Source organism: Enterobacter ludwigii (assembly GCF_001750725.1).
Lineage (GTDB): Bacteria > Pseudomonadota > Gammaproteobacteria > Enterobacterales > Enterobacteriaceae > Enterobacter > Enterobacter ludwigii.
The window spans coordinates 1,716,470-1,830,411 of record NZ_CP017279.1 but is presented as its reverse complement, the minus strand read 5'-3'; the positions used below and the strand labels follow the sequence as shown (position 1 = coordinate 1,830,411).

Below are 113,942 nucleotides of genomic sequence, written 5' to 3'. Positions count from 1 at the left end.
CGTGCAGGCGGCACTGACTACGTGGGGGCGTATTGATGTTCTGATCAACAACGCGGGAATAATGCCCCTTTCTCCGCTGGCAGCGGGTAAATATGATGAATGGGAACGTACCATTGATGTGAATATCAAGGGCGTACTATGGGGGATTGGCGCCGTGCTTCCCACCATGGAAGCGCAGGGCTCCGGTCAGATAATCAATATTGGCTCTATCGGTGCTCTCTCTGTGGTGCCGACAGCTGCCGTCTATTGCGCCACAAAGTTCGCCGTTCGGGCGATTTCAGATGGCTTGCGACAGGAAAGCGCCAGCATCCGTGTCACCTGCGTCAACCCCGGTGTGGTGGAAAGCGAACTTGCCTCGACCATTACTCATCCGGAAACGCAGGCGGCAATGGAGGTATACCGTTCCATTGCACTCCAGCCGGCTGATATTGCCCGCGCTGTTCGGCAAGTGATTGAAGCGCCTGAAAATGTTGATACAACAGAAATCACGATTCGACCTACCGCGTCTGCGAACTGACCTGGCTAACGCATATTCACCACGAAAGCTGCCTGTAAGGCAGCTTTTTTTTTGTCGTGTCACAGAGTGCAGGGTGAAAATTGTATGTGTATTGAAAAGGTCATAACGCGGGCCAGACAACCGGTGTGGCCCGCATGGCAAACTTACCACTGCTGCTCTGTGGGCATGATGAACAATTCTGCCACGTCGACATGGTCCGGCGCGCGCAGCACATAAAGGATGGAATCAGCAATATCCTCTGACTTCAGGAACGTCATGTGTTCCTTCAGGTTTTCCATCTGTGCACGGTAGTTTTCGTCAGTAATGTGCTCGAATAATTCACTTTCAACCGCGCCTGGCTGAAGTGAGGTTACGCGAATATTGTATTGAGACGAAAGCTCCATGCGTAATACATCTGAAAATGCGGCTACCGCATGTTTCGTTGCGCAATATACCCCGAGTCCAGCGAACGTTTTTCTGCCCGCAATCGAGGACGTATTGATGATATGCCCTGACTTTTGCGCTTGCATCACAGGGAGTACCGCGGCAACCGTGTTCATTAAGCCCTTAATATTGACATCAACCATACGATGCCACTCCTCCAGTTTGAGACTGGCGATGTCTGAAATGGGCATGAGTCCGGCATTGTTGAAGGCGATATCAATGTGGCCATAGGCGTCGTGCAGTTTCTTCACGCCATCGAAGACTGACGCCTGGTCAGTCACATCCATTTCCAGCGCAATGGCTTCTCCGCCGAAGGCCTTGATTTCTGACACCAGCGCCTGGAGACGATCCCGGCGGCGGGCCGCGAGTCCCACTTTGACCCCCTCTCTGGCCAATTTAATGGCGGTGGCTGCGCCGATACCGCTTGATGCACCGGTCACGATGGCTGATTTACCGTTGAGTTCCATGATTGATCCTCTATGCGTTTGTTTCAGCGCTTCAGCAAAGAACATCTGAAGTTCGGGTCAATCATGTCTGCAAAAGGCACTCTCTTCGCGCGGTGGTTTGCTCACACTGTCGGTGTTTTGCTACGCATATTTTCGTGGCGATATTGGGAGGGCGAAATACCGGTGTGCTTGCGGAATATGGCAGCAAAATGGCTGGGGCTGTTGTAGCCCACGGTCAGGGCGATGCTGATCATCGAATCCTCTGTCTCGGACAACAGGCGGCGCGCCTCTTCCATTCGCAAGCGGATAAAATAATGGGAAGGCGAAAGCCCGGTAGACTGTTTAAAGACCCGGCTGAAATGGAATTCGCTAAGCTCGGCAAGGCCAGCCAGACGTGCTAAGTCAAAGGGGTGAGCCAGCTCTTCATGCATCGCCTTAAATACCCGGTGTAATTTATATGCCTGCAACCCGCCGTGGTGTCGCTTTGCCGATGTCCGGTAAGCACGGGAGAGATGTACGGCAAGGGCTTGAGCGATACCCTGGATGTAAGGTCCACTGGGTGGGTGCTGAAAATAAAGCTCTGCGCGCATAAGTTCCAGCAGGGCTGACAGTGTTTCATCGCGTTCGCCCGACACTTCCCGCAGCTCAATATCCTGCATCATGGACACACCAATATAGACGTGCATAACGATGAAAGGGCAGTCTGGCTCGGCTTGCCATCTCATCTCTGTCGGAGAGGTGTCGGTCGTGAGAAAAAAATCACCTGCGGTAACGTGGTTTTCTGACCACTCTCCGCCCAGAGGCCGTTCTTCAACGACGGCCCGTCCAGAGAGTATCCAGACAATAAAAGGCTCTGGCACGGCCGGGATAATAACGTTGTCCTGCCTCTGTCGACGCGCCAGAATTTGAATGAAGACATCCCGGGAAGATTGTGCCCGATGTTCCTTGAGCAATTCGCCCGGAATGTACGCTTCGAATGATTCAGCGGAAGTACGTTGAGCCATATTTGTCAATAACGTCTCTTAAGCCAGTTTCACAAGGTTTAGCGCGGGAAGGGGACCACCCGGGAATTGTTGCAGATATCCCCCAATCTCAAGACTCCCTAAGTCTATACTGGCGAAGCCCATTCGGGTGGCTAATTCCTCAACGTCCGCTTTTGCATCAGCGTGGTCGCCGGACATAAAGACCACGCGGCGCCCGCCAGATTGGGACGGATCTTGCGCAAGAACGTTTGCCAGAAGCGTGTTGAAGGCTTTGACGACTCGGGCTCCCGCTGCCCATTCTGAAACGCGCTGGGATGAATTTTTACCCCCCAGATCTACAAGGGTGTAGCCCGGCAAAAGTACCGGGTTAGTCGCGTCAATCAGAATACGACCCTCCCAGTTCAACCCACTTAATGCGGCCTCGGTTCTGTTCCAGTTGGTACTTATAAAAACGATTTCGGCTTCGGCAGCCTGTTGTACCGTTCCGGCGCGAGCTTTGTCGCCCAATGCCTCAATCACTTCAGCCAGGCTGTCCGGGCCACGACTGTTACTGAGGATGACATTCACGCCTGCGTTGACCAGCTGGTGGGCAAAGGCTTGTCCGATGGCGCCTGCACCAATAATGCCGACAGTATTTGTTTTCATAGTTTGTTTCCTTAAATGAACAGATGCGTTGATGTGTTTGGCGACGTTGCTTAAGAACATGAAAGGAGAATAGTGCTCACCGATCTATCTGTGTAGCCTATATAATTAGATGGTATACATCTAAAGGGGCGATACATGCTGGATGGTATGTCGATTGATCAACTGCGTACTTTCATTGCTGCGGTTGATGAAGGCAGTTTCTCGGCCGCAGGTCGCAAACTTCGCCGGGCGCAGTCCGTCGTTAGCGCTACGCTGGCAAATCTGGAATCTCAGGTAGGTTTTCCTTTATTTGAGCGAACGGGACGTTACCCGAAACTGACGGAGGCGGGGGCAGCCTTACTGGAGGCCGCACGCCATACGCTTGCCGGAATGGACGCATTTAAGGCTAAGGCGCGTATCCTGGCAGAAGGCCTGGAACCCGAACTCGCCGTGTCTGTGGATGTGATGTTTCCGATAGAGGTCCTGACCGCAGTCGTGAAGGAATTTCATCTGGCCTTTCCCGGCACACCGTTGCGTCTTTATGTTGAGGCGCTGGGGGCGGTACTTCAGCCGTTGCTGGCCGGCAACTGTCGGGTCGCGATTATCGGCTCGCTACCGGATGTTCCGACCGGGTGTGCCTCTGAGTTCCTGCTCAGTGTTCCTGCCGTGGCTGTGGTCTCACCCGATCATCCTTTGGCTAAAATGGCTGGCCCAATTCTTCGGCCGGTTATGGAGAACGCTGTGCAGCTTGTATTGGCTGACCGCTCATCACTCACGGCGGGTCGCAACTTTGGTGTGATGTCGGCTAAGACGTGGCGTTTGGGTGACATGGGGGCAAAACATGCATTCTTGCGTGCGGGCCTCGGTTGGGGTTATATGCCTTTGCCTATGGTTGAGGACGATCTTGCTAATGGCAGACTGGTTATCCTGAACCTGGAGATACAGCCCGATGTTGGCCCTGGTTTTTCCATGCATGCGGTACATATGACGCAATATCCTCCAGGGCCAGCCGGACGCTGGTTTATTAATAAGCTTAAAACGCAGTAAACCAGGTTATCTGGCGGTCAGAGCACCAGATAACCGATATCCTGCATCAGAATGTATAAAATGCCCCGACGGTAAAGAGAAGATATTCATCCTTTTGCACAATGGGGCTGTTGCTTACACGGTCTGCAAGCGTGATATACCCTAAATCTGCATAGCCGGACCAGTTATCATTAAATGTGTGTTGCCAGTTAATATCGTAATTCACACTGTTTAATCCGCTACCCGCGTTGAAAGGCCTATATCCGGAATGGGTACTTTGATTTTCACTCACCCCAAACCAGGTATTATTATACCGTGCGTCGCCGTATTTTCTTTCGGTACTGATTAGCAGAGTATCTGTATCGTTAGCAAAAAGAACGACATTAAGTTTAATTTTATATTGCATTCCCTGGCTTTCAGTCAGCGGTGCCGTAATATTTCCCTCAAAGCCTATCCAGGGTGCCATCCACCATCCTGCCGTGGTGGTGGTATTCATTACGGTATTAATCTTACCCATACCTTTAAGTTTATCAGAGCCTTCCTGAAGCCAGGCGTTTCCGCTATCCGTGCGGCCAAGGGAATACCCCAGAGCTTGCCCCAGGTAAACGCCATTACTGAACTGATGGGAATAGACGATACCTTTGTCGGTATTGACGGACCAGTCATCGTAAGTCCATCCGAAATACGGCAGCGTATTGACATCATATTTATTCGAGCCGGTATATTCAGGCGCATATTGTGAACCCACGCCAATCGTGACATAAGATGCTTTTTTATCTGATGATGCCTGTGAAGCGAACGATGCAGCGATGAGTGTTACTAAGGCGATTTTTATTTCCTTCATAAAACTTCCTGAATGAATTATGCTTATATCTATGAATTGCGGAGTATGCGGGCGGTCAATCAATATTCCTGCAAGATTTAATCAAGATTCCATCAAGGTGCGAATGTGAAACGTGTTTTAATTATTGAAGACGATTTGGATGCCGCGAATGTGCTTGAGGCTTACCTTAAGCGCGATCAGTTTCAGACCTCTTCGGCCAGCAGCGGTAACCGGGGGCTCGAACTGGCATTCAGCTGGAAGCCCGACATTATTTTGCTGGATGTGATGTTGCCCGGCATGAGCGGGAACGATGTTCTGCTGGCCCTGCGCCGGCGCAGTGATATTCCCGTGATTATGATCACCGCCATCCGCGACGGCAGCGACAAAATCAGCGCCCTGCGATTTGGCGCGGATGACTATGTGGTGAAGCCCTATAACCCGGGTGAGGTGGTCGCCAGAGTCCATGCTGTACTCCGTCGTTATTCCGGCGAGCGCAGCAGCACGCTTATTGAGTACCGGGGACTGCAGGCAGATACAGAGTCCATGACGGTAAGCGTTGAGAGCGAGAACGGGCAACGGACAGCGCTGGATTTAACGCCGACGGAACTGCTGCTGCTGATGACATTTCTTAAGTCACCGAATAAGGCTTTCACCCGTCAGGCGCTTCTTGAAGCGTGTCTCCCAGAAAGTGAAGCCCTGGAGCGCGTTGTGGACACGCATATCTATAACTTGCGAAAAAAACTCGAGTCAGCGGGGCAGACTGATTTGCTGATAAACGTTAGAGGGATCGGTTACCGATTTGCAAATGCATGAAAAAGTTTACGTTATCTCCACGAGGCGAACCGAGTACGCTGTGGAACTGGATATGCAAGCGGCTGATATCCCTGGCTGTCGGAAGTATTATTCTTATTGCCTTTTTTATGTGGGTGCGATTTTTTGTTGAAAACAAATGGCACGCCTACCGGATGCCAGAGGCCGTCAGGGCTGAACTCTCAGTTCTGAGCAAGCACCCTGAACAGAACATCAACCGCTATCATGAAATTATCGACACCTGGTATGGGCTGTCCTACTCAGATCCGACGATGGGGATTAAGGACTGGGTCATTCTTGGCATCCTGGTTCTGATATTCATACCGATTATTTTTATGCTTACGCTGAAAACAGCGCGACCCATTTCCCATCATATTAGCCGGCTTGCCGGTGCGGCACGGTCTGTTGCTGAAGGCGGGTTTGGGACCCGTGTGCCCGTCCCGGACAATCTGCCGCTTGAATTGCGTAGCCTCAGCGAGAACTTTAACGGGATGTCGATGCAGCTGGAACGCTACGAGAAAGATTTGAAAAAATCGCATGTGATCATGGCACATGAATTGCGCTCGCCGCTGACGGCTGCCATCGGTCGTCTGCAGGGCATTATGGACGGCGTATTTGAACCCAGTCAGGCCCAGTTGAACATGATTATGCAGCAGATGAATGATTTAAACAGACTGGTTGACGATCTGCATCTGTTAAAACTGGCTGATGCCAACCAGCTGAATTTGAGCCTGGTATCAACCAGCCTGGACCAGATAATCCGTGAGAAAGTGGCATGGACGATGCCTTCAGCCCAAAGGGTGGGAGTGAACATTATCTACCATGAGGGGGAATCTGTGACCTGTCGGGTTGATCCGTACCGGATAGGCCAGGTCTTTTTGATCCTGATGGACAATGCTCTGCGCTACGCTGCGGAAGGGGGCATCCTGGATATTCGTTATCATGTCAGCGATAAAAAGGTATCCGTTATTTTCCGCGACAACGGTCCGGCAGTCCCGGACGCACTGCTTGAAACCATATTTTCACCGTTTGTGCGTGAGGAGCAGTCCCGTTCACGACATACCGGTGGGTCCGGGCTTGGGCTCTCTATTGCCCGAGCGATATGCGAGGCGCATCGCGGTACTATCTCTGCAGAACGGAATGCCAGCGGAGGGCTATCGTTCACGATGACGATACCGCTAAGCGAAAAGGAACAGCATTGACGGTTCCTTAACAAAGGGTGAACTGAATCTTGTAAAAATTGAGTTTAAATACATGGTAAACGGGGGTTTACCATGTCACCTGAATTACTTCTCTCTCTGCTTTCTGCCTTTCGTAAAATGGTACGATGTGGATGTTTTTTACTGTACATCGCACCGGTGATTGTCATATTTCAGGTTATCATTATTGTTTTACTGGATGCGCCGAAAGGAGATAAATAATTGTTGAGGGCAGGGCGGCGAATACAGTTCAAAGAACCAGTGATTTACCTGTGGGCTGGGTTTCGGCCCAAAGCAGTTTATAGTCCCATTTTTTATCATACAATCCGATTGAAAATTGCATTGCCTTATTTTCATTGCGACACACTTCTCGTGCATCAACAATATTTTTCCACATGAGCAGACTTCCTGGGCTGAATGCGGTGATCGACGGGTCAATCCCTCCGTTAGGAACATCAAAATACAGGCTTTTTTCACTACGGGCACACAGTACGAGATCTATCGCAACGGGGGCACCTTCAAAGAAAAGTACATTGCCGGTGACCATATGTGGCAGGGCGGTTAACAGTTCAGTGATGTTTTTCCTGTTATAGCATCTGACGCTGTCAGCAAAACGCAGCCTGAAAAGATGCACGTAAATATCAGCAATATCCGCCGGTGACATCTCTCTGAGCGGTATGCATTCTCCGCCCGCAGCCAGCATTTTTTTTAGCTCGCCGTTTCTTTTTTTCACCGTTTTACCTGAGAAAGACGTTTTAATCAGGCAAACCTTACGTTTTTCACGAAAAGCATAGGTGGCATTTATTATATTCCCACGCAGCGATGAAGACAGCCGGTTTGTTTTTACTGGCAGAACGATTTTTTGATCGGCAGCCATGGGGATAATAATTTCATCATAAGATACCGGGTAATCGCGCCAGACATTCAGGCCGAAGGTATTTTCATCACTGGTAAAGTACGCTGCGGAGACCTCGCCATCGCGTCGGTAATGCCAGAATGCGAAATCTTTTTCCTTCTTCTGCATAAAGAAATTGATAATGTCGGGGTGAGTATTAACACTGCCGCCGTACTTATAATAAGCCGCCTGGTAATGCGTGAAGTTTGAACGTTCCCATCCAAAAAGCGAATGTCTGAAGCCCATTATTGTTTCTCCTTGCAATCTCATCAGAGGGCGCTGTCAGCGCCGGGCAGTTCTGTCTGAACAGGCTGATTATCCCGACTGTTAATCAATAAACGGTCAAGGCAAAATCAAGATTGCTGCAATCTCCGTTGGCGGAGTTAATTTTGCCTGTCTCATGAAATATCTGCTTACATTCCAGCTAGCGCTATGCTCTTTACATTGACACTAGTGTCAATGTTGTAGAGTGCATCTATGACGAGGAGAAAGGTATGCGACCATCTGAACTGGCGGCGCTCACTGGCGTCAGCACCCGAGTGCTAAGACATTATGAAGCTAAAGGACTGATTGTTTCTCAGCGGTTGGACAACGGTTATCGGAATTACGACGCAAAAGACGTCGAGAAAGTGAGATGGATAACCTCGCTTTTAAAATGTGGGTTCAGTACCCGACAGATTGCAGAGCTGGAAAAGTTTTCTCAGGTAAGTGACATGGATGATGCGCGTTTTATCCAGTGTCTGGCGCAGCACAGAGAAAAACTTCGGGCACTGGACACGCTTATCGAATTACTTAATGAACGCAGAAATACACTTGCCACGCGTATTCACGCCTACGAGTGATCGCTCTGTCTGAGCAGTAATAACAGGAAACATCATCATGAAACAGTTAGACAATAAAGTCGCGTTAATTACCGGTGGCAGTAGCGGTATCGGGCTGGCCACGGCCAAACGGTTTATTGAAGAAGGCGCAAAGGTGATTATCACTGGCAGGAATGCAGAAACCCTGCAGCAGGCGATGAATGAACTCGGTGACGATAATGCACTGTCAATACAACACGATAATAGTGACATACGAAGTCATGAAAACCTCTTTCGCATTATTAACGAAAAGTACGGCAAGCTGGATGTGATGTTTGCAAATGCCGGCGTTATTGTGCTTTCCGATTTTCCGGCTTCCTCCGAAGATGATTTTAATACCCAGTTTGATATCAACGTAAAAGGGACGTTTTTCGCCGTGCAACAGGCCCTCCCGTTAATGTCCGACGGTGGCTCGATAATATTAACGTCCTCCATTGCGCATTATAAAGGGTTCGATGGCCACACTATCTATGCCGCCTCAAAAGCCGCGCTGCGATCTTTTGCCCGCAGCTGGACGACCGACCTTAAAGGCCGTGGGATCCGCGTGAATTGTCTTAGCCCAGGACCCGTCGCCACACCGATTATCAGTAAAATGGGCGTTTCCCTGAGCGATCGCGAGATTTTTGACGCCAGCATCGCAAGTCGTATTCCGTTAGGTCGCTTAGGTAAACCCGACGAGGTGGCTGCGGCGGTGCTGTTTCTTGCATCGGATGAAAGCAGTTTTATTTCGGGTATCGACCTGTCTGTCGATGGCGGGATGGGGCAAATTTAGCGGCGCGTGCAGCGCTGATAAAAAAAACATCAAATTTGATTAAAGCACATCAATTTTGCTAGAGCAGGCAGGTTTGACTTTCACTACTCTTGGTGCGGTAACGACATTTTCATCATCCGCTGTTAACAGGTATCGCTATGAAAAAACGTATTATTATTGCCGGTTCGGGTTTTGCAGGTATGTGGGCCGCCATTTCAGCAGCAAGGCTGGTACAAATGGAAAAGGCAAATGATCGGATTGAGATTTTTTTGGTTTCACCGGAACCTGCATTAACCATTCGTCCAAGATTGTATGAAGCCGTGCTTGAAAATATGGCACCCTCTATTCTGCATGTTCTTGAGGCTGCGGGTGTGCACTATATTGCCGGTTATGTCACCGGTATTGATGCAGAAAATAAAACTATCTCGGTAAAAAAAGAGAGTGGCGAAACCTCAGTTAATTTTGACAGTTTTGTGCTGGCCACCGGAAGCCAGGCATTTCACCCTGAACTGCCGGGGATCACGGAATACAGTTTTGACGTGAACTCATTGAATGCTGCTCATGAACTGGAGCAACACCTCATGTCGTTAGCTTCAGAGCCTGATTCTCCCGCACGAAATACTGTTGTTGTCGCCGGTGGGGGCCTGACCGGGCTTGAGACCGCCACTGAAATGCCGGAACGCCTCAGAGACCTCTTGGGTTCGGAGCGCCATTTGCAGGTTATTATTGTGGACAGTTCGAACAAAATTGGTCAGGCGATGGGCGAGGATGCCTGTGAGATCATCAATCAGGCGCTCGCCAGTAATGGCGTGACTGTACGAACGGGCGTCAGAGTGCGCGCAATCAACGCTGAGGGGGTGATGCTCTCGGACGATGAATTTATCCCCAGCAAAACGGTGATATGGACGGCGGGAATGCGGGCCAGCGCGTTAGCCGGGCTCATCCCGGGCGACCACGATAGTCTGGGCCGTGTTATAGGGGATGCGTATCTGCGGGCACCTGGCGCCAGGGGTATCTTCGTTACCGGCGATACCGTAAAAGTCCCTACGGATGATGAAGGTAATTATAACGTCATGTCCTGCCAGCATGCGATGAGCCTGGGGCGCGTCGCCGGTCATAACGCGGCAGCAGAAATACTGGGATTACCGCTGCATTCTTACAGCCAGCCAAAATATGTTACCTGTCTTGATCTGGGCAAATGGGGGGCGGTCTACACGGAAGGCTGGGATCATCAGGTTATGTACCAGGGCATTGAAGCGAAAAAAATAAAGCAGGAAATTAATACTCAGTGGATTTATCCGCCAGAACCCGACAGAGAGAAAATGTTTTCTGTTGCTAACCCTGATTATATTATTGTTCCGTAACAGGGCATCTCTGTTGATGCTGCCTGGCGGCTGGCGGCTGGCGGCTGGCGGCTGGCGGCATCAACGCATGTTCTTTTTTTCACGCCATTGACCGGGAGTCAAGCCTGTTATTTTTCTGAAGGCCTGGGTAAATGCATTTTGCGAGCCATAGCCGCTTTCAATGGCAATTTCTGTAATCAGTTTATCGGTGTGTTGTAACTCGTGGAAAGCGCGTTCCATTACGCGCTGCTTAAGCCACCCGTACGGGGTTAAGCCGGTACTGTTTTTAAAGGCACGGCAGAAATGAGCTGAGGAAACTCCCAGCTCAAGAGCCAGTGATTTAATCGTGACATCCCCTATGGGGCTCTTATCCAGTTTTTCCAGCGCCATTTTTAATGCGCGCGAAGACAATACTCCTTGCGACTGACCTGCGGCTGTCAGCGTGTTGGAGTGGTTTTTTATTAACTGTAATATTAATGACAGTGTTAAGTGCTCGCAGAGCAGTTGGTTAATTTTGTTATTGTCAGAAATGATTTCCGCAACGGCCAGCGTAATTTTTGATGCCGTCTCATCAAAATGCGCTGTGCGTAAGAGTAACTCAGCAGTGGGTATCTCCATTTGATTCAGAAGATCGGCGAAAATATTATCAGGAATATATAAATGCATAACATCTACAAGACCAGCAATATCCCAGCGAGATGTACTTCCCTGAGGAATTGTCGTGATGGCGCCTTTCCGTATCGTGTTTTTAACGATTTTATTTTCTGTTTTTCGCTCAACACGCTGCATATGTCCAACGTGAGCAATAATCACATGTTGATCGAGTGGCGGGATAGTTTCATGCAATGGCCCATGCGGCCAGTGATAACAGCGAATTTGCAGCGCATCTCCACTGTCTATGCCTAATTCAGGTCGGTTCTTTAATACCTGAGCCATTTTATGAACGGCATCGTCAAGAGGAATGTCATGATTTTTCATGAGTATACCTGTTAATAACAGTGGGCATCATAAGAGTATAGCGATGTTTTAACCCTGTTTCATTGTGTTCTGTCTGCATGTTTATTTTTGATGATGGGAAATAACAGAGGGGAAAAAGTCATTTCTACGGTGTGTATACCCTTAAATCGATTAATTATGTTGTCTGGAGGAAATATGGCGATATCTAAGAATGATGCAGCGTCGTTAGCACCTGTTAATGGTACTTCGCATGTTGAAGCCGTTTATGAAAAGGTGCCATCACGTTATGCACTACAGGTCGGTAAGATTGATGTTCTGGTGATCAGTGACGGCGTGTTGTCATTACCTGGACCCATGTTGGGTCATAACGCGGAGGCCTCCGAACGTACCCACTGGTTTGAAGATAAGTTTCTGCCTGCCGATTTTCTCGACTGGGCCTTAAATGTGGTTCTCGTGCATAGCGGTGACCGGACGATCCTGGTTGATGCAGGGATGGGGGAGGCTTTCCCTGATTTACCCCGCGCCGGTCGAACGGTTAACCGCCTGGCGTCAGCGGGGATAGATCTTGCCAGCGTCACGGATGTGATTATCACGCATCTGCATATGGATCACGTTGGTGGGCTGCTTATTGAGGGTGTGAAAGCGCGCATGCGGTCAGACCTTCGCATTCATGTCGCTGCTGCTGAGGTGGAATTTTGGCGTGACCCCGATTTTTCACAGGTTTCCATGCCGCCTGGTTTCCCGGAAGCACTGCGCCAAACCGCTACCCAATTTTTGCAAGCGTACCAGACTCAACTGCACACATTCGAAGAGGAATACGAGGTTGCACCCGGCGTGTGTGTCGTTCGTACAGGCGGGCATACTCCCGGACACAGCGTGGTAAGGCTGGCCTCTGAGGGGGAACGACTCACCTTTGCCGGCGATGCTATTTTCCAGGTTGGGTTTGAACATCCTGACTGGTTCAATGGTTTCGACCATTATCCCGAAGAAGCGGCACAGATTCGCATTCGTCTGCTGCAGGAACTGGCTGATAACAGGGAGTCGTTAATCGCTACTCATCTCTCATTCCCGTCTGTCTGCCATGTTGCTGTCGACGGAGATACGTTCCGTTGCATTCCGGGTCCCTGGGATTATTAAGAATACCGCTGATGTCATTTTCACGGATACCGGCAGGAACATAAGAGGCATTACTTATACGGCCATCCCTCAGACGAGGGATGGCGTTCAGGGGGGAGAGAGATATTTACTTCGCCGCTTCCTCAATAAGTGTGGCAACGTCCTGCGGATGAGAAACCATCACGACATGGGATGCGCCCTTGATCACCACGGTGTGTTTTGATCCCGCGCGTTCAGCCATGAATCGCAAACCCTGGGCGGGGATATTTTTGTCGCCGTCACCGTAAATGAAGTAAGAGGGCAGTTTTTTCCAGGCAGGTGCCCCTGACTTTTCAGTTAAAGCCGCTTCGGTAATCGGTCTTTGCCCTGCGGCCATCAGCGCCGCCTCTTTAGCTGAAACGTCATGTGCGAATTGCTGGTGGAACTTCGCCTGGTCGATGGAGAGATCGACGCTACCATCAGCCAGCTTCACCGGTGCGGCGAGCGCCTGGCCAAGCGTGCCGCCAGGGAATTTTCCGGCCAGGTCGGCCGCCGCTTCACCGGCATCCGGAGCAAATGCGGCGACATACACCAGCGATTTCACATTGTTTGTATCACGGGCCGCGTTCGTAATGACCTGGCCACCATAGGAATGGCCAACAAGGACGACCGGCCCCTTAATATTGTTCACCACGGAAGAGACGTAAGCCGCATCAGTCGAAACACTGCGCAGCGGATTCGCCGCAGCGACGACGTTATACCCGTCCTTTTGCAGGATTTGGGTAACGCCATTCCAGCTCGAAGAGTCGGCAAAGGCACCATGAACCAGGACAACAGTCGGCTTAGCGGTTTCTGCGATAGCGCTGGCAGACAGCAAAACGGTGGCAACGGCAAGGGAGGCAGCAAATTTGGACATGATCGTTCCTCTTTTCAATTCAGTTTAAAGGCTATGCGTATGATGGTTGCGGCCTGTCTGGAACAGGCCACCTTGTTAGCTGCGAATAAAGGCCAGTACGTCAGCGTTAAAGCGATCGGCTTCTGTCTCCGCCAGTCCATGTGAACCGCCGGCATATATTGTCAGCGTCGCATTCGCGACGATCTCAGCGGCGCGGTGTGCGGATGCCTTAATGGGGACAATCTGGTCGTCGTCGCCATGAATAATCAGGGTAGGGCGATCAATCTGCTGCAGGTCGTGTGTGTAATCGACTTCAGAGAACTCATGGATGCAGTCATATTGCCCCTTAATACCGCCCTGCAGGGCGATTCTGCGGAAGTTTTCCCGCAACCCGTCATTGGTGGGGACATGGTCACGGTTGAAGCCATAGAACGGAACCGTCAGGTCGAAGTAAAACTGTGAGCGGTTTTTGGCCGTGCCTTCGCGGATGGCATCAAACACCTCCATTGGGGTGCCGTCAGGATTGGCATCCGTCCGGAGCATCAGAGGAGGGACTGCGCCGACCAGAACGACTTTAGCCACACGTGAGGTACCATGACGACCGATATAATGTGCAACTTCGCCGCCCCCTGTTGAGTGACCCACTAAAATCAGATCCTTCAGATCCAGCGCCTCAATCAGCTCAGCGAGATCGTCCGCATACTGATCCATATTGTTACCGTGGAAAGTCTGGTCCGAACGCCCGTGGCTGCGACGGTCGTGTGCGATGACCCGGAAACCCTTCTGGCTGAAAAACAGCATCTGCTGATCCCAGGCATCAGACGATAACGGCCATCCATGAGCGAAGAGGATAGGCTGACCTGAACCCCAGTCTTTGTAGAAAATGCCGGTTCCGTCTGTGGTGGTGAAAGTTGTCATTTCGTTCTCCTGTCATGTGTTGTGCTATTAGTTTGTGTACGACTTGTTTGTGTGCAAATGAATATGGCAGCCCTTTTTGCCTTTGTCAATCGCTTGCAATTAAATCGTATGCAAATTATTTTAGGGAGACTGGAGGACATATGACTAAACACACTACTTCCGAGGATTCCCTGCCCGATGTGCACGGTATGCTCTGTTTCTCTCTTTACTCAGCGGGACATGCTTTTACCCAGCTCTATCGTCCCATGCTCGATAAGCTTGGCCTGACCTATCCCCAGTATCTTGTGATGGTCACCTTGTGGAATCAGGATGGGCGGACAGTGAAGGAACTGAGTGGAATTCTTTTTCTTGAGTCCAGTACGCTGACCCCTTTACTGAAACGGCTGGAGACTGCGGGGTTGATCACCCGGACACGCAATCCGAAGGATGAGCGCGAAGTGCTTATCCACCTAACGGAGAAGGGTGAGGCGCTGAAAAGCGAGACCAGCACTATCACGCGCTGTATTGTGGATACCCTTGGGATGGACGCCGACATCATTGCTGACATCAAAGCATCAGTTGATAAGATCCGTGACAAGATCCACCGTGCGCAGAAACCGGACGCCGATGACCTATCCTGATTGAGGCGGATTCGGGTTCCTGATAAGTGTACGTCTGGTGACTGACAAGACAGGTACCGGGGAGTTACTTTGCTTTAACTGCCGGGGTGGGCGGGTGCAATGTCCGCTGCGCCCCGAAGCGACTCTTCAACAGCGTTCATGCACTGCTGTAAAGAATATTGACTTACCCATTGTTGTTTATTCACTGGCGGTTCAGTTTTGGCAATAACACAAAAAGCAAAAATGACAGTAAGAACATGGCGGTGACTGACATGGCAAGAGGGGTGAGCCCACCCGTAATAAAATGTCCAGTTATGAGTGACCCCAGCGCAGTCGTTATGAAGGTGAGGAAAATCATAAGCGCAGATCCTCTGGCATCATTACTGCCTGCAGAAACGATACCCCTGTAGAAGGCGACGGGGCCCCTTAACCCCAGCGCAAAACCCATTGGCGTAAAGAGTATGGTCATAACAAAAGCCCGGCTTCCGTTCAGGAAACCATATCCCGATAGCGCGAAGGCGCTGAGCAATGCCATAAGCGTGCCGGCAAGAATTACTTTTTCATGGCTAAAACGTTCAGCCAACCCCGGAGAAATGTTGGCGGCGATGATGTAACCTCCTACGTTCAACATTTGCATAAGGATGAAGTCATTCAGGTTCCCGCCCATGGAAAGGATAATGACGCTTGGTGCTCCGAATACGAACGTTATCAGACCGCCAACGGCCAAAGCCTGGCTCAATGCATAGCGAAGATAAACAGCATTTTTCAATAATTGTACGTACGTTCCAGGCGTGTGCTGGCCTGGGTTTCGTTCTGGTCCCTTTGCAAACCTTATCATTACAGCTAAAGCCATCGTCAGTACGCCCAGAGAGATAAACGTGATTCTCCAGTTAAAGAACTGCAGGATAAGTGTACCTACTACAGGGGCTATCGCCGGAACTAATGCCTGTATGCTCCCTAACAATCCAATTGCCCGGGCTGCCTTCCGATGAGGAAACAAACCTCTAATAAATCCAGGGATGAAAACTGATGCTGCAGCAGAAGCCATCCCTTGTATAAATCGTAATATTAAAAGAAGTGTTATTTCTGGAGCATACGCGCAACCAAAAGAAGTTAGTGAAAATAAAAGTAGCGCAAAGAAGAGCATCCTGATTTTGCTGAAGCGATCGGCCAGGTTACCAAATAGTAATAAACCACAGGCATTACCTGCTACATATATGGAGAGTATCCTTTGTGATATCTCCGATGAGATATTAAAGACTGTAGCAAAAAGTGGAATAGCAGGCAAAACCATATCGGTGCCGGCGGCGGTAGACATCGCACAGAGTATTAGATACAAAAATGTGGTCATGTTATTTCATATTCGATGTAATGAGCGCTCATGCCTGTTGTTTAAATGTATGTCTGGGATTATCACCCCGTAAGATTGGCTTTGAGTTGTTTCTTCAGCGGTAGCGAGGCAAAACATGCGTCAATAGCATTGATATTGCAAACCAGAAATTCTTCTGTGTCCCATCCAAAAACATGATGTAATAGTTGATATTCTTTATCCAGTGAGGTGTTGGCAACGGTTCTGGCATCAGTATTAATGCTTAATGAAATGCCTTCACGAAAAAGCGCATTAACAGGGTGCTCTTCAATGGAAGGATAAATATTACAGACAATGTTACAACCCGGGCAAATCTCCAGATGGATATGCTCTTCAAGCAACCGATCTAGTGTCGCTCTGTCAGCAATGCTTCTGACGCCATGTCCGATGCGAGAAACTTTCAGTTTATTAAGCGTTTCATTTACGCTGACGAAATCCTTAGCCTCTCCTGCATGTGCGATACAGTTGCCTCCATGCTGGCGTACATAATTAAACGCCTCAACATGGTTATCCAGCGGGTAGCGGGCTTCATCAGCTGCAAGGTCAAGCGCGACAACCCCATAATGCAGGTATTTTGTCACCAGTCTTGCCGTCTCAAGGCTCTGTTCTGCCGTAAAATGACGCAGTGTACATAATATTAAATTGGCTTTGATATCAAAAATATGGCTATTTATCTGCATGGCATCCAGGACGGTTTCAATGACCTCTTCAGCCGTAAGATATTGATTAAGATGTAAGAGTGGCGCAAAGCGTAACTCAGCATAAATTACCCCATCAGCATGGAGTTGATCAAACATGTCTTCGACGGCCTGACGTAATGCAGTGTGGGTTTGTAATAAGCTCAGCTGTGGAGAAATTCTTCTTAAAAAATCTCCCAGGTCAGTACATTGACTCGGTGCGATAAAATTCGACTGAAATACTTTAAGATTCAGTGCAGGCATCAGCATTTTTGCGCAATGATAGCTAATACACGTATCCAAATGAACGTGAAGCTCAATTTTCGGAATCCTTCGGGAATTAAAATGCATCTAAAGTTCCTCTATACATCATTGCGGAGTCTGCGAGTAACGAGAATAATTTCTCTTTGAACATACCACTTTTTATTTTAAGTATAATTCTGGCATTGGGTGCTTTCCCTGTAAGGTTTGTCGCATCGATAACATAATGTCCATACGATGACTCACATTTGTACTCCACCCAGGAATAACGGGAAAACGCCTCCTCAACAATATCAGGAAAAAGCGCTACTGCCATGGTGGTGGGGTCTGGCAAATCAAAACCCTTGCGTACCGTTCGGCCTGCATTAAACTCCATCAAGGATTTGTTGCATCTTACGGCGAACTGACCCAAGGGGCTCAGTTGATTGAGGTATGCTATATCATCTTCATTAATGAAAGCTTCTCCCATGCCTATTTCCCACCCAACGACTGTCATAGGGAGCCCTGATTGCATCACTATATTAGCGGCTTCCGCATCAACAAAAAAATTGAACTCAGCCAGAGGCGTGATATTTCCCGAAGTAAGGCCGGCACCGCCCATGATATAAACTTGTTTAATTTTTTTCGCAAGCGTTGGTTCCTTCAGTACTGCCATTGCCAGATTAGTCAGAGGTCCCAGGGTAACGATCTCAAGTTCACCTTTGAATTTTTCTGCATAAAGAAGAATCGCATCCACCGCATGAAGTGATTCCGACTTTAGGGTGGTGGGGGGATTTTCCATATTACCCATACCATCTTTGCCATGAATATGGTGAGAAGTGAAGTGGGTTTTAAAAAGCGGCTTTGTCATTCCGGAAAATACAGGAGGAGCATATGTTCCGGCTTTTTCAATACTCACTAATGCGTTTTGAACACACTGTTCGATCTCACAGTTACCAACGACTACTGTTATTGCTTCAACCCTAACGGTACGCTCTCTGAGTGCCATCACAATAGCGACTGCGTCATCAGAAGCGGTATCAGTATCAATAAGTAATTTTCTCATAGTATTTCTCTCAGTAAGGAAGCTTGTCACGAGATAAGATGACGAACAATGCATCCAAAAAAAAGGACATCTATCTCTTTTTAGTGGACATGCCAGTCGGTCTCGCTTCAATAACGATTAGTATTCTGAGCGCTAACTTCGCTAAGATATTTGTGAAAAAATCGTGTGCCATAGTTTTTATATATGGTTAGTGCTTTTATAAAATAAAAAACTTGTGATTGAAAAAGGCTTCATATAAATGAACCATCTTCCGATGGCGTTGAAAGCGGCTGTGGTAGAATGTGGTGCGAAGGTTATTTGCAGATTACTCTGGCTTTAATAATTCACTGTCTTTCACTATAATCGTTTTATTCTTGAGTTCTATGATTTGATTTTCTTGTAACTCTGCTAAAACTCGATTGAGATGTCTCACCGAAATGGAAAGAAATGATGCGACCAATTCTCTTCGCTCAAGCCTGATAACGGAACCATGTTTATTATATTCATTCATGAGGTAATTTGACACTCTCTGTAATGAACTTAAACACATAGTGGTTTTTAATTGAGAAGAGATGAATAATTTATTTGCAAGTTGTTGGCAAAGAAAACGAAGAAAAACTGGCTCATTTAATCCAATTGTATTTATATAGTTAAGTGAAAAATAAACTATCGTTGACGTCTTAAGGATCTTTACTGTACTCAGATTTCTGCTGGTGCTATCATGTTGGAAAATTTCAATGGCACCAATCACAGAGAGAGGTTCTTCTATACAAAAAGTAATATCTTTACCATCTTTAGATAAATGCTCTATTTGTACCTTACCTTTAATTAAACAGTAAACTCCCGATGGGGAATCTCCTTGGTGGAGTAAAATCTCTCCCTTATTAAAAATCAGTAATTTAGCTCTACTGAGTATGTCATCTGGTAAAATGAATTTAAGTTTAGAGTTCAGAATGTCAGAATGTGATAAATCTATTTGTAATGATTTCATAAAGGTGACTCAACGCTTTGTTTGTGAATTATTATAGATTGCGCATGAAATAATCTCAAGTCATATGCCTGGCATCCCCAGGTTAACCTGTCAGCGATGATATTTCTGGCGCATCTATACCATTTTCTCAAATCGTCATCAATTCTTATAATAAAACTCCTTTCGAAAAAAGGACATGCGTCCTTTTTTTTCGATAAAGCGTTTTTTATACTCCAGGTAAATGGTCTGAGAGTTATTTTATTTGGGGCGGATTTATGCATTCAGCAACCACTATCGTTACTTTTAGCGGCAAGAAAATTGATTTTCTTAATCTCAGTATAAATGATATAGATATAATTGATATCGCTAAGGGCTTGTCAAATGAATGCCGTTTTGGTGGGCAATGCGAAAGTTTCTATTCAGTGGCTCAGCATTCCGTTCTGGTAAGTTATTTAACGCCAGTGCATTTGGCTCTGGAAGGGCTTCTTCATGATGCCACCGAGGCTTACATAAAAGATTTCCCTTCTCCTTTAAAAAAATGTATGCCGCAGTATATAAACCTTGAGAAAGAAATTGAGTCATTGATCAGAGTGAAATTTAATATTTCCTCCTGTAAAGCCTCAGAAGTTAAGCATGCTGATCGGATCATGCTCGCTACTGAAGCGAGGGATCTGGGTATGGAAAAGGTATTAGACTATCCTTCCCTGCGAGATATATCACCATCGGTTATAATTAAAGTCGTTCCGATGCTACCGAAAGCTGCATTTAGTGCATTTCTTGAGAGATTCGCCGAATTAATAGAGCGTTAAGATGTTAGTCTGCGAATTCACATATAATCACGTGAATTTTTGCTGCGAGGGAGATTGACTTCACCATTAAAAATCTGAAGAAGAGATTTTTGATGTTGTTTTTTTATCTTCATCTGTTCAACGACTATTGATTCTTTTTCACTTTATAAGGGCATTACCTGAACACGGAGCACGCGGATGGCGTTAAGAGAGATGTAACATATTATATTGGGCGCTACAACGTTTGCTTTTGAGAATAGAAGTCCGCTCTCCCTGTGGCGTTCAACTCATCGTCACAGGAAGATTGGCGTGTTTATCGTGCTCTCTAAATACCAGAATCATTTCTGGCGGGGGAGCGACCGGAAAGAGCAGTAGTACCCTACAGATGCTATAAGGCAGAGCATATACCCGAATGACTCGCTTCCTTCCTCCACGACATTTTTGACCACCCTGACGTAGCTTTGATCAAGTATCGCGTAACATAACCCGTGCATTCCAAACAGTCGGGAGAAGACCAGGACTGCCAACAGACCACTGAGCATCACGCCGTACCACGGGGTACGGGTATAGTGTGCGAGTTGTGTAAGGGTAAGACGATAATGGATAACGGGATAAAGCAAAGCACAAACGGCGGAAAGCAGTGCAAACCATACCCAGCTTCCGTGAGCCAGAAGATCGAAAAATGCATCCAGTTCTCGAATCAGCATGGAGAGGAAAAAGCCGCCAATCAGGATGTTGCAATAGCGCATGAATGCCCATTTCTTCGCCAGCAGGAAGTGTATAAATACGATGCCCCCTAAAACTGATTCCTGCACAATTTCGGTCAGCGATATCTCCGGTATATCCAGATTAAATAAATAGATATCCGCCCACAGGCAAAGCACGGGCACAGTGCAGGCTGCTGACGCGAAAAGAAAGAAGAAAAAGCTTTTGAGCACAGACATTAACACCACCACTTTCATTCAAAACACCTATGATAAGTGGCTTCGAACGAAAATCTATTTCACTTTGTGCGCTATAGGCATGAATTTTAAGCATTTTGAGCTACTTAGCGAGGGCGCATTACCTTTCCACCTCAGACTTCAGCCTTGCATCAGAAATCCAGGTGGAAAGTCGTCTGAGCGATGTAACCCCATGCCACACGAGTTCAGCCTCTGGTTGAGCAGTCACGCGCATACGATGACCCATCGTCAGACGGGTATCCACCCTCAAAAGGGGCGGTATGCTTTAGCTAAACAGGGCGTGAATACGCTGCGCCAGCGCCTTAATTCCCATAGCCATTCAGCCGTCCGGGTGTTTAAGTGGTTATAATAAAAAATAAAAACTTTGCTTAAAAAATTTTTCTGTGCCTAAATAGCGTCATCGGTTTGGAATACAGACCTTATTAAAGCAGTTTAGTAAAGCAGTCCTCAGTTCAGGTGTTATCAATAGATACTCTTCTTCGTGAGCCTCCTCCTAAGTGCCAAATAAGTTACTCTCTAAATACAGGCCATCATCGCCGCGCTTAGTGGCTCAAAAAATAAGGAATTATCTATGTCTAATAAAATGACTGGTTTAGTAAAATGGTTTAACTCTGATAAAGGTTTTGGCTTTATCACTCCTGACGACGGCAGCAAAGATGTATTCGTACACTTCTCTGCTATTCAGAGCGACAGCTACAAATCTCTTGATGAAGGCCAGAAAGTGTCCTTCACCATTGAAAATGGCGCTAAAGGCCCAGCAGCGGGTAACGTTTCTCCGCTGTAAGTCGCGCACATTGTCGGTGAGCCTTACGATAGCGATGAAGACGCGAGTCTGAGCAGTTAAGCTTCACCGATAATAAAAAAACCCGCCAAGTGCGGGTTTTTTTATGGCTTCAGGATGGTGATAGGCTGTCTATTATTCCGTTTGACCGGCCTGTTTTCAAAAAAACTTAACCTTCACCCGGAGGTGGGGTGCGGTCCCGAAGGCTGTGTTCCTGTGATAAACGCCAGAAATCATGTCCTGCCGGATACTGATATAAACGGAGCGAGAACTGACCGGCGACAGCGGTGATGTATTCAAATATCGCTGACTGAGTATTTTCATACTCCACCCACAGTACGGAAGAGGTAAAGCAATAAATTTCCAGGGGAATACCCGACGGCGTAGGCTTCAGCGTTCTCACCACAATATACATATCTTTGATAATATCAGGCCGATCGGCGAGCCAGGCCATCAGGTAGTGCCGAAAGAGCGTTAAATTTGTCAGGCCATTATCCATAAACCAACTGTCCGGTATGCCCATGGGATCACGCCCGTCGATGAGTTTTGCCAGCGGTTCATTCGTGCCGCGCAGGGCCAGCATCGGGGCCAGCGTTTCCTGCGTGAGAAATGTAACGGAGTGCTGATCGATCGTGGTGCTGCGCATAATCCGGCGTGCGCCTGACGAAAACATGGCCTGCCAGTTGGTATACGTTTCGGTCAGAAAGTTTTTGGTCGGGATACGCGAGATCGTGTTATCCCAGTTACGGATAGTAATGGTGTGCAGCGCAATGTCGGTCACTTCGCCACTCAGGTTTTTATCGGGCATTTCAATCCAGTCCCCCAACTGCAGGACGTCATTTGACGAAAGCTGGATATTGGCAACGAGCGAAAGCAGGGTATGCTGAAAGACTAACATCAGCACGGCCGCCACGGCCCCGAGGCTGGAAATAATAATCGCGGGGGATTTATTCGACATGACGGCAAGGATCATGATCGCGGCAATGACGTGAATAAATATTTTTCCTATCTGGATATAGCCTTTGATAGAGTGATTTTTACGCTTCGTCTTGCGTAAATATGAGCTGTTGACAATATCCAACATCTCATTGAAGAAAACCGACAGAAAAATAAAGAATAAAATCCCACAAATGGTATTTATTGCCGTCACCAGCGATGCAGGCATATTGGGCATAAACTGCAGGACGTAATAAACGATAATAACCGGAATGAAATTCGACAGCTTTTCGGCTATGCGACGATCTTTTTCCAGCGGGACATCCTGTTTATGGCTGGCAAAGAAGACCTTACGGACGATTTTTATGAGCAGGAATTTGCACATCAGGTGCGCAAAGAAACCTGAGATGACCAACAGAATAAGATTAAATCCAATGGCCAGAGCCGGATTGCTTTCTATAAATGTTAATAAATAATCCAAGTACACCATCGCTTATCGCCTGAATAAGTATGCCAGTTTGTATTAACCTTATTCAAAAGATAAATACAAAGATTTAACCAAATCATATAATGGCATATCCGGTACAGACAAGTCCACGACCTGAATCCTAAGTCGCACAGACCTATTTTGTTTCGGTCGGTAACTTTATTTCCAGAACCGTTCCAGGCAATAAAAGCAGACGATGTCCACCTTCAGCATTTGGATCGCTAAAACATATATCCTCTCCCTGTTCGGTACCGAAGCAGGGAGAGGGGCGTTACATTCTCTGCAGAAGTGGAAGAGGGTGGCACGCCGCGTCGCGCTTAGTCGTGGATTTTTACACCCAGACACCCGCGAACAAACTCAGGGTTAAAGTGTTTAACCGCATCGCCAACATAGCCTAAGTCGAGCGAACTGATTTGTGCCATTTCGGCATCGCTCAGGGAGAAGTCCCAGATAGCCAGGTTCTCTTCAATCCGGTTCTGGTGCGTGGATTTAGGAATGACGGTAACGCCACGTTGCACATTCCAGCGCAGAATGATCTGAGCGATGGTTTTTTGATGCGCTTCGGCAATCCCCTTGAGCATTTCATTTTCGTACGGTTTGTGCCTTCCGCCGCCAAGTGGTGCCCAGGCTTCTGGCTGAACGTTGTAATATTTCATGGTCTCAAGCGCGTCAGATTGCGCAAAGTAAGGGTGTAATTCCACCTGATTTACCATGGGCTTAATTCTGACCGTTTCACAGAAATTGGTGAGCACGTGGGCGTAGAAATTAGACACGCCAATCGCTTTTAGCTTTCCGGCATCATACGCATCTTCCAAAGCCCGCCACGCGCTGAAATAATCGCGCATTGCCTGATGCAATAAGTAGAGATCGAAATAGTCTAATCCCGATTTTTTTAACGATGCCTCAATACCGGCTTTGGCGGTCTCGTAGCTTGCCATGTCCTGCACCCACAGCTTAGAGGTAATAAATAACTCCTCGCGGGTACACAGACCTTCAGCGATGGCTTCACGAACGGCATCGCCCACGGCGTCTTCATTGCCGTACACTGCTGCGGTATCAATGAGGCGATAGCCTGTACGAATGGCGCTCAGCACTGACTGTTTACATTCTTCTTTATCGGTGACCTGAAAAACACCAAAACCCGCCATCGGCATTCTGAGGTTGTTGCTTAATACTGTATATTCCACTGAAGAGTCCCTCCACCCTGTTTAGACACCATTCAAAAGTATAAACAGAACCACGACGAACCCGTGGTAATCGTCTTTATTCTTTCAAATCGCTGAATACGCTGGTCTATACCCTGTCGGGAATAAACCAGAATGACATCTGATTACTGAACCGTATAACCGCCATCAATTGCCAGAGCCTGTCCGGTGACGAAGCTGGCATCGGAACTGCACAACCATAAGACGGCGCGCGCGATCTCTTCGGGCTCGCCCAGGCGACCAATTGGCTGCAGTTTCATGAGCTCGGCCATTGCGTCAGGCTCGCTGTTCAGCATATTTTCGACCATTGGCGTGCGGATAATGCCGGGACAAACGGCGTTGATTTGTATTCCACGTGCGGCATATTCCAGCGCTGCGCTTTTGGTCAGCCCGAGGACGCCATGCTTTGTCGCATGATAAACGCCGCGCCCGGCAATGCCGACCAGCCCGCCCAGAGACGAACAGTTAACGATAGCGCCACTTTTCTGACGGCGCATTTGTTGCAGCTCATATTTCATGCAGTTCCAGATACCCCGCAGGTTAATCGCGTTGACGCGATCAAACTCTTCGCCGCTGGCATCTGCGGTTTCTGCAATGGGGCTCTGAATACCGGCGTTGTTATAGGCGGCGTCGAGCTGACCAAACGCCTGTACTGCGTTCTCAATCATGCGTCTGACCTGCTCTTCGTCAGTCACGTCGCAGACGACGGGTTTCACGGTATACCCTTCAGCCAGTAGCGCATCCGCTTCGCGAGATAACGCATCCTCGCGAATATCCGCCATCACCACCGTTGCGCCAGATTCGCAAAATGCCTTGACGGTCGCGAGCCCCATACCGGAAGCCGCGCCGGTGACCAGCGCCACCTTGCCACTAAAATCATACTTAACCATTTGATACCTCTTACCGTGGAATCACGTGCAATGGAGACGTCTCACGTTGTGTAAAAGTATTCTGCGGGAAATGTGATGTTGTTAAAACTGACTAAATCAAAATGCAGTAATGAGGAATTTTCATAAATTAGATAGACTGCTTCTCGTACAGCGCAGGCGGGCGTCATTTATAATGAACGCCATACCGCCAGAACGCTTTTCGTCTGAAGAGACAGTGTATTGGGATGAATCAGCCACCCATTTTTTCCGGATATCAGAGGCCCAGATTGGCACGAGAAAATCTTAATGACTTAATGGCTTTTATTGCCGTTGCGCGCGAAAAAAGCTTCACCAAAGCTGCGGCCCAATTAGGCGTGTCGCAGTCAGCCCTGAGCCATACTATGCGTACCCTCGAATCTCGTCTGGGGATGAAACTGCTGACTCGCACCACGCGCAGTATTGCGTTAACCGATATTGGTCAGTCCATGCTGGATGACCTGGGGCCTTACATCGATGGTATTCAGGGTCGTTTGCAGTCCCTGAAAGATCTCAACAGCAAACCCGCGGGTACGGTGCGCATATCAACGTCAGATTATGCTATCGGGTCTGTTATCTGGCCGAAGCTGGAACCGCTGCTTAAAGAATATCCTGACATTAGTCTGGAGCTGATTGATGACTATGCCTTGACGGATATTGTTTCCGGGCGGTTTGATGCAGGAACCCGTCTGGGGGAACAGATCTCCAACGGCATGATTTCCGTGCGTATTGGCCCGGATGTCCGTTTTGCCGTGGTCGGCTCACCTGATTATTTTTCCCGCAATCCTCAGCCGCAGCACCCTAACGATCTGATTGATTACAACTGCATCAACCTGCGGTTTCCTACGCATGGCAATTTATACGTCTGGGAATTTGAAAAAGAGGGTAAAAGCCTGAACGTGAAAGTCACTGGCCAGCTGGTCTTTAGCCGGATCTATCAGTGCCTTCAGGCTGCAGTGGAAGGGTACGGCCTGGCGCATGTTCCGCGTGATATCGCAGAAAAGCATATTGCCCGTGGGGAGCTTATTAGCGTGCTCGACGACTGGTGCCCCTACTGGGATGGCTATTATATTTACTATCCCGAGAACCGAAATCTATCGAAAGCATTCCAGCTGGTGGTCGACGCGCTACGCCATTACAAACATCCCTGAAGAGAGACGTTTGTCAGCAACGCAAAGCCAGGCCCCTCATCCGGTGCCTGGCGTTTACAGTTGCGTGGCTAAATGTCAGGCATTATCCCTGCCGGCAAACACCTCTTTAAAGACCGGCATCGCCGAGAAAACATTGGGCCAGCCCGCAACAAAGGCCAGTTGCGTCAGGACTTCGGACGCCTGGGTCCGGGTTAAACCATTGTCCATGGCGCGGTTGAGATGGTAAGGAACCTGGGCCACCTGGCCGGCAGTGACCAACGCACTGACCGTGATCAGACTTCTGTCCCGAGGCGCCAGTCCGGGCCTGAGCCACAGGTTCTGGAATAGCGCGTCGGTCGTGTATTTCACTACGCCCGGCGAGACCTTGCCAAAGTTTGATTCAACCAGCGTGGCACGCTTGTTTTCCGACTCTTCATCCAGCGGCAGGAAATCCACCTTTCCGCCTGGCAAGGAAGCGGTATCGATATGGCGTTGAGCAAACAGCTGACGCGCGATCAGCGCCGCAGAGGTGGCGTTCGGCCAGCCGGCGTAAAAAGCCAGGTGGGTGATTGTCTCTGAGATTTCCGCAGGTTTTACGCCGCTGTCCAGCGCCACGTTGAGGTAGTGGGGAAGTTCCGCCGTATCATTGCGGCTGATCAGCGCTGCAACCGTCACCAGGCTTCGATCGCGTCGCGACAGTTCCGGGCGATTCCAGAGATCTTTTTCAATAAACTGTTCTGAATAGGCAGCCATTGCTGGCGCGACCTGGGCTACAGCGTCCCGTGAGTCTTCCGGTTTCATTGTCGAACTCCTGTTTTGAGTAGTCTGGGAGACACATCCGTTAATCAATAAGAGTGAAACGAAAAGCAGGGCGGTTCTGTTCAGCATTAATGCCCTCCCGCCTGCAGGTACTGCGCATCGCTGACTTTTTCAAGCCAGTTCACGTTTTGTCCCTGCTCATTCGATTCCTGAATGGCCATATGCACCATCGTGGTTTTATCCGTTGCGCCGTGCCAGTGTTTAACCCCTGGCGGGCATTGAATGACATCCCCGGCGTGCACGGTTTTTCGCTCCTGCCCCCACTCCTGCACCCAGCCCGTCCCGGACGTGACCACCAGTGTTTGCCCAAGCGGATGGGTATGCCAGTCGGAACGTGCGCCGGGCACGAAGGTGACATACGCGGCGCCTGCTCTTTGCGGGGCGACAGGTGAGAAGAGGAGGTCAATGTAAGCACGTCCGGTAAAGTGGTCAGCGGGTTCGGCAATCGTCGCGCGACTGCCCGTTTCAGACACGGTCATTTGAGCTGAAGGGGTGGTTTCGCTGTGTGCGGACATACCTGCAAATACCAATAGTGATGCTGCTACAGAGGTGAAACGGATCATCATACTCTCCTGTTGTGAATGAAACGGCAAACCCGGTACCGGGAAAAAGAGAAGGGGATAAATGTGTTGTGATGAGATTTGCCGGCTGTGCCGGAAATACATATTCGGGCGGCTACTTATCCGTCAGTAGCTCAAATCGGGCAGTATATTCAGCAGGTGATACGGGCAAGGCATCCGGTTCGTCTAATTGCCCCAGCGTAATTAATCCCGACGCATATCCGTGTGCTTTATAGAAAATCGCCAGATTTCCCCACGGGGCATATAGCGTGATATCACCCTTAGCGGCCGCGGTACCCGCAGGTGCGCCGGCCGTGGACAGGCGGCGAGGAAGATCGCCAATTTTCTCTTCCCCGGCATAATCTTTCAGCTGCAGCGTAAGGGGCAACAGTGCGATAAAGTCACGACTGGTTTGGCTGCTATTCAACGTTGCGGTCAGCGTCTTGTCGTTGAGTATAATTTTTATCTTCATCGGGTTTTCCTGTATGAGTTCGTTGCGCCAGCCGGCATTCGTCTGCAGTCATTGGCAACTATTCTTAACAGAAATAAACCGCGTGTTAATAGGCGTTATCAGAATAGAAAAATGAATAAATTTCATTAATCCGGTCCGGGAAGCAAAATGTTTGTTATCGGCAGATACAGGCCTCAGGGTCTGGCAACATGGCGTAACCAGTGCCCAACGCCTTCAGCAGCAGCGTCAATTGCGCCGGCCAGATAACCCGAAAATTGCGGTGACCATTCGCTGGCAATCCCGGTTAATTTATCAGCCCATTCTTCCTGCGCCGGAATCTGTTGAGGCTGTGCGTGCCCGACGTCCTGCTGCAGGTCAAATTCTGTCGTCGTAAACGGATCGGCGGCCCAGTCTTTTATCCACTCGGCTTCAGGCTCTGCCGCGTCTTCTCCGAAGAGTCGCACCAGTTGCTCCCGGCACAGTCGCTTGAGTTCGGCCTCGCTCACCGTCCATCGCGATTTTGCCGGTACGCCAATAAAACCAAAGATAGCCGTTTTGCCGGTATCGGGCTCTGACACATCGTGTATTTCAAGCATCGGACCCACACGGCTGCTTACGTCGCCGGAGAGATGCTGTGCCTGCAAAAAGTCGGTCTGGTACAGGGCGACATATTTTGCGTGAGGCGCCATCCAGGTTGGCGTTTTACGCCAGTGTGAAAGTACCCGCTCCGGCAATGCTGGCTCGAACGTTATTTTTGCTGCCAGCGCGGGAGGCAGGGCGAGGAAAACGTGTTCACCGGTGAAAAGTGAGCCTTCGCCCGTTTCGGACTGCGTCGCGACCTGCATATCCTCGCCGAGAAGGGAAATGGAAACCACCTGATGGTCTGACTTAATCTTCTGCGCCGGGATCTGGCGTGTTAATGCGCTCGTCAGCGCCTGCATTCCACCCTGAAGCCTGAACGACTCCGGTGATGTCACATAGGCAGGATAACGTTGCGCAGGGGTCGTCGTCTGGCGTTCATAAAGCATATCCCCCGGTCGCCCCTGAGGGAGAGGTGTTAATCCGAGTTGATGAACCAGGTGTGCGAAGTCAGGCTGAATTTCCGGCCAGAACCAGGTCGCGCCCATGTCCACATGAACCCCATCAGGCGTGTTTGCTAACGCCTGACCTGAAAGTACGCGACCGCCGGTTCTTTTCCTCGCTTCCAGTATCACGTAATCCACTCCCGCTTTTTCAAGCAGTGTGCCCGCATACAGGCCGCTGACACCCGCACCAATGATAATAACGCTGCCTTTCATGGTATCGCTCCGGTCAGTGTGGTCGGGCTGAGATGTCCCGTTTTAAGATAAAAAAGTGCCCCAGAAGCGGCGGCCGTCAGCGCCGGCAAATCGCCTTCAGGAAATCTGAGCCAGCTACCTTTCAGGTAACGACCTTCCGGTGCGCTGATTTCCCCTTCGAGAAGCAGAAGCTCGGCTCCTCCGGCGAGCGGAGCGCAGAAGAGTCGTTCACCCGGTGCGATCCTCTGAAGCTGAGTGGTTTCCGCTACGCCTGCGAACAGGGGACAAATGAGTCTGTGCGGCTGGCCGTGCCAGCGACTCGCCTCGTTGGTATTGATCCTGACCGGTTCCTGTTCTTCGGCGGCGAACTGGCGCAGCTTAACGAAAAGGGTGGTGCCGTCACGACTGGACGGTCGATGCGACGAGCCGTCCGGGCTGCGTAGATACCAGCCAGCCGGATAATCGGTTCCGTTTTCCGTAAAGGTACCGCTCAGCACCAGAATCTCTTCTCCGCCGGGGTGGGTGTGCTCAGGAAACACAGAATCAGGGGCATACCTGACAAGGCTGGTTGCGCGGGCCTGCTCGCGGCCAATGCGATCAAGCATGACGCGCTCCACACCGGGCTGCGGGGACGGCACCCAGCGGTAGTCATCAGGAGTAATGATGGCTCGCTGTGAAAAATCAGAATTCAGTAACATCATAGTCAGTCATTAAACGGCACCGCAGGCGGTGCCGTATACAGGTTTATTTTGTTGGCAGGTTGTCAAAAACATCCAGAGCCCGGGCGGTGTAGGTTAACGCAGCACCGGCGTTCAGACTGATGGCAACGGAAAGCGCTTCAGCTATCTCTTCACGCGTTGCGCCTTTCTTAACCGCAGCTTCCACATGTACCGCCAGGCAACCATCACAGCGAGTGGTAACGGCAACAGCCAGCGCAATCAGTTCGTGGGTCTTGGGATCAAGGTGCTGATTTTCAGAAGCCCCTTTATCCATCTGCTGTAAGCCTTTCATAAATTCAGGCTGCAGTCTGGCAAATTTCCCGACGGTGGCCAGCAGGCTGGTGCGATATTCATTCCAGTTTAAAAACATTCATAGCTCCGGTACGTGTAGGTTTCAGAAAATGCCCGTTACAGGACGTCGTAAATGCGGATTTCAGGCGCGCTGTTCAGATACGGTTTCAGTGCTTCAACGACGTCCTGGGTGAAAAGCGGACTGCTGAGATAGGCCTGTGCATGGGACACGGTTTTAAATCCGTGCAGGACCTGTACGTCCTCGTCACGAACAAGCAGTTCTTTAGAGATGGCACCGTCGATGGTGGTCAGGAACGGGGTTTTGTATTGCTGGTAGACCCCGGCGGCTGCCGCACGGTTTTCATTACCGATATCAAGGCTGATTTGCAGATAAGCCATCGTTCTCTCCTTCGCTCAGGGTTAAGGCAAGGCGGCCGGATAAGGTACCGGTCTGCTTTACCGTTCGTTGAGGGCGATTATGAGAAAGCCGGTTATCTTCAACAAATCAGTTAATCTTGCGTTGCAGAAAAGAAAAACTATGTCGGGCGTCTGATGAGAGAAGCATCATGCCGGTACGCGATGACCCTTGCCGCATGATGCTTAAAAAAGGGGGGGTTATGGATTGTCAGAGACCACGTCATGAAGAAGCCAGTCGTGAAATATTTTTACTTCTTCACGCATGGCGGTGTGCTGCGGGGTCACCAGGTAGTAAGACCATGTTAACGGCCAGCGATGGTCTGGGTGCAATTGAACCAATTGCCCGGTTTCAATCAGCTGTTTCACCAGCGCGTGACGCACAATCGCCACCCCCCGGCCGCTCAGGGCCGAGAGAATAACGGCGGAGGTGGAGTTAATATGCAGCCTGCTTTCCAGCGCGCCAGGGGCATTGACGGTACGGAGAACGTCGTCCCATGAGGGAAAATTCGCGCCCGGGTGCGGCGTGTCATCGTGGATCAGCTTCTGCGTGGCGAGCCAGTCACCACAGGCAATTTTCTCCGGAGGCACCAGGCGGGGGCTACAGACCAGCACCGCCTCTTCATCCATCAGCCAGGTTTTATTCACGCCGGGCCAGTCTCCCTGTCCGCAGCGAATGCCGATATCCGCCTCGCCGTGTGATACGTCCATCAGCTTTTCCGTGACGTTAAGCCGAAGATCGATTGTGTCATGCGTTTCTGAGAAGCGGTTAAGACGCTCCATCAGCCAGTTCATCATCAATACCTGAGAGGCGGTGACGACCACGACAGAACGTGCGCGACGTCCGCGCAGTTTGTTTAACCCGCTTTCCAGCTTGTCCAGGCCCTGCGTAATGTCCTGCAGCGCATCCTGAGCCTCATCCACCAGCGTCAGGCGCTCCTTACCCGACCGCGTACGGCGAAGCAGCGGGTGACCAACCCAGTCTTCGAGCGAACGAACAAGCTGGCCTACTGCGGCAGGCGTCACGCCAAGCTCTTGCGCTGCACCGGTAAAGCTGCCGTGACGGGCGGTCGCTTCAAAAGCATGTAGCCATTTAAGTCTGTTCAGGGAACGCATTGCAGGTACTCCGATTTATTCTTTCTTTCAGTATACCTGAGCGAAGAAGATTTTCTTTCCTGTATCGCAATTTCTTCTCAGTCGTCAACCCTGGTGCAGGGTGGCATTCTGGATGCACACGATGAGGAGCGAGGCTTTTCATCAATGACAACCAAATGTTTTAAAAGAGGTTAGCGATGAACGCATCTTTTGCCGGTAAAAAGCTGTTAGTGGTCGGTGGTACAAGCGGTATGGGCTTCGAAACGGCGAAGCGGATTCTGAAAAACGGTGGCAGCGTGGTGCTGGTGGGGAACCGCAAGGACAAAGCGGAGCAGGCTCGTCAGGCGCTGGCGGTCGACGGACCGGTATCCATCATCGTGGCTGACCTGATGAAAGAAGAGGGTATGCAGCACGTGATGAATACCATCAATGCTGAACACAAAGACATCAGCCTGCTGGTCAATGCCGCTGGCGTGTTCTTCCCGAAACCATTTACTGAACATGAAGCGTCAGATTACGACATGTACATGAGCATCAACCGCGCGACCTTCTTCATCACCCGTGATGTGGTGCGCAATATGATTGATGCCGGTATTAAAGGCTCCATCGTCAATATCGGCTCTATGTGGGCACAGCAGGCCATCGGGGCCACGCCGTCTTCCGCATATTCCATGGCGAAAGCCGGCCTGCATGCGTGGACCAAAAACCTGGCTATTGAGCTGGGCGGGAAAGGCATTCGCGTCAATGCCGTGTCTCCGGCCGTTGTTCACACGCCAATTTATGAAGGCTTCATCCCGAAAGACGATGTAAAAGAGGTGATGAACAGCTTCGACAGCTTCCATCCGATTGGCCGCGTGGGTACGCCGGGCGATGTGGCTGAAACGGTAGCCTTCCTGCTTTCTGACAAGACAGGCTGGGTCACCGGCGCAATCTGGGACATTGACGGCGGCGTCATGGCTGGCCGTAACGCATAATACACCGCTCATCACAGGTGATACCGTGAATAAAACTTTTCGTGCTATGCAGATTTCCTCGCCGGGCGTGCTTGAAAGGGTCGTCAGACCGTTGCCCGAACCGGGGCCCGAGGACGTACTGATCAAAATTGAGGTATGCGGGGTTTGTGGTGCCGATCTTCAGGACGCGGAGAAGGTACCGGAAGCGGGGCAGCCCGGGCGCATTCCGGGTCATGAAATTGTGGGCCACATTACCCGGAGAGGAGATGCAGTTCCCGGGATCTGGCACACCGGTCAGCGCGTGGGCGTCGGGCGTCTTGGGGGATATTGCCAGCATTGCCCGCCTTGCCGTAACGGGCTTTTTCACCTGTGTGAAAATCAGCTAACGCCGGGGCTGAGCTGCGACGGAGGTTACGCCGAGTATGTTGTTATCCGCCATACCGCGCTGATTGCCATTCCTTCAGCGCTCACTTCCGTTCACGCGGCCCCGATCTTGTGCGCCGGTACGGCAACCTTTAACGCGTTGCGTCAATCCGGTGCCAGCGCGGGAGACAGGGTGGCTATTCTCGGTATTGGTGGTTTAGGCCATATGGCGATTCAGTACGCCCGGAGGATGGGGTTTGAGGTTATCGTGATTGCGCGCGGCAGTGAAAAGGCGCATGACGCTTTACAGCTGGGCGCCCATCACTATATCGATGCGCAGACGGAAAACGCGGCGGAACGGCTGAGAGCGGAAGGCGGTGTCGAGATTATTGTGGCCACTGCCCCGGATGCAGACGCGGTTTCAGCGTTATTGCCAGCCCTGGCCCCCAGAGGAAAAGCGATCCTGTTGGGTGCCGGACGCACACCGTTGCAGGTCATGCCGGGTATGATGATTGGCGCGGAACGCACCCTGACCGGTTCATTTGTCAGCACCCCGTCGCAAACCGAACGCGCACTGCGTTTCAGCCACCTCTTTCAGACGCTGCCAGTCACAGAGCTGATGCCCTTTGAACAGGCAAATGAGGCGCTCGACAGGTTACGGCAGGGAAAGGCGCGCTACCGGATAGTGCTTACGATGAACCCGGATAACTGATCGGCAGAAACACCGTCTGGCGGGGAGCCAGACGGTGGAGAGGTTACGCTTTACGCGTTGCCGCTTTCATTGCGCTCACAAACGTTTTCAGCTCAGCCAGCATTTGCTCTGGCTTGTCCACGTTCTTCTCAATGATTTTAACGATAGCGGAGCCTGAGATTGCACCGGCTGCGTTAGCGTCAATTGCCGCCGTGACCTGATCGGGAGATGAAATCCCAAAGCCCTGCAGCGGAGGGGCCGCGTGGTATTCAGCCAGCTTCTCGACCAGATGATGCAGAGGCAGCGCCGCTTTGTTCTCCGCGCCGGTTACACCCGCACGGGAGAGCAGGTAGGTATACCCGCGACCATAAGAGGCAATCTGGCGCAGCAGTTCATCATCGGCGTTTGGTGGGCAGATGAAGATAGGTGCCACGTTATGGCGCATCGCCGCCTGGCGGAACGGCGCAGATTCTTCAACCGGTACGTCTGCCACCAGCACCGAGTCAACGCCCACGCGCGCGCATTCTGCATAAAAGGTATCAATACCGCGACTGAAGACCAGGTTGGCATACATCAACAGGCCAATCGGAATGGTCGGGTGCTTCTGGCGGATAGCGGCCAGCATCTCAAAACATTGCCCCGGGGTGACACCAGCCGCGAATGCCCGCAGCGTTGCGTTCTGGATAGTCGGGCCATCGGCCAGAGGATCGGAAAACGGAATACCCAGCTCCAGCGCATCGGCACCGGCCTCAATCAGGGTGTCGATAATTTTCAGCGACTGCTCAGGACCCGGATCACCCAGCGTCACGAAGGGAACGAACGCGCCTTCCTGGCGAGATTTCAGTGATGCAAATGCGTTATCGTAGCGTTCCATCAGATTTCCCCTCGTGCTTTCAAAATATCGTGAACGGTGAAGATGTCTTTATCACCGCGACCGGAAAGGTTAACCACCAGCAGTTGCTCTTTTTCCGGGTTCTCTTTCATCATTTTTAGCGCATGCGCCAGGGCGTGAGAGGACTCCAGGGCAGGAATGATCCCTTCGTGGCGACAGAGCGTTTTAAACGCCTCCAGGGCTTCGTCATCGGTAATGGAAACGTAGTCCGCACGACCGGTACTGTTCAGGAAGGCATGCTGAGGCCCAACGGAAGGGAAATCCAGGCCTGCCGAGATAGAGTATGACTCTTCAATCTGGCCGTCATCGGTCTGCATCATCGGCGCTTTCATACCGAAGTAGATCCCGACGCGACCATGTTTCAACGGTGCGCCGTGCTCACCGGTTTCAATCCCGTGGCCTGCAGGTTCAACGCCAATCAGCCCGACGCTGGTTTCGTCGATGAAATCAGCGAACATGCCGATAGCGTTAGAGCCACCGCCAACGCAGGCGATCACCGCATCCGGCAGGCGACCCTCTTTTTCCAGGATCTGCGCTTTGGTCTCTTCGCCAATCATGCGCTGGAATTCACGCACAATCGTCGGGAACGGATGGGGGCCTGCAGCGGTGCCAAGCATATAGTGCGCGGTTTCATAGCTGCCAGACCAGTCGCGCAGCGCTTCGTTACACGCATCCTTCAGCGTCGCGGAGCCGCTGTGCACCGGGATCACTTCAGCGCCCATCAGACGCATACGGAATACGTTAGGTGACTGCCGCTCAACGTCTTTTGCGCCCATGTAAATGCGGCATTTCAGACCGAGAAGGGCGCTGGCAAGGGCTGATGCCACCCCGTGCTGGCCTGCGCCAGTTTCAGCGATGATTTCGGTTTTACCCATCCGTTTTGCAAGCAGCGCCTGACCCAACACCTGGTTGGTTTTATGCGCACCGCCGTGCAGCAAATCTTCACGCTTAAGATACAGCGTGGTTTTGGTGCCTTCGGTCAGGTTACGGCATTTCGTCAGGGCCGTTGGACGGCCAGCGTAGTTTTTCAGCAGGTCGGTAAACTCAGCCTGAAACGCCGGATCTTTCTGCGCACTCACGAACGCTTCTTCCAGCTGGCGCAGGGCGGGCATCAGGATTTGCGGGACGTACATCCCGCCGAACTCACCAAAATAGGGGTTTAGTAATGTCGTCATCTTCTCTTCCTTAATATGCACGCAGAGTTTTAAAAACCGAGGCCAGCTTACTGGCATCTTTGATGCCCGGTTGCGACTCTACGCCTGAATTGAAATCGAGGCCCGCGCAGCCCGCTTTGGCGGCTTCCACGCAGTTATCCGGGCTAAGTCCACCCGCCAGCAAAACATTGTCCAGCACTTCGCCGTGCAACAGGGACCAGTCAAAACGCTGTCCCGTGCCGCCCTGGCCATTATCGAGTACGTATTTATCAACATGATTCAGGTTACGCTCAGGCAACCTGTCGCCCACGCTCTGCGCTTTCCAGATTTGCACCTGAGGTGCAAGCGCGCTGCGCAGGGCATCGATATAGGCCTGATCTTCGTTGCCATGAAGCTGTACCGCATGCAGAGATAACGCTTCGGCTTTTGCTACCACGTCGGCGATATCCGCGTTGCGAAAGACCCCCACATAGCTGAGTGGCGCTGCCGTCATCACCTGACGCGCCTGCGCTTCGGTCACCACGCGCGGGGAGGAGGCGACAAAAATCAGCCCGCCGTAAATCGCACCGGCTTCATACGCAGCCAGGGCATCCTCTTCACGGGTTAAGCCGCACACTTTGTTTTCACCCAAGAGTACGCGGCGCACCGCGGCATTGAGATCGTCATGTTCCATCATTGCAGAACCAATCAGGAAACCGTTGGCGAAATGGCTCAGCTCGCGGACCTGAGCGTAGCTGTTAATACCGGATTCACTGATCACGGTGACGCCAGAGCCCAGACGCGGCGCCAGCTGGCGCGTGCGGTTCAGGTCAATCGACAGGTCACGCAGATCGCGGTTGTTGATGCCGACCACTTTGGCTTTCAGCGCAATGGCGCGTTCCAGCTCCTCTTCGTTGCTCACTTCGGTCAGCACGCCCATGTTCAGACTGTGCGCGACTGCAGCGAGCTGGCGATACTGTTCGTCATCCAGCACTGAGAGCATCAGCAGGCAGGCATCGGCCTGGTAAAAGCGAGCCAGCCAGATCTGATACGGGTCGATAATAAAGTCTTTGCACAGGATCGGTTGTGGCGCGATCCCGCTGACAACGGGCAGGAAATCGAAGCTGCCCTGGAAATACTTCTCATCCGTCAGCACGGAGATGGCTGACGCATGATGTTTGTAGATACCGGCAATTCGCGCCGGATCGAAATCGTCACGGATAACGCCTTTCGACGGGGACGCTTTTTTGCACTCGAGAATAAACGCGGTGCGTGCGCCCTGCAGAGCATCATAGAAACGACGGCTGCTCGGGACAACGTCATTCTGGAAGCTGGCCAGCGGCTGCTGTGCTTTACGTGCTTCCACCCAGATGGCCTTATCGGCAACGATTTTCGCTAAAACGGTCTGCATTCTTTACCCTCTTGCCGCAAGTGCGGTAACGCGATCGTAAGCTGCACCTGAGCGCAGTACGTTCAGAACTTTTTGTGCGTTGGCTTTGAGGTCTTCCTCGCCGTGCAAACGCATCAGCATCGCGACGTTGGCAGCCACGGCGGCCTCGTGGGCGACCTCACCTTTACCTTGTAATAAGCGCGTCAGAATGTCACGGTTTTCTTCAGGCGTGCCGCCCGCCAGCGCTTCCTGATGGTAAGGCGTTAAACCAAAGTCGCTCGCCTCCAGCTGATAGCTCAGGATTTCACCGTCGCGAAGTTCGGCCACCAGCGTTGGCGCATGCAGCGACACTTCATCCATTCCCCCACTGTGAACCACCGCGGCACGTTGATAACCCAGCACGCGCAGGGTCTCTGCAATCGGCAGAACCAGCTCCGGGCTGTAGACGCCAATCAGCGCCAGCGGTGGATGGGCCGGGTTGATCAGCGGGCCGAGCACGTTAAACAGCGTGCGGGTTTTAAGCTGCTGGCGAACCGGCATCGCATGGCGGAAACCGGTGTGATATTTCGGCGCAAACAGGAAGCAGACGCCCAGGTCGTCCAGGGCTTCACGCGAACGTTCGGCGTTCATCTCGAGATTGATGCCGAATGCGGCCAGCAGGTCCGACGATCCCGACCGGCTGGAGACGCTGCGGTTACCGTGCTTCGCCACTTTCAAACCACAGGCAGCCGCCACGAAGGCGCTGGCGGTGGAGATATTGATGCTGTTGCTGCCGTCACCACCGGTACCGACGATATCCGCAAACATGTAGTCCGGGCGCGGGAACGGGGCGGCATTTTCCAGCAGCGCCGTTGCCGCACCGGCAATTTCCTGCGGGCTTTCACCGCGAACTTTCATGCTCACCAGCGCGGCCGCCAGTTGTTCAGGCTTCAGTTCACCGCGAACCACGGCGGAGAAGAGCTGGTGGCTCTCCTGCTGGCTCAGGGTCTGTGCCTGATACAATTTTTCCAGAACAGGTTGCAGGGTGTTGGTCTGTTCCAGTTTCTGCAGCGCCCAGTCCAGGGTCTGTTCCAGCAGACGCGCGCCGTGAGAGGTGAGGATTGACTCCGGATGGAACTGCATCCCACAGACACGATCGGTATCGTGACGTACGGCCATCACCATGCCTTCGAACGAGGCGTTAATGGTCAGGCCTGCCGGGATGTTGCTGCCGACCAGCGAGTGGTAGCGCGCCACCGGCAGCGGATTCGGCAGCCCGGCAAACATCGCCTGACCGTCATGTTCAATGCTGGAGGCTTTACCGTGCAGGATTTCACCCGCCTGGCCGACGTATCCGCCATAGGCTTCAACAATCGCCTGATGCCCCAGGCAGATGCCGATAATAGGCAACTTGCCGCGCATACGGGTCAGCAGTTCAGGCATACAGCCCGCTTCACTGGGGGCGCCGGGGCCAGGAGAGAGCATCAGCACCGGGTTTTGCATGGTTGCCAGACGCTCAATCAGGGTTTGCGCCGGCACGTGGTTACGATAGATAACGACGTTGTGACCATTCGCACGCAGCTGATCTGCCAGGTTATAGGTAAAGGAGTCGATGTTATCGAGCAGCAGAATGTCAGCCATCAGAAAATCTCCTGTGCATGGTGTGCGGTAGCGATGGCGCGCAATACCGCGCGAGCTTTATTGCGCGTTTCGTCAGCTTCAGACTGCGGAACAGAATCAAGAACTACCCCGGCGCCCGCCTGGACGGTGGCAATGCCGTCTTCAACATAGGCAGAGCGGATAACGATGCAGGTATCAAGGTCACCGTGCGCGGTGAAATAACCCACCGCACCGCCATAGCTGCCGCGACGACGCCCTTCGGCGGCGGCGATAAGCTGCATCGCACGGACTTTCGGCGCACCGCTCAGGGTGCCCATATTCATGCAGGCACGATAGGCGTGCAGCACGTCGAGGTCGTTGCGCAGTTCACCCACCACGCGGGAGACCAGGTGCATCACGAAGGAGTAACGGTCGACTTTCGTTAAGTCAGCCACATAGCGGCTGCCGGGAGTACAAATGCGGGCCAGATCGTTACGCGCCAGGTCGACCAGCATCAGGTGCTCGGAGAGCTCTTTGTGGTCGGTGCGCATTTCCAGTTCGATACGGCTGTCGAGATCGCGATCCAGAGAGCCATCGGCGCGACGCCCGCGCGGACGTGTACCGGCAATCGGGTAGATCTCGATCTGGCGGCTGGCGGCGTCGTATTTCAGGGAGCTTTCCGGTGACGCGCCAAACAGGGTGAACTCGTTGTCCTGCATAAAGAACATATACGGGCTTGGGTTGCTCTTTTTGAGCACGTCATAGGCCGCCAGCGGCGACGGGCAGGGCAGTGAGAAACGACGGGACGGGACGACCTGGAAAATTTCCCCGGCGCGAATCGCCTTTTGCATCTGACGCACCACGGCACCGTACTGATCGTCGGTCTGGTTAACCTCACAGGTCATCTTCTCTACATGCTGAACCGGCAGAGCGGGTGGCGCTTCGGTCATTTGCTGTTGCAGCTGAGCAATGCGCTGCTCAAGACGTGTTTTCTCGGTCACGGATGGCGTGAACAGACTCGCCTGAATACGGGTGTATTTTTTCTGATGGTCGATCACCAGCAGGGTTTCGGCCAGGTAGAAGCAGTAGTCAGGGCAGCGGTTGCCCTGTTCGGTTTCCGGCAGGTCTTCGAAACCGGCGACCAGATCGTAAGCAAACAGCCCGCCAAAGAACATCGCTTCGCGTTCATCTTCTGGTACCGAGACCAGGTTTTGCAGCAGGCGGAAGGCATCGAAGACTGACAAAGAACAGAGGCGTGCATCTTCGTCCAGCAGTTGGCTGACCGGCGGGAAATGCAGTACCCGCACTTCCGGGTGACGTTCATTCTCGATACCCGCTGGCAGGGAGGCGTCCAGCAGTGGCAGCAGCGCGGCACCGTTCTCAGAGAGCGCCTTAATCGTGACAGTGTCACCCAGCGCGGTAATGCGCAATGCGCTGTCGACCAGCAGCAGGCTCTTAAGATCGTCTTTACTGTCAATATCTGCGGATTCCAGCAGCAACGTTGCCGGACGCGCACCGCAGACCTGATGAAACAGCGCGGTTGGGTTGTGGCGATAGACCGCCTCGCAGGTCAGCAATTCGAGGTGTGGTTTGGCTGTTTGCATTATGTTGTTCTCATTTATTCTGTTCAAAAAAAAAGCCCGCTTAGTCGCGGGCTGGGTATCTGTTTGCATTTCGCAGACGTGTGACACTGCCCGATAATCAGGATGTGCGCCACCAACCGTGCAGAGTGAAATGTGCTGTCATTTTCAGATACCTTTCTCGTGTGAACTTGCGTACTAGTTAACTAGTTCGATGGCAAGTTGTCAACCCTTGATTTCAGAATTTCGCGCCAAGCCGTTATCATAGGGGTTTCGGATGTCTTTAACCTGCTATGGGAAGTGCTTTGAGCGATACCACCTACGCCGTAATTTATGATTTACACAGCCATACTCAGGCCTCTGATGGCCTGCTGACACCCGAAGCCCTGGTTCATCGCGCCGTTGAAATGCGTGTCGGCACGCTGGCGATAACCGATCACGATACGACAGATGCTATTCCCGCGGCGCGCGCCGAAATTGCCCGCAGCGGACTGGCGCTGAATCTGGTGCCCGGCGTCGAAATTTCGACAGTCTGGGAAAATCACGAAATACACATTGTTGGCCTCAATATCGATATTGAACATCCGGCAATGCGTGCGTTTTTGCAAGAACAAAAATCGCGCCGCAACGAACGCGCCGAAATGATTGGTGAGCGACTGGAAAAAGCGCATATTCCCGGAGCGCTGGAAGGTGCACAGAAACTGGCAAACGGTGGGGCGGTGACGCGCGGCCATTTTGCCCGTTTTCTGGTTGAGGCGGGCAAAGCCACGACGATGGCGGACGTGTTTAAAAAATATCTGGCACGCGGGAAAACCGGTTACGTTCCGCCACAGTGGTGTACAATAAAACAAGCTATTGATGTCATTCATCATTCTGGCGGTAAGGCCGTGCTCGCCCATCCGGGGCGGTATAATCTTTCTGCTAAGTGGCTGAAAAGACTGCTGGCACACTTTGCCGAATGTGGCGGTGAGGCGATGGAAGTCGCCCAGTGTCAGCAGGCGCCCAATGAGCGTGCGCAGCTCGCGACCTACGCGCGTCAGTTCGGTCTGCTGGGTTCGCAAGGGTCGGATTTCCATCAGCCCTGTGCGTGGATCGAGCTGGGACGCAAGCTCTGGTTGCCCGCAGGCGTTGAGCCTGTCTGGCAGCTCTGGGAACAGCCGCAGAAAATTGAAGAGAGGGAAGTATGAGTCAGTTTTTCTATATTCATCCGGATAACCCGCAGCCACGCTTAATTAATCAGGCCGTGGAGATCGTTCGCAAAGGCGGCGTGATTGTCTACCCGACCGATTCTGGCTATGCGCTGGGCTGTAAAATTGAAGACAAAGGGGCGATGGAGCGCATTTGCCGCATTCGTCAGCTGCCGGACGGCCATAACTTTACCCTGATGTGCCGCGATCTTTCTGAACTGTCGACCTACGCGTATGTCGATAACGTGGCGTTTCGTCTGATCAAAAATAACACGCCGGGCAACTACACCTTTATTCTTAAAGGAACCAAGGAAGTGCCGCGCCGACTGTTACAGGAAAAGCGTAAAACCATCGGGATGCGCGTACCGTCCAACCCGATTGCGCAGGCGCTGCTGGAAACCCTCGGCGAGCCGATGCTTTCGACCTCTTTAATGTTGCCTGGCAGCGAGTTCACCGAATCCGATCCCGAAGAGATTAAAGACCGTCTGGAAAAGGTGGTCGAGTTGATTATTCATGGCGGCTACCTTGGTCAGCAGCCAACCACCGTTGTTGACTTAACCGAAGATGCGCCAGAAGTGATTCGTGAAGGCGTGGGTGATGTTAAGCCTTTCTTGTAAGGGTGTAAGCAGATATACTACGCGGCCATCAAAGCAGGGCTGAGCCCTCTTTTGACCTGATTCGACGCCTGTGAAGGCGACACCTGAGGAAGCTCAATGAGCGAGAAGTTACAGAAAGTGCTGGCGCGTGCCGGCCACGGTTCACGCCGTGAAATCGAAGCCATTATTGAAGCGGGTCGCGTGAGTGTGGACGGTAAAATCGCCACGCTGGGTGACCGCGTAGAAATCGTACCGGGATTGAAGATCCGCATCGACGGTCATCTTATCTCCGTGAAAGAGTCCGCTGAGCAGATTTGCCGCGTGCTGGCGTATTACAAGCCAGAAGGCGAGCTGTGTACGCGCAACGACCCTGAAGGTCGCCCGACGGTGTTTGACCGTCTGCCTAAACTGCGCGGCGCTCGCTGGATTGCCGTGGGGCGTCTGGACGTGAATACCTGCGGCCTGCTGCTGTTTACCACTGATGGTGAACTGGCAAACCGTCTGATGCACCCTAGCCGTGAAGTGGAACGCGAATACGCCGTGCGTGTCTTCGGCCAGGTTGATGAGAATAAACTGCGCGATCTGTCACGCGGCGTTCAGCTGGAAGACGGTCCTGCGGCATTTAAAACCATCAAATTTACCGGTGGCGAAGGCATTAACCAGTGGTACAACGTTACTCTGACTGAAGGCCGTAACCGCGAAGTGCGTCGTCTTTGGGAAGCGGTAGGCGTTCAGGTGAGCCGTCTGATCCGTGTCCGTTATGGCGACATCCTGCTGCCAAAAGGTCTGCCACGGGGTGGTTATACCGAGCTGGATCTGACACAGACTAACTACCTGCGTGAACTGGTTGGCCTGACGCCAGAAACCACCTCTAAAGTGGCGGTGGAAAAAGATCGTCGTCGTATGAAGGCGAATCAGATCCGTCGTGCGGTGAAACGCCATAGCCAGGTGAGCAGCAACCGCCGCTCTGGCAGCCGTAACAACAACGGTTAACATAAAAGCCCGGTGATGATCACCGGGCTTTTTTCTTAGTAATCAATACCGATTTGCGCTTTGATTCCCGCGTCAAACGCGTGTTTGACAGGACGCAGTTCGCTGACGGTATCAGCAAGCTCCAGTATTTCCCGATGACAGCCACGCCCCGTGACGATAACCGTCTGGTGCGCCGGACGTTGTTGTAGCGCCTCCAGTACCACATCCAGCGGGAGATAGTCGTAGGCCACCATATAGGTTATCTCATCCAGCAGAACCATATTCAGGGCGGGGTCTGCCAGCATTCTTTTGGCGTGCTCCCAGACTGCAAGACAAGCTGCAGTATCGGTTTCCCGGTTCTGCGTATCCCATGTGAAACCTGTCGCCATCACCTGAAATTCAACGCCATGCGGTTCAAGCAGATTACGTTCGCCGTTCGGCCATTCGCCTTTGATGAACTGAATGACGCCCACTTTCTGCCCGTGACCGACAGCACGCGTGGCGGTGCCAAATGCCGCGGTAGTTTTACCTTTGCCGTTACCGGTAAAGACGATAATTATCCCGCGCTCGTCCTGTGCGGCCGCAACGCGCGCATCGACCTGTTCCTTCAGACGCTGCTGGCGTTGTTGATGACGTTCTTCACTCATTGCGAAATCCCTGGTTTACGGCCCGGCTGGGCATCGAAGGTCATCCCCGTTTTACGACGACTGTCGTCGCCCATCAGCCAGAGATAGAGCGGCATAATGTCTGCGGGTGTTTTCAGTTTCTGCGGGTCTTCCGACGGGAAGGCGCTGGCGCGCATTTTGGTGCGCGTTCCACCCGGGTTAATGCAATTTACGCGCAGATGGCGGCTTTGATACTCCTCCGCCAGCACCTGCATCATCCCTTCAGTCGCGAATTTCGAGACGGCATATGCCCCCCAGTTGGCTCGACCTTCGCGGCCTACGCTTGAGGAGGTAAAGACCAGCGAGCCGGACTCGGATTTAAGTAATAAAGGAAGCAATGCCTGCGTCAGGAAAAACGTGCCGTTGACGTTGACCTGCATCACCTGCTGCCAGATATCGGGATCCTGTTCGTCCATAGGACGGACTTCTCCCAGCAAACCCGCATTGTGCAGGACACCGTCCAGCCGCGGATAGTGGGCGCTAATACGGTGAGCAAGCTCCTGGCACACCGCTGGCGTGCAGGTGAGTAAATCGAGGGTATACCACGGGGCCGGAATGCCGCCTGCCGCCTCTATTTCCTGCGCGACGCTTTTCAGTTTCTCTTCGTTACGACCAATAAGAATAACGCTCGCGCCATAGTCAGCGTAGGTCAGGGCCGCCTCGCGACCAATTCCGTCGCTGGCACCGGTGACCAGAATGATGCGATTTTGCAGCAGATTTTTTTGCGGTTGATAATGCACGGGGACTCCTCTGGTGCGCAGTGACGCAATGACGCCTTCTTTATGACTTTTCGGCTTTATGCCCGAATTAGCATGAGAATTCAATCAGTCTACAGGAGGCATTACTGTAAAATTAACAATTTGCAAATATTTAAACCCCCATGAGGGGATTCCTGAAGCAGGCTCGCAGAGGTAATGTCACGAGCGAGACGCATGGGCAGGGCTGTTGTACACTGCCGTGAAAGAATCGTGGTTAAACAAGGTGGAACGCGTGGAATTACTTTCTCAGTATGGGTTGTTTTTGGCCAAAATCGCAACGGTGGTGATTGCCATTGCGGTGATTGCCGTTCTGATTGTAAACCTGACGCAGCGTAAGCGTCAGCGTGGGGAGTTACGCATTACCCGCCTGAGTGAGCAGTATAAAGAGATGCAGGAAGATATGTCTCTGTCGCTGCTCGATAGCCATCAACAGAAGCAGTGGCTTAAAGCGCAGAAGAAAAAGCATAAACAAGAAGCCAAAGCGGCAAAAGCGAAAGCCAAGCTCAATGCACCGCAGGATGAGGCAAAGCCACGCGTCTATGTGCTCGACTTTAAAGGCAGCATGGATGCGCATGAAGTTTCTTCTCTGCGCGAAGAGGTCACTGCCGTTCTTGCCGTGGCAAAACCGCAGGATCAGGTGGTGGTGCGTCTTGAAAGCCCGGGCGGTGTGGTACACGGTTATGGACTGGCTGCGTCACAGCTGCAGCGCCTGCGTGAAAAACAGATCCCGCTGACCGTTGCGGTGGATAAAGTCGCGGCGAGCGGTGGCTACATGATGGCCTGCGTCGCGGATAAAATTGTGGCGGCACCGTTTTCTATTATTGGTTCAATCGGTGTGGTTGCGCAAATCCCTAACTTTAACCGCTTCCTCAAAAACAAAGAGATCGACATTGAACTGCACACGGCCGGGCAGTACAAACGCACTCTGACGCTGCTGGGGGAAAACACGGAAGAGGGGCGTCAGAAATTCCGTGAAGATCTCAATGAAACGCACCACCTCTTTAAAGACTTTGTGCACCGCATGCGCCCATCGCTCGATATTGAGCAGGTCGCGACGGGGGAGCACTGGTACGGTATCCAGGCCCAGGAGAAAGGACTGGTAGATGAAGTGGGCACTAGCGATGACCTGCTGTTGAACCTGATGGATGGCCGTGAGCTGGTGGGCGTGCGCTTTACGCAGCGCAAGCGTCTGCTCGATCGCTTTACCAACAGTGCGGCAGAAAGTGCCGATCGGCTGTTGCTCCGCTGGCTACAGCGCGGACAAAAACCGTTGCTGTAAACAAAAACGCGAGGCTCAGGCCTCGCGTTTTGCATTAATCAACCAGGTGATATTTCTCTGAAAGCGTATGCGCCAGGTATTTAAACATGTTAAACACGGCGGTGCTTTTCGGGGTAGGTAGCCCCTGTTCGTCAAGAAAGTATTCGCCGCTGAAAACCAGCACGCCATTACGCTGTTCTACGCCGGTGGCTTCAATGCCCGCCAGAGTATCTTCATGATCACGGATAAGCTTGTTTGCTTCGATAAGCAGAGAGACTCGGTCAATTGGTTGGGTCGTATTGTGCATAATCCACTCCTTAAACAGTGACAATAGTCTACGCCGAGGGCGCTTTGGGGGCAAATTTTCCCTGTAATCTGAGGGGATAAGGCGCAGGAGCCTGGCTGGCGTGATTTGCTTTTGCATGCTAATAAAGTTGCGTAACGGATTTTATCAGGTAGAGTGTGCGCTTTCGTCATTCTGGCAACAGAATTGCTTGACATTCGACCGGTAATTCGTCACGAATCATATGAGGCGTGAGAAAAATACCCGAAAACTCAATCACCTGGGCGTCTTTTCTCTGACGTTCGGTAAGACAAAGGGGTTGATATCCCCTGACGCAGTCGCAATATCAATGACGCGTCGTCAGTGGAAGGGAAATCAACGTGCGGCGTATTCCTGGAAGAATTAAATTAGGTAAAGGTGAATATGGGTAAAGCTCTCGTCATCGTTGAGTCCCCGGCAAAAGCCAAAACGATCAATAAGTATCTGGGTAATGACTACGTGGTTAAGTCCAGCGTGGGTCATATCCGCGATTTGCCGACCAGTGGCTCAGCCAGCAAAAAGAGCGCAGACTCTACCTCCACCAAAGGGGCTAAAAAGCCTAAAAAGGATGAACGTAGCGCGCTTGTCAACCGCATGGGTGTTAACCCATGGCACAACTGGGATGCACAATACGAAGTGCTGCCCGGGAAAGAAAAAGTTGTTAATGAGCTGAAACAGCTTGCTGAAAAAGCAGACCACATCTATCTCGCAACCGACCTTGACCGCGAAGGGGAAGCCATTGCGTGGCACCTGCGGGAAGTGATCGGTGGTGATGACAAACGCTACAGCCGTGTAGTGTTTAACGAAATTACGAAGAATGCGATTCGTCAGGCGTTTGAAAAGCCGGGCGAACTGAACATTGACCGTGTAAACGCGCAGCAGGCACGTCGCTTTATGGACCGTGTTGTAGGCTACATGGTGTCTCCACTGCTGTGGAAAAAGATTGCCCGTGGTCTGTCCGCAGGCCGTGTGCAATCCGTTGCCGTGCGTCTTGTCGTTGAACGTGAACGCGAAATTAAAGCGTTTGTGCCAGAAGAGTTCTGGGAAGTCGACGCGAATGTCACCACGCCGGGCGGGGATGCTCTGCCGCTGCAGGTGAGCCATCAGAACGACAAGCCTTTCCGTCCTGAAAACCGTGACCAGACCATGGCCGCGGTGGCGCTGCTGGAAAAAGCACGCTATCAGGTTCTGGAGCGTGAAGACAAACCGACCAGCAGTAAGCCTGGCGCACCGTTTATTACCTCTACGCTGCAACAGGCCGCAAGCACGCGTCTGGGTTATGGCGTGAAGAAAACCATGATGATGGCCCAGCGCTTGTATGAAGCGGGTTACATCACCTACATGCGTACCGACTCGACTAACCTGAGTCAGGATGCGGTTAACATGGTGCGCGGCTATATCGGTGACAATTTCGGTAAGAAATACCTGCCGGAAAGCGCTAACCAGTACGCCAGCAAAGAGAACTCACAGGAAGCGCACGAAGCCATTCGTCCTTCTGACGTCTCTGTGTTAGCGGAATCGCTGAAGGATATGGAAGCCGACGCCCAGAAGCTGTACCAGCTTATCTGGCGCCAGTTCGTCGCGTGTCAAATGACACCCGCGCAGTACGATTCCACTACGCTTACCGTTGGTGCGAGTGATTTCCGTCTGAAAGCGCGTGGCCGTATCCTGCGTTTCGACGGCTGGACGAAAGTCATGCCTGCACTGCGTAAAGGCGACGAAGACCGAACGCTGCCGGCGGTGAACAAAGGGGATGAACTCTCTCTGGTTGACCTCGTGCCAGCTCAGCACTTTACCAAGCCGCCTGCGCGCTTTAGCGAAGCATCGCTGGTAAAAGAGCTGGAAAAACGCGGTATTGGTCGTCCGTCAACCTATGCGTCAATCATTTCGACCATTCAGGACCGTGGCTATGTGCGTGTTGAAAACCGCCGTTTCTACGCTGAAAAAATGGGTGAGATCGTAACTGACCGTCTGGAAGCCAACTTCCGCGAGTTGATGAACTACGACTTTACCGCACAGATGGAAGACAGCCTTGACCAGGTTGCCAGCCATCAGGCGGAATGGAAGAAAGTGCTCGACAGCTTCTTCAGCGACTTTACCAACCAGCTTGAAAAAGCGGAGAAAGATCCTGAAGAGGGCGGCATGTTGCCTAACCAGATGGTACTGACCAGCATCGATTGCCCAACCTGTGGCCGTAAGATGGGGATCCGTACTGCGACAACAGGCGTCTTCCTCGGTTGCTCCGGCTATGCGTTATCGCCGAAAGAGCGCTGCAAAACCACCATCAACCTGGTACCTGAGAACGAAGTTCTTAACGTGCTGGAAGGTGACGATGCAGAAACCAATGCCCTGCGTGCCAAACGTCGTTGTAAGAAATGTGGCACGGCGATGGACAGCTACCTGATCGATCCGAAACGCAAATTGCACGTCTGCGGGAATAACCCAACGTGTGATGGTTATGAGATCGAAGAGGGTGAGTTCCGCATCAAAGGCTATGACGGCCCTATCGTTGAGTGCGAGAAGTGTGGCTCGGAAATGCACCTGAAAATGGGGCGTTTCGGGAAATACATGGCGTGCACCAACGACGAGTGTAAGAACACCCGTAAGATTCTGCGTAACGGTGAAGTCGCGCCGCCGAAGGAAGATCCGGTTCCGCTGCCAGAATTGCCGTGTGAGAAGTCTGACGCCTATTTCGTGCTGCGTGACGGTGCTGCCGGGGTCTTCCTCGCGGCCAACACCTTCCCGAAATCGCGTGAAACCCGCGCGCCGCTGGTGGAAGAGCTGCATCGCTTCCGCGACCGTCTGCCTGAGAAACTGCGTTATCTGGCCGATGCGCCACAGCAGGATCCTGAAGGAAATAAAACGGTGGTACGTTTTAGCCGTAAAACAAAACAGCAGTACGTTGCGGCTGAGAAAGAGGGGAAAGCGACCGGCTGGTCCGCCTTCTTTGTCGACGGAAAATGGGTTGAAGGCAAGAAATAATCTTCCCTTACCGTAACTTACCTGTAAAAGGGCCGGACTTCCGGCCCTTTTTTATTACCTTGTTATTATTTTTTGTTCCGTACTATACAGTCAGGCTATAAATGATATAGTGGTTATAGTTAACCCTTTTCTTATTATCAAATCGTCTTAAGCGATTGACCGCGTGCGCTAAATCGGATGGTCTGGCATGAAATTACAGCAGCTTCGTTATATCGTTGAGGTGGTGAATCACAACCTCAACGTCTCTTCTACCGCTGAGGGGTTATATACCTCGCAACCGGGCATCAGCAAACAGGTTCGTATGCTGGAGGACGAATTAGGTATCCAGATTTTCGCTCGCAGCGGTAAGCATCTCACGCAGGTGACACCCGCCGGGCAGGAAATCATTCGTATTGCCCGCGAAGTCCTCTCCAAAGTTGATGCTATTAAGTCCGTGGCGGGTGAACACACCTGGCCGGATAAAGGCTCGCTTTATATTGCCACAACGCATACTCAGGCGCGTTATGCGCTGCCAGGTGTTATTAAGGGCTTTATAGAACGTTATCCGCGCGTCTCTTTGCATATGCATCAGGGCTCGCCCACGCAAATCGCTGAAGCGGTTTCAAAGGGCAACGCGGACTTTGCCATCGCGACAGAAGCGCTTCACCTGTATGACGATCTGGTTATGCTACCGTGCTACCACTGGAATCGTTCTATCGTAGTGACCCCGGATCATCCGCTCGCGGGGAAAGGGTCGGTGACTATTGAAGAGCTGGCGCAATATCCTTTAGTGACATACACCTTCGGCTTCACCGGACGCTCTGAGCTTGATACGGCCTTTAACCGGGCGGGATTAACGCCGCGCATTGTCTTTACCGCCACGGATGCTGATGTCATTAAAACCTATGTGCGGCTTGGCCTGGGCGTTGGGGTGATTGCCAGCATGGCCGTCGACCCGGTTTCAGACCCGGATTTGGTTCGTCTTGATGCGCACGATATTTTCAGCCACAGCACGACCAAAATTGGTTTCCGTCGCAGCACCTTCCTGCGCAGCTATATGTATGATTTTATTCAACGCTTTGCCCCGCATTTAACGCGTGACGTGGTCGATACGGCTGTTGCATTACGCTCAAATGAAGATATTGAAGAGATGTTTAAAGACATCAAACTTCCGGCAAAATAATCACTCCCGGTATCTTTCCCTCACGGAAAGATACCGAATTAACTCCTCAAAGCTAAATCATAATTATCATCATCTACATTTTCCCTGCCATATAATGTCATTACCCATTTAATTTGTATGGTTTTAATGTCGTGAATTGGCGACAAAAGTAGAAACTAATTTACGGCTACGCAAATATTTCTTTTCAATTATTTATTTCTGGTCAAAAGATTGAATATTTCCCACCAATTGATGCGTAAATTCACTGGCTTTTCGGCTAAAGTTTCTTTAGGATTTATCTCAACAGATGATTAATTGTACCAATTGTTTGGTCCTAAATGATAAGCGATATCGATTGTATGAGGTTAGCAATGCCTTCAGGAAGTGAAGAACCGCAAAGGGATCCTGCGCTCAAGCGTAAAGCCTGGCTGGCGGTCTTTCTCGTCTCCGCCCTGTTTTGGGTAGTGGTTGCTCTCCTTGCCTGGAAATATTGGGGTTGAATATGGCAGTGACGGTACGTACAGAAACGGTAAAACAGATGTGTCAGCATCGTGACAGTGGTCACAAAGGACGCAAAGCACCTGCGACCGTTGTCCCCGCGTCCTGGAAACTGACGCCACAGCAGCAAGCCTTTATTGATGTGTTCGCAGAAGACGAACCCAAAAAACAATAATTTAGTTAATTGCGTAATGATGCAAATAGTCTGAATACAGACTCTGCACCTTTGTACTCTTTAATAAATACACATCAGCAATATAGAACTGAGGGCAAACCTCGGAGCCTTTTTAAAAATAATGCCTGGTGTACCCTATGATGAATAACATGATGTCTCACAAATACTGGTCATGGCTCGGCGTTTTTTCTGTGTCGATCCTGTTCTGGTCTCAGCTCATCTGGCTGGCCTTCCTGTAAATCCAAAACCTCGCTGCGGCGGGGTTTTTTGTTTTCGCACTTCACTGGACCATTCCTAAATTTATCAATTCGGGTTGTTATCAAAACGTTACGACATCTTTGTGTTATCTTTAATTACAGCCCTGATGATTGTCAGGACATCTCTGTAATTAAGGAGGAGCTTATGTCGTTAACCCTACGCGAAGCCAGTAAGGACACATTACAGGCAGAAAACAAAACCTGGCATTACTATAGCCTGCCACTGGCTGCCAGAACGCTTGGGGACATTTCGCGTTTACCCAAGTCCTTGAAAGTTTTGCTGGAAAACCTCTTACGCTGGCAGGATGGCGATTCCGTCACCCTCGAGGATATCCAGGCGCTGGCGGGGTGGCTGAAGAGTGCCCATGCCGACAGAGAAATAGCCTATCGCCCGGCGAGGGTTCTGATGCAGGACTTTACCGGTGTTCCCGCCGTGGTTGATTTAGCCGCCATGCGCGAAGCCGTTAAGCGCCTCGGTGGCGATACGGCAAAAGTGAATCCGCTTTCTCCCGTTGACCTCGTGATTGACCACTCCGTGACCGTTGACCACTTTGGTGATGATGACGCTTTTGGCGAAAACGTACGTCTGGAGATGGAACGTAACCACGAGCGCTATGTCTTCCTGAAATGGGGGCAACAGGCGTTCAGCCGCTTTAGCGTGGTTCCGCCTGGAACCGGTATTTGCCATCAGGTTAACCTCGAATATCTGGGCAAAGCCGTCTGGAGTGAATTGCAGGATAAAGAGTGGGTGGCTTATCCGGATACGCTGGTCGGGACGGATTCACATACCACCATGATTAACGGCCTCGGTGTGCTGGGGTGGGGCGTCGGGGGTATTGAAGCGGAAGCGGCTATGCTTGGTCAGCCGGTGTCGATGCTCATTCCTGATGTGGTGGGCTTCAAGCTCACCGGTAAGCTGTCGGAAGGCATTACCGCGACCGACCTGGTGTTAACCGTCACCCAGATGCTGCGTAAGCATGGGGTGGTGGGTAAATTTGTTGAATTCTACGGTGACGGACTGGATTCGCTGCCGCTGGCCGATCGCGCCACGATCGCCAATATGGCGCCGGAATATGGCGCGACCTGTGGCTTCTTCCCCATCGATGACGTCACGCTGGAATATATGCGCCTGAGTGGTCGCAGTGAAGAGCAGGTCGCGCTGGTCGAGGCCTACACTAAAGCGCAGGGGATGTGGCGAAACCCGGGTGATGAGCCGGTATTTACCAGCACGCTTGAGCTGGATATGGGAAGCGTCGAGGCGAGCCTTGCCGGGCCAAAACGCCCGCAGGATCGGGTCGCGTTACCGGACGTGCCGAAAGCTTTTGCCGCCAGCAATGAACTGGAAGTCAATGTCGCGAAAAAAGATCACCGTCCAATAGACTATGTCCTGAACGGACATCAGTATCAACTTCCGGATGGCGCGGTGGTTATTGCCGCTATCACCTCCTGCACCAACACCTCGAACCCAAGCGTTTTGATGGCCGCGGGACTGTTGGCCAAAAAAGCCGTTGAGCTTGGCCTGAAACCGCAGCCGTGGGTTAAGGCTTCGCTGGCCCCGGGCTCTAAAGTGGTTTCAGATTACCTGGCGCAGGCAAAACTCACCCCGTACCTTGACGAGCTGGGCTTTAATCTCGTGGGTTACGGATGTACTACCTGTATCGGTAACTCCGGTCCGCTGCCTGAGCCGATTGAAACGGCGATCAAGCAGGGCGATCTTACCGTGGGTGCGGTTCTTTCCGGTAACCGCAACTTTGAAGGGCGCATTCATCCGCTGGTGAAAACCAACTGGCTGGCCTCGCCGCCGCTGGTTGTGGCTTACGCGCTGGCGGGAAACATGAACATCAATCTCACGACCGACCCGATTGGTCACGATCGCAAGAACGAGCCTGTTTACCTGAAAGATATCTGGCCGTCTTCACGCGATATCGCGCGAGCCGTTGAAAAGGTCTCAACCGAAATGTTCCGCAAAGAGTATGCGGAAGTGTTTGAGGGCACGCCGGAATGGAAAGCAATTAACGTCGTGGGCTCGGATACTTATGGCTGGCAGGATGATTCGACCTATATTCGTCTGTCACCGTTCTTTGATGACATGCTGGCTGAACCTGCTCCGCTTAAGGATATCCACGGGGCGCGTATTCTGGCGATGCTTGGCGATTCCGTTACCACGGACCACATCTCGCCGGCGGGCAGTATCAAAGCCGACAGCCCGGCAGGCCGCTATCTGCAAAGCCGTGGGGTGGAACGCCGGGACTTCAACTCCTACGGATCGCGTCGTGGTAACCACGAAGTGATGATGCGCGGGACGTTTGCCAACATCCGCATCCGCAACGAAATGGTTCCGGGCGTGGAAGGGGGCATGACGCGTCATTTACCTGGCACGGAAGTGGTATCGATTTATGATGCCGCCGTCAAATACCAGCAGGAAGGCACGCCGCTGGCGGTGATTGCCGGTAAAGAGTACGGCTCCGGCTCCAGTCGAGACTGGGCAGCGAAAGGTCCGCGCCTGCTTGGGGTTCGCGTGGTCATTGCCGAATCTTTCGAACGTATTCACCGTTCGAATCTTATCGGGATGGGGATCCTGCCGCTAGAGTTCCCGCAGGGCGTCACCCGTAAAACGCTGGGACTGACCGGGGAAGAGCAGATTGATATTAGTGGTCTGCAAAACCTGCAGCCGGGTAAAGCGGTTCCGGTGACGTTAACGCGAGCAGACGGTAAAACGGAAGTGCTTGAATGCCGGTGTCGCATTGATACGGCAACCGAGCTGACCTACTACCAGAACGACGGCATATTACATTACGTGATTCGTAAAATGCTGGATTGACGCAGTCAGCCCGGCTCGCGATGGCGATGCCGGGCATCTCGCGATCACTCGCTCAGGAGGTGACCCATTTTGGCGGCTTTGGTATCAAGATAGTGGGCATTTTTCGGGTTACGGCCGACAATCAGCGGAACACGTTCGACGATATTAATCCCCGCTTCGGTCAGGATTTCCACCTTTTTCGGGTTATTGGTCAGCAGACGGACCTCATCTACCCCAAGAAGCTTGAACATATCGGCGCACAGGGTAAAGTCGCGCTCATCGGCAGCAAACCCGAGCTGGTGGTTCGCTTCAACCGTATCGTATCCCTGGTCCTGCAGCGCGTAGGCGCGGATTTTATTCAGCAGGCCAATATTACGACCTTCCTGACGGTGATAAAGCAGCACCCCACGACCTTCTTCAGCGATGTGAGAAAGAGCTGCTTCAAGCTGGAAACCGCAATCACAGCGCAGGCTGAACAAGGCATCGCCAGTCAGACACTCCGAATGTACGCGAGAGAGTACCGGCGTCTGTCCTGAAATGTCACCGAACACCAGCGCGACATGATCCTGTCCGGTTGCCAGTTCTTCAAATCCCACCATCAGGAAATCGCCCCATGGGGTTGGCAGTTTGGCTTCTGCCACACGTTTAAGCTGCATGTGATTCTCCAGAGTAGGCTGACACGTTTCGTGCCTTTCGCCTGTTTGGCTTTCTGTATCTGTTCATTTTGCCACAAGCTCAGCACGTTCGCCTAATGGGCGCCATGCTATATGGATGTTAAACGCACGATCCGACATATCCACCCAACCGATGAATTTCAGTTATGATTGTGATGCTTAGCGAAAAAGGAGAAGACATGCTTTCAATCGCCAGACGTACGGCAGCAGGTGCGGCCATTCTACTTATTATGCCGCTGGCCGTATGGGTCTCAGGCTGGATGTGGCAGCCGGGGCAGAACGCCACATGGCTGAAAACATTATACTGGATAACGGAGACGGTCACCCAGCCGTGGGGAATTATCACGCATGTGATCCTTTGCGCCTGGTTTCTGTGGTGTTTGCGCTTTCGTCTGCGTGCGGCGCTGATGCTCTTTGCGATACTCGGTGGGGCGATCCTCATCGGGCAGGGCGTGAAGTCCTGGGTTAAAGATCATGTCCAGGAGCCGCGTCCTTTTGTCGTCTGGCTGGAAAAAGCGCATCAAGTTCCGGTGGATGAGTTCTACAATTTAAAACGTAAAGATCGTGGTGCGCTGGTCAAAGAACAGCTTGCGGAACAGCAGGATATCCCGAAGTTCTTACGTAAACACTGGCAAAAAGAGACCGGGTTTGCTTTTCCTTCCGGCCATACCATGTTTGCCGCCAGTTGGGCGTTACTGGGAGTAGGGCTGCTTTGGCCACGGCGACGTACTGTCACGATCGCGATTTTACTGGTCTGGGCCACAGGGGTGATGGGCAGTCGTTTGCTGCTGGGGATGCACTGGCCGCGGGATTTGGTGGTGGCTACGCTGATCTCATGGCTGCTTGTGACGCTGGCAACATGGCTTGCTGAACGCATCTGCGGTCCGTTAACGCCACCGCCTGTCGAGGAAGAAGAGATCGCCGAAAGGGACCAAAGCGACGCCTGACGGTTGATATTCCGCGTTTTGCCCATAAATCCATGACTGGCGCGTCACTTTTTCCGTTTCGCGCCCGCCACTAAAATGGTAGTTTATAAGGCTGATTGCGGTGAGTTGAACACACTTTATTCGCTTGAACCACATAACGGGAAGTAATGTGAAATATTTACTCATTTTCTTACTGGTATTGGCGATTTTTGTCATTTCAGTCACATTGGGTGCACAAAACGATCAACAGGTGACGTTTAACTATCTGCTGGCGCAGGGCGAGTATCGTGTATCGAGCCTTCTGGCGGTTTTATTCGCCGCGGGCTTTGCGATTGGCTGGCTGGTATGCGGTCTTTTCTGGTTGAAAGTTCGTGTTTCACTTGCGCGCGCTGAACGTAAAATTAAACGACTCGAACATCAAATTGCGCCTGCGTCCGACATTCCGGAAAGCTCTGGTGTGCCGGTCGTCAAGGAATAATCGACTATGCTGGAGTTGTTGTTTCTGCTTTTGCCTGTAGCCGCAGCCTATGGCTGGTATATGGGCCGCAGAAGTGCGCAACAAACAAAACAGGATGAGGCTAACCGACTCTCCCGCGACTACGTTGCTGGGGTGAACTTCCTCCTGAGCAATCAACAGGACAAAGCAGTAGACCTGTTCCTCGATATGCTCAAAGAGGATACGGGCACCGTTGAAGCGCATCTCACCCTGGGAAACCTGTTCCGCTCGCGCGGCGAGGTTGACCGCGCCATTCGTATTCACCAGACCCTTATGGAAAGCGCCTCGTTGACCTACGATCAACGCCTGCTGGCGGTACAACAGCTGGGCCGTGATTACATGGCGGCGGGGCTGTATGACCGTGCAGAAGACATGTTCTCGCAGCTGGTGGATGAAACGGATTTCCGCGTCAGTGCCTTGCAGCAGCTGCTGCAGATTTATCAGGCCACCAGTGACTGGCAGAAAGCCATTGATACGGCCGAGCGTCTGGTGAAGCTGGGCAAAGATAAGCAGCGAGTTGAGATAGCCCACTTCTACTGTGAACTGGCCCTTCAGCAAATGGGCAACGACGACATGGACAAAGCCATGGCGTTGCTTAAAAAGGGTGCCGCCGCTGACCGTAACAGCGCACGTATCTCCATCATGATGGGGCGGGTATTTATGGCAAATGGCGACTATGCCAAAGCTGTAGAGAGCCTGTTGCGAGTTATTGACCAGGATAAAGAGCTGGCCAGTGAAACACTCGACATGCTGCAAACCTGCTACCAACAACTGGATAAGCAGGATGAATGGGTGGCGTTCCTGCGTCGTTGCGTGGAAGAGAACACCGGCGCGACTGCCGAACTGATGCTCTCGGACGTGGTTGAGCAGTATGAGGGCAGTGATACCGCGCAGGTCTATATTACGCGTCAGCTGCAGCGTCATCCGACCATGCGGGTATTCCATAAGCTGATGGACTACCACCTCAACGATGCAGAGGAAGGGCGCGCCAAAGAGAGCCTGATGGTACTGCGCGACATGGTAGGCGAGCAGGTACGAAGCAAACCGCGCTATCGTTGCCAGAAGTGTGGGTTTACGGCGTATACGCTGTACTGGCACTGTCCTTCATGCCGGGCATGGTCGACCATCAAGCCAATCCGAGGCCTTGATGGGCAGTAATTTTTAAAAACGATCTATTTTAGTTACAACATACTGATGGGTTTTCAGAACCCATCGAGTCCGTGCGGTTTGCCGGCCAGCCAGGAGAGTAAATCGATCCTGTCAATTTGCAGCGCTGGCAGGTAGAATGCTCGCCGTTTATCTGTTCCGCGCCGCTGCGCGCCCATAGACGAAAAGGGCTGGTCATGACGTCTGTTACTTCCTCCGCTTCCCGCGTAATTACTGATTCTCCTGTTGTTGTTGCGCTTGATTACAATAAACGTGACGCGGCACTGGCCTTTGTCGACGGTATAGACCCTCGCGACTGCCGTCTTAAAGTTGGCAAAGAGATGTTCACGCTGTTTGGACCGCAAATCGTACGCGATCTGCAACAGCGCGGTTTTGACGTTTTCCTCGACCTTAAATTCCACGATATCCCGAATACCACCGCGCACGCCGTGGCTGCTGCTGCAGAACTGGGGGTGTGGATGGTCAATGTGCATGCATCGGGTGGGGCAAGAATGATGACCGCAGCCCGTGAAGCGCTCCTGCCGTTCGGCAGCGATGCACCGTTACTGATTGCCGTAACCGTACTGACCAGTATGGATGAGAGTGATTTACGCGATCTCGGCGTGACGTTGTCACCTGCGGAGCATGCAGAGCGCCTCGCGCGCCTGACGCAAAATTGCGGGCTTGATGGTGTCGTCTGTTCCGCGCAGGAAGCCGTGCGTTTCAAATCAGAACTGGGCCAGGCTTTCAAACTCGTTACCCCAGGTATCCGCCCGGCCGGCAGCGAGGCAGGCGATCAGCGTCGCATTATGACGCCTGAACAGGCGCTGGCGGCAGGGGTAGACTATATGGTCATCGGGCGTCCTGTGACGCAGTCTGCTAACCCGTCAGAGACGCTCAAGGCGATCAACGCATCACTGAAAAAGGGGGCATAATGACTGATTCAAACAGTCGTCTGGTCTATTCAACAGAAAGTGGGCGCATAGACGAACCAAAAGCGAAAGCCGAGCGCCCGAAGGGGGACGGTATTGTTCGTATCCAGCGTCAAACCAGTGGACGCAAAGGTAAGGGCGTATGCCTTATCTCCGGCATTGATCTTGACGACGCGGAACTGGTTAAGCTGGCCGCCGATCTGAAAAAGAAATGTGGTTGCGGTGGTGCCGTGAAAGACGGCATTATCGAAATCCAGGGCGATAAACGTGATTTAATTAAATCCCTGCTCGAAGCCAAAGGCATGAAAGTGAAACTGGCGGGCGGCTAAAATAGATGAGCCACGGCATTTGCCGTGGCTCTTTTTTTACGTGCGTAAGTCAGACCTGAAATGCGTTCTAATATAGCAGTACCGGTGGAGGCTTATTTAATAATTATTTGCCGACCTGGTGACCGATAATACCACCGACAGCAGCGCCACCTAATGTACCCAGCGTACTACCATCTGTTAATACCGCACCGCCCAGAGCACCAGCACCGGCACCAATTGCGGTGTTGCGGTCACGTTTAGACCAGTTAGAGCAAGCGCTCAGGGACATTGCTACAGTGATTGCCAGAACAGCGGCGGCTAATTTTTTGCTGGTTAAGGTCATAATACTTTCTCCTGAATTATCGATTCACGGAAAGAGCTACGCTTTAAGTATAGACGAATTGAATACTTAAAAACTGTTTTCCGTGAAAGCTGGTCGCGCAGGCGTTACGTAATCACGCAGGTGATAGTCACTTCCTGTTATATCGCTAACATTAATTTTACGACTTTAAGGCGGGTTAAACAGGTAAAAACTCTTAAAGGAGGGTTAGGAATCATCTCAGACAGTAGGGGCATAGGCGCCCGGCATTCGGGCGCTTAAAGGACTCAGGACGACTTTTTAATAATATTGACGATAAGACCGTCATCTTCCAGTTTAATACGATGCTCATCGCTCAAACGTTCGTCGGTAATTACGCGGCTAAAGCGAGAGACTGGCCCCATGGTATAAGGGTGAACGGCGCCAAATTTTGAGCTATCAGTCAGCACAATGGCCTCACACTCTTTTTCCAGCACCGCATTCACCACATCAGAACGCATCATATCGCGGCCGGTGAAGCCCGTTTCTGGCTGCCAGCCATCAATACCAATAAAGGCCTTACTGAAATGGACCTGCTGAACATACTGGCGGGTCAGGGGGCCAACCATGCTTTCGCTTTTTTTCTGGTAAATGCCGCCCAGCAGGATCACCTCGCAGCGGGTCTCTTTGAGCAGATGCGCGATATAGCTACTGACCGTGATGATAGTAACGTCTTTCTGTTCGGCAAGCGTGCGCGCCAGTAAGGCATTGCTACTGCCGTTTTCGATAAACACCGTCTCGCCATTGTTAACTAAAGACGCGGCAAACTCCGCCAGCTCACGCTTCAGGGCGTAGTTGTTCATCATGCGCGTCTCAACATCCTCGCTATCGAGCGGGACCGCATATCCATGCGCACGACGCAGGTAGCTCTGTTTCTCCAGCAGGTTAAGATCCTGGCGGATGGTGACTTCTGAAACGCCGGTGGTTTTAGCGAGATCGACTACGCTGACGCGTCCCTGGTCAATGACCATCTGCAAAATGATTTGTTGTCGGGAATTCATAGCATCCAATTAATAAAGCGAAACAGGTTCGAAAACAGCAGGATCAAACTTCCCACGGCGCTTTTGGCTGTCCGTTCTCAGGCGCGTTTTCAGCACCCTTCTGAGCAAGAAGTTCAGACTTCAGGATCTCCAGATTACGGATCGCCGAGTGATAATCGCCTGCCACCAGGATATCCAGCACGGTATCAATACGTTGTGCTACAGCTTGTGCATCAATAGTAGACATAATCTCACCCCAGGTGCGAAAAGGTAATATTTTCAATGATGCAGAAAATGGGATCAAAAGAGAAGGGAAAAAATGCAATAACTAAATCACATAAATGAAAGTGATAAATTTATTCCCCCACATGCTGCGGGCTTAATGAGTGGATTAGTCTAAAACTGCGCGCAAGGCGCTTTTTCTGTGAGGAATTAGACTATGACAGTTATCAACCAGCCTACCTGCACCCTGTTTACCGATACTGAACGTTTCACACAGTTGTCAGCCTACTACGAGGAAGAGCGGCACACCATCTGGATGATGCTGCGGGCGCAACCTCGTCCTTGTTTTAATCATGCGTTAATTGAGGAGATCATGAACCTCTCCTGGCTGGTTCGCCAGTCCGGGTATCTGGTCGATTTTTGGGTAACCGGGTCACTGGTTCCTGAAATGTATAACGCGGGAGGCGATTTACAGTTCTTCGTAGAGTGCATTCAAAATGGACGGCGTGAAGCGTTACGCGCGTATGCACGTGCCTGCGTCGACTGTGTCCACGCAGCGTCTCGGGGGTTTGATACGGGCGCGGTCTCTCTGGCGATGGTTGAAGGCAGCGCGCTAGGCGGTGGGTTTGAGGCTGCGCTGGCACACCATTTTGTTCTCTCTCAGCGCGATGCCCGTCTGGGCTTCCCGGAAATTGCCTTCAACCTGTTCCCGGGCATGGGGGCATATTCGCTGGTCGCACGTCGGGCAGGGATGAAACTGGCGGAAGAACTCATCTATAAGGGGGAGTCGCATACGGCAGAATGGTACGAACAACATGGATTGGTCGATGTGCTGTTTGAGCCCGGGCAGAGCTACGTCTCCGTCAGAACCTTCATCGACACGCTGCGGCCGAAGCTGAACGGGGTAAGGGCGATGTTGCGCGCCCGAACCCGGGTACTGCAACTGCCGCGCAGTGAACTGATGGATATCACGGAAGACTGGGTTGATGCGGCGTTCTGCCTCGAGCCAAAAGATATCGCCTATATGGAGCGTCTGGTGATGCTGCAAAACCGCCATCATGGGGCATTACGCAAAGCCAGTTAACGTTGTTTTCGCGACTGATATCGCTTTAGCCATCGCTCGAATGCGGCAGCGGGCATCGGCTTAGCGAAGAGAAAGCCCTGCCGTTCGTTGACGCCGTTCTTGGTCAGAAAGGCGTCTTCTTTCGCGCTCTCGACCCCTTCAGCAATGACCTGCAGGTTTAATGCCTGTGCCACCGCGACGATGGCCCGCACCAGAGACTGGGAGATCGATTGTTTATGAATACCCCTGACGAAGGATTGATCGAGTTTAATGGCGTCGATAGGGAACCGCGCCAGCTGCGACAGAGACGAGTAGCCGGTGCCGAAATCATCAAGATGAATTTGCGCGCCAAGCTTGCTGAACTGCTGGATCACAGAGAGCGCCAGCTCTTCGTTTTCGATAAGGCAGCTTTCCGTGAGTTCAACGTCGATAGGGCAGTATTCAAAATCCAAATCCTTCAGCGCCTGCTTTAAATCGCTGAAAATGGTCTGGTCGGCCAGCTGACGTGCGGAGACGTTGACCGCCACGCGCAGATTAATCCCCTTATCGCGCCATTTAGCCACCTGGCGCACCACATCAAGCATCACCCAGCGGCCCAGCGGGACAATCAATCCCGACTCCTCGGCATAAGAGATAAACTCCAGCGGAGGGATTAAACCGCGTTCCGGCGACTGCCAGCGCACCAGCGCTTCAAGACTTCGGATTTCACCCCGCCAGGTAATTTTAGGCTGGTAATGAATCAGAAGCTGATCGTTATCCAGCGCTTTACGCAGGTTGGTATCCAGCCAGAGATATTCAAATACGCGCTGGTTCATCTCAGGTGAGAAGACGCAGAACTTGCCCCGGCCATTCTCTTTCGCCGTGTACATGGCGGTATCGGCATTACGGATGACGCTTTCCCTGTCGTTACCGTGCTGGGGGGCGAGGGCGATACCGAGCGAGCAACCGGTGTAAATTTCTATCAGGCCGATTCTGAACGGCTGGCGCAGACGGGTTAAGATCCGCGACGCCATGGCTTCCAGAGAGCCCTGAGAGGTATCTGTGGCCATGACAATAAACTCATCGCCGCCAAGTCGCGCCAGCACCTGACCGTCATCCAGACAGCTCAGAATGGCCAGAGCGACAGCCTGCAATAGCTGGTCGCCAAACATATGCCCATAGGCATCGTTGACCTTTTTAAAGTTATCCAGGTCGAGATACACCACGCCTACCTGCGTTTCACCGCGGCTGGCGATGGCATCAGAAATCAGTTCGTGGATCGCATTACGGTTTGGTAAACCGGTAATGGTGTCGGTATTGGCCAGCACGCGCAGACGCTCCTGGGCGCGGCGCTCCTCGGTAATGTCGGTGCCGGAACAGATAAGGAAAATTTCATTTTTGCCGCTGCCGCTATGAACAAACTTGTTTCTGAACAAAAACAGCCGTTGCCCTTTACGCGTTTTGATCCAGCGTTCGACCTCGTAGGAGCTGCCGTTGCGAAAAAAACCGGTGATATTGCGCTTTGAAGCTGCCGCTTCGCTCCGGCTCATAAACAGCTTGAACACGTTCTGGCCAATAACTTCTTGTTCTTTCAGACCGGTATATTCTTCACTCAGCCGGTTAAAACGCTGAATATTGCCGTTATGATCGAGAATAACGATGACGGAGTTGGCTTCAGAGACAACCTGTTCAGCAAAAGAGAGGCCCTGAGCCAGGTCACGAGCCACGGAGGGCGTATCGTTCCACGCTGACGCGGTGCCGGCCCATTCATTTCGGGTTATTTTGCGCCCCACAAGATGAACCGGGACATCTTCGCCGTACAACGAGAGCGTCATGGAGATGCTGGAGGTAATGACGGTTAACTGGCGGATGAGTTCGGCTTGTTCATCATCCAGCGCCACCACCTCAGTCACATCGGCATTTTCGCTGGCGGCAAGGTGCAGAGCATTGCTGTCAGCTGTCATTCGCCACCAGGGGCTATGCGTACCCATGTAACGAAACAGCAAATTCTGCTCCAGATCGTCCATCATGTTTTCTCCCGCAGCTGCTCATTAGCGCACAAATTATTCATTTGCCGTCGACTTTTCCGTTGTGAAACAGCGGCAACCCCAAAATGAACGTCGTGTTTTTTCCCGGTTTTCTTATAAAAAACGCGTCTGGCGAAAAAGGCTATTTATTGTATAAAAATTCACGTAACCGAATATAACGGCACTCTTTTACTGTAGATAATTATGGCGATTTTGGGCGGGAAGACGCTGAAAATAGTACGAAAAAATAATGATTTTGCGGCGGGGGTTCAAAAGAAAAATTGTCGGCGCTTCCCGAAGGGAAACGGCCGACAATTTAAGCGGTTATCAGGCGACCGGGCGCGCGATAACGCTGCGGGTTTCCATGCGAACTTCAGCGATGTTTACGTCAATCACGTCTGTGACTTTGTAAACTGTTTCACCTTTGATTTGCACAGTACCATTCTCCTGACTGCAGACCAGTTCGTCACGGACGGCATGCAGGAACGGGGCAGGGATAAAGGCGACGGCGCCGTTATCCACCAGGCGAACGCGCATACCGCCCCGGCTGATATCAATGATTTCTGCGGCGAAGCGAGTATCTGTACCCGCTTTATCCTGCAGGTAGCGTGCGTACAGCCAGTCTCCCACGTCACGTTCCGCCATACGGTTCAGGCGACGTCGTTCGGCCATCTGCAGGGTGGTGTCATTTTGCGGACGCGCAATGGACTCACCCTTAATGATCGCCTTCAGCAGACGGTGGTTGACCATGTCGCCATACTTACGAATAGGTGACGTCCAGGTCGCGTAGGCTTCCAGGCCGAGGCCAAAGTGTGGACCCGGCTCGGTGCTGATTTCAGCAAAGGACTGGAAACGACGGATGCGGCTGTCGAGGAAACCGGATGGCTGTGCATCCAGCTCGCGGCGCAGCTTACAGAAGCCCTGCAGCGTCAGCACTTCTTCAGGGTCAACGTGCACATCGTGGTTCTTCAGCAGGGCCGCCAGCGCTTCGGTATTGGCCGGATCAAAACCGGTGTGGACGTTGTAAATACCAAAGCCCAGCTTGTCACGCAGGACGCGAGCGGCACAAATGTTGGCAGAAATCATCGCTTCTTCAACAATGCGGTTCGCAATGCGACGCGGTTCGGCCACGATATTCAGCACTTCACCTTTTTCACCCAGGACAAAGCGATAGTCCGGACGATCCTTAAAGACCAGCGCATGGGTTTTACGCCACTCGCCGCGGTTCAGACAAATGCGGTGCAGCAGGCGGATCTGTGCGGCAATCGCGTCTGATTCCGGTTTCCAGGTGCCGGTATTCTCAAGCCAGTCGGAAACATTGTCGTAGGCCAGCTTGGCTTTCGATTCGATGGTTGCGGCAAAAAATTCAATATCGTCTTCGATCGCGCCATCGGCGGCGATGGTCATGCGGCAGGCAAGGACCGGACGCACTTCATTTGGACGCAGTGAGCAGAGGTCATCTGACAGTTCGCGCGGCAACATGGGGATGTTGAAGCCCGGCAGGTAGTTAGTGAACGATCGGACTTTTGCCATATCGTCCAGCTTGCTGCCTTCAACGATCCAGGCGGTGGGATCGGCAATGGCGACGGTCAAATGCAATTTGCCATCAGCGCTCTCTTCCGCATACAGCGCATCATCCATATCTTCTGTGCTGGCGCTGTCGATAGTGACAAACTCCAGGGCAGTGAGGTCGCGACGCGTCAGGCCTTCGTCCTGCATTTCAGTCGCTACGCCGTCTGGCGCTTCTTTCTCAAGATTATGGCGTGCAAGCGTCACCCACCATGGCACGAAATGGTCGTCGCCAAAGGTGATGAACTGGGTCAGTTCAGCATAAAAGCCACGATCGCCTTTCAGAGGATGACGGCGCATTTCTGCTACGGCCCAGTCACCTTCTTTGAAATCATGCTCAACACCACGGGCGGCGCGGCAAGGAATGGCATCTTTCAGCAGGGGATGATCCGGCACGATAGAAAGACGATCGTCTTTTCGCTGGACCTTGCCCACGAAGCGGGTCAGGAACGGTTCGATCAGTTCTTCCGGCTCGGCGGACTCACGTTCCTTTTCGGTATGAATGACGGCCGTAATGCGGTCGCCATGCATCACTTTCTTCATCTGCGGTGGCGGAATGAAGTAGCTTTTCTGCGCATCAACTTCAAGGAAGCCAAAGCCCTTTTCCGTGGCTTTTACGACCCCTTCTGCACGCGGCGTCTGGGAATGCAGTTGCTGTTTAAGCTGCGCTAGCAGCGGGTTGTCCTGAAACATAATGTTCTATTTTCGTAGCCATTGAGCGGCTGACAGTTTTACGCGATTCTCACTGTCACAGCAAGCGGTCTTTGGGTAATTAGTATGGTTATTCCCCTTTGCCAAACGCGACTTTCAGGCGTTCAAGCCAGCCATCCATCGCGCTCCGGGTGAGCAGTTTTATCGCCCGTACCGCAGGCAGTCCTTGTTCAGTGAGCGGGGTGAACTGTGCGGCACTGAAGCGGTCCGGAGAACGCGTCAACAAGTCGATTGCCGCCGAAAGCGCCGGCGAATCAAGAGAAATATCATCATGGCTGTTTACCAGGATCTCACCCGTCAGGTCGAGCAGGATGGGCTCATGGCTGAGTACTGGCGTCAGCGCTTCAAGAGCGGGTTCGGCCTGCCAGCGGGAAAGCGATTCAAGCTGATGCGCGCTGGCATAACGCAGTTCAACGACAGGTAAAAGCGCCACCCAGGACTCAGGAGCGGCTGGCAGCGTGTGCGGCTGAATATGGTGGCCGGGTAGCCAGCGTACAGGATGCCCCAGCAGGGCCTGAAAGACGGCCACCACGCGTGCCTGAAAACCGATAAAGCCGATAATCTGATTAATAAGCACCATGTCGTAGGTTGTCAGGCCCACCTCATCAAGCTGCTGCTGTGCTTTATCATCGATGACATCAGGTGAGCTGGCGAGCTGACGGGCGTACTGGGTGATTTGTGCCAGGCGGCGGTTACTTTCGCGTGAGGAGTCAGGGCCGGGAAGCGGGGCGAGGAGGGCGGCATAGTGGTTACACAACCGTTGGACGCCACAGGCCTGCGCGACCGTTAATGCAGTACTCAATCTGTCGTAGGCGCTGAGCGTATGCAGCCGGTTAACGGAGATTGAGAGCGGAAACAACAGGTGGCATAAGGTTCTGGCAGGGGTGAGCCAGCCAGTACAGGCGGCGACAATCTCGTCAGGCAGGGCTAAATCGAGCAAAAAACGATCGTCGACGTTAGCGGCTTCGGGCACCAGAGGCAGAACATCCGTCTGCGCGTGGTTTGACTGGGTTTCGTGGTACCAGTGGCCTTTGCCGGAAAAACGGCGTTGTTCCATGGGCGTTCCTTGATCTCAAAATGGCGATCAATATCCTGGCGTAAGGCAGATGTGGGGAAAAATATTGTTAGGTGATAACAAATAGCTGAACGGAATAACGAAGGGGTCGGGCGGAGGAAGGAAAACTCTCTTCCCGTGAGGGAAGAGAGTCACAGCTTATTTAATTTCCAGCTCGTTCATTGCAGCGATGTTGAAGCCGCCGTCAACGTGAACCACTTCGCCGGAGATACCCGCGGAAAGGTCAGAGCACAGGAACGCTGCAGAGTTACCCACATCTTCAATGGTAACGGTACGACGAATCGGCGTAACCGCTTCGCAGTGCGCCAGCATTTTACGGAAATCTTTGATACCGGAAGCTGCCAGGGTACGGATTGGACCCGCGGAGATAGCGTTCACACGCACACCTTCTGGACCCATCGCGTTCGCCATGTAGCGGACGTTTGCTTCCAGAGACGCTTTAGCCAGACCCATAACGTTGTAGTTAGGGATAGCACGTTCTGCGCCCAGATAGGACAGGGTCAGCAGAGCTGCGCCTGGGTTCAACATCGCACGGCAAGATTTAGCCATTGCCACGAAGCTGTAGGAGCTGATGTCGTGAGCGATTTTGAAGCCATCACGGGTTACCGCGTTCACGTAGTCGCCGTCCAGCTGATCGCCAGGAGCGAAGCCGATGGAGTGAACGAAACCGTCGAATTTCGGCCATGCTTTTGCCAGTTCAGCAAACATGCCATCGATGCTTTCGTCTTGTGCAACGTCGCATTCCAGAACAAGGCTGGAACCCAGCTGCGCGGCAAACTCTTCTACACGGCCTTTCAGCTTGTCGTTCTGGTAGGTGAACGCCAGCTCAGCGCCTTCGCGATGCATAGCCTGTGCGATGCCGTATGCGATGGACAGTTTGCTGGCAACGCCAGTTACCAGAATGCGCTTACCGGAAAGAAAACCCATAGATTTAATCCTTATATTCATTGCTTATTTTTTGCCTTGTAAATCATAGCATTACAGGCAACATTTCAAAGTCATTCGAAATTAGCTCGAAATTATATCCCACTCAGTGCCCCTTGTGTCACGCTATTTCTCGCTCAAAGCCCGTGACGTATGTCATGGAAGGGGGTGAGCGAACGCGTTATCACGCTGTTTCACAGGCATCCGTCCATTATATCACTGCGCGGCCGGTTCGCCTCATCCAACCAGAGGCGGGCGTTTTTGCGCAAAATGATCCGTTCAGTGGATTTTACGTATTACAATCCAGTTAGAGTCAAAACATGAAAGAAATCATTAACAAACACGTTATAGACTGGGTTGAAGATAATATTTTATCTCTGGAGCATATCGACCGGCTGGTCGTAAAAACGGGTTACAGCAGAAGGACGCTCGAAATCTGGTTTAAACACCAATTCCACCAGTCGCTGGGTGAGTATATGCTCAGGAGACGAATGAGCTATGCCGCGTCTTTATTAAGGATGACGTCGCTGCCGGTCACCGAAATCGCTCACATTTTTCAGTATCATAGTGGACAGGGTTTTGCCCGCGCGTTTAAGAAATTGACCGGGAAAACACCGTCTCAATATCGAAGCGATGAAATATGGGACTTCCAGCGTTACCATCCTTCACTGTTATTAGAAGGGCTCCGTAAACCTGACGTGAAGATATGTCGGCTGGCGCGGACGTTTTCCTATAACGATACCCTGACGGAATATGATCATATTTTTAATCCTGCGATACAGGATGTGACCAAAAGACTGAGAAAACTTTTGCTTGATCATCGTGGGGAGGTAAAAGAAATCGCCATCAGGGGACGGCGTCCAGAAGGCCTGGATAAAAGCCGGGAAAACATGGCTGAAGTCATAATTGATTATCTGTCACCGGATAATACGTCGCACCAAAAACAGGAATATCATTTTTCCGGTAAATATGCCGTTATGCGGTATGACGGTAGCTGGAGCGCCTACGGTAAGCTCAGCAAAAAGAACTATTTGTGGGTAATGTCATATCATCAATTCAGGCTGCGTAATGAAACCCATTTAATGACGTTCCATTCCTGCTCCGAAGATAAGGTCGTATTTGATATTTATATACCCATAGTCTGAGTCTGGCACCGTCTCGTAATTAAAACGAATCAGTCAGTACGGGCTCTCATCTGTGAGCCCTGACGCTATATATTCCTCGCAAAACAGATGTTTTACAAATGGAGTTGTGAACGATGAAAGAAGAATTGTATCGATTCGATGATAATGATATCGACTCAATTGCCTATTCCGTCGCATTTAGCGAATGGCTCGGTATCGATAATCTGCAGGATTGTGTCCTGACAAGAATTTCGGAGGAGGACAGGGGGAAATATGAGCGAAAGTTAGAGGAGTTTCGCCATTTCTTTCAATATGCTTCAGGGGAGGAGTATTTTCCACATTTTCTTTTACAGAATAAAACGCATCACTAAGTTTAACATATACGGATATATGGAATGCATGCATGAGGATTGCACAGTTATTAGTTAAGACGTTAATTGTCGGAACGGTTTCTTTTCCTTACGCGACGGTGTCGGCCATGACACCAGAGGAACATAGTCAGTATGACGCTCTGATTATCGAGGCGAGAAAAGGCAATACGGAACCAGCCTTGTCATGGTTTTCAGGCCACCATCGGCTTGATGAGTCTCAGGTCGCCGACTGGATGCAAATCGCCCTGTGGGCCGGTAAAGATAATGAGGTTATCAACGTCTATTCACAATACAAACATCACACGTTACCGGCGAGGGCCTATTCAGCGCTGGCGATAGCCTATCGCAACAAGCAGGTAAGAGTGATCTCACTGGTGAGTAAAGCGCAGTAGGGAATATCCCGGTTCGGTACGACATCGACCGGGATAATCCACTTCAACAGACTGAGGTCGGTTAACTGAAGCATCTGAAAAGAGGGTGGCAAGCCTGACCGGTTTGCCCCTCGATGTTAAGCAGAGAATGGTGTAAATCGCTCTGCCGTTTCACGTCTTTTATTTATGCGGTATTAATGAACATGAATAACATTACGTTGGCTGAGAAAATGATCGTGCTGTCCGGTGCGCTGCTGTTTGCACTGATGATCGCGGTGAACTCCTTTTTTGTAAATGATAATCCAGGTTTCAGGGTACCCATGACAACCTATTTGATCGTCATGATTGCGCTATTTTTTCTGGATACCATTATCTTTATTTTTACCCAGATGCAGTATGCGTCTGACCGGTCTCATTTATCTCTGTTAATCCTGAGCATGGCGTTTCTGAGCGGTCTCATCTATTTCATAGAAACCATTATCGTCATTCAGCTTCCTGAAGACGCCGGGTTAACCCATACGCTAAAAACAAACGATACGGCGGTATTTTATTTTTTCCGCCAGTTAAGTTTTATTTTTTTGCTGGGGCTTGCTGTATGGGTGGAGAAACACACGGCACGGCGACGGTTCACATTACGGAATAAGGTCTGGCTGGCGCTAATATCGTTAATCCCCTTGGTTATGTTCCCGGTGCTGGCCCATGCGTTGAGCAGCTACAATCCAACCTGGACATTAACGATAGCCGCGTATCGCCCCGATCAGTATCATCCTGTCTGGGATGTCCGCTACGTTAACGCTCTGATAGTGCTCTGGTCGGCCCTGGCCTGCTACATGACTTACGTGACACGCTTTTCATCTGGCGTCTGGAACAGCATCATCGTGGTATGCCTTTCTGCGATCACCTATAACTTTTTCCTGCTCTTACTCGATACGTATAACCTGTCGCTCTGGTATATCAGCCGGGCGGTAGAAGTGTTCAGTAAACTATTTGTTATCTGTACCTTACTGTTACATGTCTTCAGCTTGCTGAGATTTTTTGGCGATCGGGTTAACCGCGATCCCCTTACGCAGATCTTCAACCGCAAGTATTTTTTTGAGGCACTTCAGCGGCTCCGCATGCTCAGAACAGAAAAGGGCACCAGCATTATGATGCTGGATATCGATAACTTTAAGACCATTAATGACACCTGGGGACATCCTGTGGGGGACCGCGTCATTCTGGCGGTCGTGGATATTATTAAAGACAGTATTCGTGATAATGACGTCTTTGCCAGACTGGGAGGTGAAGAGTTTGGCCTGCTGTTGCCCGACACGGACAGGAGTATGGCCGTAGCCGTCGCAGAACGGATTCGTCAGAATGTTGAGCAACGCACCGGGCAGGGTAACCTGTACGCGGTGCCCCTGACGGTAACGTTAAGTATTGGCGTGTGCTCAGCCATTCAGGAAAACGTCAACAGTAGCGATATCATTCGTGATGTGGATGAAGCACTGTATGAGGCCAAGCACGGTGGTAAAAACAGAACCGTGTGCAGACAGGCCGCAGGGTCGGTCTGAACCGGCGTTGCGCGCCTCCCGCGGTGTGATTTACGCGCAAGAAAAAACGGGGTTATAACACAGGGATGTAAATATCAAAGTTAACGCGCTCATCGCTGCAGGCGTTAAAACGCATTAAATGAATGCCATCGCGCAACGTCAGGCGGTTCGTCACCATTGCCTTAACAAACGCAATTTTGTTATAGGCGCTATAACTCTCCCAGCTGCCTTCAAAGGACATTTTTGCATATTTCCCGGTAAGTAAAAGTGTGTCTTTCTTTGTTGTTTTAGTGCTGTCTAAACAATATGAAATTAAGACTTCTACCAGATAGGAACGGCTTTTACCCAGACGTTCTGGTCGGCGCGGCACTATGGCAAGCTGTTGGATCCGATCGCGATTCTCAAGCAGGAGTTTTTTGATTTTTTTAGTGACATCGTGCACCGCTGTATCAAAAAGATGATCGTGCTCTATAATCTCATGGGTATACGGAAAAATCTCATTGAGTTCACAGAGTGTTATTTTGGGTGTTTGAAGATCGTCTAATAAAAATGAGGGCTGAAGGATATCAAAATCCCACTCTTTTGCATTTCTGTATTCAGAAGGGGTGAGTCCCGTCATCTTTTTAAAGGCTCTTGAAAACCCCTGGCTGCTTTGGTAGTGAAATAAATAAGCAATGTCCGTAACGGGAAGCGACGTCATTCTGAGCATGATGGCCGCAAGGCTCAGCCTTCTCCTTAGGATGTACTCACCTAAAGAGAGGTGATATTTCTCTTTAAACCATGTTTCGATGGTTCTTCTGCTATACCCGGTATCTTTAACCAGTTGATCAATATGTAAAATAGAAAAATTATTTTCCTCTACCCAGGTGAGAATATATTTACTAATACTATCTTTCATTCGATATCTACAGCATGTGGCGTCATGACGTAATTAATAAATTGCCGGTGGGGTCTATGCCGAATACTTGCTTTATTGCGGTGGGATTCTGGCAATGACCTTAATTTCAAAATCAAAGCCCGCAAGCCAGTTTACCCCCACGGCCGTCCAGTTTGGATAAGGGGGGCGGGGAAACGCTAATTTTTTGGCTTCCATGATGGTTGAAAACTGATTTTCAGGATCGGTATGAAACGTCGTCACGTCGATCACATCATCAAACGTACATCCCGCGGCAGAAAGCGTAGCCTGGAGATTATCAAAAGCCAGTTGTACCTGAGCGCCGAAATCCGTTTCAGGTGTGCCGTCGCTGCGGCTTCCAACCTGGCCTGAGACAAATAACAGATCGCCAGAGCGAATGGCAGCAGAATAGCCATGTTCTTCATAGAGGGCATGACGATTAGCGGGAAATACAGGTTCACGTGGGTGCATGGCATTTCCTTTTCGATTGGGGGTATTGTTGAGATCACGCGGTCGTATTAACATACGCGGCGTATGTCAAAATCTAAACCACATACGCCACGTATGTCAAACGGAAAAACACAACGTAACCAAGGACGTCTTATGGCTGCAAAAAGCCGTGCCGAAACGGCCCAGGAAAATCGCGAAAAAATGATACAGGCAGGGCGCAAAGCTTTTGCCGAGAAAGGCTATGCCGCAGCCTCCATGGATGAGTTGACCGCAAGCGTGGGGTTAACACGTGGAGCGCTATACCATAATTTCACTGACAAGAAAGGCTTGCTGGCTGCGGTGGTCGCCCAGATAGACAGCGAAATGGCACGAAAGGCGAAGGAAATTGCCGCCAGCGCCGAGAATGACTGGGAACGACTGCTGGCGGAAGGCGTCGCTTACATCAAAATGGCGCTCGATCCGGAAGTGCAGCGTATTGTACTGCGTGATGGTCCGGCTGTTCTGGGTGACCCGGCCCACTGGCCCAGCCAGAATAGCTGCCTGGAATCTACCCGTCAGACCATAGAAAAAATGATTGAACGCAAGGTCCTGAAAGACATGGATGCAAACGTCGCTGCACAGCTGTTAAATGGCGCTGCGCTCAATGCTGCACTGTTGATAGCCGCCAGTGACGATCCACAGAAGACGTTGCCACATGCGATTGAGGTGTTTGTCCTGCTTGCAAGCGGGTTACGCCATCAGTGAAAGGAAAGGGTTAACGCGCGCGAGCTGCCATTTAACCCTTAAAGGAATGGGTGTGCCGGGGGCATTTTTGTCGGATAAGGGGCGTTAAAACGCCGCGAGGATTTCGCGTGTGGTGAGCGTTGTTAATCCGCCCCTTGCACCAACGCGCTAGCGGTCTTTTCTCCACGCGTCCGCGGTTAATGCTTCACCGAAATGGCCGGCGATCAATCGCTTAGTCAGTTCATGAAGCGGAGAGGCCATAACATCCGCGGTACTGCCACGTTCAACAACCTCACCCTGATGCATGACCATCACCTGGTCGCTGATGTGTTTCATCATCCCCAGATGTTGGGTCACGTAGATATACGAGATACCCTGTTTTTCCTGTAATTCGAGCATCAGGTTAATTAACTGCGACCGCATCGACATATCCAGCGAGGCGAGCGCTTCGTCGGCGATGATCACTTTCGGGCGCAATATCAGCGCACGCGCGAGCCCAAGACGCTGTTTCTGGCCGGGGGCGAGCATGTGCGGGTAATAGCTCTCGTGATCGGGCAGCAGCCCAACCATCCGCAGGGTTTCAAAAACGCGTTTGCGTCGCGCTTCTGGCTCGAGATCGGTATTCAGACGCAGCGGAAAATCGAGGATTTGCGAAATACGCTGACGCGGGTTGAGCGATGTCGACGGATCCTGGAAGATCATGCGGATACGCTGGCTGCGGAAAGAGTAATCGCCGAATTCCAGCGGATGGTCATCTATCAGCACTTCGCCGCCGGAGGGTTCGACCATGCCTGCCAGCATCTTCGCCAGCGTGGATTTACCGGAACCGTTCTCACCGATGATCGCCAGCGTCTGTTTTTCGCGCAGGGTAAAGCTTAGCGGCTTCACGGCTTCAACGGTCTGACGATGGAACAGTCCGGTACGGTAGCGAAAGGTCTTACTCAGGTTACGGACTTCCAGTAAGGTTTCGACCATTTCACTCTCTCTCCATGTTCAGCGGGAAATGACAGGCATATAGATGATTTTTAGCCCCTGTCAGACGTGGCGTCTCAATACATTTACGCTGCGCATACGGGCACCGCGGCCCCAGACGACAGCCAATCGGCAAGGACTCCAGCAGCGGGATAGCCCCGGGCAGGGTGTTCAGGCGACTCTTGTGCGGCATGGCGCTGCCAAAATCTGGAATGGCGCGGATCAGCGCCTGCGTATACGGATGATGCGGCGCGGTGATGAGGTCTTCACTCGGGGCGGTTTCGACCGTCTGCCCGCAGTACATCACATCAATCTTATCAGCCCATTTGCTGAGCATTTGCAGGTCGTGACTGATTAACAAAATGGTGGTGTTGTTGTTCTGGTTCAGACGCGTCAGCAGGCGGAAAATCTGCGCCTGCGTGGTCGGTTCCATCGCGTTGGTCGGTTCATCCGCAATCAGCAGACGCGGCTGATTGGCCAGCGCGATGGCAATCATCACTTTCTGACACTCACCGTCGGTCAGTTCGTACGGAAAACTGCGCATGGCATCTTTATGATCTTTGATCCCGACGCGGTGCAACAGCTCAATAGCACGACGCTTACGCCAGCCAAACCGTTGCCACCAGCGGCCTTTATAGGTCCATCCGGGAATGTTCTGCATCAGCTGTTTGCCCACGCGCTCGGACGGGTCAAGACAGGATTGCGGCTCCTGGAAAATCATTGATACGTTATGGCCGACCAGCTTGCGACGCTCGCGAGGAGAAAGGCGTTGCAGGTCGATATCATCAAAACGCATACGGTCAGCGGTGACGCGCCAGTTATCCTTCGCCACACCACAGATGGCTTTGGCGATCAGGCTTTTCCCTGAACCGGATTCACCCACCAGCCCGCGAATTTCACCCTCAGCAAGGGTGATACTGATGCGATCGACGGCTTTCACCCAGCCTTCACCGGTTTTGAACTCGATGGTCAGGTTGCGAATATCAAGAAGCGGCATTATTGCACCCCCGCATTAATTGCACGGCGAATACCATCGCCCAGCAGGTTGACAAGCAGCACACTCACCATAATGGCTGCGCCCGGTAACATGACTGTCCACGGCGCAACGTAGATAAGCTCGAGCGCGTCACCGAGCATCGCGCCCCATTCAGGCGACGGCAGCTGCGCGCCGAGATCGAGAAAACCGAGCGCCGCGATGTCCAGAATCGCCATCGACAGGGCGCGGGTGATCTCCGTGACCAGCCCGGCAGCGATGTTCGGCAGTACGGCAAACCAAAGGATGTTTAAGGTTGTTGCACCGTCCAGGCGAGCTGCGACGACATACTCTTTTTCCAGTTCGTCATGCACCATGCTGTATACCGAACGCACGATGCGAGGGAGGATCGCCAGCCAGACCGCGAACATGGCATGCGACAGGTGTGGCCCGACAAACGCCACCACAATAATGGCCAGCAGCAGGGACGGAATAGAGAGCAGGGTGTCGAGAATGTGGTTCAGTGCCGCCGAGCGCAGGCCATGCGTCGACCCGGCAAAGATGCCGAGCGCCAGACCGCAGATGGTGGCAGCAAACGTCACCACAAATGCACCGCCGACCGTCGGCGCCGCGCCGCTCAACAGGCGGCTCAATACGTCACGCCCGAGGTCGTCCGTACCGAGGAAGAAAGAGACCTCACCGTAGCGCGACCAGGATGGGGGCAGCAGCTGATAGCCAAGGAACTGCTGATCAATACCATAGGGCGCAAACCAGGAGCCAAAAACGCAGAGCAACACCAGCCCGGCGAAGCCATAAAGGCCAATCATTGCCGTGGTGTCACCATAGAATTTACGCCACACGGTACGCAGCGCACCGGGCGTGCGCTTTTCACTGTATACGTTATCGTAGGGCATACCATTCCTTATGCTTCAACGGGTTGGCCATAGCACCCAAAATATCGGAAATCACGTTAACAATAATCACCAGAGAGCCAATCACCATGACGCCCGCCGAAATGGCGGCGTAGTCCTGCTGGCGGATAGCGTTGATCAACCATCGTCCCAGCCCCGGCCAGCTGAAGACCATTTCGGTAATCATCGCCAGGGTGAGCATGGTGGAAAACTGGAGCCCCAGTCGCGGGATAACAGGTGGCAGGGCGTTATGCAGCACATTACGGCGCAAGATAGTCAGGCGCGATAAGCCGCGCGTGGCGGCCGCTTTGACATAGTTCTGATCGAACACCTCGATGGTGCTCAGGCGCATCAGGCGAATCACTTCGGTTGTCGGTGCCACCGCCAGCGTCAGTACCGGCAAGACCATATGGCGTACGGCGCTGACGATCATCTCATGTCGCCAGGCTGAATCAGACAGCCAGGCGTCAACGATAGCAAACCCGGTCACCGTTTTTACCGTATACAACAGGTCAAAACGGCCAGAAACCGGCAGCCAGCCCAGGTTGAGGGAGAAGAAAAGCGTCAGCAGCAGCGCCAGCCAGAAGATCGGGATCGAGAAGCCGAGCAGGGCGAGGGCGCTGATAAATTTATCCTGCCATTTGTTGCGATAAATCCCTGCCAGCATCCCTACCGGAATACCAACCATTAAGGCAAAACCGAACGCCAGAATGCACAGCTCCATTGTCGCCGGGAAAACCTCCTTCAGCTGCTCGGAGATGAGCTGCCCGTTGATGCTTGAAACACCGAAATCCCAGTGCAGCAGACCGTTAAACCAGAAGAGCCACGCATCCCACAGCGACGACCCCTGGAGCGGGGCGTGCGGGGTGAAATAGCTCAGACTGAAACCAACAAAGGTCAGGAAAAAGAGCGTCACCAACAGCAGCAGAAGGCGGCGCAAGGTAAAAATGATCATGGTTTTTTCACCTCTTGTTCTTTTTCTCGAGACACGCCGGCGAAGGAGGCGTTGCCGAACGGACTCAACACCAGGCCTTTAATATCATAGCGATAGGCCTGCAGGCGCAGGGACGAGGCCAGCGGCAGCACGGGCAGCTCTTCGGCAAGGATCTTCTGCGCTTCATCATAGGCGTCTATGCGTGACGCCAGCTGTTGGGACGCCAGCGCTTTTTGCAGCACGCCGTCAAATTCCCGGTTGCACCAGTGGGCGTAGTTGGTCTGGGAGTTAATCGCCGCACAGCTCAGCAACGGACGGAAGAAGCTGTCCGGGTCATTACTGTCGGTCGCCCAGCCTGTCAGGGTTAAATCATGGTTCATGTCCATCAGGCGCGCCTCCTGGAAACGACCCTCAACCGGCACGATGATCACTTTCACCCCCACCTGCGCCATATCTGCCTGCAACAGCTCGGCGGTCTTCAGCGGGCTTGGGTTCCAGGCCTGAGAGCTGGTCGGTACCCAGAGTTGCAGCGTCAGGTTTTCTGCCCCCAGCGCTTTCAGCTGTTCACGCGCTTTTGCCGGGTTGTATTCCGTAATTTTAGCTTCACTGTCATAGGCCCACGAGGCTCGTGGCAAAATAGAGGCGGCGGTTTCTGCCGTACCGTAATAGATCGACTGCATCAGACGTTGGTTGTTGATGGCCAGCGCCAGCGCGTGGCGTACGGCAGGGTTGTTCAGCGGCGGCTTATCGGTATTAAACGCCAGATAGGCGATGTTCATGCCGGGGCGTAACGTCAGGCGCAAACGCGGATCGTCGCGCAAAATGGTGAGCTGACTGGCAGCAGGCCACGCCAGTACGTCGCACTCCCCGGTCAGCAGTTTTGATAAACGCCCCGTCCCGCCAGAGCCAAGATCGACCACTACCTGTGGCATCAGCGGCGTGCCGCGCCAGAAATGCGCATGGCGCTGCAGGCGGATATATTGTCCGGAGCGATATTCGGCCAGCTGGAACGGACCGGTACCGACAGGCTGACGGTCGATTAACTCCTGACGATCGATTTTGCTCAGGTTCGCGGCGTACTCAGCAGACATAACGGACGCATAGTGGGTGGCCAGGTGCCAGAGGAAAGAGGCATCCGGGCGCTTCAGCGAAAACTCCACCGTGCGGTTATCCAGCTTGCGAACGCTTTTAACGGTATCGGCAAACTGCAGGCTGTCGAAGTAGGGGAAGTTGCTGCCGTTAACGTTATGCCACGGGTGATTACGGTTAAAGATACGCTGGAACGTAAAGACCACATCATCTGCGTTCAGTTTGCGCGTTGGGGTAAACCATGGCGTGTGCTGAAATGCGACATCATCGCGCAGGTGGAAACGGTAGGTCGCACCGTTATCCAGGACTTCCCAGCTTTCGGCAAGCTCTGGCACCAGACGGTAGGTGTAGGGATCCACATCAAGCAGACGGTCATAGAGTTGCGCGGCAAGGGTATCCACAATCAGGCCGCTGCCCGCTTTTTGCGGGTTAAATGTATCAACCTGACCGCTTACGCAATAGACGAAGCCGCTGTCGCGAATATCAGGTTGCGTAGCGGGTTCGGGCGCAGCAAACGCCAGGCTGCTGAACAGACCAAGTGCAAAGAAGGACGATAAAACCAGACGCATAATTTTTAAGGTTTTTAGGTTCGATCTGCAAAGTGTATCGCACTTACGCCTGCTTCGTAAAAATGTCTGCGGGTAAGTGCTGATATTGTCAGCGCATTTGATGCTTTTTGAGCAATGCCCTTAATTGATGGTAGGTCAGACCCAGGAGTTCAGCCGCCCGTTTCTGGTTATATTTCGCCACCTTCAGGCTCTGCTCAAGCAGCTGTTGTTCCTGTTCATGCTGGAACTGCCGCAAATCCAGGGGAAGTGCAGGGGAAGCTCCGGACGCGGGCGGGGCGGAAGCTGGCTGCGGGCTACGCTGAAAAGGATCGAGAATAATGTTATCCAGCTCGGTCTCACTGCTGCCGTGGCGATAGACAGAACGCTCCACGACGTTTTTTAACTCCCGGATATTTCCCGGCCAGTGGTAAGCGAGGAGTGTCTCCTTTGCATACTCGCTGAACCCCGGAAAAAGCGGCAGGCCGAGCTCGCGACACATCTGAATCGCAAACTGCTCTGCCAGCAGCATGATGTCGCTTCTTCGCTCGCGCAGCGGAGGGAGCTGAACGACGTCAAAGGCCAGCCGGTCGAGCAGGTCGGCACGGAATTTTTCCTCTGCCACCATTTGCGGGAGGTTGGCATTGGTGGCGCACACCAGACGCACGTTGACCTGCAGCGGCTGGCTACCGCCGACACGCTCCAGCTCGCCATACTCAATCACGCGCAGCAGCTTTTCCTGTACCAGCATGGGCGCGGTGGCCAGTTCATCAAGAAACAGCGTGCCGCCGTCGGCGCGTTCAAAACGACCCGGATGGCGTTTTTGGGCACCGGTAAAAGCACCGGCTTCATGACCGAAAAGCTCCGTGTCGAGCAGATTTTCATTCAACGCCGCGCAGTTAAGAGAAATGAAGGGGCCATCCCAGCGTCCGGATAAATAATGTAGACGGTTAGCAATCAGTTCCTTACCCGTGCCGCGCTCACCGATAATAAGCACCGGCTTGTTGAGCGGCGCGAGACGGGAGACCTGTTCGAGGACCTCCAGAAAACTGTTGGCTTCGCCGAGTAAATTGTCTTTGTATCCAGCCATGATGAAATTAACCACTCCTTAGTGATATTCACCAGGTGAGCATAGTGTGCCGATGTCTGGAAATCAACCACATCAAGTAAAATCAACAAGATAAAAACTTGGCACGGTATTTGTATTAGCTATGTAGCAGGGCATCGCCCGATAACAGAACTATGAGGATCACATTATGGGTATTTTTTCTCGTTTCGCCGACATCGTGAACGCCAATATCAACTCACTGCTTGAGAAAGCGGAAGATCCGCAGAAGCTGGTGCGCCTGATGATTCAGGAAATGGAAGATACGCTGGTTGAAGTGCGTTCTACCTCCGCCCGTGCGCTGGCTGAGAAAAAACAGTTAACGCGCCGCATTGAGCAGGCGACCGCTCAGCTTAACGAATGGCAGGAAAAAGCAGAACTTGCGCTGCGTAAAGATAAAGAAGACCTGGCCCGCGCCGCGCTGATTGAAAAACAGAAGCTGGCAGACATGGTCGCGACGCTCGAGCATGAAGTCACACTGGTCGATGATACCCTTTCGCGTATGAAGAAAGAGATTGGTGAGCTTGAGAATAAACTGAACGAAACGCGTGCGCGTCAGCAGGCGCTGGCATTGCGCCACCAGGCGGCAAGCTCATCCCGCGATGTACGTCGCCAGCTGGATAGCGGTAAGCTGGATGAAGCAATGGCACGTTTTGAGTCGTTTGAACGCCGTATCGACCATATGGAAGCGGAAGCGGAAAGTCACAGCATTGGTAAACAAAAGTCACTGGATCAGCAGTTCGCTGACCTGAAAGCGGACGATGAAATCAGCGAGCAACTTGCTGCGCTGAAAGCCAAAATGAAGCAAGACAACCAATAATAATTTGTGCGGCACCTGAGCGTGCCGCCACGCATCGTAAGACAAGGAGTACACATGAGCGCGCTTTTTCTGGCTATTCCCCTGACCATTTTCGTGCTGTTTGTTCTGCCGATTTGGTTATGGCTGCACTACAGCAACCGTTCTTCACGTGGCGAACTTTCCCAGAGTGAACAACAGCGTCTCGTACAGCTGACCGAACAGGCGAATAAAATGCGCGAACGCATTCAGGCGCTGGAAGATATCCTCGATGCAGAACATCCAAACTGGAGGGACCGTTAATGGCCGGACTGAATCTGAACAAAAAATTGTGGCGCATTCCGCAGCAGGGAATGGTACGCGGCGTCTGTGCGGGACTGGCCCATTATCTTGATGTCCCGGTCAAACTGGTTCGCGTGGTAACGGTGCTGTCGATCTTCTTCGGTCTGGCGTTTATCACCCTGGTGGCGTACATCGTGCTGTCATTTGTACTCGACCCGATGCCGGAAGGTGAACTGGCCGCAGAAGGCGCACCGACCAGCAACGATCTCCTGAACGCGGTTGACGATCAACTCGCCGCTGGGGAGAAGCGGTTACGTGAGATGGAGCGCTATGTCACATCTGACACCTTCACGCTGAGAAGCCGTTTTCGTCAGCTTTAAGAGAGAATATACATGAAGCAAAACTGGCAACAGGCCGGTCAGAAGGTAAAACCCGGCCTGAAAATCGCAGGTAAACTGGTCCTGCTGACGGCATTACGTTTCGGCCCGGCAGGTGTGGCGGGTTGGGCGATAAAATCTGTTGCCCGCCCCGCAAGCCGGTAAGAATGTTGCTGGCTGTGGCGCTCGAACCTCTGCTGCAAAAAGTGGCAAAACGGCTTTCACGCCGCTACTTTCCCCAATAATTCCTGCGTACGTTAGCCTCTCTCGTTTTCGGGGCAGGCTAGCGATACTTCTTCGCTTTCCCTTTCTTTCTTTGCGGCAGCTCACAATACTGCGTTGAGCTGCTTTGCAATTGCGTTTTTCTGCGTCCCGGTCCGTTGACAGATATTTTTCATGGGAGTAGATTGCGTTCCGTGGGACCGCTACCATGGAAAATAAAATGCAGGCTAAAATTAAAGAAATCATTAATCTTGTTTACGGGGAATCATTTTCCGATACCCATTTTTCGGTGTTGCTGGAAAAGATTGATAACGCGATTTCTGTTATTACAGATAAGCGTAAGGTGGGGTGGGATGAAAAAGATGTTGTCCTGATTACGTATGCCGATCAGTTTTCGGCAGAAGGGGAGAAAGCCCTGCCGGTTTTCACACGGTTTTATAATAAGTGGCTCTCTCACTCCTTTTCACATGTTCATCTTTTACCTTTTTACCCGTGGTCTTCTGACGACGGTTTTTCTGTTATTGATTACCACGACGTTGCACCAGAAACAGGAACGTGGCAGGACATCGCCGAATTAAAACAATCAGCCAGTTTGATGTTTGATTTCGTCTGCAATCACATGTCGGCGCAAAGTCAATGGTTCGCGAATTACCTTAAGCAAATGCCGGGGTATAACGATTTCTTCATTTCTGTTGACCCTGAAACGGATCTGTCGGCCGTCACGCGACCGCGTGCTTTGCCCCTCCTCACGCCGTTTACGCTTCACGATGGCAGCGTACGCCACCTGTGGACCACCTTCAGCAGCGACCAGGTCGATCTCAATTTTGCCTCTCCTCAGGTCCTGATTGCGATGGTAGACGTGCTGCTGCACTACCTGACTGAAGGGGCGCGCTACATTCGTCTGGATGCCGTTGGGTTTATGTGGAAGATACCCGGAACGAGCTGTATCCATCTGGAACAAACCCATCAGCTTATCCAGCTTTTCCGTGCCATTACCGAGGCTGTCGCGCCGGGTACGGTGATAATCACTGAGACCAATGTCCCGCATAAAGACAACGTTGCCTATTTTGGTGATGGCAACAATGAAGCGCAGATGGTGTATCAGTTCTCCTTGCCGCCGCTTGTGCTGCATGCGGTACACCGTCAGGATGTCCGGGCGCTGTGTCAGTGGGCGTCGTCGTTGACGCTTCCTTCCACGAAAACCACCTGGTTTAACTTTTTGGCCTCGCATGACGGGATTGGCCTCAATCCGTTACGCGGAATTTTACCCGAGTCTGAGATCCTCTCGCTGGTTGAGAAACTTCAGGCCGAGGGGGCGCTGGTCAACTGGAAAAACAATCCGGATGGAACGCGAAGCCCGTATGAAATCAATGTCACTTATCTTGATGCGTTAAGCACAAGGGACTGCGATGATAATCACCGTATTGCCCGGTTTATTCTGGCTCATGCGGTACTCCTGAGTTTCCCCGGTGTGCCTGCCGTCTATATTCAAAGTATTCTTGGCTCGCGTAATGATTATGAGGGCGTGGAGCGCCTGGGATATAACCGTGCGATTAACCGCAAAAAATACCTCGCCGGTGCAATCGACAGTGAGCTTGAGAACGAAAATAGCCTGCGGCAGACAGTCTATTATAGATTGCGTGAATTAATCGCCCTGAGGCGTGCAGAAAAAGCATTCCACCCTGACAGTCAGGCTTGTTTTAGTACGGCAGGCGAGCATGTATTAAAAATAATGCGTATTGCGCAAAGTGGCGAAAAAGTTACCGCCTTATTTAATTTCAGCGATCGCGTTCAAACGCTTGAGTCGAATATTCCATCCGGCAGGGAATTGATCGCCGGGAAAGATATTACTGGTACGACTCTGACCCTTAATCCATGGCAGGTGTTGTGGATTAAAGAAAACTAAAAAAGGACCTTAAACATGAATATGCCCAAAATTGTGCTGATATCAGCACTGGTTTCGTGCGCCTTGTTGTCAGGCTGTAAGGATGACAAACCCTCTGCTGTCACCATTGAGTTTATGCACTCCTCAGTTGAACAGGAGCGTCAGGCGGTAATTACAAAACTGATTGAAAAATTCGAGAAAGAGAACCCGACGATTACGGTGAAACAGGTACCGGTAGAAGAGGATGCCTACAACACCAAAGTGATTACGTTGGCCCGCACCGGTGCGCTGCCCGAGGTCATTGAGGTCAGCCATGACTACGCAAAAGTCATGGATAAAGAGCAGCTGCTGGACCGGGATGCGATCAACGCCGCCATCAAAGCGGTGGGCGAAAACACCTTCTATGACGGAATTTTACGTGTCGTTCGCACGGAAGACGGCTCAGCCTGGACGGGGGTGCCAATCAGCGCCTGGCTGTCTGGCGTCTGGTATCACAAAGATGTGCTTGCTGCGGCGGGTATTGAGGAGCCGCATAACTGGGAACAGCTGCTGAAAGCCAGCCAACGCCTCAGCGATCCGGCTAAAAAACGCTATGGCATAGCGCTACCCACGGCAGAAAGCGTGATGACCGAGCAGGCGTTTTCTCAGTTTGCGCTTTCCGGTGGCGCGAACGTTTTTGACGCCAACGGGAAAATCAACATCGATACCCCGGAAATGGTGAACGCGCTGGCGTTCTATAAAGCACTGGCCGCGACCACCATGCCGGGCTCGAACGATGTCATGGAGATTAAAGATGCCTTTATGAATGGTTCGGCGCCGATGGCGGTGTATTCCACCTATATCCTGCCGGCGGTCTATAAAGACGGCAACCCAGCCAACCTGGGCTTTGTCGTTCCGACTGAAACGTCTTCAGCGGTCTACGGCATGGTCACATCGCTGACGATCACCTCCGGTCAAACAGAAGATGAAACCCAGGCTGCACAGAAGTTTGTCACCTGGATGGAGCAGGCACAGAACGCGTCTGACTGGGTGATGATGTCCCCGGGGGCCGCGCTACCGGTGAACAAACTGGTTGTCGGCACGGACTCCTGGAAAGACAACGAGGTCATTAAAGCGTTTGGTCAACTTCCCTACGAGCTTATCGCCCAGTTCCCGAATGTGCAGGTATTTGGCGCCGTGGGCGACAAAAACTTTACCCGCATGGGTGATGTAACAGGGTCCGGCATCATCAGTTCCATGGTGCATAACGTCACAGTGGGTCAACAAGATCTCAGTGCAACGTTAAGCAACAGCCAGAAGCGACTGACTGACCTGATTTCACAACGATAGGAGCGCTCTGCGGAAGGAAATTATGAAGACGTTGTTTTCTGGTCGTTCAGATATGCCTTTCGCCATGCTGCTGTTGGCCCCCAGCCTGATTTTGCTGGGGGGCCTGGTGGCCTGGCCGATGATTTCCAATATTGAAATCAGCTTTTTACGTTTGCCGCTTAACCCGCGCATTAGCGCCGTGTTTGTCGGGCTGGATAACTATGTTCGTATCCTCAGCGATGGCGCATTCTGGCACTCCCTGTGGATGACGTTCTGGTACACCGCCCTGGTGGTGATGGGCAGCACGGCGCTGGGGCTGGCCGTTGCCCTCTTTTTTAACCGGGAATTTCGCCTGCGGAAAACGGCGCGTTCACTGGTGATTTTGTCCTACGTCACACCATCCATCTCGCTGGTGTTTGCATGGAAATACATGTTCAACAACGGCTACGGCATTGTGAACTATCTGGGTGTCGATCTGTTGCACCTGTATGACCAGGCGCCGCTGTGGTTCGACAACCCGGGCAGCAGTTTTGTGCTGGTGGTGCTGTTCGCCATCTGGCGTTACTTCCCCTACGCGTTTATCTCGTTCCTCGCGATATTGCAGACCATCGATAAATCGCTGTACGAAGCCGCGGAAATGGATGGGGCAAATGCCTGGCAGCGTTTTCGTATCGTCACGCTGCCCGCCATTATGCCGGTGCTGGCCACGGTGATTACACTGCGAACCATCTGGATGTTCTATATGTTCGCTGATGTTTATCTCCTGACCACCAAGGTCGATATTTTGGGCGTCTATCTCTACAAGACCGCATTTGCCTTCAATGACCTCGGGAAAGCCGCTGCCATCTCCGTGGTGCTGTTCGTGATCATCTTCGCCGTCATTCTGCTGACCAGAAAAAGGGTAAACCTCAATGGCAACAAATAAACGCGTACTGGGCCGTCTCGGTTTTTATCTGGGGCTGGCGGTGTTTCTGATCATCACGCTGTTCCCGTTCTTTGTGATGTTAATGACCTCGCTTAAGAGCGCGAAAGAGGCGATATCGCTCCATCCGACCATCCTGCCGCAGGCGTGGACGCTGCAGCATTACATCGACATCTTTAATCCGCTGATCTTCCCGTTTGTGGACTACTTCAGAAACAGCATGGTGGTCTCGCTGACCTCGTCGGTAATTGCCGTTTTTCTCGGCACGCTGGGGGCTTACGCGTTATCCAAACTGCGTTTTAAAGGACGCACGACGATCAATGCGAGTTTTTACACCGTCTATATGTTCTCGGGGATTTTGCTGGTGGTGCCGCTGTTCAAAATCATCACCGCGCTGGGGATCTATGACACGGAGCTGGCGCTGATTATCACCATGGTGACCCAGACGCTGCCGACAGCCGTCTTTATGCTGCGCAGCTATTTCGACACCATTCCGGATGAAATAGAAGAAGCCGCGATGATGGACGGGCTTAACCGCCTGCAAATTATCTTCCGCATTACCGTTCCGCTGGCGATTTCCGGCCTCGTGTCGGTGTTCGTCTACTGCTTCATGGTGGCATGGAACGACTACCTGTTTGCATCCATTTTCCTGTCCAGCGCCAGCAATTTCACCTTGCCGGTTGGGCTGAACACGCTCTTTAGCACGCCAGATTATATCTGGGGTCGGATGATGGCGGCATCGCTGGTGACAGCGCTTCCGGTGGTCATCATGTACGCACTGTCTGAACGTTTTATCAAAAGTGGTTTGACCGCCGGTGGCGTTAAGGGCTGAGGCGGCCAGTTTTAACTAGGAGTCAGTCATGAAAAAGTTAGTTGCGACAGCGCCTCGTGTAGCGGCGCTGGTGGAATATGAAGATCGTCCTGTTGCCGTCCATGAAGTGAAAATTCGTGCGCGCTTCGGCGCGCCAAAACACGGCACCGAAGTGGTAGATTTCCGTGCGGCAAGTCCCTTCATTGATGAGGAGTTTAACGCGGAGTGGCAGATGTTTACCCCGCGTGAAGAGGGCGCGGCGCGGGGCATTGAGTTTGGTAAGTTCCAACTGGGCAACATGATCGTTGGCGACATTATCGAATGCGGCGATGACGTGACGGAGTACCAGACGGGCGACCGTGTCTGCTGCTATGGGCCGCTGCAGGAGACGGTCATCGTGAATGCCGTTAATAACTACAAGCTGCGCAAAATGCCGCAAGGGTCTTCCTGGAAAAATGCCGTCTGTTACGACCCTGCTCAGTTCGCCATGAGCGGTGTGCGTGATGCTAACGTGCGGGTGGGGGATTTTGTCGTTGTGGTCGGACTGGGTGCTATTGGGCAGATTGCGATTCAGCTGGCGAAAAAAGCCGGTGCATCCATCGTCATCGGTGTCGACCCTATCGAACATCGCTGCGAAATTGCCCGCCGTCACGGGGCTGATTACTGCCTCAGTCCGTTTGGCACCGATGTCGGTCTGGAGATTAAAAAACTGACCGGAAAGCAGGGCGCTGACGTGATTATCGAAACCAGCGGTTTTGCCGATGCATTGCAGTCTGCGCTGCGCGGGCTCGCCTACGGTGGAACAATCTCCTACGTGGCTTTCGCGAAACCGTTCGCAGAAGGGTTCAATCTGGGGCGTGAAGCCCACTTCAATAACGCGAAAATCGTTTTCTCGCGCGCCTGCAGCGAACCCAACCCGGATTACCCGCGCTGGAGCCGCAAGCGTATTGAAGAGACCTGCTGGGAACTGCTGATGAACGGTTATCTGAACTGCGAAGATCTGATTGACCCGGTTGTCACCTTTACCACCAGCGCTGAGAGCTACATGAAGTATGTCGATCAGCATCCGGAACTGAGCATCAAGATGGGCGTCACTTTTTAAGCTAAGGAGAGCATCAATGAAAATCGCAACGCAAAACCAGGCCTTTTTCCCGACTTCTATTCTGGAGAAATTCCAGTACATCAAAGCGATGGGTTTTGATGGCTATGAAATTGACGGCAAACTGCTGGTGGACAATCTCGATGAAGTGAAAGCCGCAATCACCGCCACGGGCCTGCCGGTGACCACCGCCTGCGGGGGATATGACGGCTGGATTGGTGACTTCATTGAAGAACGTCGTCTGAACGGATTAAAACAGATCGAACGCATCCTGGAAGCACTGGCTGAAGTGGGTGGAAAGGGAATTATTGTGCCCGCCGCCTGGGGAATGTTTACCTTCCGCTTGCCGCCGATGACCTCTCCACGCAGCCTGGCGGGTGATCGCGAAGCGGTGAGTGCTTCGCTGCGTTATCTGGATGAGGTGGCGGCGCGTACCGGGACCACCGTTTATCTTGAGCCGCTCAACCGCTACCAGGATCACATGATCAACACGCTCGCGGATGCGCGTCGCTATATCAAAGAGAACGCGCTCAGGCATGTGCAGATCATCGGCGATTTTTACCACATGAATATCGAAGAAGATTCGCTAACAGAGGCGCTGCATCGCAACCGGGATCTGCTGGGTCATGTGCATATCGCCGATAACCATCGCTATCAGCCTGGCAGCGGGACCCTGGATTTTGCCACGTTGTTCGGGCAGCTTCGTGCGGACAACTATCAGGGCTACGTGGTGTATGAGTGCCGTGTCCGCGCCGACGATCCGGCCCAGGCTTACCAGGATTCACTCACGTATCTGCGTGAATGCTAAGGATGACGAGCGTGATGAGTGCTTCAACACCTTCGCTTCTGCGCGTCGCCATTATTGGCGCCGGGCAGGTCGCGGACAAAGTGCATGCCTCGTATTACGCCACACGCAGTGATGTTCAAATGGTCGCTGTCATGGACAGCGGCCTTGAACAGGCACAGGCGTTTGCGGAACGTCATGCAATTCCTTCGGTCTGGCAGAATGCATCTGAAATGCTGCAGGCGGTAAAACCTGATGTGGTCAGCGTCTGCTCCCCAAACCGGTTCCATTTTGAACATGTCATGGCGGCACTGGAGGCCGGATGTCATGTGATGTGCGAAAAACCGCCTGCCATGACGCCGCAACAGGCTGACCAGATGCGCATGACGGCCCGTAAAGCGGGAAAAGTGCTGGCGTATGATTTCCACCATCGGTTTGCGCTCGACACGCAGCTGTTACGTGACGCTGTCACAAATGGGGCGTTAGGTGAGATCTACTTTACGTCGGCGCAGGCGCTGCGTCGTTGCGGCGTGCCGGGCTGGGGCGTCTTTACGAACAAATCGCTACAGGGTGGCGGACCGCTGATCGATATCGGTATTCATATGCTGGATGCCGCGATGTATGTGCTGGGTTTCCCGGCGGTAAAAAGGGTGACCGCCCACAGCTTCCAGAAGCTGGGGAACCGTAAAAACAGTGGACAGTTTGGCGAGTGGGATCCCGCCCGGTTTACCGTTGAAGATGCTTTGTTTGGCACAATTGAATTCTGCAATGGCGGCGTTCTGCGCCTGGATACGTCGTTTGCGTTGAATATCCGCGAGCAGTCGATCATGAATGTTTCATTCTGTGGGGAAAAGGCGGGGGCCACGCTCTTCCCGGCACACATTTACCACGATGAGGCGGGCGTTTTACAGACCCTCATGCAGCGTGATGAGGCAGACGACCAGCGTCACCTGCGCAGCATGGAGGCGTTTGTACGCCATGTGCTGGGAGAGCCGGTTATGATCGCAGATGCGGAACAGGGGCTGGTTATCCAGCAACTTGTTGCCGCGCTTTATGAATCGGCGGATACAGGGGAAAGCGTGACGTTATGCTGAATGTGTCTGTTTTAACCGAACCGGGCTTCTCTCCCCACAGTCTGAATAAATACGCCTCCATCATGGCTTGCGGCAATGGCTACATGGGCATTCGCGCGGCACACGAAGAGGATTACACCCAGCAAACCAGGGGCATGTATCTCGCCGGGCTTTATCATCGCGCAGGTCGCAATGAGACCACGGAGTTAATCAACCTGCCGGATATTACCGGTATTGAGGTTGAACTGGATGGTGTGAATTTTACCCTGCTTTCCGGGGCGCTTCTTGAGTGGCAGCGCGAGCTGGCGTTTGCCAATGGTGAACTGCGTCGCAGCGTGCTCTGGCGCTCGCCCGACGGGAAACGCTACCGCCTGGAGAGCCGTCGTTTCGTTTCTCTCGCTCAGCTGCCGTTAGTGGCAATGCAACTCGCCATCACTCCCCTTGATGGGCCCTCGCAGGTGGTGTTGAAAACCGGAATCGATGCGACGCAAACCAACAGCGGCAGGCAGCATCTGGATGAGATTTCAGTCCGGGTATTCGACCAGAACTGTATGCAGGGCGTGTATGAAACGCAGGACCGAGTCTCTGACGTCGTTATATCCGCGTTCTGCCGGCTTTCTGCGGGTAGCGAAAGCTGCTTTACCGCTAAAAATCGTCGCATCAGTGCGCATTACGACCTGAACGTTTCGCAGGGTGACACTGTCACGATTGAAAAGATCGTCTGGGTCGCCCACCGCAGTGACAAAGCCCTTTCGCAGGCGTCGTTTGCGCGTAACGCACTGGCCGAACTCAAGGTGTGCGCAGCACGAGGCTACGCATCGTTGCTGGAGAGCTCTGCCTGCGCCTGGGAAGACGTCTGGCGAGATGCGCGGGTGGCGGTAACGTCTGCGGAACCGCAGGATCAGCTCGCGCTGGATTATACCGTCTGGCATTTGACCGCCATGACGCCTGCCGACAATGAGCGCTGCAGTATCGCCGCGAAAGGATTGACCGGCGAAGGGTATAAAGGCCACGTCTTCTGGGATACCGAAATTTTCCTGCTGCCTTTCCATCTCTTTACGCGTCCGCAGGTCGCCCGCAGTCTGCTGCGTTATCGCTGGCTCAACCTGGCCGGAGCTCGTGAAAAAGCGCGTCGCAACGGCTGGCCTGGCGCACTTTTCCCCTGGGAGAGCGCCGCGAGCGGTCAGGAGGAAACGCCGGAATATGCAGCAATCAACATCCGCACGGGCACGCGCCAGAAAGTGGCCTCTGCGCTGGCAGAACATCACATTGTGGCGGACATTGCCTGGGCTGTCGTGGCCTACTGGCAGGCGACACATGATGACGCGTTTATGCGTAACGAAGGGCTGACGCTACTGATAGAGACGGCAACGTTCTGGATGGGGCGGGCGACGGAAGTCAATGATCGCCTGGAAATCCACGATGTGATCGGGCCGGATGAGTACACGGAGCACGTCAATAACAATGCCTACACCAACTATCTGGCCTGGCACAATGTCGCCTGTGCGCGCCAGTTTATGGCGATGTTCAATCGTGAAGATGCCGGCTTCATGGAGAATGCCAGCCGGTTTATGTCCCGTTTGTGGTTACCGCAAGCCAACGCAGAAGGGGTCCTTCCTCAGGATGACACCTTCATGGCGAAACCGGCAATCGATCTGAGCCGCTATAAGGCGAAAGCGGGTAAACAGACCATTCTGCTCGATTACTCCCGCGCGGAAGTGAACGAGATGCAGATTCTTAAACAGGCCGACGTGGTGATGCTCAACTACCTGCTGCCGGAACGGTTTACCCCACAGCAGTGTGCTGCCAACCTGGCGTACTACGAGCCGCGTACCATACACGACTCTTCGCTGAGCAAAGCGATTCATGGAATTGTTGCTGCCCGGTGTGGCGATACGGAAAGGGCCTACGCCTTCTGGCGCGAGGGTATCGCCATCGATCTGGGCGACGATCCGCACAGCTGCGATGACGGGATTCATGCTGCCGCCACCGGGGCTATCTGGTCCGGCGTTATTCAGGGATTTGCCGGCATGCAGATCGTCCAGGGGGAATTGCATCTTGCCCCGAAGTTGCCTGCCCACTGGCGAAAACTGGCTTTCCCGCTGCGATGGAGAAACGCGCGCATGCACTTCACGTTTGAAAATGATGTTTTAACGATTGAAACCACTGCACCGGTGACCTTAACGCTGTGGGGTAAAACCCTGTGCATAACGGATCGGCAGGTCTGTTCTTTCAGGGATTTTTTTACATCTACTTATGGGACCGCTACCACGGGAGCAAATCATGATGCCTGAGGCCGTTGTCTTTGATCTTGATGGTGTGATCACCGATACCGCGCATCTGCATTTTCTGGCCTGGCGTGCCGTGGCGCAGGAAATTGGCATCTCGTTCGACGTGGTGTTCAACGACGAGCTGAAAGGGATAAGCCGTATGGAATCGCTGCAGCGGATCCTGCGCCATGGCGGAAAAGAGGGGGAGTTTAACGACCAGCAGCGGCAGGCGCTCGCGGATAAAAAGAACGCGCGCTACGTCGGGTCTCTGGCGTCGTTGACGCAGGATTCTCTGCTTCCGGGCATCCGCGAGGTGCTGGCGGAAATTCGTGCGGCGAACGTCAAAATCGGGCTGGCCTCAGTGTCCCTTAACGCCCCCGGTATTTTGCAGGCGCTGGGCATTGAGAGGGCTTTTGATTTCTGCGCCGATGCCTCGCGCATTGCCCGCTCAAAACCGGACCCGGAGATCTTTCTTGCGGCCTGCGCCGGGCTGAACGTGCGCCCCGAGCAGGCTATTGGAATCGAAGATGCTGCAGCCGGCGTTGAGGCAATCAACGCGGCGGGAATGCTCTCGGTCGGGATTGGGCCTGGCCTGAACCATGCGGGATTACAACTTCATTCAACGCAGGAACTGACCTGGAAATGCCTGACGGATTTCTGGGCATGCCGAACGGTAATGATAAGGAATTAAAAATGGCTCAACTGTCTCTGAAACATATTCAGAAAATCTACGATAACCAGGTCCATGTGGTTAAGGATTTTAACCTCGAAATTGAGGACAAGGAGTTTATCGTCTTTGTGGGTCCCTCGGGGTGCGGTAAATCGACGACGCTTCGCATGATTGCCGGGCTGGAGGAGATCTCCGCCGGTGAGCTGGTGATTGACGGTGTCTGCATGAACGATGTGCCCGCCAAGTCCCGCGACATTGCGATGGTTTTCCAGAACTATGCGCTTTATCCGCACATGACGGTTTACGACAACATGGCGTTTGGCCTGAAGATGCAGAAAATTGCCCCCGCGGTCATTGAAGAGCGCGTGAACTGGGCGGCACAAATCCTGGGGTTGCGTGATTACCTCACGCGTAAACCTGGCGCATTGTCGGGTGGGCAACGTCAGCGCGTGGCGTTAGGACGGGCGATTGTGCGCGAAGCCGGCGTCTTTCTGATGGATGAACCGCTTTCTAACCTGGACGCCAAGCTGCGTGTGCAAATGCGTGCTGAAATCAGCAAGCTGCATCAGAAGCTCAACACCACAATGATTTACGTGACCCACGATCAGACGGAAGCGATGACGATGGCGACCCGGATTGTGATCCTCAAGGATGGCGTTATTCAGCAGGTGGGGGCACCTAAGCAGGTCTACAACGAACCGGCGAATATGTTTGTGGCGGGCTTCATCGGATCACCGGCAATGAATTTTATTCGGGGCGCGATAGACGATCGCTATTTCGTGACGGAAACGCTACGTCTGGAGATACCTGAAGACACGCTGGCGGCGGTGAATGCCGCCGGATATCAGCGTAAAGCCGTGGTCTTTGGGATCCGGCCGGAAGATATTCTGACGCTGCAAAGCCGTGGGGATGATATTGCGGCAAAAGTCAGCGTGGCCGAACTGACCGGGGCTGAGTTCATGCTCTATGCCACCGTGGGCGGGCATGAGCTGGTCGTTCGTGCAGGAGCGGTAAATGATTATGCGGCGGGGGATAATATCGGCATCCAGTTCGATATGAATAAATGCCATTTCTTCGACGCTGATACTGAAGTGGCTATTAGATAAGAAAGGCGTTCGCCGGAAATGCAAATTTCCGGTTTTTTTTGAGTTAATTATAAAGGGAACATTTAAATGAGTACTCTACTAAGAAGTGCTGCGCTCGTTCTGTGCGCAGGGGTTAGCTGCGCGCACGCAACGGAATCAGCAAAACACTGGGAATTTAATATCGGTGCCATGTATGAAATTGAAAACGTCGAAGGTCAGGGCGACGATAAAGATGGATTATATGAACCCTCTGTGTGGTTTAATGCCACATGGGATGCCTGGACCCTTTCGCTGGCAATGTATCAGGAAGGACCGGTTGATTACAGCAGCATGACCCGTGGGACCTATTTTGACCGCCCGGAATTTGAATTACGCTATCGCTTTATCGGCACCGATGATTTTACACTCGGGTTGACCGGCGGTTTCCGTAATTACGGTTATCACTTTAAAGATGAACACGGTGCCAAAGACGGTAGCGCAAATATGCAGCGTTACAAAATTCAGCCGGACTGGGATATTAAATTGTCCGACGAATGGCGTTTTGGTGGCTGGTTTGCCATGTATCAGTTTGCGAATGACCTGGAAAAAACCGGTTATGCCGACAGCCGTGTAGAAACGGAAACGGGTTTTACCTGGACCATTAATGAAACCTTCTCTGCAAAAGTGAACTATTATCTTGAGCGCGGTTTCAATATGGACAGTTCACGTAATAACGGCGAATTTTCAACGCAGGAAATTCGCGCGTATCTGCCTGTTTCATTAGGCCAGACGACGCTCACGCCATATACCCGTCTGGGGCTGGATCGCTGGTCGAACTGGGACTGGCAGGACGATCCCGATCGTGAAGGACACGATTTCAACCGACTGGGTTTACTGTACGCGTATGACTTCAACAATGGATTATCCATGACGCTGGAATACGCCTACGAATGGGAAAACCATGACGAAGGCGACAGCGACCGTTTCCACTACGCGGGTGTTGGCGTTAATTACGCGTTCTGACAGACCGGATGCCAGGGGCTTTCAGCCCCTGGTTTTAGCGAAGAGAGGGCGCTAACGTAAAATGGGTATCGACAAGCACTTTTTGTGGCGCAGGCTGACCGGCGATACGCCTGAAAAGAAGATTGCAGCTCTCTTCACCCAGCTTGCGGGTTGGGATATCAAAACCCCCGGGTGCTGGCGTTAAAATGAGGGAGAGCATCGGGTCACTGTATCCTGCAATCACCACCTGCTCGGGGATCCTCAGATCCAGAGTATCCGCCGCGCGATAAAGGCTGAGTAACTTCATGCTGTCGGTGGCAAATACCGCATCAGGTGGCGTGGCCGAGCAGAGCAATTCTGTGGCCGCGGCAAGCGCGCTTTCATGGGTATATCCGCCGTCGATGATCCACGCCGGGTTAATGGCGATGCCGTGCTTTTCAAGGCTGGATTTATAACCGGCAAGACGATCAATCGAAACATGATAATTGAGCGGCGCATGCAGACAGGCAATGTTACGTCGGCCATTTTTAATAAAGGTTTCTGTTAGCGTGGCGCTGTCGTGAAAATTATCCGTGTCGACCGAGTAAATATTCTGAAAATCACCTTCGACTTTCCCGATGACGACCACCGGTACGCCATAAGCATCCAGCGTTGTGAAAAAGGATTCATTTGCCGGTGAGCTCAGCATGATGATCCCTTTAATCATTTTTTGTTTTATTTTACTTTCGCATTTCAGCAGATCGTCTTCACTGCTTTTCGAGGTTTGCAAAATAACATCAAAACCTTCCTCTTCAGCTTTGGCTGTAATGGCATGCAGAACATCAGAGAAAAAAGGGTTGCCGGCGGTGGTTTTCGTCGAGCGTGTCGAAATAACCATAATGGCGTCGAAGCCAGAAGAGGTCAGGGCGCGGGCGAGTTTATTGGGTTGATAATTTAATTCGTCAATCGCCTTCAACACTTTTTCACGCGCTTCAGGAGAAATATTCGTTTGTTTATTCAGAACGCGGGAGACGGTTGATTTCGAAACGCCGGCAACCCGTGCGATATCATAGATGGTGGGTGACATACACCTTACTCACTCCTGACTAACAGCAATGTCGTTCATCTTACTGGAGAGAAAACGGCAATAGCAATAAATAAGAATTGATAATCAACGATCTGCCCCCATTTATTGTATTCTGAAGCAATGTATTTGAGGCTTCCGGGCAATGAAGGACGGCGATGAAGCGACTTAAGAACGAACTCAATTCACTGGTGAACCGTGGCGTTGACCGTCATCTGCGTCTGGCGGTGACGGGGCTGAGCCGCAGCGGCAAGACGGCGTTTATCACCGCGATGGTGAACCAGCTGCTTAACCTGCACAGTGGGGCGCGGCTGCCGCTGCTGAGCGCCGTGCGGGAAGAGCGCCTGCTGGGGGTTAAACGTGTGCCTCAGCGCGATTTTGGCATTCCCCGCTTTACCTATGATGAAGGGCTGGCTCAGCTTTATGGTGAACCGCCCACCTGGCCGACGCCGACGTGCGGGGTGAGTGAAATTCGCCTCGCGCTGCGTTTTCGCTCTAATGAATCCCTGATGCGCCACTTCAAGGACACCTCCACCCTGTATCTGGAAATTGTGGATTACCCCGGTGAGTGGTTGCTCGATTTACCTATGCTGGCACAGGACTATCTCAGCTGGTCACGGCAGATGACGGGGCTGTTGCAGGGCAACCGCGCCGAGTGGTCGACGAAATGGCGAAAACTGTGCGAAGGCCTGGATCCGCTGGCGCCTGCCGATGAAAACCGGCTGGCGGCGATTGCCGAGGCCTGGACGGAGTATCTGCATCAGTGTAAGCAGGAAGGGTTGCATTTCATCCAGCCGGGCCGTTTTGTGCTGCCGGGAGATTTGGCGGGCGCACCTGCGCTGCAGTTTTTCCCGTGGCCGGACGTGGATGGCATCGGGGAGTCAAAACTGGCCCAGGCGGACAAACACACTAACGCCGGAATGCTGCGCGAGCGTTACAATTACTACTGTGAAAAAGTGGTGAAAGGTTTTTATAAAAACCACTTTTTACGTTTTGATCGCCAGATTGTGCTGGTGGATTGCCTGCAACCGCTGAACAGCGGGCCGCAGGCCTTCAACGATATGCGCCTGGCGCTGACACAGTTAATGCAAAGTTTTCACTACGGGCAGCGCACGCTATTTCGCCGTCTCTTCTCACCCGTTATCGACAAGCTGCTGTTTGCGGCCACAAAAGCCGATCACGTGACGGTCGATCAGCATGCCAATATGGTGTCGCTGCTGCAGCAACTGGTGCAGGACGCCTGGCAGAATGCCGCGTTCGAAGGGATCAGCATGGATTGCCTCGGACTGGCTTCCGTACAGGCGACACAGAGTGGGTTGATTGACCTTAATGGCGAGAAAATACCGGCATTGCGCGGGAATCGTCTCAGCGATGGCGAACCGCTTACTGTCTATCCGGGCGAAGTGCCCGCCCGCCTTCCGGGGCCGGCCTTCTGGCAGAACCAGGGCTTCCAGTTTGAAGCCTTCCGCCCGCAGGTCATGACGGTCGATCAGCCGTTACCGCATATCCGTCTGGATGCGGCGCTGGAGTTTTTGATTGGAGATAAATTGCGATGACGGAACCGTTAAAACCGCGCATTGATTTTACCGGAACGCTTGAGCAAGAGCACCCGGAGGCGTTTAAAACTGCGCAGACGTTTAATGGCCCGCAGGCAGATAATTTTGCCCCGGCGCTGACCGAAGAGCTGCTTGTTGAAGAGGGGCCGGCTGAAGCGGTCGTGGAAGCCGCGCTACGCCCAAAACGCAGCCTGTGGCGAAAGATGGTGACTGCCGGGCTGGCGTTGTTTGGCGTCAGCGTGGTTGGGCAAGGCGTCCAGTGGGCAGTCAACGCCTGGCAAACCCAGGACTGGGTCGCGTTGGGCGGCTGCGCTGCCGGTGCTCTGATTGTGGGGGCGGGTGTCGGGTCTGTTGCGACCGAGTGGCGTCGCCTGTGGCGCCTGCGACAGCGCGCCCATGAGCGTGATGAAGCGCGGGATCTGCTCCACAGTCACGGAACCGGCAAAGGCCGCGCGTTTTGTGAAAAGCTGGCCAGTCAGGCGGGTATTGACCAGTCACACCCGGCGCTTCAGCGCTGGTATGCCGCTATCCATGAAACCCAGAACGATCGTGAAGTGGTGACGCTGTATTCCCACATGGTGCAGCCGGTGCTGGATGCCCAGGCGCGGCGCGAAATCAGCCGCTCTGCTGCGGAATCAACCCTGATGATTGCCGTCAGCCCGCTGGCGCTGGTGGATATGGCGTTTATCGCCTGGCGTAACCTGCGTCTGATTAACCGGATTGCTGCTTTATACGGTATTGAGCTGGGGTACTACAGCCGCCTTCGCTTGTTCCGTCTGGTATTGCTCAACATCGCCTTTACAGGAGCAAGCGAGCTGGTGCGGGAAGTGGGGATGGACTGGATGTCGCAGGATCTGGCGGCGCGTCTCTCTGCCCGTGCCGCGCAGGGTATTGGTGCCGGTTTGTTGACCGCCCGTCTGGGCATCAAAGCGATGGAAGTGTGCCGTCCACTGCCGTGGATTGATGGCGATAAGCCGCGATTGGGGGATTTCCGACGTGAGTTAATCGGTCAGCTCAAAGAGACGCTCAATAAAAAACCGGTTCAGTAGCCGGTTTGGTCATTAATCGTGCTGGCTGTCAATATTTGTTGACAGCCATCTTCCCGATCACCGTGTTCTGACATATCATTTTAATGTTATTGGCTTAAAACGGTGAATTTCCCATGCGTCTTGAAGTCTTCTGTGAAGACCGTCTCGGTCTGACCCGCGAATTACTCGATCTTCTTGTTTTACGTAGCATTGATTTACGTGGCATTGAGATCGATCCTGTCGGGCGAATTTACCTCAATTTTGCCGAAATTGAATTTAATACGTTCAGTAGCCTGATGGCAGAAATACGCCGTATCGCTGGCGTTACGGATGTACGCACCATCCCCTGGATGCCGTCGGAGCGTGAGCATCTGGCATTGAGCGCATTGCTTGAAGCCATGCCAGAGCCTTTCCTCTCCCTGGATTTAAAAAGTAAGGTTGAGCGTGTTAACCATGCCAGCTGCCAGCTGTTCGCGCAGAGTCAGGAAAAACTCAGCAACCACAACGCAGCACAGTTGATTCCCGGCTTTAACTTCCAGCGCTGGCTGGACAGCAACCCGCAGAACACCCACAGCGAGCATGTGGTTATCCACGGACAGAATTTCTTAATGGAGATAACGCCGGTCTATCTGAAAGGCGAGGCCGACACGCGCGTTCTGACCGGCGCCGTGATCATGCTGCGTTCTACCGTGCGCATGGGCCGTCAGCTGCAAAATATCTCCAGCCAGGATGTGGGGGCATTCAGCCAGATTATTGCCGTCAGCCCGAAAATGCGGCATGTGGTGGATCAGGCGCGCAAACTCGCGAGTCTGACCGCGCCACTGCTGATTACCGGCGATACCGGTACCGGGAAGGACCTGCTGGCGCATGCTGTGCATCTGGCCAGCCCGCGAGCGGCAAAACCGTATCTGGCCCTGAACTGCGCCTCGATTCCGGAAGATGCCGTCGAAAGCGAATTATTTGGTCACGCGCCGGAAGGTAAAAAAGGGTTCTTCGAGCAGGCTAACGGCGGTTCCGTGCTGCTGGACGAGATTGGTGAAATGTCGCCACGCATGCAGGCCAAGCTGCTGCGCTTCCTCAATGATGGCACGTTCCGCCGTGTAGGCGAGGATCACGAAGTTCATGTGGATGTGCGTGTGATTTGTGCGACGCAGAAAAACCTGGTCGAACTGGTGCAAAAAGGGGTATTCCGCGAGGATCTCTACTACCGCCTGAATGTCCTGACCCTGAATATCCCACCGCTGCGCGATTGCCCGCAGGATATCATGCCGCTGACCGAACTCTTTGTGGCGCGCTTTGCCGACGAGCAGGGGGTACCGCGTCCGAAGCTTTCAGCCGATCTCGGCACGGTGCTCATGCGCTACGGCTGGCCGGGCAACATTCGCCAGCTCAAGAACGCCGTTTACCGCGCGCTGACGCAGCTGGAAGGTTATGAACTGCGTCCGCAGGATATTCTGTTACCGGATTACGATGCCGGGACGGTGTCAGTAGGTGAAGAGGCGATGGAAGGTTCGCTGGATGACATTACCAGCCGTTTTGAGCGCTCCGTGCTGACGCAACTATACCGTAGCTATCCAAGCACCCGTAAGCTGGCAAAACGCCTTGGCGTTTCACACACGGCGATTGCCAATAAGTTGCGAGAGTATGGTTTGAATCAGAAGAAGGGTGACGAATAACGGTAAAAAGCCTCTGTAAAGAGGCTTTTTTTTACTTATTCTTTTGCGATAGGGGTGCTATTAATGTCGACCTTTGTCTCTCCCTGAATCGATGCAATTCGGTTCTCCACGTCTTTCACCTGTTGCGGGTTATGGAGCAGGGTATAGGTCAGATCAAACTGTGTGCTGGCTCCCGGTTGCAATTGCTTAACGCGTTTTTGTTCGCGCTCAATGGTGACCGGGTAAGCGTAGCTGGTACCCGGCTCAATACCGGTGACATAACCTTGCTTCAGGGTGTCGGTGTTTTTCCATAAGGTCAGCACCGGCAACTGGCGGGTATCAAACTGAATGGACGCCCCTTTATCACCGGCTTTATTCACCACGGCCGCGAGGGTTTCGTGGTTGTTATCCGCAAGCGGTTTGAGGTTAAACACCATCTCATCAAAGCCTTTCGTTGGCCCGGCATAGGTCTGCCAGTCGTTGACACCGGCTTTCGCGTAGTCATTGAATGGACTGACGCTCGCGACCGGGGCAAGGAAGCGCGCGCCTTCTTCGAGGATCGGGGTACCAAAGTTGCTGTGGTAGATGATTTGATAATCATGCGGGTAATCGGCATGGTTTGTCAGGACATCGTGCAAACTGAACTGGTTGGTTCCTGGGACGTAGCGCAGTTCGGTCATGGTCTGCAAATCTGCTTTTTTGAACGTGCTCTCTTTAATCAAACCGCGAATTCGAATTTCATGGGGGGCGGCGTCAGCTACCTCCACTTCAACCTGCGATACAGGCGTGTTGCCCGCCTTGCCGTGAAGCGTATAGATTTGGCCGTCAGCCGTGACCGGGTGGCCCGTCCACTCATAGCCACAGCGCACCATCATCTCGTTGAAACCTTCCAGCCAGCCAAGCCCGTTGCGACTTTCCAGATTAATATATGCCGGGTTCACGACCTCTTTTACCGGGGAATCCCAGCCCATTCTGGTGCCGAAGCCTTCCACATGGAGCAGGTTCATGCCGCGAGAGGGGCTTAAGGTAATGGTCAGGCCACTTTTACTGCTGATAACAAGGATTTTGCTGCCTTCCTGTTTCCCGCCGTGCAACACTTTTTGTTCAATGCTGAACGCCTGCTCTTTTACCTTCAGCTCATCGCTCGTTATTTTCCAGTTTCCTTTCTCCACGCCGCTTTCAGCGCTTGTCAGCACCCAGGTTTTCGCCGCAGCATGACCCGAAATCAAAGCCGCAAGGAGCGTAATAGCCAGTTTAATTTTCATATCCTTTCCTTTTTGCTGAAACGATTATTTGCTTTCGTCAGCAAATCTAATGTTTTGACCTGAAGGGAAATGTGATGTGCTTCACTGGGGAAGAAAATATGAATATTTAAGGTCTAATATGAGAATAAGATCGCAATTAAGTTAACTTCAATACAATTAATTGCACAGTAAATGTGAACGGTGAAGGTTTTAGCTTTAACGATTCAGCTTAAAGGGAATAAAAAACCCCGCCAGTGCGAGGTTTGTCATGTGTCGTCTTCCAGAGCCTGCAAAGAGAAATAAACCCTGTTATTTCATTAGATTGCTAAGCTATATAGAATGCTAAGCATTCATTATGCTTTCAACACGTCCAGCGCGGCAGTGTAATCCGGCTCGGTGGTGATTTCGTTAACCAGTTCGCTGAAGACGACGTTGTCATTTTCATCGATAACCAGTACAGCGCGCGCTGCCAGGCCTTTCAGTGGGCCTTCCGCGATGCTCACGCCGTAGTTTTCCAGGAAATCCGGGCTGCGCAGGGTGGAGAGGGTAATGACGTTGCTCAGACCTTCAGCACCGCAGAAACGGGACTGGGCGAACGGCAGGTCGGCAGAAATACACAGCACAACGGTGTTATCCATTTCCGTCGCCAGCTGGTTGAATTTGCGCACGGATGCAGCACAGACGCCGGTGTCGATGCTTGGGAAAATGTTCAGGACTTTGCGTTTGCCAGCAAACTGAGACAGTGTGACGTCAGACAGATCTTTAGCCACCAGAGTAAAAGCCTGTGCTTTGCTGCCAGCCTGTGGAATGGAACCTGCAACAGTAACCGGGTTGCCCTGGAAATGAACGAGTTGTGACATAGATATCTTCCTGTTTACATATAGTTAACGTCGGGGCTAGTGTATGCCATCAGCGGATAACACGGCAAACCAATTTTTTCGCCTTTCCGGGCCGCAAGGAGTCAGTGATGAGAAGCGTTAAGGTCTATGAAGAAGCCTGGCCATTGCATACCCCGTTTGTGATCTCCCGCGGCAGTCGAAGCGAAGCCAGTGTGGTCGTGGTGGAGATAGAAGAGGACGGCATTAAGGGCGTCGGCGAATGCACGCCGTACCCGCGCTATGGCGAAAGTCTGGCGTCGGTGATGGCACTTATCATGACGCTCGTTCCCGATCTGGAAAAAGGGCTCACCCGCGAGGCGCTACAGCAGCGTATACCCGCCGGCGCGGCGCGTAATGCGATTGACTGCGCACTCTGGAGCCTGGAGGCTGCCAAACAGCAAACCTCGCTGACGACGCTGCTAGGCGTCACGTTGCCGACATCGGTTGTCACGGCGCAAACGGTGGTGATTGGCGAGCCTGAACACATGGCCGCCAGCGCAAAAGCACTCTTTGATGCGGGGGCGACGCTGTTAAAGGTGAAGCTTGACGATCGTCTGATCAGCGAGCGTATGGTCGCTATCCGCTCGGCAGTCCCGACAGCCACGTTAATTGTGGATGCGAATGAGTCATGGCATCCCGAAGGCCTTGCCGCACGATGTCAGCTGCTGGCCGACCTGGGCGTAGCCATGCTGGAACAGCCTCTGCCGGCACAGGATGATGCGGCGCTGAAGAATTTTATCCACCCGCTGCCTATCTGCGCGGATGAAAGCTGCCATACGCGCGATAGCCTGGTTGAACTGCAGGGTCGTTACGAGATGGTCAATATCAAGCTCGACAAGACCGGCGGGCTGACAGAGGCGCTGGCGCTGGCAGAACAGGCGCAGGCTCAGGGGTTTTCAATCATGCTGGGATGTATGCTGTGTACATCCCGGGCGATCAACGCGGCGCTGCCGCTGGTAAATCATGTCAGTTTTGCCGATCTTGATGGCCCGACATGGCTGGCGGTTGACGTTTCACCGGCACTGACGTTTACCAGCGGCGTCCTTCATTTTTGAGGTTGCCAGCGCAGAAGCTCCACCATGGCTTTTAAATATTTTTCGCTAGCTTCATCTGACGATATCGGCGGGAATTCCGCGGTGATGCAAGGTAATCCCAGGTCGGCACACCAGCTGCCGAATGAGCCAGGGGTTTCATAGCCCACGCTGGAGACAAGCGGCAGGGCGAAAGCATTCGCCAGCCATTCGCCCAGCTCGGTGTGCCGCGGATCTTCGATGCAGGCCAGCGGATCGTGAAAGGTGACAACCCAGGCCGGGTGGATCTTATGGATTAACTGGCACAGCGCCTGTGTTTCCGGCTCCGAGCCCGGCGTGTCGCCGGTCAGTAAGACAACGTCACGCTCTTCGGCGGAGCTGTTCCAGCGATAAACCGTTTCACCGGCGCGCCAGTTTGCTGCAGGGAAATTACGGTTTAAATCGATTCCCCGCGCATTGGCGCGTAATCCAAGCTGACACCCATCCGGGTTGACGGCCAGAATCACGTGATGACGTCGTAAGCTGGGCGTCAACGTGCGCAGCGCGCACGAGAGCGTGACGACAGACGAGTTCTCGTCGCCGTGCGTGCCGGCAATGATTAAGCCGCTGTTGCGATCGGCATCGGGGGCCGGAAACCAAATCAGCGATGCGCCTAAAAATGAACGGCCATACTGCTCTGCACCTGGCGGGAAGGCGCCGCGTTCCGCTCTGGGTCGGGTGATTGCCATAGGAAATCCTGATAAAGAAGTCTCTACTGGCAGTGTTGTGCAAAACTCGCGGTTAATCAAATAGTTTCCGTATGGCGGGAAAATTGCCGGATATCAACTTTCCGGAGGAAGGTATTTGCAATTCTCATTGTCGAAACAAATAATTACGCATCTGCTTATTACCTGAATTCATAAAAGGGGATCTTATGAAGCATCCTGTTTCGCGTCTCTGTGCTGCACTGTTGCTGTGCGGACTCTCTACACTCTCGTACGCCGCTGATGTGCCACAGGGCACGGTACTGGCGCAAAAACAGGAGCTGGTCAGACACATTAAAGATGAGCCGGCTTCCCTTGATCCGGCAAAAGCCGTGGGATTACCCGAGATACAGGTCATTCGCGACCTTTTTGAAGGGCTGGTTAATCAGAATGAGAAAGGTGAACTGACCCCAGGCGTGGCGACGCGCTGGCAGAGTAATGATAACCGTATCTGGACCTTCTCCTTACGTGATAACGCGAAATGGTCTGACGGTTCTCCAGTTACCGCTCAGGATTTTGTCTACAGCTGGCAGCGTCTGGTTGATCCGAAAACCACGTCTCCGTTTGCCTGGTTTGCGGCGCTGGCGGGTATCCATAACGCACAGGCGATAATTGATGGTAAAGCCGCGCCAGATACGCTGGGCGTGACGGCCGTAGATGCAAAAACCTTACGTGTGCAGCTGGATAAACCGCTGCCGTGGTTTAGCAATCTGACGGCAAACTTTGCCTTCTATCCGGTGCAAAAGGCCAATGTGGAGAGCGGCAAAGAGTGGACGCGTCCGGGGGCTCTGGTCGGAAATGGCGCCTACGTTCTGAAAGATCGCGTGGTGAATGAAAAACTGGTTGTGGTGCCGAATACACACTACTGGGATAACGCCAAAACCGTCCTGCAAAAAGTGACGTTCATACCGATTAACCAGGAATCCTCGGCCACTAAACGCTATCTGGCGGATGATATTGATATCACCGAATCGTTCCCGAAAAACATGTATCAGAAGCTGCTCAAGGACATTCCGGGACAGGTGTATACACCGCCTCAGCTGGGCACCTATTACTATGCGTTTAATACGCAAAAAGGACCCACGGCCGATGCCCGTGTACGCCTCGCCCTGAGCATGACCATCGATCGCCGCATCATGGCGGACAAAGTGTTAGGAACCGGTGAGAAGCCCGCCTGGCATTTCACGCCAGACGTGACGGCAGGGTTTACGCCAGAAACCTCGCCGTTTGAGCAAATGTCACAGCAGGAACTTAATGCCCAGGCGAAAACGCTGCTTCAGGCCGCGGGCTATGGCCCTCAGCGCCCGCTGAAGCTGAACCTGTTGTACAACACGTCAGAAAACCATCAGAAAATCGCGATTGCGGTGGCCTCGATGTGGAAGAAAAACCTCGGCGTTGACGTCAAACTGCAGAACCAGGAGTGGAAAACCTACATCGATAGCCGTAATACCGGTAATTTCGATGTGATCCGCGCGTCATGGGTCGGGGATTACAATGAGCCATCGACCTTCCTGTCGTTATTGACCTCAACCCACAGCGGCAATATTTCGCGTTTCAACGATCCGGCGTACGATAAAATTATCCATCAGGCGACGCTCGAAAACACGGCGAAAGCCCGTAACGCAGACTACAACATGGCGGAGAAAATCCTCACGGAAAAAGCGCCAATCGCACCTATTTACCAGTACACCAACGGCCGCCTGATCAAACCATGGGTGAAAGGTTACCCCATTAATAACCCGGAAGACGTGGCTTATAGCCGGACGATGTATATTGAGAAACACTGACGAGCCGGGAACCGCCGGTCTTCGTTGTGAACGTTAAATTAAGAGCTGGCGCATTTGCGCCAGTTTTTCTTTATTGAACGAGGGATGTTTGTTCCGTGAGTCAAAGGGGAGGTAAATGATGACGGATGAAAAGAAAGAGAAAGCGTCTTTCCCGGCAGGGTTAGGGATTATGGATAAAATCTGGGAATGGCAATGGATTATCCGCTTCATCTATATTGTCCTTTTCGCCGATCTGGCGCTGCTGGTATACAGCGGGCAAGGAATGTTGACCTGGCCTGTTCAGACACTTAACTGGACCGAACATCTGGGATTTTTCTGCGTGGCGCTCGCCGGCTTAGGTTTAATTGCCACCACCCTGATGCCTTTTATAGCCAATATCGTCAGGCTATTACTCAATGAGTTCATCTACAGCGGAATCTTCCCGGATTTCTTGCGCGCGCAGAGTGATTATCAGAAGAGGTCGGGTGAAGTTCCTTCAGGCGAAGTACTTGATTTAGCGTTGAAGGAAAACAACCAGTTCCTGCTGAATTATTATGAAAAACATAATGCAAACTGGCGCACGAAATTTCATGAACGATTTAAAGTCGGGGATTTACTCTTTGGGATCCTCTTTTTCATGATGCTTGATGACCATCCGCAGTGGTTTAGCGACGCGCAGCATTCGCTGGTCATCGATCTGTTCAGCCACGGCGGTGAAAGCGGAACCGTTCTCTTTTATACCGTACTTATACTCATCTTTAGTACGCTGATGAGTCTCTGGTTTGGTAAATGGGACTGGGGGAACATCTACTATCCGCCACTGTATCGTGAAAAAGAGGAAGCCCGCAGAAAAGCGCGTGAGCGGGAAGCGCAGTGGGAGCGGCAGGATCGCTAAATCGCCGGGGGACACATTATTCCCAGCGGATTTCTCCCGCCAGGCGCTACTGGCGGGAGCAGGGCAACGTTATTCTAACAATGCACTGAATTTCGCCAGCCATTGCGGATGCGCAGGCCAGGCGGGGGCAGTGACCAGATTACCGTCTACGTGCGCCTGATCGATACCAATATTGGCATAGTGCCCGCCGCCGAGGCGGACTTCAGGCGCACAGGCGGGATAGGCGCTACAGGTTCGTCCTTTTAATATGCCGGCAGCAGCGAGCAGTTGCGGTCCGTGGCAAACCGCAGCAATCGGTTTGCGCGCGGCGTCGAAGGCCTGCACCAGTTTCAGCACGTCATCATTTAGCCGGAGATATTCAGGGGCTCGTCCGCCCGGGATTAGCAGCGCGTCATAATCCTGCACTTTTACGGCGGAAAAATCGGCATTGAGGATAAAACGGTGGCCCGGCTTTTCACTGTAGGTCTGGGCGCCGTCGAAATCATGGATCGCCGTCATGATGTAGTCGCCACGGGATTTGTCCGGGCAGACGGCGTCCACCTGATGGCCAATCATCTGTAAAGCCTGAAAGGGCACCATTGTTTCATAATCTTCGGCGTAATCGCCGACCAACATCAGGATTTTCTTGCTCATCATTTCTCACCTTTAGGTTTAACGATGTTTAAGATATAGCCTGGCACAGCTGAATTGCCGGAAATAAAAAAAGCCCGTCAGAGAACGGGCGAAATAAGCAAATGATTTAATGATTCGTTATCAACTTGTTGGAGGATAACGTTGCGTATTTTACGCACCTCTTACCGGTGCTGATACCTGACAAATTCGGTAGGTGAAACAAGGAATTAAACATGCGTCATAGCGCATCGAAGGTGGGGTAGATACTGTTCTCAAGGTATTCCACCAGAAACCAGATCTCACCGCTGAAAATAAACCAGAAGCCAAATATAATAACGAATAAAATAATTATGGTGAGTATTATTTCTGTTTTTCCCATTGCACATCTACCCACCTGTGGTCCATTTATTCGAGAGGGGCATTGTAACGGGGCTTACGAAGATACACCAGTTTCATGCCGCCAGGACTTTATTGCGCCCATCACTTTTGGCGCGATAAAGCGCATCGTCCACACGTTTAAACAGCTCATCCATACTCTCGCCCGGATTATGTCGCGCCACGCCAATGCTGACGGTGAAGCGAGGTAAACCCGGGATCGTGATGCGGGCGACCGCATCGCGCACAGTTTCGGCGATTTGCAGGGCGGTGTCGAGCGGGGTGCGCGGCAGCAGGATGACGAACTCCTCACCGCCCCAGCGGAAGACCAGGTCCTCTTTGCGGCTACAGGCTTCCAGCGTGCGCGAGAGTGAGATCAGCACCTCATCACCTTTCAGGTGGCCGAAGAGGTCGTTGATATTTTTGAAGTGATCGGTATCCACCAGCAGCAGGCTAAATTGCTGCTGCGCGGGAAGATGATAGGTGTTGGCCTGGTCGGTGATGATATAGAACTGACGCCGGTTGAGCAGGCCCGTCATGGAATCACGCAGTGCCGCGTGTTCCAGCTCCTGCTCCAGCCTTTTTTGCTCGGTGATATCGTGGATAATGCACAACATCAATTTGTCACCGTAAATTTCAATCGGCCCGGCATAGGTCTGAACATGGCGGGTGGAGCCATCGGCCAGACGGTGGATAAAGTTGAGGGGCTTATGGCCGCCCGGCAACGCGGCAATCTCCGTCATCACGGGGATCACATCCCGCCCCAGAGTATTGATTTCCCAGGTATGTTTTCTGCACATTTCATCATGCGCATAACCGTAAAAAGTCAGCGCCGCCAGATTGGCATCCACAATCTGGCCATCCCGGGACGGATCGATAAGCAGCATTGGCGCGCTGTTGGTCAGGAAAAAGCGCGCGTAAAATCCCTGTTTTTTGCGCTGGTAGGTCGCGGAGCGGCTGGCCTTAAGCCCGGAGAGAACCTGCTGCGTCAGCCCTTCAAAAACAATAACATTCCCCTGGGGCACGAAATGGGCAAGCGAGAGACGGCAGCTCAGCGCGGTTTCATGTCCATCGCGGGAGATGGTCCAGATTTCGACGATCTCCTGCTCACTCTTCAGTTCAGGCACATACATCGACAGCACGTGATGCGCATTGGCGGAATAGGTACCTTTGCGTAGGTCATCCAGGGTTTTATCGCCCATGATCTGAGCGGCGGCCACATTTGCAAAAATGATCTGTTCTGAAGCAGGTGAAATGAGCCACACGGGGGTTTTAATTAAATTCAGCGCATCAAAACAATTTTGCGACATAGCGTATTCCTGTACATCGGCACAATGTGCCTGAGGATCATGACAGAATTAACGGGAGTGGACTCCTTTGAAACATACTCTACTTAACCCGGTCAGGCATGATTTTTTTGTGAAATATATGCGGGTTCCGCGTGAATTTTACCAATGGGTATAATTTGTTTGTCTGAGTTTTTTTGCAGCAGCAGCCAGGGAACCTGTTCGGCAGGTAATGGACGGGAGAAAAGAAACCCCTGCAGGTAATCACAGCCGAGGTCCGTCAGCACCACCTGTTGTTCTTGCGTCTCGATCCCTTCCGCAACCACATTCATTTCCATGGTCCTGGCGATATTAATAATGGTTTCCACCAGCTTGCGGCTTTTTTCATTTACCAGCATCGAGTGCACAAAGCTCTTGTCGATTTTTAGCTCTTTAGCGGGCAGAACGCTCAACATCAACAGGTTGGAATAGCCGGTGCCAAAATCATCAATCGAGACGGTAATCCCGGCTTGATTGAACGCATTGAGTAATTCAATACTGCGGTCGAGATTTTTCAGTGCGGTACTTTCTGTCACCTCAAGGATAAGCCGGGAGGGCGACAGATTATATTTATGCAACATCGACGAAATGATGTGGAAGATATCCGGCTGTTCGAACTGGACGGGGGAGAGGTTAAAGGACAATGTCCACTGGCTGAAACCTTGTTCTGTCCAGAAATGAAGCTGACGGCATGCCGCTTCAATCGCCCAGTTCCCCACCGGGATGATCAGCCCCGTTTGTTCCAGCGACGGTAAAAACAGATTAGGCAGCAACACCCCTTGCTCAGGGTGCCGCCAGCGCAGAAGGGCTTCAAAACCGTGAATAGTGGTGTCTTTTGCATGCCAGGTCGGCTGATACCACAGTTCAAACTGATCGCGTTCCAGCGCCTGAGTTAACTCCTGCAGGAAGCCGGGGTTGGCCGGAATGGCCGTTGACATCTCGTTCCGGTAGACGGCCCAGCCGTTTCGTCCATCCTCTTTGACGCGATTCAGGGCCGCATCGGCTTTTAGCTTCAGCTCATGCAGCGTCTCGCCATCCTGCGGGTAGAGGCTGACCCCCGCGCTGATTGTTGTGCTCAGCGTGTGCCCACAAAGTGAAAACGGGCGGCGCATATCCTCCAGCAATGTCGTGAGCAGCGCGTTGAGTTTATCGTCGTCACACTCGGGAACCAGCAGGATAAAGGCGTCGCCGCCAAGCCTGGCGAGGGTCATCTCGCGGGTAAGGCGGGCGGTAATGCGCTGCGCGAGAGAGATTAACAACTCATCCCCGGTGTTGTGGCCCCAGGTATCGTTGATGCGTTTGAAATGATCGACGTTGAGGAAAATCACGGCGAATGGCTTCTTGCTGAGCAATGCGCTGCGCAGGCAATCCTGCATCCGAATGTCCATCTGGTGGCGATTAGCGAGACCGGTGAGCGCATCAAACCGCGCCTGCAGTTCAAGCTGACGATTAAGCTGGCGTAGGTTATCGGTCAGTCGGTTCGTCCGCCGGTGCGAGTCGATGAGCGAAATCATTAACATACCGCCGAGCAGGCACAGTGTGGTGACAGAAACCCAGACCGATAACCCCAACTCGCTGATACCGCCGGGCAGGGTATGCGTCATTTCCTGAAAATGGGCGGCACGCATGCCGGTGTAGTGCATCGCGCAGATGGCGACACCCAGCACGCAGGCCGCGAGAATACGATTGATAAACACCCCTTTGCGCATATCCCGCAGGCGAAATGCCAGCCACAGCGCAGCGCCGGAGGCCATAACGGCAATCAACACGGACACGGCAACAATGCGTCGATCCCAGAGAATATGGCTGTCCAGCATCAGTGCGGCCATACCGATAAAGTGCATACAGACCACGCCAGCACTCAGGAGCACCGTGGCAACGATCAATCGAAAAGGGGAAAGGGTTTTACCCGTTACGGCAATATTGATGGCGACCGTGGATGCAACCACCGCCACGCCCAGTGAGGCGAGGGTTAACCAGAGGTTATAGCTCATTATCATCGGCATTTGCATCGACAGCATGCCGATGAAGTGCATTGACCAGATCCCGATCCCAAGCGTGACGCCTCCGGCGATACGCCAGAACATCGCCGTTTTACGGCTGGAAAGCGGGATTTTTCCGGCGCTGTCCAGGGCCACAAATGAGGCGATAAAGGCCACCAGATACGAGAGGGCTATTAACACAGGGTCCCACGATATATTGAGCATTATGCAATCCCACGCCAAAGAGGGTTACCGATTTCGCCTGCCGGGCACGTCTTTAACTGGCAACGTACATGCGCATTCAAATAATATGAGTTAGGTATCGTGCAAAACGACCGGTCATATTAAAACGTTAAGGCTGGCGGTGAATATAAAATATATTCTTTCCGGCACCTATTAAGCATTGCTAAACAAAGGCGAATAATTGCAGCAAAGCTCCTTAAATATGAGCGCGGCCATATTGTCTCATCGCAGGCGATGGTATCGCTTAAAGTGGCAGGAAACCAGTATCACAGGATGCTGCATATAACATTTTCACTAATACCCTGTTTTTATCTGACTTAAGTTAAATCTCAGGTGGCTAACGGCGAAAGGTGAAACCAGCGTTGTTCATCAGGACAAACAACAACACGAATGCTATAAATCTTAATGCCGACCTAAATATAAAATCGTGGATATAATCATGCTAAGAAATATTAGTGTCAGAACCTTCATTGCCGGGTTCCTTTTATGTCTTTTCCTGGTTGATGCAGGTGTCGTTGTTCTATTTTCCAGCAAATCCTCTCTCTTTATTTCACTCAATATCATTAATTTCGTTGCGCTATTTTTGCTCTGGGGCTACATGACAAAGTATCTTGTGACGCCGATCAATACGGTGAAAAAAAGTATTGAAGAAGTGACTGCAGGCAATCTTGGCGTGACTATCCCTGAATTTGGCAATAACTGTGCAGGGCGTTTAATCCCCGGGATTAACAGCCTCTCCAGCAACATCGCGACCCTGGTACGCGAGATCAGGGCCTCGTCGCAAACCGCCATGACCTTGTCCGATGAACTCTCCGCGCGTAGCGCGCAGCTTTCGGTGAAAACAGAGCAGCAGTCTGCATCGCTGGTGCAAACGGCTGCCAGCATGGAGCAGATGGCAGCAAGTACCCGAAATAATGCCGATAACACCCGACTGGCCAGCGAGCAGGCAAACAGGGCGACATTGCAGGCGCGTAAAGGTGGCGAGTTGATGGGGCAGGTGGCCACCAATATGCAATCCATTACCGAATGTGCACAGCAAATGACGGAGATTATCTCAATGATCGACGGCATTGCCTTCCAGACGAATATCCTGGCGCTAAACGCGGCCGTTGAGGCGGCCAGAGCCGGTGACCACGGAAAAGGGTTTTCGGTGGTGGCAGAAGAGGTGCGAAACCTGGCCCACCGCAGCGCGGATGCCGCCAAAAACATCAAAACGCTGATTGAAGTGACCAGCAATAACGTTACTCAGGGCGTGACCGTTGTGTCCGAAGCTGAAAAGAATATGCAAGAAATTGTGACCGGCTCCGGCAATGTCAGCCAGTTGATGGATGACATTTTCACCTCGACGTCAGAGCAGGAGAAAGGCATTTCCCAGATTACGCTGGCCTTGTCTGAGCTGGAACGGGTCACGCAAAGTAACGTTACGATGGCAGAAGAACTCAACGGATCCTCTGATGTACTGCGTAATCAGGTAAGTGAACTGCAGGCGCGGACGCGTAACTTCCGGCTCGAAAAGGGGGATCAGGCTGAATCCACGCCTTCTCATGCTGGCCCGCTGTCATTCCAATCGCGTCCCGGTCACTCCCTCTGATGCACGAAAAGAGCCTGGTCAACCGGGCTCTTTTATCCGGACTTCTCGCCACTGAATTACCCTCCCGTGCGGTCTGAAAAGGCGCCTGGCGGAATACGGTTATTTCCTGAGCGAATTCAGCGCGATGCGAAACATAGTTGTTGCTTAACCCCTGATGAAAGCTAGACTGACAACGAAAGAGCTGAAAAGGGGGAGGCGCGGTGGAGAGTATAAAAGGATCAGAACTAAACGTTCCTGATGCAGTTTTTGCCTGGGTGCTGGATGGTCGTGGCGGTGCCCGACCGCTGGAAGACAACGATGTTATTGATAATGAGCATCCCTGCTGGCTACACCTTAACTATACCCATCCGGACAGTGCCGACTGGCTGGCCACGACGCCGCTCCTGCCGAACAACGTGCGTGATGCGCTGGCGGGTGAAAGCCTGCGGCCACGTGTGAGCAGAATGGGGGACGGCACGCTCATCACTTTGCGTTGCATTAACGGCAGCACCGATGAACGTCCTGACCAGCTGGTCGCGATGCGTGTTTATATGGACGATGGTCTGATTGTCTCCACCCGTCAGCGTAAAGTTCTGGCGCTGGATGATATCGTGAACGATCTGAAAGAGGGCACCGGACCGACCGATTGCGGAAGCTGGCTGGTGGACGTCTGCGACGCGCTGACTGACCATGCGAGTGAGTTTATCGAAGAGCTGCACGATAAAATCATCGACCTCGAAGATAACCTGCTCGATCAGCAGATCCCGCCGCGCGGTTTTCTGGCGCTCCTGCGTAAGCAGTTAATTGTTATGCGCCGCTATATGACGCCACAGCGGGACGTATACGCGCGTCTGTCCAGCGAAAGGCTCAACTGGATGAATGACGATCAGCGACGCCGAATGCAGGATATTGCCGACAGGCTGGGGCGCGGACTTGATGAAATCGATTCCTGTATTGCCCGCACGGGCGTCATGGCGGATGAGATCGCGCAGGTGATGCAGGAGTCGCTGGCAAGAAGAACCTATACGATGTCGCTGATGGCAATGGTCTTTCTGCCGAGCACATTCCTGACGGGATTGTTTGGCGTGAACCTGGGCGGAATTCCCGGCGGCGCGGCCCATTATGGCTTTACCGCATTTTGCGTCATGTTAGTTGTTTTGATCGGTGGTGTTGCATGGTGGTTGCATCGTAGTAAATGGCTGTAAATTTACGCTTTTTTCAGCTTTTACGGAGATCAAAACGCTCTTTTAATTGAGCGAAGTCAATAAACAATGACCGCGTAAGGTGCAATATTACTCCCGCAGGTGAATGCAACGTCAAGCGATGGGCGTTGCGCTCCATATTGTCTTACTTCCTTTTTTGAATTACTGCATAGCACAATTGATTCGTACGACGCCGACTTAACTAGTCGGCTTTTTTTTGCCTCCTGTTCCCCAGCGTCTACCCTAAAAAGGACGTCAGTAAAACCTGGAGGGAATGATGAGCATCTTACTCGCTCTGCAACTGCAGTATTCACGTCAGTCCGATCCGATCCCCACCGATCCGACACC

Annotated in this window: 114 protein-coding genes, 2 pseudogenes and 1 other annotated feature (2 of these 117 running past the window's edge); of the genes and pseudogenes, 59 read left to right on the top strand and 57 right to left on the bottom strand. The window is 52.4% G+C overall.

The features are described 5' to 3' along the window. Positions 1–517, top strand: the 3' portion of a protein-coding gene (locus BH714_RS08620) for an SDR family oxidoreductase (RefSeq protein ID WP_025203946.1). 206 nt of this gene lie to the left of the window's left edge; only the last 517 of its 723 coding nucleotides appear in the window; its start codon lies off the left edge, out of view; its stop codon occupies positions 515–517. A 143-nt stretch (positions 518–660) separates the two neighbouring features. Here the strand turns inward: BH714_RS08620 and BH714_RS08615 are convergent, their stop codons facing one another. The 3 genes from BH714_RS08615 to BH714_RS08605 form a co-directional block, all read right to left on the bottom strand. Next, positions 661–1,407, bottom strand: a complete 747-nt coding sequence (locus BH714_RS08615) for an SDR family oxidoreductase (RefSeq protein WP_020882399.1) — start codon at positions 1,405–1,407, stop codon at positions 661–663. 101 nt (positions 1,408–1,508) lie between these two features. Continuing rightward, positions 1,509–2,390, bottom strand: a complete 882-nt coding sequence (locus BH714_RS08610; RefSeq protein ID WP_020882400.1) for a helix-turn-helix domain-containing protein — start codon at positions 2,388–2,390, stop codon at positions 1,509–1,511. An 18-nt stretch (positions 2,391–2,408) separates the two neighbouring features. Continuing rightward, complete coding sequence (locus tag BH714_RS08605; RefSeq protein WP_072040320.1) at positions 2,409–3,074, bottom strand: NADPH-dependent F420 reductase; 666 nt, start codon at positions 3,072–3,074, stop codon at positions 2,409–2,411. Positions 3,075–3,161: 87 nt separating this feature from the next. Between BH714_RS08605 and BH714_RS08600 the strand changes: the two genes are divergently transcribed. Then, a complete protein-coding gene (locus BH714_RS08600; protein WP_335671954.1) occupies positions 3,162–4,040 on the top strand; it encodes a LysR family transcriptional regulator in 879 nt (292 codons plus the stop codon). A 46-nt stretch (positions 4,041–4,086) separates the two neighbouring features. Here the strand turns inward: BH714_RS08600 and BH714_RS08595 are convergent, their stop codons facing one another. Next, positions 4,087–4,863 carry a MipA/OmpV family protein gene (locus BH714_RS08595; protein WP_040017670.1) on the bottom strand — a complete coding sequence of 259 codons (777 nt, stop codon included), beginning with the start codon at positions 4,861–4,863 and terminating at the stop codon, positions 4,087–4,089. Between the two features lie 105 nt (positions 4,864–4,968). On the opposite strand from BH714_RS08595, the gene BH714_RS08590 reads away from it, so the two are divergent. Beyond that, positions 4,969–5,655, top strand: a complete 687-nt coding sequence (locus BH714_RS08590; RefSeq protein ID WP_020882404.1) for a response regulator — start codon at positions 4,969–4,971, stop codon at positions 5,653–5,655. Beyond that, positions 5,652–6,854, top strand: a complete 1,203-nt coding sequence (locus BH714_RS08585; protein WP_052445450.1) for a sensor histidine kinase — start codon at positions 5,652–5,654, stop codon at positions 6,852–6,854. The genes BH714_RS08590 and BH714_RS08585 overlap by 4 nt, the downstream gene beginning before the upstream one ends. 247 nt (positions 6,855–7,101) lie before the next feature. Here the strand turns inward: BH714_RS08585 and BH714_RS08580 are convergent, their stop codons facing one another. After that, complete coding sequence (locus tag BH714_RS08580; RefSeq protein ID WP_040017668.1) at positions 7,102–7,992, bottom strand: GNAT family protein; 891 nt, start codon at positions 7,990–7,992, stop codon at positions 7,102–7,104. A 248-nt stretch (positions 7,993–8,240) separates the two neighbouring features. On the opposite strand from BH714_RS08580, the gene BH714_RS08575 reads away from it, so the two are divergent. The 3 genes from BH714_RS08575 (at position 8,241) to BH714_RS08565 (ending at position 10,721) form a co-directional block, all read left to right on the top strand. Beyond that, on the top strand, positions 8,241–8,588 hold the full coding sequence (locus BH714_RS08575) for a MerR family transcriptional regulator (protein ID WP_025203954.1): 348 nt from the start codon (positions 8,241–8,243) through the stop codon (positions 8,586–8,588). Between the two features lie 37 nt (positions 8,589–8,625). Next, on the top strand, positions 8,626–9,378 hold the full coding sequence (locus BH714_RS08570; protein WP_040017667.1) for a glucose 1-dehydrogenase: 753 nt from the start codon (positions 8,626–8,628) through the stop codon (positions 9,376–9,378). Between the two features lie 137 nt (positions 9,379–9,515). Next, a complete protein-coding gene (locus tag BH714_RS08565) occupies positions 9,516–10,721 on the top strand; it encodes an NAD(P)/FAD-dependent oxidoreductase (RefSeq protein ID WP_040017666.1) in 1,206 nt (401 codons plus the stop codon). 60 nt (positions 10,722–10,781) lie between these two features. Here BH714_RS08565 and BH714_RS08560 read toward each other — a convergent pair whose 3' ends face one another. Then, the gene (locus BH714_RS08560) at positions 10,782–11,678 is read right to left on the bottom strand and encodes an AraC family transcriptional regulator (protein ID WP_040017664.1); all 897 of its coding nucleotides are present in this window, start codon (positions 11,676–11,678) and stop codon (positions 10,782–10,784) included. 174 nt (positions 11,679–11,852) lie between these two features. Here BH714_RS08560 and BH714_RS08555 point away from each other — a divergent pair, with 174 nt between their 5' ends. Next, on the top strand, positions 11,853–12,794 hold the full coding sequence (locus tag BH714_RS08555) for an MBL fold metallo-hydrolase (RefSeq protein WP_040017663.1): 942 nt from the start codon (positions 11,853–11,855) through the stop codon (positions 12,792–12,794). 106 nt (positions 12,795–12,900) lie between these two features. Here the strand turns inward: BH714_RS08555 and BH714_RS08550 are convergent, their stop codons facing one another. Together BH714_RS08550 and BH714_RS08545 are read right to left on the bottom strand one after the other, a co-directional pair. Then, complete coding sequence (locus BH714_RS08550; protein ID WP_020882412.1) at positions 12,901–13,668, bottom strand: alpha/beta fold hydrolase; 768 nt, start codon at positions 13,666–13,668, stop codon at positions 12,901–12,903. A gap of 75 nt (positions 13,669–13,743) precedes the next feature. After that, positions 13,744–14,565, bottom strand: a complete 822-nt coding sequence (locus tag BH714_RS08545; protein WP_040017662.1) for an alpha/beta fold hydrolase — start codon at positions 14,563–14,565, stop codon at positions 13,744–13,746. Between the two features lie 140 nt (positions 14,566–14,705). On the opposite strand from BH714_RS08545, the gene BH714_RS08540 reads away from it, so the two are divergent. After that, positions 14,706–15,185 (top strand): MarR family winged helix-turn-helix transcriptional regulator, encoded by a 480-nt coding sequence (locus tag BH714_RS08540; protein WP_025203961.1) that lies wholly within the window; start codon positions 14,706–14,708, stop codon positions 15,183–15,185. 181 nt (positions 15,186–15,366) lie between these two features. Here BH714_RS08540 and BH714_RS08535 read toward each other — a convergent pair whose 3' ends face one another. The 4 genes from BH714_RS08535 to BH714_RS23565 form a co-directional block, all read right to left on the bottom strand. Next, positions 15,367–16,515, bottom strand: a complete 1,149-nt coding sequence (locus BH714_RS08535; protein ID WP_040017661.1) for an MFS transporter — start codon at positions 16,513–16,515, stop codon at positions 15,367–15,369. Positions 16,516–16,577: 62 nt separating this feature from the next. Next, positions 16,578–17,561, bottom strand: a complete 984-nt coding sequence (gene add, locus BH714_RS08530; protein WP_040017659.1) for an adenosine deaminase — start codon at positions 17,559–17,561, stop codon at positions 16,578–16,580. Beyond that, a complete protein-coding gene (locus BH714_RS08525; protein WP_040017658.1) occupies positions 17,551–18,516 on the bottom strand; it encodes a nucleoside hydrolase in 966 nt (321 codons plus the stop codon). Before BH714_RS08525 ends, add begins: the two co-directional genes overlap by 11 nt. A 304-nt stretch (positions 18,517–18,820) precedes the next feature. Continuing rightward, a complete protein-coding gene (locus tag BH714_RS23565; RefSeq protein WP_020882419.1) occupies positions 18,821–19,486 on the bottom strand; it encodes a Crp/Fnr family transcriptional regulator in 666 nt (221 codons plus the stop codon). 254 nt (positions 19,487–19,740) lie between these two features. Here BH714_RS23565 and BH714_RS08520 point away from each other — a divergent pair, with 254 nt between their 5' ends. Next, positions 19,741–20,274, top strand: coding sequence for a hypothetical protein (locus BH714_RS08520; RefSeq protein WP_025203966.1), 534 nt, complete (start codon positions 19,741–19,743; stop codon positions 20,272–20,274). A gap of 317 nt (positions 20,275–20,591) precedes the next feature. Here the strand turns inward: BH714_RS08520 and BH714_RS08515 are convergent, their stop codons facing one another. Beyond that, positions 20,592–21,197, bottom strand: a complete 606-nt coding sequence (locus BH714_RS08515) for a hypothetical protein (protein ID WP_040019038.1) — start codon at positions 21,195–21,197, stop codon at positions 20,592–20,594. 589 nt (positions 21,198–21,786) lie between these two features. On the opposite strand from BH714_RS08515, the gene cspE reads away from it, so the two are divergent. Continuing rightward, positions 21,787–21,999, top strand: a complete 213-nt coding sequence (gene cspE / locus BH714_RS08510) for a transcription antiterminator/RNA stability regulator CspE (RefSeq protein WP_014170400.1) — start codon at positions 21,787–21,789, stop codon at positions 21,997–21,999. A gap of 166 nt (positions 22,000–22,165) precedes the next feature. Here the strand turns inward: cspE and BH714_RS24485 are convergent, their stop codons facing one another. The 3 genes from BH714_RS24485 to BH714_RS08495 all read right to left on the bottom strand — a co-directional run bounded on the left by BH714_RS24485 (position 22,166) and on the right by BH714_RS08495 (position 25,514). Next, positions 22,166–23,422 (bottom strand): mechanosensitive ion channel family protein, encoded by a 1,257-nt coding sequence (locus BH714_RS24485; protein ID WP_040017657.1) that lies wholly within the window; start codon positions 23,420–23,422, stop codon positions 22,166–22,168. 314 nt (positions 23,423–23,736) lie between these two features. Then, on the bottom strand, positions 23,737–24,606 hold the full coding sequence (locus BH714_RS08500; protein ID WP_014170398.1) for an aldo/keto reductase: 870 nt from the start codon (positions 24,604–24,606) through the stop codon (positions 23,737–23,739). 143 nt (positions 24,607–24,749) lie between these two features. Next, positions 24,750–25,514: an SDR family NAD(P)-dependent oxidoreductase gene (locus tag BH714_RS08495; RefSeq protein WP_040017656.1), complete on the bottom strand. Its 765-nt coding sequence runs from the start codon at positions 25,512–25,514 to the stop codon at positions 24,750–24,752. Between the two features lie 266 nt (positions 25,515–25,780). Between BH714_RS08495 and BH714_RS08490 the strand changes: the two genes are divergently transcribed. Beyond that, complete coding sequence (locus BH714_RS08490) at positions 25,781–26,680, top strand: LysR family transcriptional regulator (RefSeq protein ID WP_014170396.1); 900 nt, start codon at positions 25,781–25,783, stop codon at positions 26,678–26,680. A 75-nt stretch (positions 26,681–26,755) separates the two neighbouring features. Here the strand turns inward: BH714_RS08490 and BH714_RS08485 are convergent, their stop codons facing one another. The 8 genes from BH714_RS08485 to BH714_RS08450 form a co-directional block, all read right to left on the bottom strand. Then, positions 26,756–27,547, bottom strand: a complete 792-nt coding sequence (locus tag BH714_RS08485) for a carboxymuconolactone decarboxylase family protein (RefSeq protein WP_080765202.1) — start codon at positions 27,545–27,547, stop codon at positions 26,756–26,758. Next, on the bottom strand, positions 27,547–28,044 hold the full coding sequence (locus BH714_RS08480) for a (R)-mandelonitrile lyase (RefSeq protein WP_236918398.1): 498 nt from the start codon (positions 28,042–28,044) through the stop codon (positions 27,547–27,549). Before BH714_RS08480 ends, BH714_RS08485 begins: the two co-directional genes overlap by 1 nt. A gap of 109 nt (positions 28,045–28,153) precedes the next feature. Further along, on the bottom strand, positions 28,154–28,510 hold the full coding sequence (locus BH714_RS08475) for a cyclophilin-like fold protein (RefSeq protein WP_020882425.1): 357 nt from the start codon (positions 28,508–28,510) through the stop codon (positions 28,154–28,156). Between the two features lie 173 nt (positions 28,511–28,683). Continuing rightward, entirely contained in the window at positions 28,684–29,787 is a 1,104-nt protein-coding gene (locus BH714_RS08470; RefSeq protein ID WP_040017651.1) for a flavin monoamine oxidase family protein, read from the bottom strand. Further along, positions 29,784–30,467, bottom strand: coding sequence for a cupin domain-containing protein (locus tag BH714_RS08465; RefSeq protein ID WP_080765201.1), 684 nt, complete (start codon positions 30,465–30,467; stop codon positions 29,784–29,786). Before BH714_RS08465 ends, BH714_RS08470 begins: the two co-directional genes overlap by 4 nt. Positions 30,468–30,510: 43 nt before the next feature. Continuing rightward, the gene (locus BH714_RS08460) at positions 30,511–30,855 is read right to left on the bottom strand and encodes a carboxymuconolactone decarboxylase family protein (RefSeq protein ID WP_014170390.1); all 345 of its coding nucleotides are present in this window, start codon (positions 30,853–30,855) and stop codon (positions 30,511–30,513) included. A 38-nt stretch (positions 30,856–30,893) separates the two neighbouring features. After that, positions 30,894–31,175: a hypothetical protein gene (locus BH714_RS08455; RefSeq protein WP_040017650.1), complete on the bottom strand. Its 282-nt coding sequence runs from the start codon at positions 31,173–31,175 to the stop codon at positions 30,894–30,896. Between the two features lie 216 nt (positions 31,176–31,391). Then, positions 31,392–32,306: a LysR substrate-binding domain-containing protein gene (locus BH714_RS08450; RefSeq protein ID WP_014170388.1), complete on the bottom strand. Its 915-nt coding sequence runs from the start codon at positions 32,304–32,306 to the stop codon at positions 31,392–31,394. Positions 32,307–32,482: 176 nt separating this feature from the next. Here BH714_RS08450 and BH714_RS08445 point away from each other — a divergent pair, with 176 nt between their 5' ends. Together BH714_RS08445 and BH714_RS08440 are read left to right on the top strand one after the other, a co-directional pair. Next, positions 32,483–33,259 carry an SDR family NAD(P)-dependent oxidoreductase gene (locus BH714_RS08445; protein WP_040017649.1) on the top strand — a complete coding sequence of 259 codons (777 nt, stop codon included), beginning with the start codon at positions 32,483–32,485 and terminating at the stop codon, positions 33,257–33,259. 25 nt (positions 33,260–33,284) lie between these two features. Continuing rightward, entirely contained in the window at positions 33,285–34,313 is a 1,029-nt protein-coding gene (locus BH714_RS08440; RefSeq protein ID WP_088202969.1) for a zinc-binding dehydrogenase, read from the top strand. A gap of 43 nt (positions 34,314–34,356) precedes the next feature. Here the strand turns inward: BH714_RS08440 and trpA are convergent, their stop codons facing one another. From trpA to trpL, 6 genes are all read right to left on the bottom strand, one after another. Beyond that, positions 34,357–35,166 (bottom strand): tryptophan synthase subunit alpha, encoded by an 810-nt coding sequence (gene trpA / locus BH714_RS08435; RefSeq protein WP_040017647.1) that lies wholly within the window; start codon positions 35,164–35,166, stop codon positions 34,357–34,359. Further along, on the bottom strand, positions 35,166–36,359 hold the full coding sequence (trpB, locus tag BH714_RS08430; protein WP_020882431.1) for a tryptophan synthase subunit beta: 1,194 nt from the start codon (positions 36,357–36,359) through the stop codon (positions 35,166–35,168). Before trpB ends, trpA begins: the two co-directional genes overlap by 1 nt. Positions 36,360–36,369: 10 nt before the next feature. Further along, on the bottom strand, positions 36,370–37,728 hold the full coding sequence (gene trpCF / locus BH714_RS08425) for a bifunctional indole-3-glycerol-phosphate synthase TrpC/phosphoribosylanthranilate isomerase TrpF (protein ID WP_014170383.1): 1,359 nt from the start codon (positions 37,726–37,728) through the stop codon (positions 36,370–36,372). A 3-nt stretch (positions 37,729–37,731) separates the two neighbouring features. After that, positions 37,732–39,327 carry a bifunctional anthranilate synthase glutamate amidotransferase component TrpG/anthranilate phosphoribosyltransferase TrpD gene (gene trpD, locus BH714_RS08420; protein WP_014170382.1) on the bottom strand — a complete coding sequence of 532 codons (1,596 nt, stop codon included), beginning with the start codon at positions 39,325–39,327 and terminating at the stop codon, positions 37,732–37,734. After that, complete coding sequence (locus BH714_RS08415; RefSeq protein ID WP_040017646.1) at positions 39,327–40,889, bottom strand: anthranilate synthase component 1; 1,563 nt, start codon at positions 40,887–40,889, stop codon at positions 39,327–39,329. The genes trpD and BH714_RS08415 overlap by 1 nt, the downstream gene beginning before the upstream one ends. A gap of 26 nt (positions 40,890–40,915) precedes the next feature. Continuing rightward, positions 40,916–41,010, bottom strand: a sequence feature (Trp leader region). Beyond that, a complete protein-coding gene (gene trpL, locus BH714_RS24480; protein WP_106993556.1) occupies positions 40,987–41,031 on the bottom strand; it encodes a trp operon leader peptide in 45 nt (14 codons plus the stop codon). (Overlaps the previous feature by 24 nt.) Positions 41,032–41,158: 127 nt before the next feature. Here trpL and rnm point away from each other — a divergent pair, with 127 nt between their 5' ends. The 3 genes from rnm to rluB all read left to right on the top strand — a co-directional run bounded on the left by rnm (position 41,159) and on the right by rluB (position 43,641). Further along, a complete protein-coding gene (gene rnm / locus BH714_RS08410; protein ID WP_020882434.1) occupies positions 41,159–42,052 on the top strand; it encodes an RNase RNM in 894 nt (297 codons plus the stop codon). Next, the gene (locus BH714_RS08405; RefSeq protein ID WP_003856793.1) at positions 42,049–42,669 is read left to right on the top strand and encodes an L-threonylcarbamoyladenylate synthase; all 621 of its coding nucleotides are present in this window, start codon (positions 42,049–42,051) and stop codon (positions 42,667–42,669) included. Before rnm ends, BH714_RS08405 begins: the two co-directional genes overlap by 4 nt. Positions 42,670–42,765: 96 nt before the next feature. Beyond that, entirely contained in the window at positions 42,766–43,641 is an 876-nt protein-coding gene (gene rluB, locus BH714_RS08400) for a 23S rRNA pseudouridine(2605) synthase RluB (RefSeq protein ID WP_008502809.1), read from the top strand. Between the two features lie 35 nt (positions 43,642–43,676). Here the strand turns inward: rluB and cobO are convergent, their stop codons facing one another. Both cobO and BH714_RS08390 read right to left on the bottom strand, forming a co-directional pair. Then, on the bottom strand, positions 43,677–44,267 hold the full coding sequence (gene cobO, locus BH714_RS08395; protein WP_025203995.1) for a cob(I)yrinic acid a,c-diamide adenosyltransferase: 591 nt from the start codon (positions 44,265–44,267) through the stop codon (positions 43,677–43,679). Next, positions 44,264–45,025 (bottom strand): YciK family oxidoreductase, encoded by a 762-nt coding sequence (locus BH714_RS08390; RefSeq protein ID WP_020882436.1) that lies wholly within the window; start codon positions 45,023–45,025, stop codon positions 44,264–44,266. The genes cobO and BH714_RS08390 overlap by 4 nt, the downstream gene beginning before the upstream one ends. Before the next feature lie 250 nt (positions 45,026–45,275). Here BH714_RS08390 and sohB point away from each other — a divergent pair, with 250 nt between their 5' ends. Then, positions 45,276–46,322: a protease SohB gene (sohB, locus tag BH714_RS08385; protein ID WP_020882437.1), complete on the top strand. Its 1,047-nt coding sequence runs from the start codon at positions 45,276–45,278 to the stop codon at positions 46,320–46,322. Between the two features lie 34 nt (positions 46,323–46,356). On the opposite strand, the gene BH714_RS08380 is transcribed toward sohB, so the two are convergent. Beyond that, positions 46,357–46,608 carry a YciN family protein gene (locus BH714_RS08380; RefSeq protein ID WP_020882438.1) on the bottom strand — a complete coding sequence of 84 codons (252 nt, stop codon included), beginning with the start codon at positions 46,606–46,608 and terminating at the stop codon, positions 46,357–46,359. A gap of 399 nt (positions 46,609–47,007) precedes the next feature. Between BH714_RS08380 and topA the strand changes: the two genes are divergently transcribed. The 6 genes from topA (at position 47,008) to acnA (ending at position 54,497) form a co-directional block, all read left to right on the top strand. Beyond that, positions 47,008–49,605, top strand: coding sequence for a type I DNA topoisomerase (gene topA, locus BH714_RS08375; RefSeq protein ID WP_040017644.1), 2,598 nt, complete (start codon positions 47,008–47,010; stop codon positions 49,603–49,605). Positions 49,606–49,792: 187 nt separating this feature from the next. Beyond that, positions 49,793–50,767, top strand: coding sequence for an HTH-type transcriptional regulator CysB (gene cysB / locus BH714_RS08370; RefSeq protein ID WP_006175683.1), 975 nt, complete (start codon positions 49,793–49,795; stop codon positions 50,765–50,767). Between the two features lie 338 nt (positions 50,768–51,105). Beyond that, complete coding sequence (locus BH714_RS08365) at positions 51,106–51,246, top strand: YmiA family putative membrane protein (protein WP_214579162.1); 141 nt, start codon at positions 51,106–51,108, stop codon at positions 51,244–51,246. A gap of 2 nt (positions 51,247–51,248) precedes the next feature. Continuing rightward, on the top strand, positions 51,249–51,419 hold the full coding sequence (locus BH714_RS24200) for a hypothetical protein (protein ID WP_032669764.1): 171 nt from the start codon (positions 51,249–51,251) through the stop codon (positions 51,417–51,419). A gap of 140 nt (positions 51,420–51,559) precedes the next feature. Continuing rightward, positions 51,560–51,658 (top strand): small membrane protein YmiC, encoded by a 99-nt coding sequence (gene ymiC, locus BH714_RS24320; protein ID WP_032669830.1) that lies wholly within the window; start codon positions 51,560–51,562, stop codon positions 51,656–51,658. 163 nt (positions 51,659–51,821) lie between these two features. Beyond that, positions 51,822–54,497 carry an aconitate hydratase AcnA gene (gene acnA, locus BH714_RS08350; RefSeq protein WP_040017643.1) on the top strand — a complete coding sequence of 892 codons (2,676 nt, stop codon included), beginning with the start codon at positions 51,822–51,824 and terminating at the stop codon, positions 54,495–54,497. 44 nt (positions 54,498–54,541) lie between these two features. Here the strand turns inward: acnA and ribA are convergent, their stop codons facing one another. Further along, positions 54,542–55,132, bottom strand: coding sequence for a GTP cyclohydrolase II (gene ribA / locus BH714_RS08345; RefSeq protein WP_003856813.1), 591 nt, complete (start codon positions 55,130–55,132; stop codon positions 54,542–54,544). Between the two features lie 197 nt (positions 55,133–55,329). On the opposite strand from ribA, the gene pgpB reads away from it, so the two are divergent. The 5 genes from pgpB (at position 55,330) to yciH (ending at position 58,979) form a co-directional block, all read left to right on the top strand. After that, on the top strand, positions 55,330–56,097 hold the full coding sequence (gene pgpB / locus BH714_RS08340; RefSeq protein ID WP_040019035.1) for a phosphatidylglycerophosphatase B: 768 nt from the start codon (positions 55,330–55,332) through the stop codon (positions 56,095–56,097). 148 nt (positions 56,098–56,245) lie between these two features. Next, positions 56,246–56,554, top strand: a complete 309-nt coding sequence (locus BH714_RS08335) for a LapA family protein (RefSeq protein WP_013096374.1) — start codon at positions 56,246–56,248, stop codon at positions 56,552–56,554. 6 nt (positions 56,555–56,560) lie between these two features. Continuing rightward, positions 56,561–57,730, top strand: a complete 1,170-nt coding sequence (lapB, locus tag BH714_RS08330; RefSeq protein ID WP_040017642.1) for a lipopolysaccharide assembly protein LapB — start codon at positions 56,561–56,563, stop codon at positions 57,728–57,730. Positions 57,731–57,915: 185 nt separating this feature from the next. Next, entirely contained in the window at positions 57,916–58,653 is a 738-nt protein-coding gene (gene pyrF / locus BH714_RS08325) for an orotidine-5'-phosphate decarboxylase (RefSeq protein ID WP_020882443.1), read from the top strand. Then, the gene (gene yciH / locus BH714_RS08320) at positions 58,653–58,979 is read left to right on the top strand and encodes a stress response translation initiation inhibitor YciH (protein ID WP_014170365.1); all 327 of its coding nucleotides are present in this window, start codon (positions 58,653–58,655) and stop codon (positions 58,977–58,979) included. Before pyrF ends, yciH begins: the two co-directional genes overlap by 1 nt. Before the next feature lie 103 nt (positions 58,980–59,082). Here the strand turns inward: yciH and osmB are convergent, their stop codons facing one another. The 3 genes from osmB to BH714_RS08305 all read right to left on the bottom strand — a co-directional run bounded on the left by osmB (position 59,083) and on the right by BH714_RS08305 (position 60,543). Further along, positions 59,083–59,301: an osmotically-inducible lipoprotein OsmB gene (gene osmB, locus BH714_RS08315; RefSeq protein WP_008501216.1), complete on the bottom strand. Its 219-nt coding sequence runs from the start codon at positions 59,299–59,301 to the stop codon at positions 59,083–59,085. A 263-nt stretch (positions 59,302–59,564) separates the two neighbouring features. Then, entirely contained in the window at positions 59,565–60,317 is a 753-nt protein-coding gene (gene yciT / locus BH714_RS08310) for a DNA-binding transcriptional regulator YciT (protein WP_020882444.1), read from the bottom strand. A 43-nt stretch (positions 60,318–60,360) separates the two neighbouring features. Next, positions 60,361–60,543: a YciZ family protein gene (locus BH714_RS08305; protein WP_025204000.1), complete on the bottom strand. Its 183-nt coding sequence runs from the start codon at positions 60,541–60,543 to the stop codon at positions 60,361–60,363. 192 nt (positions 60,544–60,735) lie between these two features. Here BH714_RS08305 and BH714_RS08300 point away from each other — a divergent pair, with 192 nt between their 5' ends. Continuing rightward, the gene (locus BH714_RS08300) at positions 60,736–61,602 is read left to right on the top strand and encodes a crotonase/enoyl-CoA hydratase family protein (protein WP_014170362.1); all 867 of its coding nucleotides are present in this window, start codon (positions 60,736–60,738) and stop codon (positions 61,600–61,602) included. On the opposite strand, the gene pdeR is transcribed toward BH714_RS08300, so the two are convergent. From pdeR to fabI, 4 genes are all read right to left on the bottom strand, one after another. Further along, on the bottom strand, positions 61,599–63,590 hold the full coding sequence (gene pdeR, locus BH714_RS08295; protein ID WP_040017641.1) for a cyclic di-GMP phosphodiesterase: 1,992 nt from the start codon (positions 63,588–63,590) through the stop codon (positions 61,599–61,601). The genes BH714_RS08300 and pdeR overlap by 4 nt on opposite strands. Positions 63,591–63,914: 324 nt before the next feature. After that, complete coding sequence (locus tag BH714_RS08290; protein WP_020882446.1) at positions 63,915–65,849, bottom strand: exoribonuclease II; 1,935 nt, start codon at positions 65,847–65,849, stop codon at positions 63,915–63,917. An 88-nt stretch (positions 65,850–65,937) separates the two neighbouring features. Further along, entirely contained in the window at positions 65,938–66,924 is a 987-nt protein-coding gene (locus BH714_RS08285) for a CMD domain-containing protein (RefSeq protein WP_014170359.1), read from the bottom strand. Between the two features lie 156 nt (positions 66,925–67,080). Further along, positions 67,081–67,869: an enoyl-ACP reductase FabI gene (gene fabI, locus BH714_RS08280; RefSeq protein ID WP_020882447.1), complete on the bottom strand. Its 789-nt coding sequence runs from the start codon at positions 67,867–67,869 to the stop codon at positions 67,081–67,083. 317 nt (positions 67,870–68,186) lie between these two features. Between fabI and BH714_RS08275 the strand changes: the two genes are divergently transcribed. The 4 genes and pseudogenes from BH714_RS08275 (at position 68,187) to BH714_RS08260 (ending at position 71,285) form a co-directional block, all read left to right on the top strand. After that, positions 68,187–69,011, top strand: coding sequence for a helix-turn-helix transcriptional regulator (locus BH714_RS08275; protein ID WP_025204005.1), 825 nt, complete (start codon positions 68,187–68,189; stop codon positions 69,009–69,011). Between the two features lie 113 nt (positions 69,012–69,124). Next, entirely contained in the window at positions 69,125–69,361 is a 237-nt protein-coding gene (locus tag BH714_RS08270; protein WP_040017640.1) for a hypothetical protein, read from the top strand. Between the two features lie 107 nt (positions 69,362–69,468). Beyond that, positions 69,469–69,717: pseudogene (locus tag BH714_RS08265) on the top strand (biofilm PGA synthesis protein pgaA domain protein); the annotation flags it as partial. A 218-nt stretch (positions 69,718–69,935) separates the two neighbouring features. Further along, positions 69,936–71,285: a sensor domain-containing diguanylate cyclase gene (locus BH714_RS08260; RefSeq protein WP_040019034.1), complete on the top strand. Its 1,350-nt coding sequence runs from the start codon at positions 69,936–69,938 to the stop codon at positions 71,283–71,285. Between the two features lie 52 nt (positions 71,286–71,337). On the opposite strand, the gene BH714_RS08255 is transcribed toward BH714_RS08260, so the two are convergent. Then, on the bottom strand, positions 71,338–72,162 hold the full coding sequence (locus BH714_RS08255; protein ID WP_032678286.1) for a helix-turn-helix domain-containing protein: 825 nt from the start codon (positions 72,160–72,162) through the stop codon (positions 71,338–71,340). Between the two features lie 72 nt (positions 72,163–72,234). Beyond that, positions 72,235–72,630: a RidA family protein gene (locus tag BH714_RS08250; RefSeq protein WP_020882451.1), complete on the bottom strand. Its 396-nt coding sequence runs from the start codon at positions 72,628–72,630 to the stop codon at positions 72,235–72,237. Between the two features lie 132 nt (positions 72,631–72,762). On the opposite strand from BH714_RS08250, the gene BH714_RS08245 reads away from it, so the two are divergent. Beyond that, positions 72,763–73,353, top strand: a complete 591-nt coding sequence (locus tag BH714_RS08245) for a TetR/AcrR family transcriptional regulator (RefSeq protein WP_032678285.1) — start codon at positions 72,763–72,765, stop codon at positions 73,351–73,353. A gap of 147 nt (positions 73,354–73,500) precedes the next feature. On the opposite strand, the gene sapF is transcribed toward BH714_RS08245, so the two are convergent. The 6 genes from sapF to pspF form a co-directional block, all read right to left on the bottom strand. After that, positions 73,501–74,307, bottom strand: a complete 807-nt coding sequence (gene sapF, locus BH714_RS08240; RefSeq protein WP_014170351.1) for a putrescine export ABC transporter ATP-binding protein SapF — start codon at positions 74,305–74,307, stop codon at positions 73,501–73,503. Between the two features lies 1 nt (position 74,308). Further along, a complete protein-coding gene (gene sapD / locus BH714_RS08235) occupies positions 74,309–75,301 on the bottom strand; it encodes a putrescine export ABC transporter ATP-binding protein SapD (protein ID WP_014170350.1) in 993 nt (330 codons plus the stop codon). Then, positions 75,301–76,191, bottom strand: a complete 891-nt coding sequence (gene sapC / locus BH714_RS08230; RefSeq protein WP_014170349.1) for a putrescine export ABC transporter permease SapC — start codon at positions 76,189–76,191, stop codon at positions 75,301–75,303. Before sapC ends, sapD begins: the two co-directional genes overlap by 1 nt. Next, positions 76,178–77,143, bottom strand: coding sequence for a putrescine export ABC transporter permease SapB (gene sapB, locus BH714_RS08225; RefSeq protein WP_014170348.1), 966 nt, complete (start codon positions 77,141–77,143; stop codon positions 76,178–76,180). The genes sapC and sapB overlap by 14 nt, the downstream gene beginning before the upstream one ends. Then, positions 77,140–78,780, bottom strand: coding sequence for an ABC transporter substrate-binding protein SapA (gene sapA / locus BH714_RS08220; RefSeq protein WP_020882454.1), 1,641 nt, complete (start codon positions 78,778–78,780; stop codon positions 77,140–77,142). The genes sapB and sapA overlap by 4 nt, the downstream gene beginning before the upstream one ends. 88 nt (positions 78,781–78,868) lie before the next feature. Beyond that, positions 78,869–79,846, bottom strand: coding sequence for a phage shock protein operon transcriptional activator (gene pspF / locus BH714_RS08215; protein WP_040017638.1), 978 nt, complete (start codon positions 79,844–79,846; stop codon positions 78,869–78,871). 166 nt (positions 79,847–80,012) lie between these two features. Here pspF and pspA point away from each other — a divergent pair, with 166 nt between their 5' ends. The 15 genes and pseudogenes from pspA to BH714_RS08140 all read left to right on the top strand — a co-directional run bounded on the left by pspA (position 80,013) and on the right by BH714_RS08140 (position 94,447). Then, entirely contained in the window at positions 80,013–80,681 is a 669-nt protein-coding gene (gene pspA / locus BH714_RS08210) for a phage shock protein PspA (protein WP_014170345.1), read from the top strand. 54 nt (positions 80,682–80,735) lie between these two features. Beyond that, positions 80,736–80,960 carry an envelope stress response membrane protein PspB gene (gene pspB, locus BH714_RS08205; RefSeq protein ID WP_025204011.1) on the top strand — a complete coding sequence of 75 codons (225 nt, stop codon included), beginning with the start codon at positions 80,736–80,738 and terminating at the stop codon, positions 80,958–80,960. Then, positions 80,960–81,319 (top strand): envelope stress response membrane protein PspC, encoded by a 360-nt coding sequence (gene pspC / locus BH714_RS08200; RefSeq protein WP_014170343.1) that lies wholly within the window; start codon positions 80,960–80,962, stop codon positions 81,317–81,319. Before pspB ends, pspC begins: the two co-directional genes overlap by 1 nt. Before the next feature lie 12 nt (positions 81,320–81,331). Beyond that, a pseudogene (pspD, locus tag BH714_RS08195) lies at positions 81,332–81,561 on the top strand (phage shock protein PspD). A gap of 185 nt (positions 81,562–81,746) precedes the next feature. Further along, positions 81,747–83,444, top strand: a complete 1,698-nt coding sequence (locus BH714_RS08190; RefSeq protein ID WP_040017636.1) for a sugar phosphorylase — start codon at positions 81,747–81,749, stop codon at positions 83,442–83,444. A 15-nt stretch (positions 83,445–83,459) separates the two neighbouring features. Next, complete coding sequence (locus BH714_RS08185) at positions 83,460–84,752, top strand: ABC transporter substrate-binding protein (RefSeq protein WP_040017634.1); 1,293 nt, start codon at positions 83,460–83,462, stop codon at positions 84,750–84,752. Positions 84,753–84,774: 22 nt separating this feature from the next. Continuing rightward, positions 84,775–85,656: a carbohydrate ABC transporter permease gene (locus tag BH714_RS08180; RefSeq protein WP_025204014.1), complete on the top strand. Its 882-nt coding sequence runs from the start codon at positions 84,775–84,777 to the stop codon at positions 85,654–85,656. Next, positions 85,643–86,485, top strand: coding sequence for a carbohydrate ABC transporter permease (locus tag BH714_RS08175; protein WP_025204015.1), 843 nt, complete (start codon positions 85,643–85,645; stop codon positions 86,483–86,485). Before BH714_RS08180 ends, BH714_RS08175 begins: the two co-directional genes overlap by 14 nt. A gap of 28 nt (positions 86,486–86,513) precedes the next feature. Further along, complete coding sequence (locus tag BH714_RS08170; protein ID WP_032678279.1) at positions 86,514–87,566, top strand: zinc-dependent alcohol dehydrogenase; 1,053 nt, start codon at positions 86,514–86,516, stop codon at positions 87,564–87,566. A gap of 16 nt (positions 87,567–87,582) precedes the next feature. Next, positions 87,583–88,371 carry a sugar phosphate isomerase/epimerase family protein gene (locus BH714_RS08165; RefSeq protein ID WP_040017633.1) on the top strand — a complete coding sequence of 263 codons (789 nt, stop codon included), beginning with the start codon at positions 87,583–87,585 and terminating at the stop codon, positions 88,369–88,371. Between the two features lie 11 nt (positions 88,372–88,382). After that, the gene (locus BH714_RS08160; protein WP_088202975.1) at positions 88,383–89,441 is read left to right on the top strand and encodes a Gfo/Idh/MocA family protein; all 1,059 of its coding nucleotides are present in this window, start codon (positions 88,383–88,385) and stop codon (positions 89,439–89,441) included. Beyond that, positions 89,435–91,714, top strand: coding sequence for a glycoside hydrolase family 65 protein (locus BH714_RS08155; protein WP_040017632.1), 2,280 nt, complete (start codon positions 89,435–89,437; stop codon positions 91,712–91,714). The genes BH714_RS08160 and BH714_RS08155 overlap by 7 nt, the downstream gene beginning before the upstream one ends. After that, positions 91,704–92,381 carry a beta-phosphoglucomutase gene (gene pgmB, locus BH714_RS08150; protein WP_040017631.1) on the top strand — a complete coding sequence of 226 codons (678 nt, stop codon included), beginning with the start codon at positions 91,704–91,706 and terminating at the stop codon, positions 92,379–92,381. Before BH714_RS08155 ends, pgmB begins: the two co-directional genes overlap by 11 nt. Positions 92,382–92,383: 2 nt before the next feature. Continuing rightward, entirely contained in the window at positions 92,384–93,466 is a 1,083-nt protein-coding gene (locus BH714_RS08145) for an ABC transporter ATP-binding protein (RefSeq protein ID WP_032669771.1), read from the top strand. Between the two features lie 66 nt (positions 93,467–93,532). Continuing rightward, positions 93,533–94,447: an OmpG family monomeric porin gene (locus BH714_RS08140; protein WP_040017630.1), complete on the top strand. Its 915-nt coding sequence runs from the start codon at positions 93,533–93,535 to the stop codon at positions 94,445–94,447. A gap of 34 nt (positions 94,448–94,481) precedes the next feature. Here the strand turns inward: BH714_RS08140 and BH714_RS08135 are convergent, their stop codons facing one another. Further along, positions 94,482–95,492 carry a LacI family DNA-binding transcriptional regulator gene (locus BH714_RS08135; RefSeq protein WP_040017629.1) on the bottom strand — a complete coding sequence of 337 codons (1,011 nt, stop codon included), beginning with the start codon at positions 95,490–95,492 and terminating at the stop codon, positions 94,482–94,484. Between the two features lie 155 nt (positions 95,493–95,647). On the opposite strand from BH714_RS08135, the gene BH714_RS08130 reads away from it, so the two are divergent. The 3 genes from BH714_RS08130 to tyrR all read left to right on the top strand — a co-directional run bounded on the left by BH714_RS08130 (position 95,648) and on the right by tyrR (position 99,749). After that, complete coding sequence (locus tag BH714_RS08130) at positions 95,648–97,045, top strand: YcjX family GTP-binding protein (RefSeq protein WP_040017627.1); 1,398 nt, start codon at positions 95,648–95,650, stop codon at positions 97,043–97,045. Beyond that, on the top strand, positions 97,042–98,094 hold the full coding sequence (locus BH714_RS08125; protein ID WP_040017626.1) for a YcjF family protein: 1,053 nt from the start codon (positions 97,042–97,044) through the stop codon (positions 98,092–98,094). The genes BH714_RS08130 and BH714_RS08125 overlap by 4 nt, the downstream gene beginning before the upstream one ends. A 113-nt stretch (positions 98,095–98,207) precedes the next feature. After that, on the top strand, positions 98,208–99,749 hold the full coding sequence (gene tyrR / locus BH714_RS08120; protein WP_014170325.1) for a transcriptional regulator TyrR: 1,542 nt from the start codon (positions 98,208–98,210) through the stop codon (positions 99,747–99,749). Positions 99,750–99,784: 35 nt separating this feature from the next. Here tyrR and BH714_RS08115 read toward each other — a convergent pair whose 3' ends face one another. Then, positions 99,785–100,993 (bottom strand): aldose 1-epimerase family protein, encoded by a 1,209-nt coding sequence (locus tag BH714_RS08115; RefSeq protein WP_040017624.1) that lies wholly within the window; start codon positions 100,991–100,993, stop codon positions 99,785–99,787. A gap of 332 nt (positions 100,994–101,325) precedes the next feature. Next, the gene (gene tpx / locus BH714_RS08110; RefSeq protein ID WP_020882472.1) at positions 101,326–101,832 is read right to left on the bottom strand and encodes a thiol peroxidase; all 507 of its coding nucleotides are present in this window, start codon (positions 101,830–101,832) and stop codon (positions 101,326–101,328) included. A 107-nt stretch (positions 101,833–101,939) separates the two neighbouring features. Between tpx and ycjG the strand changes: the two genes are divergently transcribed. Then, positions 101,940–102,905 carry an L-Ala-D/L-Glu epimerase gene (gene ycjG, locus BH714_RS08105; protein WP_032678269.1) on the top strand — a complete coding sequence of 322 codons (966 nt, stop codon included), beginning with the start codon at positions 101,940–101,942 and terminating at the stop codon, positions 102,903–102,905. Here ycjG and mpaA read toward each other — a convergent pair. After that, positions 102,896–103,609 (bottom strand): murein tripeptide amidase MpaA, encoded by a 714-nt coding sequence (mpaA, locus tag BH714_RS08100; protein ID WP_020882474.1) that lies wholly within the window; start codon positions 103,607–103,609, stop codon positions 102,896–102,898. The two genes, ycjG and mpaA, sit on opposite strands and share 10 nt — an antisense overlap. 185 nt (positions 103,610–103,794) lie before the next feature. On the opposite strand from mpaA, the gene BH714_RS08095 reads away from it, so the two are divergent. Next, positions 103,795–105,411: a peptide ABC transporter substrate-binding protein gene (locus tag BH714_RS08095; RefSeq protein ID WP_040017622.1), complete on the top strand. Its 1,617-nt coding sequence runs from the start codon at positions 103,795–103,797 to the stop codon at positions 105,409–105,411. Positions 105,412–105,526: 115 nt separating this feature from the next. Beyond that, positions 105,527–106,285 (top strand): hypothetical protein, encoded by a 759-nt coding sequence (locus BH714_RS08090; protein WP_040017621.1) that lies wholly within the window; start codon positions 105,527–105,529, stop codon positions 106,283–106,285. A gap of 69 nt (positions 106,286–106,354) precedes the next feature. Here the strand turns inward: BH714_RS08090 and BH714_RS08085 are convergent, their stop codons facing one another. The 4 genes from BH714_RS08085 to BH714_RS08070 all read right to left on the bottom strand — a co-directional run bounded on the left by BH714_RS08085 (position 106,355) and on the right by BH714_RS08070 (position 110,804). Next, complete coding sequence (locus BH714_RS08085; RefSeq protein WP_040017619.1) at positions 106,355–106,918, bottom strand: DJ-1/PfpI family protein; 564 nt, start codon at positions 106,916–106,918, stop codon at positions 106,355–106,357. 217 nt (positions 106,919–107,135) lie between these two features. Next, positions 107,136–107,276 carry an Ecr family regulatory small membrane protein gene (locus BH714_RS24045; protein WP_020882478.1) on the bottom strand — a complete coding sequence of 47 codons (141 nt, stop codon included), beginning with the start codon at positions 107,274–107,276 and terminating at the stop codon, positions 107,136–107,138. A gap of 73 nt (positions 107,277–107,349) precedes the next feature. Further along, entirely contained in the window at positions 107,350–108,582 is a 1,233-nt protein-coding gene (locus tag BH714_RS08075; RefSeq protein WP_040017617.1) for a sensor domain-containing diguanylate cyclase, read from the bottom strand. 92 nt (positions 108,583–108,674) lie between these two features. Continuing rightward, positions 108,675–110,804: a putative bifunctional diguanylate cyclase/phosphodiesterase gene (locus BH714_RS08070; RefSeq protein WP_040017616.1), complete on the bottom strand. Its 2,130-nt coding sequence runs from the start codon at positions 110,802–110,804 to the stop codon at positions 108,675–108,677. Between the two features lie 457 nt (positions 110,805–111,261). Between BH714_RS08070 and BH714_RS08065 the strand changes: the two genes are divergently transcribed. The 3 genes from BH714_RS08065 to ynaL all read left to right on the top strand — a co-directional run. Further along, positions 111,262–112,413, top strand: a complete 1,152-nt coding sequence (locus tag BH714_RS08065) for a methyl-accepting chemotaxis protein (protein WP_069973199.1) — start codon at positions 111,262–111,264, stop codon at positions 112,411–112,413. A 200-nt stretch (positions 112,414–112,613) separates the two neighbouring features. After that, complete coding sequence (gene zntB / locus BH714_RS08060; RefSeq protein WP_014170313.1) at positions 112,614–113,597, top strand: zinc transporter ZntB; 984 nt, start codon at positions 112,614–112,616, stop codon at positions 113,595–113,597. 274 nt (positions 113,598–113,871) lie between these two features. Continuing rightward, positions 113,872–113,942: the 5' portion of a proline-rich small protein YnaL gene (gene ynaL / locus BH714_RS24475; RefSeq protein WP_020882481.1), read on the top strand. Its footprint extends 112 nt past the window's final position; only the first 71 of its 183 coding nucleotides appear in the window; its start codon is at positions 113,872–113,874; its stop codon lies off the right edge, out of view.

Excerpts from the sequence above, each read along its gene's own strand:
- BH714_RS08065 (WP_069973199.1), top strand. The coding sequence starts at position 111,262 with ATGCTAAGAAATATTAGTGTCAGAACCTTCATTGCCGGGTTCCTTTTA.
- BH714_RS08190 (WP_040017636.1), top strand. The coding sequence starts at position 81,747 with ATGGAAAATAAAATGCAGGCTAAAATTAAAGAAATCATTAATCTTGTT.
- BH714_RS08135 (WP_040017629.1), bottom strand. The coding sequence starts at position 95,492 with ATGTCACCCACCATCTATGATATCGCACGGGTTGCCGGCGTTTCGAAA.
- trpCF (WP_014170383.1), bottom strand. The coding sequence starts at position 37,728 with ATGCAGACCGTTTTAGCGAAAATCGTTGCCGATAAGGCCATCTGGGTG.
- BH714_RS08255 (WP_032678286.1), bottom strand. The coding sequence starts at position 72,162 with ATGAAAGATAGTATTAGTAAATATATTCTCACCTGGGTAGAGGAAAAT.
- BH714_RS08125 (WP_040017626.1), top strand. The coding sequence starts at position 97,042 with ATGACGGAACCGTTAAAACCGCGCATTGATTTTACCGGAACGCTTGAG.
- BH714_RS08095 (WP_040017622.1), top strand. The coding sequence starts at position 103,795 with ATGAAGCATCCTGTTTCGCGTCTCTGTGCTGCACTGTTGCTGTGCGGA.
- BH714_RS08090 (WP_040017621.1), top strand. The coding sequence starts at position 105,527 with ATGATGACGGATGAAAAGAAAGAGAAAGCGTCTTTCCCGGCAGGGTTA.
- BH714_RS08455 (WP_040017650.1), bottom strand. The coding sequence starts at position 31,175 with ATGGCTTATCTGCAAATCAGCCTTGATATCGGTAATGAAAACCGTGCG.
- BH714_RS08555 (WP_040017663.1), top strand. The coding sequence starts at position 11,853 with ATGGCGATATCTAAGAATGATGCAGCGTCGTTAGCACCTGTTAATGGT.
- sapD (WP_014170350.1), bottom strand. The coding sequence starts at position 75,301 with ATGCCGCTTCTTGATATTCGCAACCTGACCATCGAGTTCAAAACCGGT.
- BH714_RS08485 (WP_080765202.1), bottom strand. The coding sequence starts at position 27,547 with ATGCTGAACAGAACCGCCCTGCTTTTCGTTTCACTCTTATTGATTAAC.
- BH714_RS08285 (WP_014170359.1), bottom strand. The coding sequence starts at position 66,924 with ATGGAACAACGCCGTTTTTCCGGCAAAGGCCACTGGTACCACGAAACC.
- pyrF (WP_020882443.1), top strand. The coding sequence starts at position 57,916 with ATGACGTCTGTTACTTCCTCCGCTTCCCGCGTAATTACTGATTCTCCT.
- trpD (WP_014170382.1), bottom strand. The coding sequence starts at position 39,327 with ATGGCTGACATTCTGCTGCTCGATAACATCGACTCCTTTACCTATAAC.
- BH714_RS08480 (WP_236918398.1), bottom strand. The coding sequence starts at position 28,044 with ATGATGATCCGTTTCACCTCTGTAGCAGCATCACTATTGGTATTTGCA.
- cysB (WP_006175683.1), top strand. The coding sequence starts at position 49,793 with ATGAAATTACAGCAGCTTCGTTATATCGTTGAGGTGGTGAATCACAAC.
- tyrR (WP_014170325.1), top strand. The coding sequence starts at position 98,208 with ATGCGTCTTGAAGTCTTCTGTGAAGACCGTCTCGGTCTGACCCGCGAA.
- BH714_RS08380 (WP_020882438.1), bottom strand. The coding sequence starts at position 46,608 with ATGCACAATACGACCCAACCAATTGACCGAGTCTCTCTGCTTATCGAA.
- BH714_RS08580 (WP_040017668.1), bottom strand. The coding sequence starts at position 7,992 with ATGGGCTTCAGACATTCGCTTTTTGGATGGGAACGTTCAAACTTCACG.
- BH714_RS08525 (WP_040017658.1), bottom strand. The coding sequence starts at position 18,516 with ATGAGAAAATTACTTATTGATACTGATACCGCTTCTGATGACGCAGTC.
- BH714_RS08575 (WP_025203954.1), top strand. The coding sequence starts at position 8,241 with ATGCGACCATCTGAACTGGCGGCGCTCACTGGCGTCAGCACCCGAGTG.
- BH714_RS08075 (WP_040017617.1), bottom strand. The coding sequence starts at position 108,582 with ATGTCGCAAAATTGTTTTGATGCGCTGAATTTAATTAAAACCCCCGTG.
- BH714_RS08250 (WP_020882451.1), bottom strand. The coding sequence starts at position 72,630 with ATGCACCCACGTGAACCTGTATTTCCCGCTAATCGTCATGCCCTCTAT.
- fabI (WP_020882447.1), bottom strand. The coding sequence starts at position 67,869 with ATGGGTTTTCTTTCCGGTAAGCGCATTCTGGTAACTGGCGTTGCCAGC.
- pdeR (WP_040017641.1), bottom strand. The coding sequence starts at position 63,590 with ATGATGGACGATCTGGAGCAGAATTTGCTGTTTCGTTACATGGGTACG.
- BH714_RS08170 (WP_032678279.1), top strand. The coding sequence starts at position 86,514 with ATGAAAAAGTTAGTTGCGACAGCGCCTCGTGTAGCGGCGCTGGTGGAA.
- lapB (WP_040017642.1), top strand. The coding sequence starts at position 56,561 with ATGCTGGAGTTGTTGTTTCTGCTTTTGCCTGTAGCCGCAGCCTATGGC.
- BH714_RS08570 (WP_040017667.1), top strand. The coding sequence starts at position 8,626 with ATGAAACAGTTAGACAATAAAGTCGCGTTAATTACCGGTGGCAGTAGC.
- sapF (WP_014170351.1), bottom strand. The coding sequence starts at position 74,307 with ATGGTCGAAACCTTACTGGAAGTCCGTAACCTGAGTAAGACCTTTCGC.
- BH714_RS08560 (WP_040017664.1), bottom strand. The coding sequence starts at position 11,678 with ATGAAAAATCATGACATTCCTCTTGACGATGCCGTTCATAAAATGGCT.
- pspC (WP_014170343.1), top strand. The coding sequence starts at position 80,960 with ATGGCCGGACTGAATCTGAACAAAAAATTGTGGCGCATTCCGCAGCAG.
- BH714_RS08595 (WP_040017670.1), bottom strand. The coding sequence starts at position 4,863 with ATGAAGGAAATAAAAATCGCCTTAGTAACACTCATCGCTGCATCGTTC.
- pgpB (WP_040019035.1), top strand. The coding sequence starts at position 55,330 with ATGCTTTCAATCGCCAGACGTACGGCAGCAGGTGCGGCCATTCTACTT.
- BH714_RS08605 (WP_072040320.1), bottom strand. The coding sequence starts at position 3,074 with ATGTTCTTAAGCAACGTCGCCAAACACATCAACGCATCTGTTCATTTA.
- BH714_RS08290 (WP_020882446.1), bottom strand. The coding sequence starts at position 65,849 with ATGTTTCAGGACAACCCGCTGCTAGCGCAGCTTAAACAGCAACTGCAT.
- ycjG (WP_032678269.1), top strand. The coding sequence starts at position 101,940 with ATGAGAAGCGTTAAGGTCTATGAAGAAGCCTGGCCATTGCATACCCCG.
- BH714_RS24045 (WP_020882478.1), bottom strand. The coding sequence starts at position 107,276 with ATGGGAAAAACAGAAATAATACTCACCATAATTATTTTATTCGTTATT.
- pgmB (WP_040017631.1), top strand. The coding sequence starts at position 91,704 with ATGATGCCTGAGGCCGTTGTCTTTGATCTTGATGGTGTGATCACCGAT.
- BH714_RS08445 (WP_040017649.1), top strand. The coding sequence starts at position 32,483 with ATGAACGCATCTTTTGCCGGTAAAAAGCTGTTAGTGGTCGGTGGTACA.
- BH714_RS08275 (WP_025204005.1), top strand. The coding sequence starts at position 68,187 with ATGAAAGAAATCATTAACAAACACGTTATAGACTGGGTTGAAGATAAT.
- BH714_RS08175 (WP_025204015.1), top strand. The coding sequence starts at position 85,643 with ATGGCAACAAATAAACGCGTACTGGGCCGTCTCGGTTTTTATCTGGGG.
- BH714_RS08115 (WP_040017624.1), bottom strand. The coding sequence starts at position 100,993 with ATGAAAATTAAACTGGCTATTACGCTCCTTGCGGCTTTGATTTCGGGT.
- tpx (WP_020882472.1), bottom strand. The coding sequence starts at position 101,832 with ATGTCACAACTCGTTCATTTCCAGGGCAACCCGGTTACTGTTGCAGGT.
- BH714_RS23565 (WP_020882419.1), bottom strand. The coding sequence starts at position 19,486 with ATGAAATCATTACAAATAGATTTATCACATTCTGACATTCTGAACTCT.
- BH714_RS08515 (WP_040019038.1), bottom strand. The coding sequence starts at position 21,197 with ATGTCTGTGCTCAAAAGCTTTTTCTTCTTTCTTTTCGCGTCAGCAGCC.
- BH714_RS08260 (WP_040019034.1), top strand. The coding sequence starts at position 69,936 with ATGAATAACATTACGTTGGCTGAGAAAATGATCGTGCTGTCCGGTGCG.
- BH714_RS08145 (WP_032669771.1), top strand. The coding sequence starts at position 92,384 with ATGGCTCAACTGTCTCTGAAACATATTCAGAAAATCTACGATAACCAG.
- mpaA (WP_020882474.1), bottom strand. The coding sequence starts at position 103,609 with ATGGCAATCACCCGACCCAGAGCGGAACGCGGCGCCTTCCCGCCAGGT.
- BH714_RS08475 (WP_020882425.1), bottom strand. The coding sequence starts at position 28,510 with ATGAAGATAAAAATTATACTCAACGACAAGACGCTGACCGCAACGTTG.
- BH714_RS08070 (WP_040017616.1), bottom strand. The coding sequence starts at position 110,804 with ATGCTCAATATATCGTGGGACCCTGTGTTAATAGCCCTCTCGTATCTG.
- BH714_RS08470 (WP_040017651.1), bottom strand. The coding sequence starts at position 29,787 with ATGAAAGGCAGCGTTATTATCATTGGTGCGGGTGTCAGCGGCCTGTAT.
- BH714_RS08405 (WP_003856793.1), top strand. The coding sequence starts at position 42,049 with ATGAGTCAGTTTTTCTATATTCATCCGGATAACCCGCAGCCACGCTTA.
- BH714_RS08245 (WP_032678285.1), top strand. The coding sequence starts at position 72,763 with ATGGCTGCAAAAAGCCGTGCCGAAACGGCCCAGGAAAATCGCGAAAAA.
- BH714_RS08450 (WP_014170388.1), bottom strand. The coding sequence starts at position 32,306 with ATGCGTTCCCTGAACAGACTTAAATGGCTACATGCTTTTGAAGCGACC.
- BH714_RS08085 (WP_040017619.1), bottom strand. The coding sequence starts at position 106,918 with ATGAGCAAGAAAATCCTGATGTTGGTCGGCGATTACGCCGAAGATTAT.
- topA (WP_040017644.1), top strand. The coding sequence starts at position 47,008 with ATGGGTAAAGCTCTCGTCATCGTTGAGTCCCCGGCAAAAGCCAAAACG.
- BH714_RS08465 (WP_080765201.1), bottom strand. The coding sequence starts at position 30,467 with ATGATGTTACTGAATTCTGATTTTTCACAGCGAGCCATCATTACTCCT.
- BH714_RS08140 (WP_040017630.1), top strand. The coding sequence starts at position 93,533 with ATGAGTACTCTACTAAGAAGTGCTGCGCTCGTTCTGTGCGCAGGGGTT.
- BH714_RS08460 (WP_014170390.1), bottom strand. The coding sequence starts at position 30,855 with ATGTTTTTAAACTGGAATGAATATCGCACCAGCCTGCTGGCCACCGTC.
- sapC (WP_014170349.1), bottom strand. The coding sequence starts at position 76,191 with ATGCCCTACGATAACGTATACAGTGAAAAGCGCACGCCCGGTGCGCTG.
- BH714_RS08540 (WP_025203961.1), top strand. The coding sequence starts at position 14,706 with ATGACTAAACACACTACTTCCGAGGATTCCCTGCCCGATGTGCACGGT.
- BH714_RS08550 (WP_020882412.1), bottom strand. The coding sequence starts at position 13,668 with ATGTCCAAATTTGCTGCCTCCCTTGCCGTTGCCACCGTTTTGCTGTCT.
- BH714_RS08545 (WP_040017662.1), bottom strand. The coding sequence starts at position 14,565 with ATGACAACTTTCACCACCACAGACGGAACCGGCATTTTCTACAAAGAC.
- cobO (WP_025203995.1), bottom strand. The coding sequence starts at position 44,267 with ATGAGTGAAGAACGTCATCAACAACGCCAGCAGCGTCTGAAGGAACAG.
- BH714_RS08495 (WP_040017656.1), bottom strand. The coding sequence starts at position 25,514 with ATGGTTAAGTATGATTTTAGTGGCAAGGTGGCGCTGGTCACCGGCGCG.
- add (WP_040017659.1), bottom strand. The coding sequence starts at position 17,561 with ATGCATTTTAATTCCCGAAGGATTCCGAAAATTGAGCTTCACGTTCAT.
- BH714_RS08165 (WP_040017633.1), top strand. The coding sequence starts at position 87,583 with ATGAAAATCGCAACGCAAAACCAGGCCTTTTTCCCGACTTCTATTCTG.
- BH714_RS08415 (WP_040017646.1), bottom strand. The coding sequence starts at position 40,889 with ATGCAAACAGCCAAACCACACCTCGAATTGCTGACCTGCGAGGCGGTC.
- osmB (WP_008501216.1), bottom strand. The coding sequence starts at position 59,301 with ATGACCTTAACCAGCAAAAAATTAGCCGCCGCTGTTCTGGCAATCACT.
- pspB (WP_025204011.1), top strand. The coding sequence starts at position 80,736 with ATGAGCGCGCTTTTTCTGGCTATTCCCCTGACCATTTTCGTGCTGTTT.
- BH714_RS08185 (WP_040017634.1), top strand. The coding sequence starts at position 83,460 with ATGAATATGCCCAAAATTGTGCTGATATCAGCACTGGTTTCGTGCGCC.
- cspE (WP_014170400.1), top strand. The coding sequence starts at position 21,787 with ATGTCTAATAAAATGACTGGTTTAGTAAAATGGTTTAACTCTGATAAA.
- BH714_RS08520 (WP_025203966.1), top strand. The coding sequence starts at position 19,741 with ATGCATTCAGCAACCACTATCGTTACTTTTAGCGGCAAGAAAATTGAT.
- BH714_RS08610 (WP_020882400.1), bottom strand. The coding sequence starts at position 2,390 with ATGGCTCAACGTACTTCCGCTGAATCATTCGAAGCGTACATTCCGGGC.
- pspF (WP_040017638.1), bottom strand. The coding sequence starts at position 79,846 with ATGGCTGGATACAAAGACAATTTACTCGGCGAAGCCAACAGTTTTCTG.
- BH714_RS08270 (WP_040017640.1), top strand. The coding sequence starts at position 69,125 with ATGAAAGAAGAATTGTATCGATTCGATGATAATGATATCGACTCAATT.
- trpA (WP_040017647.1), bottom strand. The coding sequence starts at position 35,166 with ATGGAACGCTACGATAACGCATTTGCATCACTGAAATCTCGCCAGGAA.
- yciH (WP_014170365.1), top strand. The coding sequence starts at position 58,653 with ATGACTGATTCAAACAGTCGTCTGGTCTATTCAACAGAAAGTGGGCGC.
- BH714_RS08180 (WP_025204014.1), top strand. The coding sequence starts at position 84,775 with ATGAAGACGTTGTTTTCTGGTCGTTCAGATATGCCTTTCGCCATGCTG.
- rluB (WP_008502809.1), top strand. The coding sequence starts at position 42,766 with ATGAGCGAGAAGTTACAGAAAGTGCTGGCGCGTGCCGGCCACGGTTCA.
- BH714_RS08300 (WP_014170362.1), top strand. The coding sequence starts at position 60,736 with ATGACAGTTATCAACCAGCCTACCTGCACCCTGTTTACCGATACTGAA.
- rnm (WP_020882434.1), top strand. The coding sequence starts at position 41,159 with ATGGGAAGTGCTTTGAGCGATACCACCTACGCCGTAATTTATGATTTA.
- BH714_RS08130 (WP_040017627.1), top strand. The coding sequence starts at position 95,648 with ATGAAGCGACTTAAGAACGAACTCAATTCACTGGTGAACCGTGGCGTT.
- BH714_RS08365 (WP_214579162.1), top strand. The coding sequence starts at position 51,106 with ATGAGGTTAGCAATGCCTTCAGGAAGTGAAGAACCGCAAAGGGATCCT.
- BH714_RS08155 (WP_040017632.1), top strand. The coding sequence starts at position 89,435 with ATGCTGAATGTGTCTGTTTTAACCGAACCGGGCTTCTCTCCCCACAGT.
- BH714_RS08600 (WP_335671954.1), top strand. The coding sequence starts at position 3,162 with ATGTCGATTGATCAACTGCGTACTTTCATTGCTGCGGTTGATGAAGGC.
- pspA (WP_014170345.1), top strand. The coding sequence starts at position 80,013 with ATGGGTATTTTTTCTCGTTTCGCCGACATCGTGAACGCCAATATCAAC.
- trpB (WP_020882431.1), bottom strand. The coding sequence starts at position 36,359 with ATGACGACATTACTAAACCCCTATTTTGGTGAGTTCGGCGGGATGTAC.
- acnA (WP_040017643.1), top strand. The coding sequence starts at position 51,822 with ATGTCGTTAACCCTACGCGAAGCCAGTAAGGACACATTACAGGCAGAA.
- ymiC (WP_032669830.1), top strand. The coding sequence starts at position 51,560 with ATGAATAACATGATGTCTCACAAATACTGGTCATGGCTCGGCGTTTTT.
- BH714_RS24485 (WP_040017657.1), bottom strand. The coding sequence starts at position 23,422 with ATGGTGTACTTGGATTATTTATTAACATTTATAGAAAGCAATCCGGCT.
- BH714_RS08565 (WP_040017666.1), top strand. The coding sequence starts at position 9,516 with ATGAAAAAACGTATTATTATTGCCGGTTCGGGTTTTGCAGGTATGTGG.
- BH714_RS08535 (WP_040017661.1), bottom strand. The coding sequence starts at position 16,515 with ATGACCACATTTTTGTATCTAATACTCTGTGCGATGTCTACCGCCGCC.
- sapB (WP_014170348.1), bottom strand. The coding sequence starts at position 77,143 with ATGATCATTTTTACCTTGCGCCGCCTTCTGCTGCTGTTGGTGACGCTC.
- BH714_RS24200 (WP_032669764.1), top strand. The coding sequence starts at position 51,249 with ATGGCAGTGACGGTACGTACAGAAACGGTAAAACAGATGTGTCAGCAT.
- yciT (WP_020882444.1), bottom strand. The coding sequence starts at position 60,317 with ATGAATTCCCGACAACAAATCATTTTGCAGATGGTCATTGACCAGGGA.
- BH714_RS08615 (WP_020882399.1), bottom strand. The coding sequence starts at position 1,407 with ATGGAACTCAACGGTAAATCAGCCATCGTGACCGGTGCATCAAGCGGT.
- BH714_RS08305 (WP_025204000.1), bottom strand. The coding sequence starts at position 60,543 with ATGTCTACTATTGATGCACAAGCTGTAGCACAACGTATTGATACCGTG.
- sapA (WP_020882454.1), bottom strand. The coding sequence starts at position 78,780 with ATGCGTCTGGTTTTATCGTCCTTCTTTGCACTTGGTCTGTTCAGCAGC.
- ribA (WP_003856813.1), bottom strand. The coding sequence starts at position 55,132 with ATGCAGCTTAAACGTGTGGCAGAAGCCAAACTGCCAACCCCATGGGGC.
- BH714_RS08585 (WP_052445450.1), top strand. The coding sequence starts at position 5,652 with ATGAAAAAGTTTACGTTATCTCCACGAGGCGAACCGAGTACGCTGTGG.